The sequence below is a fragment of the Mesorhizobium helmanticense genome (assembly GCF_003034915.1).
Classification (GTDB): Bacteria; Pseudomonadota; Alphaproteobacteria; order Rhizobiales; family Rhizobiaceae; genus Mesorhizobium; species Mesorhizobium helmanticense.
In genome coordinates, this window is the sequence record NZ_PZJX01000024.1 from 54,683 (window position 1) to 167,803 (window position 113,121).

The following is a 113,121-nucleotide window of genomic DNA, read 5'->3' on the forward strand; positions in this document are numbered from 1 at the left end:
ACCTGGTTGGCTTCCAGGTTGACCAGCGTCTCCATCACCGTGAATTCCGGCGCGTGTTCGCGGAAGAATGATCTGAAGCCGATTTCGCGCAGCTCATGGCCATGGAAACGATGGCTGCCGACGAACAGGGCGACCTTGCCGGGCTTCTTCGCCGCCCTGGCGATCATCCAGGCCGCGGTGCGGCCGACCTTGCGGTTGTCGAGGCCTACATAGCCTTCGCGGATGCCGGCGGCAAAATCGGACAGCAGCGAGAAGACCGGTTGGCCCCTCGCTTTGAGCGCCTCTACGGCTGCCGTCAGCGTCGGATGGTCCGGGCCGACCAGGGCGACGGCCCTGGATTTCGCTGCCAGCTTGCGCATCTGGGCGGCGATCTCGTCGGGCGCCAGCGAACTGGCGAAGTCGATTGTAGCGACGCCGCGGAAGCGCTGCGATTGCGACACCGCCAGTTCGAGCTCCCGCGCAAAATCGCTGTAGAAAACGTCATTGCCTCTCAGCAGCAGAAAGCCGAGCCGGTATTCCGGCAGTTCCTGGCGCATGCGCTGCTTGATCAGCCCGGCGGCGTGGTAGCCGATGCTGGTGGCGGCTTCATAGACGCGGCGCGCGGTTTCCTCGCGCACCGGCAGGCGGTTGTTCAGCACCCGGTCGACAGTGGCGACGCTGACGCCGGAGCTGCGCGCCAGGTCGGTGATGGTCGGCCGTTTCGCCATGGCTGTCTCTCCGCGTGCCAAATCAGTCTACATCATTCTGATGGGAAATGATAGAAACTATCTTTTTGACATTGAGCCTATCATGGCTTGGCGCTATTTCTAGGGTAAGACGCTTGCGACCGCGGCCCGGTCATTGGCTGGGGCGGATTGCAGGGCGCTGGTGGAGGCACTCCCATGCACGCAACGATGGACGCAGCACCGTCCCGGCGCGACTACAGCCTGATCGGCCGCGACGCCAGGCTCGCCGTCGACAACGGGCTGGCGGCGGCCGAGTGGTATCATACCGACATCCCGCGCAAGCAGATGAAGGAGCTGATGCAGCGCTCCGACGGGCCGGCGATCCGCGACACCATCATCTGGCTTGCCGCGCTGATCCTGAGCGGCGCCGGTGGCGCCTGGTTCTGGGGCACGTGGTGGTGCGTGCCGTTCTTCTTCGTCTATGGCGTGCTCTACTGCTCATCGACCGACTCGCGCTGGCACGAATGCGGCCACGGCACCGCCTTCCGCACGCAGTGGATGAACGACGTGATCTACCAGATCGCCTGCTTCATGATCATGCGCAATCCGGTGACCTGGCGCTGGAGCCATACCCGCCACCACACAGACACGATCATCGTCGGCCGTGACCCGGAAATCGCGGTGATGCGTCCTCCGGACCTGCTGCATGTTGTGCTCAACTTCTTCGGCATTCTCGATGCCTGGCATGCGATGAGCGACATGCTGCGCAACGCGGCCGGCATCATCAGCCCGGCCGAGAAGACCTTCATCCCCGAGCAGGAGCAGCCTAAGGCGATCCGCATTGCCCGCATCTGGACGGCGATCTATGCCGCGACCATCGCGCTGGCCTTTTACATGGGTTCGTTCCTGCCCCTGATGCTGGTCGGGTTGCCCAGGCTTTACGGCGCCTGGCACCATGTCATGACCGGCCTGTTGCAGCATGGCGGCCTCGCCGAGAATGTCGTCGACCACCGTCTCAACAGCCGCACAGTATACATGAATCCGATCAGCCGGTTCATCTACTGGAACATGAACTACCATATCGAACATCACATGTTCCCGATGGTGCCCTATCACGCGCTGCCCAGGCTGCATGAGCTGATCAAGCACGATCTGCCGGCGCCAACGCGATCGATCCTGGCCGGCTATCGCGAGATGGTGCCCGCCTTCCTGCGCCAGTTGCGCAATGAAGACTATTTTATCAGGCGCGAACTGCCGCCGACGGCCAAGCCCTACCGCGAGGAGTTCCACAACGACAACGCCGCCATCGCGGCGGCAGCGGAATGACGCGCCAGACAAACTGATCAGGCTGGCAAATTGACCGACAAAAATTCTGCCGGGAGGACCGATGAGCGACTGGGTCGAAGCCTGTGAGGCCGGAGACATCGACGAAGAGGACGTAATGCGGTTCGACCATGACGGCCGCACCTTCGCTATCTATCGCAGTCCCGACGACGAGTATTTCGCCACGGACGGTCTTTGCTCGCATGAGAAGGTGCATCTGGCCGATGGGCTGGTCATGGACGACATCATCGAGTGCCCCAAGCACAATGGCCGCTTCAACTACAAGACCGGCCAGGCCAGGGGCGCGCCGGTCTGCGTCAATCTCAGGACCTATCCGGTCAGGGTCGACGCAGGCAAAGTCCTCGTTCAGGTCGGGTGATGGTCATGCAGGCGGGAATGGTCATCATCGGCGCCGGCGAATGCGGTGGACGGGCGGCGCTCACGCTGCGTGATCTCAGCTTCGACGGGCCGGTGACGCTGATCGGCGACGAGCCGCATCTGCCCTATGAGCGGCCGCCGCTGTCGAAGGAGGCGATGACTGGCGATGCGCCCGCGATCAAGGCGATCGTCAGCGACGAGCTGCTTGCCGAACGCTCGATCAAGCATATCCATTCGGTTCAGGCCGTCGCCATCGACCGCGCCGCGCACAGCGTCCGTCTGTCGGACGGCTCGACCATGCCATACGACAAGCTGCTGCTGGCCACCGGTTCGACACCGCGCAGACTGCCCATGCAGGGCCTCGGGCCACGTTGCGTCTATCTCAGGACCTTCAACGACGCGCTGGCCATTCGCGCTCATCTCAAGGCAGGAAACCGCACCGCCATTATTGGCGGTGGCTTCATCGGCCTCGAGCTCGCCGCGGCGGCACGGAGATTGGGCGCTTCGGTCACCGTCATCGAGGCGCAACCGCGCATCCTGATGCGCGGCGTGCCGGCCGAAATCGCCGGGATCATCCACCAGGCGCATGAAGCCGAAGGCGTGAAGATCCTCACCGGCCAGGCTATCGCGGCCATCGCCGACGACGGTACCGATGTTCGCATCACGCTTGCTGGTGGGGGCGACATCGTCGCCGACCTCGCGGTGATCGGCATCGGCGCCGTGCCGGTGACAGCACTCGCAGCCGAAGGCGGGCTGACCATAGACAACGGCATCGCGGTCGATGCCGAATTGCGCACCAGCGATCCCGACATCTTCGCCGCTGGCGATTGCTGCTCGTTTCCGCTTGCCGTCTATGGCGGCCGCCGCGTGCGGCTGGAGGCCTGGCGCAATGCGCAGGAACAGGGCGCGCTGGCGGCGAGAAACATGCTCGGCGCCGGCGAGGCCCACGCCGCCGTGCCCTGGTTCTGGTCGGATCAGTACGGCCTGACCTTGCAGATATCGGGGCTTTCGGACGAAGGCCGCTCCACCGTGCGGCGCGATCTCGACGACGGCGCCTTCATCCTGTTCCATTTGGCCCAGGATGGAAGGCTTGTGGCGGCGAGCGGCATCGGCCGAGGCAATGCCGTCGCCCGCGACATAAGGCTGGCCGAGATGCTGATCGCCAGGCGGGCAAAGCCGGCGCCTGAAGCGCTCGGTTCGCAAACGGTCAAGCTGAAGTCGCTGCTGGCAGCGTGAGCCGGCGCGGCTTTCAATCCGACACCGGTGGCAACGCCGGAACTACGCCGCTTGAACGATCTCGACCAGTTCAACGTCGAACACCAGGTCCTTTCCGGCCAACGGGTGATTGCCGTCGAGCTTGACCTTGGCATCGTCCACGCCGACGACTGTTACTGGCATGGGACGCCCTTCACGGGTGCGGGCCTGCAATCGGGTGCCGACATCAACGTTGATGTTTTCCGGCACGCTGGCGCGGTCGATGGTTATGACCGCTTCGGGACGATGGGGGCCATAGGCGGCGTCGGCGGGAACGGTGACGGTGCTTTTCGTGCCGACCTCCATGCCATCGACATGGGTTTCGAGACCGGGGATCACCTCGCCCTCACCCAGTGTGAACTGCAGCGGTTCGTTGCCGGAAGAATCGAATTGAGTGCCGTCGGCCAGGCGTCCGGTATAATTGATGCGCACGGTGTCGCCATTCTTGGCTTGTGTCATGACAGCCATCCTTTGGGAGTTTTCGGGGGGACCGGCCTAGAGTTCACGGCCCCGTTTTCGACCATCCACGCAAAGATGCGCGGTGCGAAACCCTAGAACTAGGCACCCGGCTGCCGATGTAAAGTGCCGGGGCTGCGAGAATGTCGAGATCCGGTATCTGAGATCGGCGGAAGCCAGCGGTGCTAAAACAGCGCCTTCAGCTCCGGCAATTTGTCGTTGACCAGCCAGCCGTAGTAATTTTCCTCCGGCAGCTTTTCCGGTTCGCCGGCGGCGCGGCGCTTGTCGTTCGCGGCCTTCAGCGCATAGGCGCGCTGCTCGGGATTGCCGACATTGTAGAGCGTGGCTGTAATGCCGGGATTGTCCGATATGTCGAAGCCGGCAATGTCCTTGTAGGCATCGATCGATTTCCTGATCGTCGCCGCGACATAGGATAGGGTCAGGTCGGGATCCATGATGGTCTTGTAGACCGCGTTCGGATCGCCGACGTCGAGCTTCGGCAGGCCGGAAACCTGGTGCACGATATCGCTCATCTGCAGCGCCGTCAGCGGGTTGAGCTGGCCAAGGCCGAAGGTCTGGCCGGCATAGTAGGGTTGGAAGAAGGTCGCGCCGAAACGATCGTTGGGAAAGCTTGTCCCCCCGACGGTCTTGCCGCGAAACGCGCGGTTCCACACCTGCTCGCGGCACTCCCACAGATCGTAGCTGTCCGATTCGCCGGCGCATTTCTGGAATTGCGGCCGCTGCACGAAATCGGTGATGTCCTCGCCATCATAGGCGAAGGCCAGTTTGCTCGACAGATAGGAGATCGCCTTGACGTAATAGGTCTGCAGCCGGTCGTAGGCGTCGACATTGTAGGTGTGCTCACCGACGATGGCGCCGACGATGTGCATCGGATCGATGCCATAGGCCGCCGCTGCCTGGCGGATCTTGCCGCGAAGCCCGGCATCGTTCTGCAGCAGCGCATAGACCTTGCGGTACTTTGCCTGGAAGGTGGTGTTGGTGGCCTGGGTGCGCCGGCTGGAGGCGCCCGGTATGTCGGGCTGCTCGGCGTTGCGGTTTCCTGGCGGCACCAAGGCGGCCGCTTGCGCGCCGGACATGGCTGCCGCAAGCGTCAGTGCGAGAATGACGAGGATCAGTTTTTTCATGCGCCGCCGCCCTGTAACAGCGCATGACCCCGAACCGAAGGTCCGCGTCAGCGACTATCAGAATCGATTTTCGCTGGGGATCATGCGCCAAATCATGTGCTACAGCGTCCTTCGTTCGTCCAATCGACGCAGCGCCGTAGTCGCCAGGCAAACTAGGTAAAGCTCTGGGTTGAGTCGAGAGCCCCGTCGCCTTCGAAGGCAAAAGGCGGCCAGATGCTTCCATTTGGCCACACATTAGAGCGACGTGCGTCCATTCGGACGCACAATGTACGCTCTAAGACCTTAAATCTTCGGCCTGCGAACCCGCCCGGCGCCCTTCCTTTACAGGATGAATCGCGACAAATCCGTGTTCCGCGACAAGTCGCCGACATGCTTTTCCACATAGGCGGCGTCGATGGTGACGGCCGTGCCGTTGCGGTCCGGCGCGTCGTAGGAAATCTCGTCCAGCACCCGCTCCATCACCGTTTGCAGGCGTCTGGCGCCGATATTCTCGACGCTGGCGTTGAGATCGACGGCGATGCCGGCAAGCGCATCGATGGCGTCGTCGGTGAAGACGAGATCGACGCCCTCGGTCCTCATCAGCGCGATATACTGCTTGATCAGGCTGGCCTCGGTCTCGGTCAGGATGCGCACGAAATCGTCCTTCTCCAGCGCCCTGAGCTCGACGCGGATCGGCAGGCGGCCCTGCAGCTCCGGCAACAGGTCCGACGGCTTGGCGACATGGAACGCACCCGATGCGATGAACAGGATGTGATCCGTCTTCACCGGGCCGTATTTGGTCGCCACCGTGGTGCCCTCGACCAGCGGCAACAGGTCGCGCTGCACGCCTTCGCGCGACACGCCGGCGCCGATGCCGCCTTCGCGCGAGGCGATCTTGTCGATCTCGTCGAGGAAGACGATGCCGTCGTTCTCGGTCGATTCGAGCGCCCGGCGCACCACCTCGTCCTGGTCGAGCAGCTTGTCGGACTCGTCGCCGACCAGCAGCGCGTAGGACTCCTTCACCGTCGTCTTGCGCGTCTTGGTCTTCTGGCCGCCCATCGCCTTTGACAGCATGTCGTTGATGTTGAGCACGCCGATATTGGCCCCCGGCATGCCGGGAATCTCGAAGCCGGGCATGCCGCCATTGCCGGTATCGGCCACCTCGATCTCGATCTCCTTGCCGTCGAGCTCGCCGTCGCGCAGCTTCTTGCGGAAGCTATCGCGCGTCGCCGGGCTCGCCGTCTTGCCGACAAGCGCTTCCAGCACCCGTTCCTCGGCGTTGACATGCGCCCGCGCCTTGACGTCCTCGCGCATCTTTTCGCGCACCAGCCCGATGGCGATCTCGACCAGGTCGCGGATGATCTGCTCGACGTCGCGGCCGACATAGCCGACCTCGGTGAACTTGGTCGCCTCGACCTTGACGAAGGGCGCACCGGCAAGCCGCGCCAGGCGGCGCGAAATCTCGGTCTTGCCGACGCCGGTCGGCCCGATCATCAGGATGTTCTTCGGCATCACCTCTTCGCGCATCTGGCCTTCGAGCTGCTGGCGGCGCCAGCGGTTGCGCAAGGCGATGGCCACGGCGCGCTTGGCGTCCTTCTGGCCGATGATGAAGCGGTCGAGTTCCGAAACGATTTCGCGGGGAGAAAATGTGCTCATGTCACTCAAATTCCACTTTGCCACTGCCGGATGGACTCGAACGGATGCAGCAGCATGATCACGTTGAGCGTCAGATTGTCCCGGATAAAGTAGCCTGTGCCCAGTTCGAAGATCAGGGTGAGGCTGACGATCACCCATATAGGAAGCCTTCGCGCCATCACAAATCCCAGCACCATGGCCAGCGTGTCCGAGACCGAATTGATGATGCTGTCGCCATAGTAATCGAGCGAAATCGTGCCGGCGCGATAGCGCTCGATGATGAAGGGGCTGTTCTCCAGCAGCTCCCAGCCGCCTTCTATGGCCACCGCGAAGGCCAGCCGCAGTCCGATCGGCGAGCGCGGGAACAGAAATGTCGCCAGCGCATAGAACAGGAAGCCGTGGATGATGTGCGATGGCGTGTACCAGTCGGAAATATGCTGGGAATTCTCGGAGCTCTGCACCACGCCATGCCAGAGTTTCACATAGCCGCAGGTGCAGATCGGCGGATGGCCCATGCCGTAGAGGGCGCCGGCCTGAAATATGAGCAGGGCCAGCACGAGCAGAAGCCCCATCCGCCAACTGTCTTCATAGGCCGACAGGGTCTTGTCGCCACTGGGTTGGCTCATGCTGTTATCGCCCCTCTTCAACGTCTTCCTGTTGCGCATCGCCCGCTTCGGCGTCAATTGCCATCAGCACGGCGTCGCCATATTCCGATTGCCGCCGGTCTATCTCCCGGAATCCGGCCTTTTGATAGGCGCGGATGGCCTGCGCATTGGCGGGATCCGGGTCGATGATGACACGCGGCGCGCCCTCCTCGAAGAGCTGTTCGACGAATTGCCGCACAATGGCCGAGCCATGGCCGCGCCCGACCAGCTCCGGCCTGCCGATCGACAGGTCGATGCCCAGAGTGCCGAACGGCTGGTCGCCATAGGGATGGCCATCCTCCAGATGCGGATCGTAGCTCTGCAGATAGCCGATCGGCCTGCCGTCGAGTTCGATGATCAACGGCTCGACGGAAATCGAGTCGATATGCTTGGCGATCTCGGCGATCTCTTTTTCCGGATCGTCCCACCACTGCGCGACATGCGGCTCGGCCAGCCAGCCGGCGATCATCGGCAGGTCCTTCTCGGTCACCGGCCGAAAATCGTAGTGCAGGCCTGCCTCAAGCGGCATCGAGCGTTTCAATGACAAAATTGTTGTTCGTGTAGACGCAGATATCGGACGCGATCTGCATCGCCTTGCGGGCGATCTCCTCGGCATCCTTGTCGCTGTCCATCAGCGCGCGCGCCGCGGCCAGCGCATAATTGCCGCCCGAACCGATGGCCATGACGCCAAATTCGGGTTCCAGCACGTCGCCGGTGCCGGTCAGCGCCAGCGAAACCGACTTGTCGGCTACCAGCATCATCGCTTCCAGCCGGCGCAGATAGCGGTCCGTGCGCCAGTCCTTGGCAAGCTCGACGCAGGCGCGCGTCAGCTGGTCCGGATATTGTTCGAGCTTGGCTTCCAGCCGCTCCAGAAGGGTGAACGCATCTGCGGTGGCGCCGGCGAAGCCGGCAATGACGTTGCCGCCCTTGCCGATGCGGCGCACCTTTTTGGCATTGCCCTTCATGATGGTCTGGCCAAGGCTGACCTGGCCGTCGCCGGCAATGACCACCTTGCTGCCCTTACGCACCGTCACGATGGTCGTGGCGTGCATGGTCAGTTCATTCGACATTTGTTGCTCCGATTCGTGCCATCCCATCAAAGGCGATTGGCGCGTTACGAGTGACTTTAACCGGCCATATGTATGCATGGGGTGAACGATTGCAAACCGGCCATCCGCAAGGCGCCATACCGTCTCGCATGGCAACTGGCAATCGCCGGATCATGCTGCTAGAAGGCTTTCGTTTTCAAGCAGGTGAGCGCCAAAGCGTGCAAACCTGGGACAAGGACAAGATCATGGCGCCGCGTTCCGCCGACATAAGCCGAAAGACCAAGGAAACCGATATTTCCGTATCGGTCCATGTCGACGGCTCTGGCAAGTCCGATATCGCGACAGGCGTCGGCTTCTTCGACCATATGCTCGACCAGTTGTCGCGCCACTCGCTGATCGACATGACGGTCAAGGCCAGGGGTGACCTGCATATCGATGACCACCACACGGTCGAGGACACCGGTATTGCGCTGGGCCAGGCGCTGGCCAAGGCGCTGGGCGAGCGGCGCGGCATCATGCGCTATGCCTCGATCGATCTCGCCATGGACGAGACGCTGACCAGGGCGGCGATCGATGTTTCCGGCCGCCCTTTCCTGGTCTGGAATGTTTCCTTCTCGTCGCCGAAGATCGGCACGTTCGACACCGAGCTGGTGCGCGAATTCTTCCAGGCGCTGGCGCAGAATGCCGGCATCACGCTGCATGTCACCAACCACCATGGCGCCAACAATCACCACATTGCCGAGACCTGTTTCAAGGCGGTGGCCCGCGTTTTGCGGGCGGCCCTTGAACCCGACCCGCGCCAGCCGGACGCGGTTCCGTCCACCAAGGGGTCTCTGAAGGGATAGGCTCATGGCCGTCTATGTCGTGATGGAACCGCCGGCCAGCAGTGAAAAGGCCGATAGGGCCTTTGTCCGGGACGGCTTTTCCTGGCTCGGCTTCCTGGTGCCGCCGCTGTGGCTCGCCTGGCATCGCTTGTGGATAGAAGCGGCTCTGGCCTTTGTCGCCATGGCGGCTCTTTCGATGCTCGGCGGAAAACTGGGGCTCGAAACGGCCGGCTCGCTGCTGTCGCTGCTCGTATCGCTCTATGTCGGGCTGGAGGGCGCGGCCTTGCGGATTGCAGCACTGCGCCGCCGTGGCTGGCATGAATGGGGCGTCGTCGAGGCCGACAGGCTCGACGATGCCGACACGCGCTATGCACTGGAAGCTGACGCGCAGGCGGACGAACAAGCGCCTATGCCGCGCATCGTTCCGGACGCCGCCCTTGCCCGGCCGGCGCAGATGGGCATGACGCTGGGATTGACCCATATTCCGGGAAAGCCCTGACATGCGGGTTGCCATCATCGACTACGGTTCGGGCAATCTGCGCTCGGCCACCAAGGCCTTCGAGCGTGCCGCGCACGAAGCCGGCATTGCCGCGACCATCGACCTGACCGCGGATGCCGAACGCGTCCGCACCGCCGACCGCATCGTGCTGCCAGGTGTTGGCGCCTATGCTGATTGCGCGGCGGGCTTACGCGCCGTAGAGGGCATGTGGGATGCGGTGGAAGAGGTCGCGATCGCCAAGGGACGGCCGTTTCTCGGCATCTGTGTCGGCATGCAGCTGATGTCGGAGCGCGGTCTGGAAAAGACGGTGACAAAAGGCTTCGGCTGGATCGCCGGCGACGTCAAGGAAATCACGCCTTCTGATCCCGCGCTCAAGATTCCGCAGATCGGCTGGAACACGATCGACCTCAAGCGCAAGCATCCGCTGTTTTCCGGCATTGCCACCGGAGCCAAGGGGTTGCACGCCTATTTCGTCCATTCCTATCATCTGGATGCGACGAAGCCGGACGAAGCGCTGGCCATCGCCGACTATGGCGGCCCGGTGACGGCCGCTGTTGCCCGTGACAATCTTGTGGGCACACAATTCCATCCCGAAAAGAGCCAGGCGCTTGGCCTGGCGCTGATCACCAATTTCCTGCGCTGGAGGCCTTGAGGGATCATGGGCAAGAAGGGCTATTGGCTGGTGATGCTCACGGTGACCGATCCGGAGGGCTATCAGCGCTATCGCGACGCCATTGGCGATGCCGTCTCGCGCTTCGGCGGCCGCTATCTCGTGCGCGGCGGACAGGTCACGAACCCAGAGGGATCGGACTTTGACAGGCATGTCGTGGTCGAGTTCGATTCCTATGAGACGGCGCTAAGCTGTTACCGGTCTCCGGCCTACCAGACGGCGCTGCAAAACCGCGTTGCATCTTCCACCGGCCATTTCGCGATCGTCGAGGGCGCCTGAAAGTGATCCTGTTCCCGGCCATCGACCTCAAGGACGGCAAATGCGTGCGCCTGAAGCACGGCGATATGGCGACCGCGACGATCTACAATGACGATCCCGGGGCCCAGGCCAAAGCCTTTGAGGAACAAGGCTTCAAATGGCTGCACGTCGTCGACCTCAATGGCGCGTTCAAGGGCCAGAGTGTCAACAGCGCGGCGGTCGGTTCCATCCTCAAGGCGACGAAGAACCCGGTACAGCTTGGCGGCGGCATTCGCACGCTGGAGCAGATCGAGGACTGGCTCGACCGCGGGCTTGCCCGCGTCATCCTTGGCACCGTCGCGGTGCGCGATCCCGATCTCGTCAGGCAGGCCTGCAAGGCCTTTCCGGGAAGGATCGCCGTCGGCATCGACGCCAAGGGCGGCAAGGTGGCGGTCGAGGGCTGGGCCGAGGCATCGAGCCTCGGCGTCATTGAACTGGCGAGGAAATTCGAGGGTGCGGGTGTTGCCGCCATAATCTACACCGACATCGACCGCGACGGGGTGCTGACCGGTATCAACTGGGATGCCACCATCGATCTCGCCGAGGCGGTGTCGATCCCGGTGATCGCCTCGGGAGGTCTCGCCTCGATCGCCGACATCGTGCGCATGACCATGCCGGATGCGTGCAAACTCGAAGGCGCCATCTCGGGCCGCGCGCTCTATGACGGGCGCATCGACCCGGCCGAGGCGCTGGCGATCCTGGCGTCCGGACCGCAGAAGGCGAGGGCGCGATGAAACTCTCGATCATCCTCGCACCCTACGACAGCGGCCACTTTCACGGCGGCTGCGGCCAGGGGCCAGATGCGCTGGTATCAGGCGGGCTGGTCGAAGCCATGACGCTGGCCGGTCATGACATTGCCGTCAAGGACATTGGCAAGGTCGGCGACGCGCAGGAGCGCGAAATTGCAACGGGCTTCGCGGTTTGCAATGCCGTCGCAACCGAAGTTCAGGCTGCCCGTGACAATGGCCGGTTTCCCATCGTTCTTGCAGGCAACTGCCTGACCAGCGCTGGTGCGGTCGCCGGCGAGGATGCCGATGCGATCGTCTGGGCCGACCAGCATGGCGACCTCAACACGCCCGAAACATCGATATACGGCTTTCTCGACGGCATGGCGCTGGCCACAGTGCTGGGGCTTTGCTGGCGGCCAATGGCATCGGCCATTCCTGGGTTCCATGCGATCGACCCTTCGCGCTGCGTGCTCGTCAATGCCCGCGATCTCGACCCCGCGGAAGCTGAACTGCTGGCGACGCTGCCTGCCATTCAAACGGAATGCCCTGGCGTAGCCAATGCCGCTGAACGGCTGATTGCCGCTGGTGCGAGGCGCACGCATCTGCATCTCGATCTGGATGTTCACGACCCCGAGGAATTGCAGGCGAACCGTTATGCGCATCCGGGCGGGCCCGCCCCTGCGGAGTTGCGCCAGGCGGTCTGCGATTTGGCCCGGTTGCTGCCCGTCGTCGGCATCACCATTTCGGCCTACGACCCGGCATTCGACGCACGGGGCGACGTGCCGCCACTGGTCGGCCAATTGCTCACCGATCTGCTCGCCACGGTGGAGAGCCGCTGATGCTGAAGGCCCGCGTCATTCCCTGTCTCGACGTCAAGAACGGCCGCGTCGTCAAGGGCGTCAATTTCGTCGACCTGGTCGATGCCGGTGATCCGGTCGAGGCGGCCAAGGCCTATGATGCCGCCGGCGCCGACGAACTCTGCTTTCTCGACATCACCGCTTCATCCGACAATCGCGAAACCATCTTCGATGTCGTTGCCCGCACGGCCGAGCAATGCTTCATGCCGCTGACGGTCGGCGGCGGCGTTCGCCAGGTCGCCGACATCAGGAAGTTGCTGCTGGCCGGCGCCGACAAGGTGTCTATCAACACGGCGGCGGTGAAGAACCCGGATTTCGTCACCGAGGCGGCCGACAAGTTCGGCAACCAGTGCATCGTGGTTGCCATCGACGCCAAGAAAGTCTCCGGCAAGGGCGAGGCCGACCGCTGGGAAATCTTTACCCATGGCGGACGCGAAAAGACCGGCATCGACGCGGTCGAATTCGCCCGGCGGATGGTCGAGCGCGGCGCCGGCGAGATCCTGCTGACGTCGATGGACCGCGACGGCACCAAGGCCGGCTACGACATTGCGCTGACCCGAGCGGTGGCCGACGCGGTGCGCGCGCCGGTTATCGCGTCTGGTGGCGTCGGCACGCTCGATCACCTGGTCGAGGGCATTCGCGACGGCCACGCAGGTGCTGTGCTGGCGGCATCGATCTTTCATTTCGGCACCTACTCGATCGCCGAAGCCAAGGCGCATATGGCCAGAGCCGGCCTGCCGATGCGGCTGGACTCGCCGGTTCATCGGTCTTAAACGGCTGCCATGGCTCAATTTTCGCTCGCCGAGCTGGAAAAGATCATCAATCAACGCGCCCATTCCGGCGACCCGGAGTCATGGACTGCGAAACTATTTGCCAAAGGCATCGACAAGGCCGCGCAGAAGCTCGGCGAAGAGGCGGTCGAAACGGTGATCGCAGCCGTCCGCGACGACAAAAAAGCTCTCGTTTCGGAAAGTGCCGATCTTATATATCATTGGCTCGTCGTTCTCGGCATCGCAGGCGTTCCGCTAAGCGACGTGCTCAAGGAACTCGAGACCCGCACCGGTCGTTCGGGCATCGCCGAAAAGGCGTCCCGGCAGGACCGGGGCTGATCGCTGCGGAGGGCAGGAGACTCGATGGACCAGCTCGCTCCCACCGAGAAGTATTCGCCCTATCGTTTCTTCTCGGCCGAGCAATGGTCGCAGTTCCGCGCCGACACGCCGCTGACGCTCAGCGAAGATGAAATCAACCGCCTGCGCTCGCTCAACGACCCGGTTGACCTCCAGGAGGTCAAGCGCATCTATCTTTCGCTGTCGCGGCTCTTGTCGGCGCATGTCGAGGCCAGCCAGCTGCTGTTCAGGCAACGGCAGGCCTTCTTCAACGCGCAGGATATCGTCAAGACGCCCTTCATCATCGGCATTGCCGGCTCCGTCGCTGTCGGCAAATCGACCACGGCGCGCGTGCTCAAGGAATTGCTGGCGCGCTGGCCCTCGAGCCCCAAGGTCGATCTGGTCACCACCGACGGCTTCCTTTTGCCGAACGAAATCCTGCGCCGCGACAATCTGATGGAACGCAAGGGCTTTCCCGACAGCTATGATGTTGGCGCGCTGCTGCGGTTCCTGTCGGGGATAAAGTCGGCGCAGCGCAATGTCCGCGCGCCCGTCTATTCGCATCTGACCTACGACGTCATTCCCGGCGAGTTCCAGATCATCGACCGGCCGGACATATTGATCTTCGAGGGCATCAACGTCCTGCAGCCGGGCAAATTGCCGAAGGACGGCAAGATCGTGCCGTTCCTGTCGGATTTCTTCGACTTCGCCATCTATATCGATGCCGAAGAGGAGCTGATCCATCAGTGGTACATCGCCCGCTTCATGCGGCTGCGCGAGACGGCCTTCCGCAACCCGGATTCCTTCTTCCACCGCTATTCGCAGCTTTCGCAAGGGGCGGCCCGCGCCATCGCCGAAGGCCTGTGGGCCAACATCAACCTGAAGAATTTGCGCGAGAACATCCTGCCGACCAGGGCCCGCGCCGATCTCATCCTGCGCAAGGGCGCCAACCACTTGGTCGAGGAAGTGGCGCTGAGGAAGCTGTAGCGGCGTCGGTTAACGGCGCCTTAGCCTATCCTGACTAGCGTCTGGCAGATTCCAGTGGGACCGGGAGCGGTCTATGATCGATATGCCTGCAACGCGCCTGCCTGACATTTCCCCGTCGCGAACCACATTTGCGCCGCGACGGTTGCTGAAATTCGCTTCGGTCGGACTTGCGGCCACGGTCGTCTACGCGATTTGCGCCAGCGCCTTCGCCAGTGCCGGGTCAGGATATCTGTCACCGGCTTTGGCCTCGCTCGCCGCCTACGCGGTCGCGGCGATCTTCTCCTATCTCGGCCACAAGTTCTTCACCTTCATGTCGGCCGGTTCGCATCGCTTCGAGGCGCCGCGTTTCGCAGTACTGACCGGCTGCGGCCTTGCCGTCGCCTACCTCCTGCCGGCGCTTCTCGTTGGGCAATTCGGCCTGCCCGTCTCGGTTCCGATCCTGCTCACCTGCATTCTCATTCCGGTGGTCAACTTCGTCGTTCTCGACCGCTGGATCTTTTCCGGCCGTTCCGACGGCTAGAGCCTGTTCCATCCCGATTGAATCGGGATGGGGCTCTATCTCTTTGTTTGAGCATGATCTTTTCCGAAAACCGGATTCCACTTTTCGGGATCATGCTCTAACCAGGCGCCGTCACGCGCCGCAGCGTCAGATTGATCCGCCCGCCATTCCTGAGCAATGCCGAGGTCGACGGATAGATGCGGTCGACGCCGTGAAAGCTGAGGCGGCCTTCACCGCCAAGCACGACGACATCGCCGCTCTTCAGCCTGAACGATTTCGTGCCGCCTTCGCGCGTGTTCTGGCCAACCCGAAACAGGCAATCGTCGCCGAGCGAGACGGAGACGACCGGCGCCGAGAAATCGGTCTCGTCGCGGTCCTGGTGAAGACCCATCTTGGCGTCCTGCGCGTAGAAATTGACCAGGCAGGCCTCGGGTGGATGCGGATAGGCGGAGACCTCGCGCCACAGTTCCAGCAGCGCCTCGGGGATTGGCGGCCAGGGCGCTCCGGTCACCGGGTGCGTCGGCTGGTAGCGATAGCCGCGCTCCTTGTCGGTGACCCAGCCGAGCGGGCCGCAATTGGTCATGCGCACGCTCATCTCCTTGCCGGTGCGCGGCATCGCCGGCACGAACAGAGGCGCCTCCTGCACGACCCGTCTCACCTCCTCGACCAGCGCTTCCTGCGCGGCGCGCGACAGGTAGCCGGGCATATGGCGTACGCCTTTGGGCAAAACGAGCATCAGCCTGGGCGCTTCATCAGCTTCATCTGGCGGACAATGCCACCAACAAACCAAAACGGCGACCCAAAAGCCGCCGTTCTTGAGTTGCGACCCACTTTCGGTCCTAGTCGAGATCGGGTATCCGCAGGACCTGCCCCGGATAGATCTTGTCCGGATGGGTCAGCATCGGCTTGTTGGCCTCGAAGATGATGTTGTTCTTCGCGCCCTTGCCCTTGCCGTAGCTCTTTTCGGCGATCTTCCAGAGGTTGTCGCCTTTCTTGACCGTATAAAAGGTCGGCTCCTTGGCCGGCGTTGCGGGCGCGCCGGCTTCCGGCGTGGCAACCTGCAGTTCGTCGGCCTGCACCTTGGACACGCCGAGCGTGTTGCCGACGGCTATGACCGCCTTTTCGAAGATCGACTGGTCCTTGACCACGCCCTTCAGCACGGCCGTGTCGCCCTTGACGACGACTTCCACATTGTCGGTGCCGAGATCGTGCGAATCGAGTTCCTTCTTGAGCGTATCGGCGGTCGGCTCAGCCTCATCGCCGCCGAAGCCGAGCTTCTTGCCGACGCCCTTGACGAAATCAAACATGCCCATCTGTAGTCTCCCTTGCTGTGGCCGACATCGAACTTGCCATTTGCAACCTTGAATTGGAAGTTGTTTCGACCGCGCAATCGACCTCGCTGAAACCTGCTTTGTGCATCCTAATCGTCGGCGATACGACCGCGCAGTTTTTTCACCGTCGACCGTCCGGCTTTCGTCTTGAGGCGGCGCTCGACCGCGCCTTTCGACGGCTTCGTCTTCTTGCGCGGCGGCGGCGGCGGTTCGGCGGCCTTGGCCACAAGCGCCGTCAGCCTCGACCGTGCATCGGCCCGGTTCTGCTCCTGCGTGCGAAAACGCCCGGCCTCGATGACGATGACGCCGTCCTTGGTAGCGCGCTGGCCGGCAAGCTTTATGGTCCGCGCGCGCACGCGCTCCGACAGGCCCGGCGCATTGGCCGCATCGAAGCGCAACTGCACCGCCGTCGCTACCTTGTTGACGTTCTGGCCGCCCGGGCCGGACGAGCGAATGAAGTCCTCGTGCAGGTCACCTGGATGGATCACCGCATCGTCGGCAATGATGATCTTGTCGTCGTTCATGCCGCAGTCATGGCGCGACGAATGAAAAAAGAAAAGGCCCGATCCCCGGGTCGGACCTTCCCGATCCCGCGCCGGGCCTTTGCGATGCTTTCAGCCTGCCCGAAGAGCTTTACTCGGCGGCTTCCTGCAGGCGCGGCGCCGCTCCCAGCACCGTGGCGTCGACATGGATCTCGAATTTCTCGAAATTGACGGCGAACATGCCCACCAGCCTGGCCGCCTGCCGGTCATAGGCCGATCTATCGGTCCAGGTCGATCTCGGATCGAGGATGGCGGAATCGACGCCGGCGACCGCCACCGGTACTTCGAAACCGAAATTGGCGTCGGTGCGGAAATCGGCCGTCTTCAGCGAGCCGTTGAGGGCCGCGGCAAGCAGCGCCCGCGTTGCCTTGATCGGCATCCGCTTGCCAGTGCCGTAGGCGCCGCCGGTCCAGCCGGTGTTGACCAGCCAGCAGTCGACGTCGTGGCGGGCGATCAGCTCGCGCAGCAGATTGCCGTATTCCGATGGATGGCGCGGCATGAACGGTGCGCCGAAACAGGTCGAAAACGTCGCTTCGGGTTCGGTCACGCCCTTTTCGGTTCCGGCCACCTTGGCGGTATAGCCGGAGAGGAAATGATACATCGCCTGCGCCGGCGTCAGCCGCGCGATCGGCGGCATCACGCCGAAGGCGTCGGCGGTCAGCATGATGATGTTCTTCGGGTGGTTGGCGCGCCCCGTCCTGCTGGCATTGGCGATGAAGTCGAGCGGGTAGGCGCAGCGTGTATTCTCGGTCAGCCTGCCGTCGTCGAAATCCGGCACGCGGGCCGCGTCGAGCACGACATTCTCAAGCACGGTGCCGAAGCGCCGGGTGGTGGCGAAGATTTCCGGCTCCGCCTCCGCCGAAAGCTTTATCGTCTTGGCATAGCAGCCGCCTTCGAAATTGAAGATGCCGTGCGGACCCCAGCCGTGCTCGTCGTCGCCGATCAGCACACGCGAGGGGTCGGCCGACAGCGTCGTCTTGCCGGTTCCCGACAGGCCGAAGAAAACGGCTGCGTTGCCGTCGGCGCCTTCATTGGCCGAGCAATGCATCGGCATCACGCCTTTCGCCGGCAACAGATAGTTGAGCACGGTGAACACCGACTTCTTCATTTCGCCGGCATAGGAGGTGCCGCCAATCAGCACGATCATGCGCGAGAGGTCGACGGCGATCACCGTTTCGGTACGGGTGCCGTGGCGGGCCGGGTCGGCGCGGAACGACGGCAGGTCGATGATCGTCATGTCGGGCACGAAATGCTCGAGCGCGGCGGTCTCCGGGCGGATCAAAAGGTTGCGGATGAACAGCGAGTGCCAGGCAAGCTCCGTGATAACCCTGGTCGGCAGTTTCAGATCCTCGTCGGCGCCGCCGACCAGATCCTGCACATAAAGGTCCTTGTCCGCCGCATGCGCACGGAAATCGGCAAGCAGCGTGTCGAACTGGGCCGGCGAAAGCGCCTTGTTGTTGTCCCACCACACATGCGGCTCGGTGGCGCCGTCGCGCACGATGAATTTGTCCTTGGGCGAGCGGCCGGTGTGCTGCCCGGTCTCGGCGACGAGCGCGCCATGCGCGGTGAGCCGGGCCTCGCCACGGCGGATTGCTTCCTCATAAAGCGCGGGCGCCTCGAAATTGTAGCGCACCACGCCTGCGGTCCTCAGGCCGATCCGATCGATCGCGTATGCGGAATTGCGTTTGCCGGCTTCCGACATCAAGTGTTCCTTCTTCGATTTTGCCGCATCCTGACCGGCGAATTTCCGGCACCCAAAACGGTCAGAACCAGAAAAACCGAATGATATCAAATCATTAATCGATTTAAAAAATTTGAAAGTTGTTTAAATCGTTTATATGTGCAAAAAGTCAGGCGGTTGCCCAAAGGATTGGCGACCCTTGTTCGTCCAATCCATATCGAGGTGCGCCTGTGGCCGCTGGTGACAGCGAACGAAGCCTATGCCACATTTTGTACCTAATTTGTCCTGCAAAAGCCCCTTCCTACCTAAAGAAGGGACAGCTCATGAGGGAGCCGCTTGAAATGGCAACAATCGCGCTTGTCGACGACGACCGCAATATTCTGACGTCGGTGTCGATCGCCCTTGAGTCGGAGGGATATCGCGTCGAGACCTATACGGATGGGGCGTCGGCGCTGGAAGGCCTGGCGGCGCGTCCGCCGAATCTTGCCATCCTCGACATCAAGATGCCACGCATGGACGGCATGGAACTCTTGCGCCGGATGCGTCAGAAATCCGACCTGCCGGTGATCTTCCTGACCTCCAAGGACGACGAGATCGACGAGCTTTTCGGCCTCAAGATGGGCGCCGACGACTTCATCCGCAAACCCTTCTCGCAACGTCTTCTGGTCGAGCGGGTCCGCGCCGTGCTGCGCCGGGCCAGCGCCCGCGAGGCGGCGGCCAAGACGCCCAACCAGCAGGCCCGCTCGCTCGAGCGCGGCCAGCTTGTCATGGACCAGGAGCGCCATACCTGCACCTGGAAAGGTGAGCCGGTGACTCTCACCGTCACCGAATTCCTGATCCTGCATTCGCTGGCCCAGCGTCCCGGCGTGGTAAAAAGCCGTGATGCGCTGATGGATTCGGCCTATGATGAGCAGGTCTATGTCGACGACCGCACCATCGACAGCCACATCAAGCGGCTGCGCAAGAAGTTCAAGGCCGTCGATGACGACTTCGAGATGATCGAAACCCTTTACGGAGTCGGATACCGGTTCCGCGAAGCGTGAGTTGATGCATGTCGCCCAAAAGTGGTCCCGGTTTTGGGACAACGACATGCATCAAAAGTGAAGACTAGGCGGGAGCTGCTATTCGATGGCAGTGGACGTAGAGCGGATTAGAAGGGCGGGCGCTGCCAGGCGCCCGTCGCGGATTCTGCCAGCATTCCTGTCGAAAATCACAGTGCCGATGCGCCGGTTCCTCGGCCACCATATTTTTTCCAGCTTGACGCGGCGCATCCTCTTTCTCAACCTCGCCGGCCTGGCCGTGCTGGTCACCGGCATTCTCTACCTCAATACCTTCCGCGACGGGCTGATCGATGCCCGGGTCGAGAGCCTGATGACGCAGGGCGAGATCATCGCCGGCGCGATCGCCGCCTCGGCCACGGTCGAGACCGATTCGATCAGCATCGACCCGGAAAAGCTGCTCGAACTGCAAGCCGGCGAAAGCCTTGGCCCGGGCTCCGACCAGCTCGACAATCTGGATTTTCCGATCAATCCGGAGCGCGTCGCACCCGTGCTCAGGCGGCTGATCTCGCCGACGCGCACGCGTGCCCGCATCTACGACCGCGATGCCAATCTGTTGCTCGATTCGCGCCATCTCTATTCGCGTGGCCAGATCCTTCGCTACGACCTGCCGCCGGTCGAGGAGGAAGAGCCCGACCTTGTCGAGCGCATCCAGAAATTCGTCTTCGACTTCTTCCGCAACACCGCATTGCCGGTCTACCACGAGCAGCCGGGCGGTAATGGCGCGGCTTTTCCGGAGGTGGTCAAGGCGCTCACCGGCAGCCCGTCGACCATTGTGCGGATTTCCGAACAGGGCGAGCAGATCGTTTCGGTCGCCGTGCCGATCCAGCGCTTCCGCGCCGTGCTTGGCGTGCTGATGCTGTCGACCGAGGGCGGCGACATCGACAAGATCGTCGCGGCCGAGCGCAAGGCGATCCTGCGCGTCTTCGGCATTGCGGCGCTGGTTACCGCCATCCTGTCGATGCTTTTGGCCTCGACCATCGCCAACCCGCTGCGCCGGCTGTCGGCGGCGGCGGTCAGGGTGCGGCGCGGCGTCAAGAACCGCGAGGAAATCCCCGACTTCTCCGACCGCCAGGACGAGATCGGCAATCTGTCGATCGCCGTGCGCGACATGACCAACGCGCTCTATGCCCGCATCGAGGCGATCGAAAGCTTCGCGGCCGACGTTTCGCATGAGCTGAAGAACCCGCTCACCTCACTGCGCAGCGCGGTGGAAACCTTGCCGCTGGCCAAGAACGACAATTCGCGCGGCCGGCTGATGGAGATCATCCAGCATGATGTGCGCCGCCTGGATCGTCTCATCACCGATATTTCCGATGCCTCCCGCCTTGACGCCGAGCTCGCGCGGGAAGATGCGGGAACGGTCGATCTCAAGAAATTCATCACCGACCTCGTCGCCGTCTCGCGCGAAACCACGCGCAACAAGAAGTCCGTCGAGATCGAGCTCAAGGTCGCCAAGCTGCCGCAGGGCGTCAAGGGCTACTTCGTCACCGGCCATGATCTGCGGATCGGCCAGGTCATCACCAATCTGATCGAGAATGCCCGCTCCTTCGTTCCCGAGGAACGCGGCCACATCGCCATTTCGCTGGAGCGCGCCGGCAAGGTCAACATCGTCACCATCGACGACAATGGTCCCGGCATCCGGGCCGACAATATCGAGCGCATCTTCGAGCGCTTCTACACAGACCGGCCGGCCGGCGAGGCGTTCGGCCAGAATTCAGGCCTTGGCCTGTCGATCAGCCGCCAGATCGTCGAAGCTCATGGCGGCACGCTGACCGCCGAGAACATCCCGGGCACCAAGCCCGGCGAGATCAAGGGCGCGCGCTTCGTCGTCACGCTGCCGGCCGAAGGCTAAGCATGATCCCGAACCGAAGGTCCGCGCAGCGAAAAGTGGGAACCGGTTTTCGGACAAGGTCATGCCTGATGCCGTTGTGAACGCTGAAAACATTCACGGCACGGCGCTGTTGATCGGCGAGCGCGGCGTCCTCATCACCGGACCGTCCGGCGCCGGCAAGACAACGCTGGCGCTGACACTCCTGGATCATTGCCGCGCGCGCGGGCTGTTTTCGCGGCTTATCGGCGACGACAGGCTGCTCGCCATGGCTCACGCCGGGCGGCTGGTCTGTCGCGTGCCGGCGGCCATCTCCGGTCTCGCCGAAGTGCCTGGCTTCATGCCGCGCCCGCTGCCGTTCGAACCGGGTGGTGTGATCGACCTGCATGTCCGGCTGGTGCCGAAGGCGGAAATGGCCCGTTTCCAGGAGGAAATCAGCGAGCCGGTGGCAGGCTGCCCGGTGCCGCGCATCGACCTTGCCGAGCGCAATGTCCCAGCGGCCTTGCCGGCGGTGATGGCGCGGCTCTCCATCGCGCCTTTTTTATGATCCGGTTTCAATTTTTTGCTGCAATGCGTCAAAATGGCTCGGGCTGGCGCAATTTTGGGCTTGTCAACGCGCCTCGCGTCGACAAGATAGCGCTCCCGCCGCCTGGAATGGCCGGCGAACATAAAATGCGCCTGTGAAGCGGCGATGACGGGAGCCACCAACGCATGATCGGACTCGTGCTTGTAACGCACGGTCAACTGGCCGCCGAGTTCCGCCATGCCGTGGAACATGTCGTCGGGCCACAAGACAATTTCGAGACCGTCGCGATCGGCGCCGAAGACGATATGGAGCAGCGCCGCCGCGACATTGTCGATGCCGTTGCCCGCGTCGACACGGGAGCGGGCGTCATCGTTTTGACCGATATGTTCGGCGGCACGCCGTCCAATCTTGCCATTTCGGTGATGGAGTCCGGCCGTACCGAGGTCATTGCCGGCATGAACCTGCCGATGCTGATCAAGCTATCCAGCATCCGCAAGGGCGACAACATGACCGCCGCGCTCGATGAGGCGCAGGCCGCAGGCCGCAAATATATCAATGTCGCCAGTCAGCTCCTGAGCAGCAAATGAACGCGCTGTCGTCGGAAAAGGATGAGATCGTCCGCGATTTTCCGATCGTCAACCAGCGCGGACTGCATGCCCGTGCCTCGGCGAAATTCGTTCAGGTTGCCAGCGGCTTCAATGCTGCGGTCCATGTCGAGAAGGACGGGGTCAAGGTCGGCGGCACCTCGATCATGGGTCTTATGATGCTGGCCGCGAGCCCCGGTTTCTCGATCCGCGTCACCGCCAGTGGTCCGCAGGCCGCCGAGGTGATCGACGCGCTGGAGCAATTGGTCGCATCCCGCTTCGGCGAGGAAGCCTAACATCCCCCAGAAGACATGCACGGATAAAGATTTCTTTATATCCCATTGTCGTGCGACCGGCGATCTGCTAGTCAGGCCGGCACTTCGCGCCCGTCGACGCCTTCCGGCGCGGGCGCATCCGTAAAACAATTCTTGATCGGAGCACTGCCATGACGGGTAGCAAGGACTATGTGGTCGCCGACATTTCGCTTGCCGGCTGGGGCCGCAAGGAAATCGAGATCGCCGAAACCGAAATGCCGGGTCTGATGGCCTGCCGCGAGGAGTTCGGCAAGGCGAAGCCGCTCAAGGGCGCGCGCATCACCGGCTCGCTGCACATGACCATCCAGACGGCGGTGCTGATCGAAACGCTGAAGGCGCTCGGCGCCGATATCCGCTGGGCCTCCTGCAACATCTTTTCGACCCAGGACCACGCGGCCGCGGCCATTGCCGAGGCCGGCATTCCGGTCTTCGCCGTCAAGGGCGAGACGCTCGAGGACTATTGGGTCTACACCGACAAGATCTTCCAGTGGGCCGATGGCGGCACCTCCAACATGATCCTGGACGATGGCGGCGACGCCACCATGTACATCCTGATCGGCGCTCGTGCCGAGGCCGGCGAGGACGTGCTGTCCAACCCGGGCAGCGAGGAGGAAGAGATCCTGTTTGCGCAGATCAAGAAGCGCATGAAGGCCTCGCCCGGCTTCTTCACCAAGCAGAAGGAAGCGATCCGCGGCGTCACCGAAGAGACGACGACCGGCGTCAACCGGCTCTACCAGTTGCAGAAGAAGGGCTTGCTGCCGTTCCCGGCCATCAACGTCAACGATTCCGTGACCAAGTCGAAATTCGACAACAAATATGGCTGCAAGGAATCGCTGGTCGACGGCATTCGCCGCGGCACCGACACGATGATGGCCGGCAAGGTTGCAGTCGTCTGCGGCTATGGCGACGTCGGCAAGGGCTCCTCGGCGTCGCTGAAGGGCGCCGGCGCCCGCGTCAAGGTCACCGAAGTCGATCCGATCTGCGCATTGCAGGCGGCGATGGACGGTTTCGAAGTCGTCACGCTTGAAGATGCGGCTCCGACCGCCGACATCGTCATCACCACAACCGGCAACAAGGACGTCGTCACCCTCGACCACATGCGGTCGTTCAAGGACATGGCAATCGTCGGCAATATCGGCCACTTCGACAATGAGATCCAGGTGGCGTCGCTGCGCAATCTGAAGTGGACCAACATCAAGCCGCAGGTCGACCTGATCACCTTCCCTGACGGCAAGCGGATGATCCTTCTGTCGGAAGGCCGGCTGCTCAATCTCGGCAACGCCACTGGCCATCCGAGCTTCGTCATGTCGGCGTCCTTCACCAACCAGGTGCTGGCGCAGATCGAGCTCTACACGAAGCCCGGCCAGTACGAGAACCAGGTCTATGTCCTGCCCAAGCATCTCGATGAAAAGGTCGCGCGCCTGCATCTCGACAAGCTCGGCGCCCGCCTCACCGAACTGTCGGGTGAACAGGCCGCCTATATCGGCGTGACCCCGCAGGGGCCGTTCAAGCCGGAACACTACCGCTATTAACCGCCACGCAATTTACCACCAGATATTGACGCCGGGCGATTGACTTTTCGCCCGGCTTATTTTTTGCGCTGATTGATTCTTCACGCCGATTCTCGCAAGCGCTATGGTGCTGATTCGCGGTCCGGGGATGAGGGCCGACGCACACGATCAGGCCGGTCTTGCATTCAGGCGGCGAAGAGGACCAGGACATGCCGGGGGATTACCCGCCTTGCGCGGGACAGGCCGTTTCCGGCGGCCGTAACGATTCGGGTATCACGGGCTCCGCTGCCGAGGGCGGCGGGCTATGGCGCGCTGGCATCCGCGTCGCGAAATTGCTTTCTTCCTCCGCGCTTGCCGGGTCGTTACTCGGTTTCGCGGCGCATGCTGAAACCGCTGGCGTGGGCAAGGCCGTGCTGCCGGTCAGCACGGTCGAAGTCATACAGCTCGCCGTGTTCGTCGGCGTCATGGGCGCCGCGCTGCTTTCGGCCATCGTTCTGATCCGCCAGCGGGCACGCACCTCGGCGGAGAACCTCGAACTGAGGTCCCGCATCGCCGATGTCAACGCGGCGCTGCAGCGTTCCGAGGCATTGCTCAACACGCGCGACCAGCGTGTGATCGTATGGACCTCGGAAAACAAGAAGCCTGAAATCATCGGCACATTGCCGCTCGAGAGCGGCGCCCCGGAAGACCGGGCCGCTTTCCTTGCCTTCGGCCGCTGGCTGATGCCGCGCTCGGCGGCGGCGCTCGAACATGCCGTGGCCGCCTTGCGCGAAAAGGCCAAGCCCTTCGATCTCGTCATCGAATCCCTGGTCGGCGCGCCGCTTCAGGTGCATGGGCGCAAGAGCGCGGCACATGTGCTTGTGCGCTTCGTCTCGCTCTCGGAAACGCAGCGCAGCGAGGCCAGGCTGAAGATCGAGAACCAGCGTCTCGCCGCTGACTACGACACCATGTTAGGTCTTCTCGACGCGCTCAACATGCCGTCATGGCTGCGCACCACCGACGGCCGGCTGAAATGGGTCAACCGGGCCTATGCCGAGGCCGTCGAGGCGCAGAGCGCCGAGGTCGCCGTCCGCGATGCCAAGGAATTCCTGGGCGGCCAGGCGCGCGATGCGATCGCCGCGCAGCACAAGTCGCGTCCCGTCTTCGAACAGACGCTTTCCACCGTCATCGAAGGCGACCGGCGCGTGTTCGCCGTGACCGACTTCGCCGGCGCTGGCGGTTCGGCGGGTCTTGCCTGCGACACCAGCGCCATCGAAGCGATCCGCGGCGAATATGAACGGACCGTGCGGAGCCACGCCGACACCCTCGACCAGCTCAACACCGCCGTGGCGATCTTCGACACCGACGAAAAGTTGCGGTTCTTCAACCAGGCGTTCCAGAAGCTATGGGGTCTCGACAGCGGCTTCCTGCACAGCGCCCCCGATAACGCCTTGTTCCTCGACCGGCTGCGCAGCGAAGGCAAGATCGCCGAGCAGCCCGAATGGCGGCGCTGGAAGGAGAGCCTGCTCGCTGCCTATCGGGCGGTCGAGTCGCAGGAGCATTGGTGGCATCTGCCGGACGGCAAGACCATCCGCGTCGTCGCCAATCCGCAGCCCAAGGGCGGCGTCACCTGGGTGTTCGAGAACCTGACCGAAAAGATGGACCTCGAAAGCCGTTACCAGACCGCGGTGCGGGTTCAGGGCGAGACGCTCGACAACCTTGCCGAAGGCGTGGCTGTCTTCGGTCCGGACGGCAGGCTCAGACTGTCCAACCCGGCATTCGCAGCGCTTTGGCGACTGGACGCCGACACCGCCAAGCCAAACGTCCACGTCTCCATGATCCGCGATCTCTGCGATCAACGCGCCGCGGACAGTCCCTGGGGCGGGTTCCTCGCCGCCATTACCGGCTTCGACGACGAGCGCCGCGACCGCCATGGCCAGACCGAGCTGAACGACGGCACCGTGCTGCGCTATGCGATGATCCCGCTGCCCAACGGACAGGTGATGATGACATTCGTCGACGTCACCGACAGCGTCAATGTCGAGCGGGCGCTGAAGGACAAGAACGAGGCGCTGGAGAAATCCGACCAGCTCAAGAACGAGTTCGTGCAGCACGTTTCCTATGAACTGCGCTCGCCGCTGACCAACATCATCGGCTTCACCGAGCTTCTTTCATTGCCGTCGACCGGGCCGTTGAGCCAGAAGCAACGCGAATATGTCGAGCATGTCAGCTCGTCGTCCTCGGTGCTCCTCACCATCGTCAACGACATCCTCGATCTGGCGACGGTGGACGCCGGCATCATGCAGCTCGATATCTCCGAAGTTCATATTGACCGGACCATCGCCGCCGCCGCCGAACTGGTCGCCGACCGGCTGGACGAGCATTCGATCAAGCTCAAGATCGACGCCGCCGCCGCGCCAAAAACCTTCCATGGCGACGAGATCCGCATACGCCAGATCCTCTACAATCTGTTGAGCAACGCCGCCAATTACGCGCCGGAGGCAAGCACCATCACGCTCGCCTGCCGCCAGCTTGCAGAAGGCGTGGAATTCTCCGTTCATGACGATGGGCCCGGCATGCCGCCGGACCTGCTCGATTCGGTATTCCGCCGTTTCGAACCGCGCACCAATGGCGGCCGCCGCCGCGGCGCCGGCCTCGGCCTGTCGATCGTCAAGAGTTTTGTCGAACTGCATGGCGGCAGCGTCCGTATCGAGACCGGCAAGGACAAGGGCACTACCGTCATCTGTGCCTTTCCCGACACGCCGGGCATCCGCGCCGCGGCCGAGTAGCGCGCTCGATGGCGGGATTGGTACTGGAGCGATTTCTCGCCGACGAGGCCGCGACCGCAAGGCTCGGCGAGGATCTGGCCATGTCGTTGCGCCCCGGCGACGTGCTGGCGCTGAAGGGCGATCTCGGTGCCGGCAAGTCGAGTTTGGCGCGGGCGCTGATCAGGGCGATGGCCGACGATTCCCGTCTCGATGTGCCGAGCCCGACCTTCACGCTCGTCCAGAGCTATGAGGCGCGCGTTCCCGTCCATCATTTCGACCTCTATCGACTGTCGGCGGCGTCCGAGCTCGACGAACTGGGCTTCGACGAGGCTTTGGCGCAAGGCGCTGCGTTGGTCGAGTGGCCGGAACGGGCAGCGGACTATTTGCCAAGGACTTCGGTGCTGATCGAACTGGTCCATCACGGCGACGGCCGGCTGGCCAGACTGTCGGGGCAGGGCGCCGCCTTCGAGCGCGCCGCGCGATCGCTTGCCATGCGCGATTTTCTGGGAAGAGCCGGCTGGGGGGACGCGCAACGGCGATATTTCATCGGCGACGCCTCGGCCCGCTCCTATGAGATCGTCTCGCTGCCCGGACTGCCGCCGCGTGTCCTGATGAACTCGCCCAGGCTGGTGCTCGGGCCGCCGGTGCGTGACGGCAAACCCTACGCCGTGATCGCCCACACCGCGCAGTCGGTCACGGCCTTCGTCGCCATCGACCGGGCTCTGCGGGCCGGCGGCGTCAGCGCCCCGGAGATCCACGCCGAGGATCTGGACCAGGGTCTCTTGCTGCTTGAGCATCTCGGCGCCGAGGGGTTCCTTGACAGCGATGGCCAGCCGGTCGCCGAGCGCTATGCGGCGGCGGCCGAACTGTTGGCCATGATGCATGGCAAGGCCTGGCCCGATCGCATGGAGGCCGCGCCCGGCGTCTTCCACGACGTGCCGCCCTTCGACCGTGACGCCATGATGATCGAGGCCGATCTCCTGGTCGATTGGTATGTGCCTATGCTGACCGGCGGCCCGGCCAGCGCCGCCTTGCGTGCCGGCTACCACAGGGAATGGAACGCCATCCTCGACCGGCTGAAAGGCCGGGAATACACGCTGATGCTGCGCGATTTCCATTCGCCCAATATCATCTGGCGCGGCGACCGCTCCGGTCACGACCGCCTTGGCATCGTCGACATCCAGGACGCACTGATCGGCCCGTCCGCCTATGACGTCGCCTCGCTGGCGATGGATGCCCGCGTCACAGTATCGCCCGACATCGAGCGGCGGATGCTCGATGCCTATATCGCGGCGCGCCACACGGCCGGCGGCTTTGACGAAGAGGCATTCGTCGAGACCTATGCAATCATGGCGGCGCAGCGCAATTCGAAGATCCTCGGCATTTTCGTCCGGCTCGAAAAGCGCGACGGCAAACCCTACTATCTCAAGCACTTGCCGCGCATTCGCGACTATCTCAGGCGGGCGCTGGCGCATACGGCGCTGGCCGGCCTGCGGGATTTCTACGTCGCGCACGGCCTGCTGGAGGAACGGCCGCTGTGACGGCGCACCTCAAAACCGCGATGGTGCTTGCCGCCGGGCTTGGCAAGCGCATGCGGCCGATCACCGATACGATGCCGAAACCGCTGGTAAAGATATCAGGCAAGACATTGCTCGACTGGGGGCTCGACAGCCTGGCCGAGGCAGGCGTCACCAAGGCCGTGGTCAATGTCCACTATTTCCCCGAACAGATCGTCTCGCATGTCGCCGGGCGCGCCGCTCCAAAAGTGGTCATATCGGATGAAAGCGAAAGGCTGCTGGATTCCGCCGGCGGCATCGTCCATGCCTTGCCGGAACTGGGAAAGGCGCCTTTCTACATCGTCAACGCCGACACTTTCTGGATCGACGCCGGCGCATCCAATCTCGCGCGCCTTGCCCTTGCATGGGATGCGGCGAAAATGGATATTCTGCTGATGCTCGCGGATATCAAGTCAGCGACCGGACATAGCGGCGGCACCGATTTCCTGATCGCGCCGGACGGCGCCCTGCGGCGTTCGAAGGGCGATGCAGCGGGCCTGATCTATGCAGGCGCTGCCATTATCCATCCGCGCCTCTTCAGGGATGCGCCGGCCGGGCCGCACTCGCTCAACGCCTACTTCGATAGCGCCATTGCTGCCGGCCGCCTGTTCGGCATGACCATGCGCGGCCATTGGATCACCGTTGGCACGCCCGATGCCATTCCGTTGGCCGAAGCGGCGGTCGCCGGCGCGCTTGCCAATCCGGCCAGCGCTCTTAACGGGTTGAAATGAGCGGCTCCCGCCGCGTCCTCTCGATCCCCCCCGGAGCGCCGTTCCTGCCGACGCTGGCCGAGGCCTTGCTGTCAGGCCGGCTCATTGCGGGCTTCCGCTTCGACGGCGATCCGCTGGCGCTGGCCGATGTCACCATCTACGTGCCGACCCGCCGCGCCGCGCGCGCGCTGCGCGGCGTCTTCGTCGACGTGCTCGGCCGCCGATCGGCGATCCTGCCGGTGATCCGCCCGCTCGGCGAGTTCGATGAGGACGAAGCCGCATTCGAGGCCGAAGCGGCGGCCGCTCTCGATCTGGCGCCGCCGATCGCCTCGATCGAGCGCCTGCTGCTGCTGGCGCCGCTGGTGCGCGCCTGGAAACGCCGCCTGCCGGCGCATGTCGCGGCTCTTTTCGACGAGGAAATCGTCGTGCCGGCCTCCGCCGCCGATGCCATCTGGCTGGCGCGCGATCTGGCCCGGCTGATGGACGAGATCGAGACGGAGGGCACTGACTGGTCAAGGCTTGCCGATCTGGTGACCGGCAATCTGGCTGGCTGGTGGCAAGTGACGCTCGATTTCCTCGGCATCGTCACTGACAATTGGCCGAACATCCTGGAAGAGCGCAATCGCTCCAACCCCGCCGCGCATCGCAATGCACTGATCAGGCTGGAAGCGGCGCGGCTGAAGCGCAATCCGCCGTCCGGGCCGGTGATCGCCGCCGGCTCCACCGGATCGATCCCGGCCACGGCCGAACTGCTCGCCGTGATCGCCGGCCTGCCCGGCGGCGCCGTCGTGCTGCCCGGCCTCGACACGACGCTGGACGAGCCGTCCTTCCAGGCGATTGCCGCACCTGGCGCCCGCCCGGCTCTGCTTGGCCACCCGCAATATGGCCTGGCCAAGCTGATCGGCAAGATCGGCGTGCTGCGCGGCGATGTCGAGGTGATCGCAATTGCCGAAAGGCCGTTGGCGCTACGCGCGGCCCTTGTCGGCGAGGCACTGCGGCCGGCGGAAACCACCGAATTGTGGGCCGAGACGCGGCTCGGCTTTACATCAGGCGAGATCGCCGAGGCCTTCGCCGATGTGACGCTTCTCGAAGCCGCCAGCGAACGTGACGAGGCCGTGGCGATCGCCGTCGCGCTCAAACGCGCCGTCGAAGAGCCCGGCCGTCGCGCCGCGCTCGTCACCGGCGACCGCGCCCTGGCGCGGCGCGTTGCGGCCGAACTCTTGCGCTTCGGCGTCGTCGCCGACGATTCCGGCGGCACGCCACTCGCCAACACGCTGGCTGCCGGTCTGCTCAGGCTGGCGCTTCAGGCCGCTTTCCGCCCCGGCGATCCGGTTTCACTGCTGTCGCTGCTCAAGCACCCGCTGCTTGGCCTTGGCCTGGAAAGAACGGAAGTCCGCCATGCCGCGGAGATCGTCGAACTGGTGGCGCTGCGCGGCGGCACCGGACGTCCCGATATCGCGTCGCTGCCGGAACTCTTCGAAGCTCGCCTTGTCGGCTTGAGTGGCGACAAGCGCCAGCCCTTCTGGTTCTCACGCCTGACCGAGCGCCGCATCGAGCGCGCCCGCGAATTGCCCGTCCGCCTTGCCACCGCGCTGGCGCCGCTGGTCGCTCTTCGCGGCGAGGGCGACGCCGATCTTGCCGCGTTGAGCAGAGCAAGCGTCATCGTGCTCGAAAATCTCGGCCGTGCCGCGGATGGCAGTCTGAGCGGCCTTTATGCCGGCGACGCCGGCGAAAAGCTCGCCGAGCTGTTGCGCGGGCTGGTCGCCGCCTCGGTGCCGTTCTCCTTCGCCGCGGACGAATGGCCTGATGTGATGGAGGCGCTGATCGCGCCCGAAACGGTCAAGCCGGCGCAAGGCACCGACCGGAACATCGCCATCTGGGGTGCGCTGGAAGCCCGCTTGCAGAGCGTCGACACGCTGGTCATTGGCGGCTTGAACGAAGGCGTGTGGCCGCGCAAGCCGGAGAGCGACCGCTTCATGTCGCGGCTGATGAAGAGCGGTATCGATCTCGAGCCGCCCGAACGACGCATCGGCCTTGCCGCTCATGATTTCCAGATGGCGATGGGCGCGAAGAAGGTGGTGCTGGCGCGCTCCGCCCGCTCCGGCGATGCGCCGGCGGTGCCATCGCGCTGGCTGCAGCGCATCCTCACCTTCATAGGCAAGGACCATGCGACGGTGCTTAGCCGACGCGGCGATGAATTGCTGGCCTGGGCGCGCGCGCTCGATGCTGGCGAGAAGCAGGATTTTGCGCCGCGACCGCAGCCGAAGCCGCCGCTGGCTGTCAGGCCAACTCATTTTTCAGTCACCGAGATCGAAACGCTGCGCCGCGACCCCTACGCGATCTATGCCAGGAGGATCCTCGGCCTGATGCCGCTCGATCCGGTCATCCGCGATCCGGGCGCCGCCGAACGCGGCACGCTGTTCCACGCCATCCTGCATCTTTTCTCGGCTGATGTGGCCGACCCGCGCGCGCCGGAGGCGCTGGCCGGCCTTATCGCTGCCGGCCGCGCCTGCTTCGCCGAGGCGGCCCTCCCGGCCGATGTCGAAGCGGTATGGTGGCCGCGCTTCGAAAAGCTTGCCGGCGGCATCGTCGAATGGGAGCGCGGCCGCGCCGATGCCGTGGTCCGGCGGCATGCCGAGGAGCGCGCCCAGAAAACCGGCGTCGGCCAATCCGGCGTGACGCTGTCCGGCTATGCCGATCGCGTCGACCTGCTGGCCGGCGGCATGGCCGACATTCTCGACTACAAGACCGGCTCCTCGCCGTCCAAGGCGCAGGCGCACACACTGCTGTCGCCACAATTGGCGCTGGAGGGCGCGTTGCTGAGGCGCGGCGCCTTCAAGGGGCTGGGTGCGTGCGAGCCATCGCAACTGGCCTTCATCAGGCTGAAGCCGAATGGCGAGGTATTCGAGGAATCCATCCTCGAATACAACCGCAAGCCACGAACCGCCGCCGATCTCGCGGAGGAAGCCTGGGCGCGACTGGAAAAGCTGCTGATCCACTATGCCGACCCGGCGACCGGTTACCTCTCGCGCGCATTGCCGTTTCGCGAGGGCGAGACCGATGGGGACTACGACCATCTCGCCCGTGTGCTCGAATGGTCCGCCGGTGGTGATGCCGACGACGAGGGAGGGGAGGCGTGAAGAAAGCCTATCCGATCCCGACCGACACCGCCATCAGCCAGGCCAGGGCCTCCGACCCGCGGAATTCCGCCTGGGTGTCGGCCAATGCCGGATCGGGCAAGACCCATGTGCTGGCCCAGCGCGTCATCAGGCTTCTGCTTAGGGGTACCGATCCGTCGAAGATCCTGTGCCTGACCTACACGCGCGCCGCCGCCGCCAACATGTCGAACCGGGTGTTTTCGACACTCTCGGAATGGACGGCGCTTGGCGACGCGGAGCTTGCGGCGAGGATAGAGGCGCTGGACGGAAGGCGGCCCGACAGCGACACCATGCGCAGGGCGCGCCGGCTGTTCGCCGAGGCGCTGGAAACGCCGGGCGGGCTGAAGATCCAGACGATCCACGCCTTCTGCGAATCGGTGCTGCACCAATTCCCGCTGGAAGCCAACATTCCGGCCCATTTCGAAATGCTCGACAGCCAAATGGAGGCTTCGCTGTTCGCCACTGCGCGCCGCGACATGATCTCGGGCACGGCCGCGGGCGACGCCGGGCTGGCAGAGGCTTTCGCCGCCGTGCTCGAACGCGGCGGCGAGGCCGGGCTAGACGCATTGCTTGCCGAGATCGTGCGCAAGCGCGACGGGTTGCGCACCTTCATCAGCACGGCCGGCGGCGATGGCTTCCGGGCGCTGTTCGACGAGTTCCGGTTCCGCCCCGGTCAGACCGCCGAGGATATCGCGGCATCCGTCTGGCCGCTGCCGGGCTTCGTGCCGGACTATTTCGTCACCTTCACCCGCGCCGCCGAGGCTGCCGACGCCCGCATCGTGCTGAACAACATCCTGCCCTATGCCCGTCTTGCCTTTGCCGAAGATGATCCGATCCGGCGGCTGCAACTGTTGGGCAAGGCCTTCCTGCGGGCGGATGGCGCTCCTTATGAGCCGGCAAAGACATTCAAGAAGGCGCTGCTCGACCGGTTGCCGGATCTGCCGGAACGCTATCTGGCAGCGGTCGGCGCCGTCCTCGAAATCTCCGACCGGCTGGCCCTGTTCCGGATGCTGGAAGGCACAAGTGCGGCGCTGACCATCGCCGACTGGCTGATCGCCCGCTACGAGCAATTGAAGCGTGCCCGCGGTTTCCTCGACTTCAACGACCTCATCACCCGCACGGTCAATCTCCTGGCGCGGCCCGACGCCGGCCCTTGGGTGCAATACAAGCTTGATCAGGGCATCGACCACATCCTGCTTGACGAGGCACAGGACACCAGCCCCGACCAATGGGATGTGGTGAAGCGGCTGGCGGAAGAATTCTTTGCCGGGCAAGGCGCGCGCGACACGGTCCACCGCACCATCTTTGCCGTCGGCGACGAAAAACAGTCGATCTATTCCTTTCAGGGAGCGGCGCCCGACTCCTTCGCCGACTCAAGGCTGCTGTTTGCCGGCAAGGTGCGCGACGCCGATGCCGCCTTCGCCGATCTCAAGCTTACCTGGTCTTTCCGCTCGAGCGACGACGTTCTTGCCGCGGTCGACCGCGTCTTCGCCGATCCCGCCGTGCGGCGTGGCATCAGCCACGATCCCGATCCGCTGCGCCACCAGGCTATCCGCACCGACGCGCCGGGCTATGTCGAGGTCTGGCCGTCGATCGGCGCGGATGCCGTCGACGAGCCCGACGACTGGACGCAAGCCGTCGACCACGCCCATGCGCCGGCGGTGCGCGTCGCCGAAAACGTAGCAGTGACCATTGCCGGCTGGATCGGCGCCGATGAGATCATCGAAGGCCGCGGCAAGAAGCTCCGGCCCGGCGATGTGCTTGTGCTGGTGCGCAAGCGCGATCGCTTCGTCCATGCGCTGACGCGCGCGCTGAAGCGCCGCGACATCCCGGTCGCCGGCGCCGACCGGCTGAGCCTGCCTGGCCATATCGCGGTCAAGGATCTGATCGCGCTTGGCCATTTTCTCATCCAGCCGCAGGACGATCTGTCGCTTGCCGCCATGCTGCGCAGTCCGATCTTCGACGTTTCGGAAGAGATGCTTTTCAAGCTCGCGGGCGAGCGACTGCCCGGTCTCCCGTTGATCGCTTCGCTCAGAGAGCATGCCGGTGACGGGGCTGCCTTGGCCACCATCATTGCCCAACTCGACACATGGTCGAACGAGGCGGCGTTCAAGCCGGTGTTCGAATTCTATGCCGCCGTTCTCGCCCGCGACGGTCTGCGCAGGAAGATGATCGCACGGCTCGGGCCGGAAGCCGGCGACATTCTCGACGAGTTCCTGAACTTCTGCTTGGCTGAGGAGCGGACCGGCCTGCCGGGGCTGGAATCCTTCCTGTCGACGCTGGAGAATGCCGGTCCCGAGATCAAGCGGGAGATGGATCAGACCCGCGACGAGGTTCGTGTCATGACCGTGCATGCCGCCAAGGGCCTGGAGGCGCCAGTGGTGTTCCTGGTCGATGGCGGTTCGGCCCCCTTCAGCGACCAGCATCTGCCGCGACTGATGCCGTTCGATGGCTCGGGCGAACACTGGGACGGCAAGGGCTATCTCTGGCGCTCGGCCAGCGATGTCGCCAATGGCTTTTCGCGCGCCGCTTCGGTCCGTGCCCGCGAACTGGCCGATGACGAATACCGCCGGCTGCTCTATGTCGGCATGACCCGCGCCGAGGACCGGCTGATCGTCTGCGGCTACCATGGCAAGCGGGCGCCGCACACCGGCACCTGGCATTCTATCGTCAGCCGCGCGCTGGTCGGGGCGCCGGAAAGCACAGAGCGGCAGCACCCGGCCACCGGCGAGGCCGTGCATCGCTTCCACGTGACAAAATTGCCGCCGGTCGCGCAAGCAGCCGCCAAGGAGGCGCAACAGGCGCAGCAATTCGGCCCATTGCCGCAGACGCTGTTCCAGCCCTTGCCGCCCTACGAGGATCTGCCTAGGCCATTGTCGCCCTCCGGCGCCTCGGCTTTGATCGACGAGACGAAGGAAGCCGTGATCGACACCGGCTCGCGGGTGCTGGATGCTGAGGCGGAGCCGGGTTTTGCGGTGATGCGGGGATTGGCGTTGCACAAATTGCTGCAGATGCTGCCCGGCATCGCGGAAGCCGAGCGCCGGGATGCGGCGAAGCGCTATCTCGAACGCGCCGGCGCGCAATGGCCCGCTGCCGAGCGCGACAAGGCTCTGGCCTCGGTGACCGCCATCCTCACCGATGCCCGCTTCGGCGGATTGTTCTCGCCGTCCTCACGCGCCGAGGTCTCGGTCATGGGCAGCCTTGAGGTGAAGGGCAGGCTGCGCTCCATCTCAGGCAAGATCGACCGGCTGGCGGTCATGCCGGGCAAAGTGTCGATCGTCGACTACAAGACCAATCGGCCGGCGCCGGAGACGATTGCCGAAATCCCACCGGCCTATGTGCTCCAACTTGCGCTTTATCGCGCCTTGCTGCAGCCGCTTTACCCCGGACGTGAGGTCGCTGCCGCGCTGCTGTTCACCGAGGCGCCGCGGCTGATTGAGCTGCCGACCGCGCTCATGGATGATGCCCTTGCCCGACTCACGGCAGCGTGACACAACACCTGCTTGAACAAAGACGTGATCACCACCACATTTGGTACGACGAAAAAATCGAAAGGATTTCCGCATGGCCACCGTCAAGGTCGACAAGAGCAATTTCCAGGCCGACGTGCTTAACGCCAAGGAGCCGGTCGTGGTTGATTTCTGGGCGGAGTGGTGCGGCCCCTGCAAGATGATCGCGCCGGCGCTTGAGGAGATCGCCAACGAACTCGGCGGCAAGGTCAAGATCGCCAAGCTCAACATTGACGAGAATCCGGAGCTCGCCGCACAGTTCGGCGTGCGCTCGATCCCGACGCTGATGATCTTCAAAGGCGGTGAAAGGGCCGACATCAAGGTTGGTGCTGCACCAAAGACGGCGCTGTCGCACTGGATCAACGGCAATCTCGCCTGATCGTTCTGAAATTTGGATCGAAGGAGCCCGGCCCTCGCGCCGGGCTTTTCTTTGGCGCCATCGACTGGTCGCTCTGGCCCTCGCGCCATGGCGCTCCATGTCCTCTGTTCAGGCAGACAGGAGAACCCCATGACCGGATCCGCCAAGGCCACCGTCTTCATCGACAATGAACGCGTCATCGTCACCGAATACCGCTTCCAGCCGGGCGACAACACCGGCTGGCACCGCCACGGCCACGACTACGTCATCGTGCCACTGATGGACGGCAAGCTGAAGCTGTTGACCAAGGACGGTGAGTCCTTCGCCGAGATGAAGAAGGGCGCGCCCTATTTCCGCAAGGAGGGCGTCGAGCACGACGTCATCAGCGCCAATGAGGGCGAATACGCCTTCATCGAGATCGAGTTGAAGTAGTCCACCAAGGGGCGGTGCCCGTGATTACCAATCGGCGATGCGATCGCCGCCGACAAATTGTGCACTTTTATCGGTATACTCGAAAAGCTCGATCTTCACGCCGTTGGGGTCGCGGATCCAGGCCTGGTATGTGTCATCGCAGGCGTGTTTCTTTGCTGTGACATCGATGCCCTTCGACTTGATATGGGCAATCGCCGCGTCGATATCTTCCACTTCAAGGCAAAAGTGGTTGATCTGGTTGATCTCGCTGTAGCTCGTGCCGTCTTTCCTGAACACCTCGACATGGCTGCGGCCGCCGCAATTGAGATAGAAGCCGAAGATCTTGCCGTCGCGCAGGAAGTTGAACTGGGTGTCTAGGCCGAGCACGTCTCGGTAGAAACTCCGCGTCGCCTCCAGATCATGTGCGAAGATGCAGACATGAGCGAGCTGCTTTACCTCGATCATGATTGGCTCCTTACGCTGGTCGTGACAAATCGAACGCTCAGGTCGGCGGCGTGCCGTTTTCGGCAAGCACCGCGCCGGCCAGGTACAATGAACCGCCGATCAGGATGCGCGGCGGCTGCCCGTCCCAGCTATCGCGCAGCAGCATCAGCGCGTTGGCGACGGAACTGACCGGCTCGGCCGACAGCCCCGCTTCCGTGGCGCGGACCGCCAGTTCGTCATTCGGCACGCCGGCCTCGCTGAGGCTCACCGGCACCGTGTAGACATGCCGCACGAGGCCCTTGAAGGCGCGGAAATAGCCGGCCTGGTCCTTGGTGTTGATCATGCCGGCGATCAGGAAAAGCGGCCGCGGGTTCTTTTCCTCCTGCTCGGCCAGCGCCTCGGCGACGACGATGCCTGCTCCCGGATTGTGCCCACCGTCGAGCCAGATGTCGGCGCCCTTCGGCGCCAGATCCGTCAGCCGGCCCTGCGGCAGCTTCTGCATGCGGCCCGGCCAGGCGACAGTGGCCATCGCCTTTTCCGCGGCGCGGTGGCTGATCTCGAAGCCGGCGGCTTTGACCGCCGCGATCGCCGCAGCCGCGTTGGCGAACTGGTGACGTCCCGGCAGGCGTGGCGGCGGCAGGTCCATCAGCCCGTCCTCGTCCTGATAGACCATGCGGCCGTTTTCCTCGAAAGCGAGGAAGTCCTGGCCGTAGACGAAGGTCGGGCAGTCCAGCCGCTCGGCGGTTTCGATCAGCACCTGCAGCGCCGTATCGCTTTCCTGCGCGCCGATGACCACCGGGCAGCCGCGCTTGATGATGCCGGCCTTTTCGGCGGCGATCAGCTCGACCCGGTCGCCGAGATAGGCTTCATGGTCGAGCGAGACCGGCATGATCACCGACACCGCCGGCCTGTCGATGACATTGGTGGCGTCGAAGCGGCCGCCGAGCCCGACCTCGATGACGGCGGCTTCGGCCGGATGCTCGGAAAACAGGAGGAAGGTGACGGCGGTGAGGATCTCGAAGACGGTGATCGTCTGACCTTCATTGGCCTTGGCGACGCGCGCTATTGTCTCGGCGAAGACATCGTCGTCGACCAGTCTGCCGCCGCCTTCGGCGGCCAGCCGGTAGCGCTCGTGCCAGTTCACCAGATGCGGCGACGTGTGCACGTGGACGAGATGGCCTGCCGCTTCCAGCAATGCCCGCGAGAAGGCGGCGCACGAGCCCTTGCCGTTGGTGCCGGCGATATGGATGACCGGCGGCAAATGGTCCTGCGGATTGCCCAGCCGCTCGAGCAACCTGGAGATACGGTCCAGCGAAAGGTCGAAGCCCTTCGGATGAAGCGCCATCAGGCTTTCGATTTCGCGGTCGGCGGCAAGTGTTGTCATGGGAGAGAATCCTAGCGCATGAGCCCGCAGATCGGAATCGATTTCCAGAAAGGGGTATGCGCAAAATCAAGAAGCTGCGGCGCACGACATCTCGCGCGCAACCGCGGTTCGCAGCCAGGAACGTCGCGTCACGCCTGGGGACGCGTTTCCGCTGGAACAACCGCCGGCGGCAGGATTTCCGGCTCCAGCGGCTTCTGCTCCTGCGGCACCTTGAGCAGCATTTTCAGGAGCCGCGCGATCGTCTCGCGCATCTCCAGCCTCGACACCACCATGTCGACCATGCCGTGCTCCATCAGATATTCGGCGCGCTGGAAGCCGTCGGGCAGTTTCTCCCGGATGGTCTGTTCGATGACGCGCGGCCCGGCAAAGCCGATCAGCGCGCCGGGCTCGGCGATGTGCACGTCGCCCAGCATCGCATAGGACGCGGTGACGCCGCCGGTGGTCGGGTTGGTCAGTACCACGATATAGGGCAGGCCGGCCTCCTTCAGCCGGTCGACGCCGACAGTGGTCCGCGGCAACTGCATCAGCGACAGGATGCCTTCCTGCATGCGGGCGCCGCCGGAAGCGGCGAACAGGATCAACGGCCGCTTGCGTTGCAGGGCAACCTCGAACGCATGCACGATGGCGTCGCCCGCCGCCATGCCGAGCGAGCCGCCCATGAAAGCAAAATCCTGCACCGTGATCACCACCGGCAGGCCCTCGATCGTGCCCAGCGCATTGACGATCGCATCCTCCAGCCCGGTCTTGGCCTTGGCGTCCTTCAGCCGGTCGGTGTAGCGCTTCTCGTCGCGGAATTTCAGCGGATCCAGCACCACCTTGGGATTATCGAGCGTCTCGTATTTGCCGTCGTCGAGGAAGAATTTCAGCCGCTCCTTGGCCGAGATCTTCATGTGGTGGCCGGAGGACGGGATGACGAACTGGTTCTGCTCCAGGTCCTTGTGGAAGACCATCTCGCCGGTCTCGGGATCCTTGATCCAGAGGTTCTCGGGCATATCGGTGCGCCGGCCGAGCATCGAATTGATCTTCGGGCGGACGTAGTTGGTGATCCAGTTCATCGCTTCGGCTCCTGTCCTGACGAAGAGGTAGGAAAGACGTAGGGATACTATTCGGCGGCAGCAAGGCGGGCCGAACGAACGCCCTGGGCGAGGCCGCTGACCAGTGTGGCCACCGCCTCGGCCGGATCGGCGGTCTTCTCGCCCTTCGGCCCCAGCACGTTGGCGACGGCATTGACGATCGCGGTGCCGACGACGACGCCATCGGCATTGGCGCCGATGATGCGCGCCTGCTCGGCGGTCTTGACGCCGAAGCCGACGCAGACCGGCAGGTCGGTATGGCCCTTGATGCGCTTGACCGCCGCCGCCACCTTGCCGGTGTCGGCCAGTGCGGAGCCGGTGATGCCGGTCATCGATACGTAGTAGACGAAGCCGGAGGTGTTCTGCAGCACCTTGGGCAGGCGCTTGTTGTCGGTGGTCGGCGTCGCCAGCCGGATGAAGTTGATGCCGGCCTTGAGCGCCGGAATGCAGAGTTCCTCGTCCATTTCCGGCGGCAGGTCGACGACGATCAGCCCGTCAATGCCGCTGGCGATGGCATCCTTGAGGAAGCGGTCGACGCCGTAGATGTAGATCGGATTGTAGTAGCCCATCAGCACGATCGGCGTCTCATTGTCGGCGACGCGAAATTCCGACGCCATCTTCAGCGTCTTGACCAGCGTCTGGCCACCTTTCAGCGCGCGCAGGCCGGCGGCCTGGATCGCCGGGCCGTCGGCCATCGGATCGGAAAACGGCATGCCCATTTCGATGATGTCTGCGCCTGCCTTGGGCAGCGCCTTCATGATCGACAAAGCTGTGTCGTAGTCCGGGTCGCCGCTCATGAAATAGGTGACCAGCGCAGGACGGCCTTCGGTTTTCAGCTTCGCCATGCGGCGGTCGATGCGGGTGGCCGCCATATCAGATCTCCATGCCCAGCATGTCGGCCACCGTGTGCACGTCCTTGTCGCCGCGGCCGGACAGGTTGACGATGACGATCTGGTCCTTGTCCATGTCAGGCACGATCTTGACCGCATGCGCGATGGCATGGGCCGATTCCAGCGCCGGAATGATGCCCTCGACCCGCGTCGTCAGCTTGAAAGCCTCCAGCGCCTCGTCGTCGAGGATCGGCACGTATTCGACGCGGCCGCTATCGCGCAGCCAGGAATGTTCGGGACCGACACCCGGATAGTCGAGGCCGGCCGAGATCGAATGGCCGTCCATGATCTGGCCGTCGGCGTTCTGCAGGAGATAGGTGCGGTTGCCGTGCAGCACGCCAGGCGCGCCGGCATTCATCGAGGCGCAATGTTCGATGCCGTCGAGGCCGCGGCCGCCGGCTTCGATGCCGATGATGCGGACCTGCCTGTCGTCGAGGAAGGGATGGAACAGGCCGATGGCGTTCGAGCCGCCGCCGACGCAGGCGATGATGGTGTCGGGAAGCCGGCCTTCCTGCTCGAGGATCTGGGCGCGCGCCTCGGTGCCGATCACCGACTGGAAGTCGCGCACCAACTCCGGATAGGGATGCGGGCCGGCGGCGGTGCCGATCAGGTAATAAGTATCCTCGACATTGGTCACCCAGTCGCGCAAGGCCTCGTTCATGGCGTCCTTCAGCGTGCCGTGTCCGGCCGTCACCGGCCGGACTTCGGCGCCGAGCAGCTTCATGCGAAAGACATTGGGGCTTTGGCGAGCGACGTCGGTGGCGCCCATATAGACTATGCAGGGGTAGCCGAAGCGCGCCGCCACCGTAGCCGTTGCGACGCCGTGCTGGCCGGCGCCCGTCTCGGCGATGATGCGCTTCTTGCCCATGCGCTTGGCCAGCAGTATCTGGCCGAGGCAATTGTTGATCTTGTGCGAGCCGGTGTGGTTCAGGTCCTCGCGCTTGAAATAGACTTTCGCCCCGCCCAAATGCCTGGTCAGGCCCTCGGCGAAATAAAGCTTCGACGGCCGTCCGGCATAGTGGGTCGAAAGGTCCGTCAGCTCGGCCTTGAAATCCGAGTCGTTCTTGACCTCGTTCCAGTGCCGTTCCAGGTCGAGGATCAGCGGCATCAGCGTCTCGGCGACGAAGCGGCCGCCGAAGATGCCGAACATGCCCTGTTCGTCGGGTCCGGTGCGGAAGGAATTGGGTGTCGCCGGCTTGTCCATCGCCGATCTCCTCTTGTCTTGATGAGCCTGCCGGAAGCCGGCTTTCGCCTTCGGTGGCATGCCCTGCTTGAGTCGTCAGGCTGCGCGATTGTCGCGCGCTGCCCTCACGGCCCGGAAAAACTGTTCGATCAGCGCCGGATCCTTGACGCCCGGTGCACTTTCCACGCCGGACGAGATGTCGATTGCGGGCGGGTTGGCAAGTCTTAGGGCATCGCCGATATTGGCGGCGTTGAGCCCACCGGAAAGCATGTAATCGACGCCGGCGTCAAGACCGGCCAGAATGCGCCAGTCGAAGGCAATGCCGTTGCCGCCCGGCAGTTCCGAACCTTTGGGCGGTTTCGCGTCGAACAGGAAGCGATCGGCAATGCCGATGAAGGGTTTTATCCGCTCCAGATCGGCCGCCTCGCTGACCGGCAGCGCCTTGATGACAGGCAGGCCATAACGCGCCTTGAGCTCGGCCAGCCGCTCCGGCGTCTCCGAGCCATGAAGCTGCAGCATGTCTGGACGCATTTTTTCAACGATCTCGTCCAGGAACGCGTCGCTGGCGTCAACCGTCACGGCAACCGCCTTGGCCTTGCCGATCGCGGCTTCACGCAAGCCGCCGGCTTCCAGGGGATCGATAAAGCGCGGGCTCTTGGCGAAGAAAATGAAGCCGACATGGCTGGCGCCGCCGGCCAATGCCGCGGCCACTGCCTTGTCGGTCTTCAATCCGCAAATCTTGATGTCGAGCGCCATGGCGCGGGGATTGGCACGAAACGGCAAAAGAGTCGAGAAAAAGCATGCTGTTTGCCACCCGCGCAGAAAGCGCTAGCTTCTTTTGGAGGCAATAGAGGCGGGAGCAGACTATGGCAGACGAAACCGTCGCCCAACTCAGGCAAAAGATTGCGCAGGCGCGCGAGGTCATCGCGCATCTGCTGGACAAGGCAGCCTTCAACGGCGCCGAGGCACAGCGCGCCCTCGACTATTTCGGCAGCGATGAATTCGAGAAGAATTTCTTGCCCTGGCCGCGCCCTGGCGACGAAGGCTTGCGGCCTGACGAACTCAACGCGGCGAATGACGATTGAGTGGACCGGCTAAGGCCGATCCGGGCGCGTCAGTCGAACATGATCGCCTGCAGCGCGCCGCCATTGCGCTTCAGCCAGTCCTTGCAGCGCTCGGTGTCGGGGCAAAGCTGCTCGCACAGTTTCCAGAATTTCGGGCCGTGGTTCATCTCCTTGAGATGCGCCACCTCATGCGCGACGAGGTAGTTTATGACCGGCGTCGGCGCCATCATGATGCGCCAGGAGAAGGACAGATTGCCGTCGGAGGTGCAGGAGCCCCAGCGGCTCGATGTGTCCTTGAAGCGGATCGCCTTGGCGCGCTTGTTGATCGTAGCTGTGTGCTTGACCACCAGCCGCTCGATCTCGCGCTTGGCTTCGCGCTTGAGGAAATCGGCGATACGGCGCGGCAGATGTATGCGCTCACCATGCACGATCAGCAGTGGACCACGCTCGTCGCGCGAGATGGTCACTGTGCCGCGTTTTGCCGGTTCATGGACGATGCGGTGCGGCACGCCGCGCACCGGGATCTTGATCCCTGGCCGCACTTGCGGCCGGTTGGGCACCTTGGCCAGCCGCTGCTCCAGCCAGTCCTGATGGCGGTCTAGGAATTTTTCCACCTCGCCCCGCCGCAGGCCTGGCGGCACGGTGATGCGCAAACCCCGGCCGCCGGAATCGATGCGCAGCGTCAGCCGCCGCGCCCGGTCGCTCTCGACGATCTTGAGCGGCAGCGTGCGGCCGGCGACACAATGCTCGCGCTCCACGACGGGCGCAGGCTTGGGCTTGGTCAGGTTGCGGAAGAAGCCGATGGTCATGGCCGGACGATACGCGATTCGAGGAAAACGACTAGAGGTGCGAACGCGAAAAGAGAACAAAAAAGAAACGGCGCCGCTCAGGCGACGCCGTTCATCATGCCAAGGCTTGTTGCTCGGCGCTAGTCGTCAAGGAGGTTCGAGCCCTTGCGCTTGGGCGTCGTCGGCCCAGTCGTCTTGGTCGTTCCCGTTGTCGTCGGGGCAGTCGACTTGTTGCGGTTCGCCATGAACCGGTCGAATTCGTCCTGGTCCTTGGCGCGGCGCAGCTCGCGAGCATAATCGTCGAACTCGCTCAGCATCTCGTCAAGCTTGCGGCGCTCTTCAGCCAGGCGCTCGAGTTCCTTTTCGCGCCAGTCGTCGAAAGCGACATTGCCGGTGCGGGCGGAGCCATGACCCCAGCGCGCGGCCTTGTCGGAACCGCGGCGGCAGCCGGCGAAGATGCCGTCGGTGGCGCGGTTGACGTCACGCTTGAAGCCGTCGAGCCGGTCGCCCCAGATGATGTAGGCGAGCATGGCGAAGCCGAGCGGCCAGAACACCATGAAACCGATTACCATCAGCGCGATGGTCGCCGGCGTCCAGGCCGGACGGATCAAAGCAGATGTGTTCATTTTCTCCCGTTCCTTCAGTTGGAGACAGCCAAACCCGGCTGCGTGGAATCGAAATGGGAACGGAAAAACGGCGATTCAAGACAGTATCGGCCAAAACCGGACAAGCTGCTGAAATGATTATCGCTTTTTGAGCATTTCGAGGAAAAGCACGACCAGGCCGGCGACCAGGCCCCAGAACGCGGCGCCGACACCGAACAGCGTCAGCCCCGAGGCGGTGACGGCAAAGGTGACGGTGGCGGCCATGCGCTCGCTTTCTTCCTTGAGCGCGATCGACAGCGCGTTGGCGAGCGGCGCCATCAGCGCCAGGCCGGCGACCAGCACGATCAGGCTCTGCGGCAAAACGGCAAAGATCGCCACCAGCGAGGCGCCGAACAGGGCGAAGACGAGATAGGCAAGCGCATAGAAGGGCCCGGTCTTCCAGCGCTCGGCCGGATCCGGATGCACGTCCGGTCCGGTGCAGATCGCCGCCGAGATTGCCGCCAGATTGGTGGTCGAGGCGCCGAGCGGCGCCGTCAGCAGCGAAAACAGGCCGGTGACACCGATCAGCGGGCCGGGCTCGGGATGGTAGCCGGCCGCCCTCAGCACGGCGAGGCCGGACAGGTTCTGCGAGGCCATGGTGACGAGGTAGAGCGGCAGGGCGAGCCCGATCAGCGCCGTGACGGAGAAATGCGGCGCAACCAGCGTCAGGGTCGACAATTCCGGTGTCGGCAGGCCGCCGACCCGGCCGGTGAGGAAGGCGGCGAGGCCGCCGCCGATCAGTACCGCGAGAACCGACAGCGCCGGATTGAACAACCGGATGACAAAGAAGGCCGCGATCAGCGGCAGGATCAGCCAGGGATCGACGGGAATGGCCTTGACCGCATTGGTGGCGAAGCTGACGAGTATGCCGGCCAGCATGCCCGACGCCACCGAGGCCGGTATCCTGGCGATCAGCCGGGTCAATGGCTTGAACAGTCCGGTGACGATCAAAAGGATACCGGTGACGATGAAGGCGCCGACGGCCTCCGCCATCGAAAAGCCGCTCGATGCCGCGATCAGTGCCAGCCCCGGCGTCGACCAGGCGGTGATGATAGGCATTTTCGTGCGCCATGACAGCCACAGGCTCTCGATCGCCATGGCCAGGCAAAGCGCCGTGACCCAGCTTGCGGTCTCGATTTGCGTGGCGTCGACCGCCTTGGCGGCGGCAATCACGATTGCGAGCGTGCCGCCGAAGCCGACGATCGCCGCGACGAAGGCGGATATCGGAATGGAAATGCGCATTCTCTAGCCTGCCCGTCCTCTAGCCTGCTTGCCGAGCCATGGCGTCCACCGCCCGCACCAGCATGTCGAGATCCTGCGGCCGCGACAGGCGATGGTCGCCGCCGGGAATCAGCGACAGCGTCACGTCGTCGGCCGGCAGCAGGCTGACCAGTTTCAGCGCATGGCTTGACGGCACGTCGGGATCGGCCAGGCCTTGCAATATGTGGATCGGGCAATGCGTGTCGATCGGCCCGGTCATCACCAGGTTCGCCCTGCCGTCCTCGATCAGCGCGCGCGTGTAGATGTAAGGCTCGGCGGAATAATCCGACGGCTCCTCGAAAAACCCTTTCTCCTTGAGATCGCGCTTCTGCGCCTTGGTCAGCACCGGCTCGACCAGTTCGGCGGTGAAATCCGGCGCCGGCGCCAGCAGCACCAGGCCGGCGATGCGGTTCTCACCGGCCTTGCGCAGTTCCTGGACCATGCGCAACGCGATCCAGGCACCCATCGAGGAACCGACCAGGATCTGCTTGCCCTTGGTGTAGTCGCGGAACACCGCAAGGCTCTCGGCCAGCCATTTCGAGATGGTGCCGTCGGCGAAGGCGCCGCCGGATTCGCCATGGCCGGAATAATCGTGGCGCAGGAAGGCGCGGCCTTGCTCCTCCGCCCATTGCGACAGCGTCTCGGCCTTGGTGCCCAGCATGTCGGATTTGTAGCCGCCGAGCCAGACGATGCCGGGCGCGGCGCCCGCTATCAGTCGGACGGCGATGTTGGTTCCGTCGACGTCGAGAAAAACCGGATTGGTCATGGTTGGTTCCTTCACGCCGGTCTTTTGGCACAGCCACAGGTCCCGCGAAAAGTGCTGTCGGTCTTTCTTTGCTTGGTACAGGCCTGCAATCAGGTGATTTCCTGAGAATGCTGTGCTATTGACTCCGACCGCGCGCTCACCACATTGGCGCGTCCACCGATATGAACTGAACATCCTGAACGAAACGGCTCAAGGAGACCACGACCATTCGCAGACCTTTCAAAGCAGCGGCGCCCACCAAGGATGGCCCGCGCTCCAACCGTGACATCCGGGTTCCCCGGGTCCAGCTTATCGACGCCGACGGCCAGAACCGCGGCGATACCTCCATCAACGACGCATTGCTGCTCGCCGAAGAGGCGGGGCTCGATCTGGTCGAGATATCGCCCAACGCGGTGCCGCCCGTCGTGAAGATCCTCGATCTCGGCAAGCTGAAATACGCCAACCAGAAGAAGGCGGCCGAAGCGCGCAAGAACCAGAAGGTCATCGAGATCAAGGAGATCAAGATGCGCCCGAACATCGACAGCCACGACTACGAGACCAAGATGAAGGCCGTCCGGCGCTTCTTCGAGGAAGGCGACAAGGTCAAGCTGACGCTGCGCTTCCGTGGCCGCGAGATGGCGCATATGGAACTCGGCATGCAGCTTCTGAACAAGGTTCGCGAGGAAGTGGCGCCCATCGCCAAGGTCGAAGCCGAACCGAAGCTCGAAGGCCGGCAGATGATGATGGTGCTGGCGCCCCGTTAAGCGCCGTTGCCTCAAAACCGGCAAGGTTTTGGCTGACGTGCATTAAATCCGCCTGAATCATGGTGCAAGGCGTCCCGGCGATCGGCGGGACGCCTGTTTTCTTGGCCGGGCGCTCGCGGCAAGTTCCTCGACGATCGGAAACCCGACATGGTCAATGAAGTCAGATATGCGCAGGTCAAACACGGGCTTGGCGGCTACCAGCACATGCGCAGGTTGGTGCTTGCCGTCCTGATCGTGGTGATGTTCGCGGCGCTGCTGTTCGGCCAATCGACCTTTCCGCCCGACACTATTGTGCATGAGACGATCGAAATGGTCGGCGTCCTGATGATCTTTCTCGGCGTCGTCGGGCGCTTGTGGTCGACGCTTTACATCGGCGGACGCAAATCTTCCGAAGTGGTGACCGGCGGACCCTATTCGATCACCCGCAACCCGCTCTATGTCTTCTCCACTCTGGCTGCAGCCGGCGTTGGCGCACAGATCGGCTCGATCACGGCTACGATCGGATTTGGGGTGCTCTGCGCGGGTGCCTTCTACATCGTCATCCTGCGCGAGGAGAGATACCTCAAGGAGGTCCTTGGCGCGCCATACCGGGCCTATCTGGCGAAAGTGCCGCGCTTCTTGCCGAAGCTTTCGCTCTATCAGGAGGGCGACACCGGCAGCTTCAAGCCGCGCCTGCTGCGCACCACGCTGCTGGACGGCCTGGTGTTCCTGGTGGCGCTGCCGTTCTTCGAACTGATCGACGGTGCGCAGCAGTCGGGTATGCTGCCGGTGCTGTTTCGCTTCCCGTGATCGGGGCGGAACGTCGCTGTCCTGAGGTGTTGCACAGCCGCCGGCTTTGACGTATAGAGCCGCCGTTCCCAAAAAACCGCCCGGCAGGGCATGCCGTGGCGGTTTCATTTGCTTTTCGGGCTTTGGTCAGCCTGAAGCGAACAAAAAGCGCGATCGTGCGCACATAACGGAGTAGCAAAATGCCCAAGATGAAGACCAAATCGGCCGCCAAGAAGCGGTTCAAGATCACAGGTACGGGTAAAGTCCTGTCGGCTGCGGCCGGCAAGCGTCACGGCATGATCAAGCGTTCCAACAAGTTCATTCGAAATGCCCGCGGCACGATGGTTCTGGCTGAACCGGATGGCAAGAAGGTCATCAAGAATTTTCTGCCGAACGGCCTCTAGGGCATGATGCCAAAAAGTTGCAGACTTTTTGGAAGACATCATGCGCCAAACAACAAGAGCATTCGGTCCGGACACGTTTAAGGAGATCATGACATGGCACGCGTAAAAAGAGGCGTCACCTCGCACGCCAAGCACAAGAAGGTCCTGAAAGCCGCCAAGGGCTTCTACGGCCGCCGCAAGAACACCATCCGCATCGCCAAGCAGGCGGTGGAAAAGTCGCTGCAATACGCCTACCGCGACCGCAAGAACCGCAAGCGCTCGTTCCGCGCGCTGTGGATCCAGCGCATCAACGCCGCGACCCACGAACACGGCCTGACCTATGGCCGCTTCATCGACGGCCTCAACAAGGCCGGCATCGAGATCGACCGCAAGATCCTGTCGGACATGGCCATCCACGAGCCGCAGGCTTTCGCCGCACTCGTGGCCAAGGCCAAGGTCGCGCTCGAATACCTCAAGAACACCACGCCGAACGCTTTTGAAAGCGCTGTCGCTTAAGACCAGCGCTTCCCAAGCATTCGCAATTCTGATTTGGGGAACCCGCGCTGGCACGGCTGGCGCGGGTTTTTCTTTGGCTCAATCGGGTCTGGAACATGAGCGATATGGAAACTCTAGAGAATTCCCTGATGGCCGACATCGCGTCGGCGGCCGACGAGCAGGCCATCGAAGCCGTGCGCGTTTCGGCGCTCGGCAAGAAGGGCTCGGTCTCAGAAATGCTGAAGACGCTGGGCGCGATGAGCGCCGAGGAACGCCAGCTAAAAGGCCCGGCGATCAACGGCCTGAAAAACCGCGTCACCGAGGCGCTTTCCGCGCGTCGGGCCGAGTTGAAGGATGTGGCGATCGCGGCCAGGCTCGCCGCCGAGAAGGTCGATGTCACCTTGCCGGTGCGCCAGTCGCCGGCAGAGCGCGGCCGCATCCATCCGATCAGCCAGGTCATCGACGAGATCGCCGCGATCTTCGGCGATCTCGGTTTCGCCATCGCCGAAGGCCCGGACATCGAGACCGACTATTACAATTTCACCGCGCTGAATTTCCCCGAAGGCCACCCGGCGCGCGAGATGCACGACACCTTCTTCTTCCAGCCGGATGAGAAGGGCGAGCGCAAGATGCTGCGCACCCACACCTCGCCGGTGCAGATCCGCACCATGGAGCAGCAGAAGCCGCCGATCCGCATCGTCATCCCCGGCAAGACCTATAGGCAGGATTCCGATGCCACCCACTCGCCGATGTTCCATCAGGTCGAGGGGCTGGTCATCGACAAGTCGGCCAATGTCGCCAACATGAAGTGGGTGCTGGAGGAGTTCTGCAAGGCCTTCTTCGAAGTGCCGCAGGTCAAGATGCGCTTCCGGCCGAGCTTCTTCCCGTTCACCGAGCCCAGCCTCGAGGTCGATATCCAGTGCGACCGCTCCAAGCCGGGCGAGGTGCGCTTCGGCGAAGGTTCCGACTGGCTGGAGATCCTCGGCTGCGGCATGGTGGACCCCAATGTGCTGAGGTTCGGCGGTCTCGACCCCGACGAGTACCAGGGCTTCGCCTGGGGTATGGGCATCGACCGCATCGCCATGCTGAAATACGGCATGCCGGACCTGCGCGCGTTTTTCGACGCCGATGTGCGCTGGCTGTCGCATTACGGCTTCCGGCCCCTCGACATGCCGACGCTGTTCGGGGGCTTGAGCACATGACAGCGTCGCACGCCGGCGGCTGCCGCTGCGGCGCCGTGCGGTTCGAGGCCTCGGCCGAACCGCATCACATCAGCTATTGCCATTGCGGCGATTGCCGTCGGGCCAGCGGCGCGCCGGTATCGGCCTTTGTCGGCTTTATGAGCGACCAGGTCGCCTTTACCGGCAAAGCCTTGAAGATGTTCGAGAACGGGCCGGTGACGCGCTCCTTCTGCGGCACCTGCGGCTCGCCCATCGCCTATGTCGACGAGCGGTTGGAAGACCATATCTACTTCATGCTCGGCGCCATGGACATGCCGGCCTATTTCAGGCCGACGCACCACGCCCATGTGCGCGAGCAGCTTCCTTTCCTGCACATGCCGGACGACTTGCCGAGACATCTCAAGACCAGCGTGCCCAGACCTGCCAACTTGCAAAGTCCTCACGGGCAAAGACCATCAGACGGAACACTGTCATGAAATTCACCCTCTCCTGGCTCAAGGACCATCTGGAGACCGACGCCTCGCTGGCGGAGATCGTCGAGCGGCTGACCTCGATCGGCCTCGAAGTCGAGCACGTCGACGACAAGGCGGGCCTGAAGCCTTTCGTCATCGCCAAGGTGCTGACGGCGGTGCAGCACCCCGACGCCGACCGGCTGCGCGTGCTGACCGTCGATACCGGCGACGGCAAGGCCCCGGTGCAGGTGGTGTGTGGCGCGCCGAACGCCCGCGCGGGCCTGATCGGCGCCTTCGCGGCGCCCGGCACCTACGTTCCCGGCATCGACGTGACGCTGACCGTCGGCAAGATCCGCGGCGTCGAGAGCCACGGCATGATGTGCTCCGAGCGCGAGCTGGAGCTGTCAGACGAGCATCACGGTATCATCGACCTGCCGGAGGATGCCCCCGTCGGCACCAGCTTCGCCGCCTATGCGCATCTCGACGATCCTGTGATCGAGATCAACCTGACGCCGAACCGGCCGGATGCGACAAGCGTCTATGGCATCGCCAGGGATCTCGCCGCAAGCGGGCTTGGCCGGCTCGTCGGCGGCGCGATCATGCCGCATGCCGGCAACGGCATGTGCCCGGTCAAGGTGAAGATCGAAGCGCCGGAGCTTTGCCCCGGCTTCGCGCTGCGGCTGGTCAAGGGCGTGAAGAACGGCCCGTCGCCGAAATGGCTGCAGCAGCGGCTGATCGCCATTGGGCTGAGGCCGATCAGCGCGCTGGTCGACATCACCAATTACGTGACCTTCGACCGCGGCCGGCCGCTGCATGTCTTCGACGCCGCGAAGGTCGCCGGCAACCTCACCGTGCGCAGGGCGAAGGATGGCGAAAAGGTACAAGCGCTCGATGGCCGTGAATACACGCTGACGCCCGAAATGTGCGTCATCGCCGACGAGGACGGTGTCGAGTCGATCGCCGGCATCATGGGCGGCGAGCATTCCGGCTGCGACGAGAACACGTCAGACGTGCTGATCGAATCCGCGCTCTGGGATCCGATCACCACGGCCCGTACCGGCCGCACGCTCGGCATCATCACCGATGCGCGCTACCGCTTCGAGCGCGGCGTCGATCCCGAATTCATGGTCCCCGGCGTGGAGCTGGCGACGAAGCTGGTGCTCGATTTCTGCGGCGGCACGCCGACGGAAACCGAAGTCGTCGGCTATGCCGGCCACACGCCCAAGATCGTGGCCTTCCCGCTGTCGGAAGTGAAGCGCCTGACCGGCATCGAGGTGCCCAGGGACGAGAGCCTCGGCATCCTGTCGCGCCTCGGCTTCGAGCCGCAGGGCTCGGGCGACGTCGTCGATGTGAAGGTCCCTTCCTGGCGGCCGGATGTCGACGGCAAGGCCGACCTGGTCGAAGAGGTGATGCGCATCCATGGCGTCGACAACATCCTGGCCCAGCCGCTCGGCGCCCATGACGCGGTCAATGCGAAAATCCTGACGACGCTGCAGATCCGCACCCGCGCGGCCAAGCGGGCGCTTGCCGTACGCGGCATGATGGAGGCCGTCACCTGGTCGTTCATTCCGGCAAAGCACGCCGAACTGTTCGGCGGTGGTCAGACGGCGCTTAAGCTTGCCAACCCGATCGCCGCCGACATGTCCGACATGCGGCCTTCGCTGTTGCCCGGCCTGATCGCCGCTGCCCAGCGCAATGCCGACAAGGGCATTGGCGATGTCGCGTTGTTCGAGGTCTCGGGCACCTATGAGGGCGATGGCGCCGACCAGCAGCGGCGCGTCGCCGCCGGCGTGCGGCGCGGCACCGCCAAGCTCGACGGCTCTGGCCGCAACTGGGCCGGCAATTCAGGTCCGGTCGGCGTGTTCGACGCCAAGGCCGACGCGATCGCAGCGCTCGAAGCCTGCGGCGCGCCGGTCGACCGACTGCAGATCGAGGCCGGCGGCCCGGCCTGGTACCATCCCGGCCGCTCCGGCACGATCAAGCTCGGGCCAAAAGTTGTCTTGGGAACGTTCGGCGAGTTCCATCCAAAGACGCTGGAAGGGCTTGACGTCTCAGGCCCGCTTTGCGGTTTCGAGGTCTTTGTCGACGCGGTGCCCGAGCCGAAGGCCAAGCCGACGAAAACCAAGCCCAGGCTGGAGCTGTCCGCCTTCCAGGCGGTGAAGCGCGACTTCGCTTTCGTCGTCGATAGAGCGGTCGAGGCCGGCACGCTGGTGCGCGCCGCCCTTGCCGCCGACAGGAAGCTGATATCAGGTGTCTCGGTCTTCGACGTCTTCGAAGGGGCGTCGCTGGGGGCCGACAAGAAATCGATCGCCATCGAAGTGTCGATCCAGCCGGTCGAAAAGACACTGACCGACGAGGATTTCGAGGCGCTGGCCAGGCGCATCGTCGAGAATGTCGGCAAGCAGACGGGTGGGGTGTTGAGAGCATAGAGGATTGCGGATCGATGGCGAATCGCCCTCCAAAGGGCGATGGACCATCTACGCTATTCCGGGCTCTTCTTTGAAACCCAACGCACGGCTTTCCTCGACATCGTCTCCGCCGACCCGCTGCTCGGCGAGACGCTGAAGCGGGCACGCGCGCTCGATCTGCCCGATTGGCTGGTTGTCTCGGGCGCGCTCTACAACAGCGTCTGGAACCATCTGACCGGCAAGCCGTCGGGTTACGGCATCAGGGATGTCGACCTGTTCTATTTCGACGAGAGCGACCTGTCCTACGAGGCCGAGGACGCTGTCATTGCCCGCGCCGCTCCGGTCTTCGCCGGCCTGCCGCTGCCGGTCGAGATCCGCAATCAGGCGCGGGTGCACCTGTGGTATCCCCTGAAGTTTGGGCGAAGCTGCCCCCGCTATACCAGCTCCAGCCACTCGCTCGGCTTTTTCGCCTCGCGGACCCACGCGGTCGGCGTCCGCATGGACAATGACGGCCAGCTCCAACTGGTGGCGCCGTTCGGCCTCGACGACATCTTCTCGTTCCGCGTCACGCCGAACCGGGTGATGGACAACCAGGAGACGCATGAAACGAAGGGGGCTCGGGCCAAGGACAATTGGCCGGAAATCACTGTCGAGCCGTGGCGAGGCTAATATTCTCCGCAGACGTTGGCGCGAGGCACCCCCCCTCTGTCCTGCCGGACATCTCCCCCTCAAGGGGGGAGATTGGCCACTTTGCCGTCCCGCCTTTCATTCAATGCTGACGATTGGCGAAAGCCGAGGTGACATCCAATCTCCCCCCTTGAGGGGGAGATGTCCGGCAGGACAGAGGGGGGTGCCTCGCGCCACGTCTCGCAACCTTTTTGCACCGCTACACGCAAAAAGAGGCGCCGCAGCGCCCCTTTCGTTTCTGAGATCGCCATTCACCCATTGACCAGCGCCAGCAACTCCTCCGTGTAGCGCTTGCCGACGACCTTGTCCGGCGACAGTGCGTCGCCAATGGCCGCGACCTCGGCTTGGCTCAGCACGATCTCAGCCGCCGCCGTGTTCTGCTCCAGATGGCGGATTTTTCGCGCGCCGGGGATCGGCACGATGAAGTCGCCCTGATGCAGCACCCAGGCCAGCGCCAATTGCGCCGGTGTCACGCCCTTCTCTGCCGCCATCCTTTCCAGCACGGCGATGACAGCCGCATTGGCTGCCATCGCCTCGGCCTGGAAGCGCGGCAAGCTACGGCGCCAGTCGTCGGCGCCGAGAACGTCGGGTTTGGCGATGGTGCCGGTGAGCAGGCCGCGGCCGAGCGGGCTGTAGGGGACAAAGCCGATGCCGAGTTCGCGGCAGACGGCGAACACTTCTTCTTCCGGATCGCGGCTCCAAAGCGAGTATTCGCTCTGCACGGCCGCGATCGGATGCACGGCATGCGCCCGGCGGATGGTCGCCGCGCTTGCCTCCGAGAGGCCCAGCGCGCGCACCTTGCCCTCGCGCACCAACTCGGCCATGGCGCCGACCGTGTCCTCGATCGGCACATTGGGATCGACACGGTGCTGGTAATAGAGGCCGATCACATCGGTGCCCAGCCGCTTCAGCGACGCCTCGGCGACCGCCTTGACGTGCTCGGGGCGGCTGTCGACACCAGCCATGCGATCGATGCCCGTGCCTTCTTCGAGGATCCTGAAGCCGAATTTGGTCGCGATGGTCACGCGGTCGCGGACCGGTCCCAGCGCCTTGCCGAGCAGGATCTCGTTCTCATAGGGGCCATAGACCTCGGCCGTGTCGAAGAAATTGACGCCGATCTCGACGGCGCGGCGCAGCGTGGCGATCGACTCCTTCTCCTCCTGGCCGCCATAGACGAAGCTCATGCCCATGCAGCCGAGGCCGACGGGGTAGACATCCAATTCAGTTCCTAGCTTGCGGGTCTGCATCACGCGTCTCCTTGTTGCGATGCGGTAGACATAGCGCCTTGCTTCCTGTTCGATAATCGGCTCTCATCTGCACAGGCTGTTCTAAAAGATAGATCAATGAATCGAGCTCACCTTTCCCAACTGGCGGTGCTGGCAACTGTCGCCCAATTCGGCAGCTTTCGCGGTGCCGCCAGGGAGTTGGCCATTGCACCCTCTGCGGTCAGTCACGCGATCTCCACCCTGGAAGCGCGGCTCGGCGTTCGCCTGCTGGCACGTAGCACGCGCAGCGTCGCCCCGACGGAAGAAGGCGCGCAATTGCTGGAGCGTCTGCGGCCGGCGCTGTCGGAGATAGACCTTGCGCTGGAATCGGCGGTCGAGGCGCGCGACCGGCCGGCTGGCAATCTCAGGCTCACCGTGCCGCGCACCGCGGCCCATCTGGCGCTGACGCCACGGCTCGGCGCCTTTGCCGCGGCCTATCCGGATATCGTGCTGGAGATCGTCATCGAGGACCGCTTCACCGACGTCGTCGAAGGCGGCTTCGACGCAGGCGTCCGGCTCAGCGAGAGCCTGCAGCGCGACATGATCGCGGTGCGCATCGGCCCCTATATTCGCGGCGCCGTGGTCGGTGCGCCGTCCTACTTCAGGAACATGCCCAAGCCGCGCCATCCCAATGATCTCGCCGACCACCGATGCCTGCGCTTCCGCTTCTCCAGCGGCATCCTCTATCGCTGGGAATTCGAGAGGGACGGTGAGGAGATCGAACTGGCGGTGCAAGGCCCGCTGATTCTCGACGAGGACTATCTGATCGCCAATGCGGCCATCGATGGCGCCGGGCTTGCTTTCCTGTTCGAGGATTATGTCCGCGAGGCGATTGCCGATGGCAGGCTCATTCGCGTGCTGGAGGACTGGTGCCAACCCTTCAACGGCTTCTTCGTCTATTACCCGAGCCGCCGCCAGATGCGGCCGGCGCTCAGGGCCTTTGTCGATTTCTTCAAGACCTCCGGATGAAAGCTGGGCTCGCGGGCGTTCACCGACCATGTCCGCATCGATCACCAACACTTCGACCCGCTACGGCTGGGCAGCGATCGTTCTTCACTGGTTGATCGCTTTGATCTTCATCGGTCAGTTCGCGCTTGGCTTCGTCATGGTGCGGCTAACCAGCCAGCGCACCGCCTTCGAGCTGATCCAGCTGCACAAGTCGTTTGGTTTCCTGCTGCTTGGCCTCATCATCCTGCGCATCGCCTGGCGCATCGGCAATGCAGGGCCGGCCCTGCCGCGCTCGGTCGGGTCTCTCGAACGCCGGACGGCGCCGCTCGCGCATTTTGCGCTCTATGCATTTCAGCTTGCGCTGCCCCTGTCCGGCTGGGCGCTGGTTTCGGTCTCGATGCTGGAGATACCCAGCATGCCCTTCAACCTGTTCGTCATGCCGAATCTGCCATTGGCCGAATCGGATGCGGCCGAGAGCTTCTGGGCGGCAGCGCATTGGTATCTCGCCTATGCCGGCATCGCGCTTGTCGCTCTGCATGCGCTGGCTGCGCTGCGCCATCATTTCTGGCTGAAGGACACGGTGCTGACGCGCATGATCACGCCTTCGTCAGACCGTGACATGGAATAGGGTGGGCTGCTCATTCGTTGGTGGGAAGAGGACGCAGACAATGCGTGTCTCCAGAAGGAAAAAGCCCCATGTACGCGCGTATCTTCGGATTTGCGGCAGTCGCCGCTTGCATTGCCATGCCTGCTTCCGCGGCGGTCGCCCTTAGCGACGCTGCCGGCAGCTATACGATCAGCCCGGCCAGCTCCAGCATCCGCTTCTCCATCGGCAAGGTCGGCGGCGGCGGGCTCGACGGCGCCTTCTCTCGTTTCAAGGGCAGCATCCGCATTGACAACAGCGATGTCGGGCGCTCCCAGGTCAATTTCACCATCTTCCCCGAAAGCGTCGGCACCGGCCAAAGCCGCATCGACGCCTTCCTTCGCTCGGACGCTGTGTTCGATGCCGCCAACAGCCCGGAAATCCAGTTCCGCTCGACCAGCGTCAAACGCACCGGTGACACGTCGGCCCTCATCACCGGCCGGTTGACCGCGCGCGGCAAGACCTTTCCGGAAAAGTTCACCGCCGAGCTCGGCGGCCTCAAGGCCGGCACGATAAATTTCCACGTCACCGGCAAGGTACTGCGCTCGCGCTACGGCATGGATGTCGGCACGCCGATCTATTCCAACATCGTCGACTTCGATATGACGCTGACCGGCAAAAGGGGTTAGCCTTCGCAGGACTGGGTTCCTCGCCCCCGCCACGCGGGGGAGAGGTGGCCCGGCGAAGCCGGGACGGAGAGGGGGACGACGGTCGCGAAGCCAGAACCCTCTGACTTGGGCGGTCATGAAGCGAAGCCCAAGGGCGCTTAGATTGGCAAGCCCGGGCACTCTACGAAGGCCCCTCTCCGTCCCGGCTTCGCCGGGCCACCTCTCCCCACTTCGTGGGGCGAGGAACTAGCGCTCCCGCATTGGCTTTTCTCCTGAATTAGGGCAAACCTCCACTCCTGCAATCGAGATGGAGGAAGCCTGATGTTCCGATGGGGTGTTTTGTCGACGGCCAAGATCGGCCGCGAGCATCTTTTGCCCGCGATGGTCGAGGCGGAGAACGGCGTTTTGTCGGCGATCGCCAGCCGCGATGTGTCGAAGGCGCGCGCGCTGGCCGAGCGCTTCGGCGCGCGCCATGCGTTCGGTTCTTATGAGGAACTGCTCGCCTCCAAGGAGGTCGATGGCGTCTATATCCCGTTGCCGACCTCGCAGCATGTCGAATGGACGGCGAAGGCGATCGAAGCCGGCAAGCATGTGCTGGTCGAAAAGCCGCTGGCGCTCGATGCCAAGGACATTCCGCCGCTGATCAAGCTGCGCGACACCAAAAAGGTGCTGGTCTGCGAGGCCTTCATGGTCGTCTACCATCCGCAATGGATCAAGGTGCGCGAGCTCATCGCCAGCGGCGCCATCGGCCGGCTGCGCCATGTCCAGGGCGCGTTCTCCTATTACAATGTCGACCCCACCAACATGCGCAACCAGCTCGACCTCGGCGGCGGCGCGCTGCCCGATATCGGTGTCTATCCGACGGTGTCGACGCGCTTCTCGACCGGCAAGGAGCCGCTGCGGGTACAAGCGACCATCGAGCGCGACAAGAAATTCGGCACCGACATCTATTCCTCGATCCGCGCCGATTTCGGCGATTTTGAGCTGTCCTTCTATCTGTCGACGCAGATGGCGGCGCGGCAGGTGATGGTATTCCACGGCGAGAAGGGTTTCATCGAAGTGTTCTCGCCGTTCAATGCCGGTCTCTATGACCATCACCGTATCGAATTGCACAACCAGAACCACACCGAGGCGCAAGTGTTCCGCTTTCCCGGCACGCAGCAGTACCGGCTGGAGGTCGAAGCATTCGCGCGGGCGGCACAGGGCGGCAAGGACCGCGTTTTCACGCTGGAAGAATCCGTGCTCAACCAGAAGGTCATCGACGCCATCTTCCGCGCCGGCGAGAAGGAAGGCTGGGAGAAGGTTTAGGCTGACCATGATCCCGAAAAGTGGGAACCGGTTTTCGGAAAAGATCATGGTCCAACAAAATGCCTGACGATGCGGACGTAATCGTGGTCGGCGCAGGCCTCACCGGGCTGGTCGCCGCGGCGGAGCTGGCCGAGGCCGGCAAGAAGACCATCATCCTCGACCAGGAGCCTCAGCAATCGCTCGGCGGCCAGGCGTTCTGGTCGCTGGGCGGCATTTTCCTCGTCGATTCGCCCGAACAGCGGCGCATGCGCATCCGCGACTCGCATGATCTCGCGCTCGAGGACTGGCTGGGCACCGCCGCCTTCGATCGCGCGGAAGATTCCTGGCCGCGCCGATGGGCCGAGGCCTATGTCGGCTTTGCGGCCGGCGAGAAGCGCTCATGGTTGATACAGCGCGGCATAAAATTCTTTCCGGTGGTCGGCTGGGCCGAGCGCGGCGGCGGCAATGCCGTCGGCCACGGCAATTCGGTGCCGCGCTTCCATATCACCTGGGGCACCGGCCCCGGCGTGCTCGAACCCTTCATCCAGCGCGTGCGCGAGGCCGAAAGCCAAGGGCTGATCCACTTCAAGTTTCGCCACCGCGTCAATGAACTGACCCGGACCGGCGCCGTCGTCACCGGCGTACGCGGCGACATACTCGCGCCAAGCGATGTCGAGCGCGGCCGCAAGAGTTCGCGCGAGGTTGCCGGCGATTTCGAACTGAAGGCGCAAGCGGTCATCGTCGCCTCCGGCGGCATCGGCGCCAATCACGAGCTTGTCCGCAGGAATTGGCCGCAGCGGCTGGGTTCGCCACCGCGACGCATGATCAGCGGCGTTCCCGACCATGTCGACGGCCGCATGCTGGCGATCGCCGAAGCTGCTGGCGGCAGCGTCATCAATCGCGACCGCATGTGGCACTATGTCGAAGGCATCAAGAACTGGGCGCCGCTCTGGACCGGCCATGGCATCCGCATCCTGCCCGGCCCGTCGTCGCTGTGGCTCGATGCGCGCGGCAAGCGCCTGCCGGTGCCGCTCTATCCCGGCTTCGACACGCTGGGCACGCTCAGCCACATCATGGCGACGGGCTTCGACTATTCCTGGTTCATCCTGACCAGGAAGATCATCCAGAAGGAGTTCGCGCTGTCGGGCTCCGAGCAAAATCCCGACCTGACCGGCAAGAGTTGGCGCCAGGTGCTCGGCCGCGCCACGTCAGGCATTCCGGGTCCGGTCAAGGCGTTCATGGAGAAGGGCGAGGACTTCATCGTCGAGCCCGATCTGCCGGCGCTGGTTGCCCGCATGAACGCGCTGGCCGGCGGCGAGCCGCTGCTTGAACTGGCCCAAGTCGAACGCGAGATCCGCGCCCGCGACCGGCAACTCGACAATCCCTTCTCCAAGGACATGCAGATCACCGCGCTGCGTGGTGCACGGGCCTATCTCGGCGACAAGCTCATCCGCACGGCAAAGCCGCACAAAATTCTGGACTCGGCGAATGGCCCGCTGATCGCGGTCCGGCTCAACATCCTCACCCGCAAGACGCTGGGCGGGTTGCAGACCGATCTCGACAGCCGCGTGCTGGACGCCGGCGGCCAGCCGGTCGAAGGGCTCTATGCCGTGGGCGAGGTCGCCGGTTTCGGCGGCGGCGGCATGCATGGCTATGCCGCGCTGGAAGGCACGTTTCTCGGCGGCTGCATCTTTTCGGGCCGCGCCGCTGGTCGCGCGGCCGCGCGCGGTGTGGGATAAAACCTCACCAGATCCATTCGCCTCGTCCCAGAACCGACACCGCGTCGACGATCCGGGTAAAGCTCGTACGCGCCCGGCCGACCGTGTGCCTGGCCCTGAGGTAACCATGCACCAGTCCCGGCTCCTCGAACCAGTAGGCGTGCCCGCCCGCTGCCACGATGCGGTCGCGATAGGCTTCGCCGTCGGAGGACAGCGGATCGCATTCGGCGGTGATCAGCACGGTTGGTGGCAGATAGGAAAAATCGGCGTCGGCAAGCGGATAGAGGGTGATGTCGCCGGTGCGGTCCGCCCCACCAGTCCTGATATTCTTGTAGAATTCGAGGTCGCGCATGGTCAGCATCGGCGCTTCGGCATGGGTGACGTAGGACCCTTGCGAGCGATCGCTGCCAAGGCTGGGATAGATCAGCACCTGGCCGATCGGTTTTCGCGCATGGCCGCGCGTCGCATGGCTGACCGCCGCGGCGAGATTGCCGCCGGCGCTGTCGCCACAGAGCAGGATCGGCCGCTTGTAGGCGGTTGCGGCCCATTCGAAGGCGCTCATGGCATCGTCGAAGGCTGCCGGGTGAAGATGCTCCGGCGCCAGCCGGTAGTCGATCGAAACCACCTCGAAGCCAGTGCGAGCGCAAAGCTCGGCGCAGACATCGTCATGGCTGTCCAACCCACCGAGGATGAAACCGCCGCCATGGAAATACGACACCATGGCCGCTGCTTCCGGCGCCGGCGTCCGGTAGATGCGGATCGGAATGGCGTGCGAAGGAGTGGCAATGGCGGTGGTTTCGGCCGTCACGCCCTCGGGGTAGCCGGCAAAGAATTCGCGGCACATGCGGTCGTAGATCTCGCGCTGCTGCGCGATCGTGTAGTCGATCGTATCCGGCGGATAATAGGAATTGGTCCGCTCGATGAAGGCCCATGTCTCGGCGTCGATAAGGGTTTTGTAGTCAGTCATGGGCGCTGTGCCGACTGCAAAGGTCGAGCCCAGGCACCCCCCTCTGCCCTGCCGGGCATCTCCCCCTCAAGGGGGGAGATTGGCAGCTTCGAGCTCGGCGCTTTTCCTGCGACATAGAAGATTGGCGAAAGCCTTAGCGACATCCGATCTCCCCCCTTGAGGGGGAGATGCCCGGCAGGGCAGAGGGGGGTGCCTCGCGCCATCATCTCCGACGTTATCGTCCCTTCCACACGGGATCACGCTTCTCAGCGAAAGCACGAAAGCCCTCTAAATTGTCCTCCGAGCCGTACAACGCGTCAACCGTCGCCAACTGCCGGCGTGTCACCTTGTTCATGGCGTCCTGGAAGGTCAGCGCCTCGGCCACTCGCGCCGTTTCCTTGATCGCCGCGAAGACCAGCGGCGGGCCGCTGGCGAGCAGGCGGGCGATCTCCCAGACGCGCTCCTCGAGCTTGTCCTTGGGCAGCACTTCGTTGACCAGGCCCCAGCGATGCGCCTCGGCGACATCCATCCAGCGGCCGGTGAGCAGGAGGTCCATGGCGACATGATAGGGAATGCGCTTCGGCAATTTGATCGTCGCCGCATCGGCCAAAGTGCCGGCCCGGATTTCGGGCAGCGCGAAGGTGGAATGGTCCGACGCGTAGATCAAGTCGCAGGACAGCGCCAGCTCGAAGCCGCCACCGACGGCCATGCCGTTGACGCAGGCGATGACCGGCTTGTTCAGATCGCGCAACTCCTGCAGCCCGCCGAACCCGCCGACGCCATAGTCGCCGTCGACCGCGTCGCCGCCGGCTGCAGCCTTCAGGTCCCAGCCGGCGCAGAAGAACTTGTCGCCGGCAGTCTTGACGATGGCGACGCGCAACTCGGGATCGTCGCGGAACGCCTTGAACGTCTCGCCCATCAGTCGCGAGGTCTTCAGGTCGATGGCGTTGGCCTTGGGCCGGTCGAGCGTGACTTCGAGGATCGTGCCTTCGCGGCGGGTCGAAATGACGTCAGACATGCTTGTTCTCTCCCAGCACCAGCAGCGCGTCGGCGATCCAGGCGCCCTTGCCTTGCGCGCAGACGATCAGCGGATTGATGTCGAGTTCCTCGATCTCGCCGGCATTCTTCTGCACGAAGGCGGCAATGCCCGCTATGGCGTCGATGGCAGCCTGGACATCGGCCTTGGGCCGGCCACGGTAGCCCTCGAGCAGGGGATAGAGCTTGAGCCCACGCAAGGCCGCCTCGATGTCGTCGCGCGTCGCCGGCAGCATCAGCGTGATGCTGTCGCGCAGCAATTCGACCAGCACGCCGCCGGTGCCGAGCGTCATCACCGCGCCGAACATCGGGTCGCGGGTGAAGCCGACGATCAGTTCGGCGACGCCGTCGCGCACCATGCGCTCGACATAGAGGCCGGAGCCGAGCGGCAAGAGATCGTGGGCGGCGGCGCTGACGGATTCGGCATCTTTCAAATTGAGCCGCACCGCGCCGAGCTCGGATTTGTGGGTGACGCCCAAGGCCTTCAGCGCCACCGGAAAACCGAGCGCCATCGAGGAGATCACCGCCTCGACCGCATTGCCGGCACGTTCGCCCCTGGGCACGGAAAGCCCGGCCTCGATCAGCCGCGCCTTCGCCTCGGCCTCGTCGGGCGTGACATGATCGCCGGCCGGCGCGCCGGAGGCTGACGTGTCGATGGGCTGCGCCTGCGGCTCGCGCCACGCCCAGCCGATGAAAGCCGCCGCCTGGGCGGCATCCAGGGCTTCGGAGATGCCGAACAACGGCACCATGCCGCGCGCCATCAACTCGGCGGTGTATTCCTCCGGCAGGTTCTCCGGCAGCGAAGAGACGATCGCGCCGTGCGCCATGTTGGTCTTCAGTGCCGATTCGAAGGCGCGCAGCGTCGCCCACCAGTCGGTGACCGAGCAGCGGTCGGGACGCGGGAAGTCGAGCACCAGCATGTTGAGGTCGAAACCACCCGACACCATGGCGGTGAAGGTGGCGGTCATCGCCGGCTCGTTGTTCCAGATGAAGGTGTGATAGTCCAACGGGTTGGCCACCGCGACCAGCGGCCCGAGCGTCGATTTGACATGGGCGCGGTGCTTGTCGGTGAGCACGGGGAAATTCACCCAGCGGCCTTCGGCGCTGTCGGCCATGACCGACGCCTCGCCGCCCGAACAGCTCATCGATGACAGCCGGTAGCCGGGCAGCGGGCCGGTGACATGCAGCAGCTTCAGCGCTTCGATGAAGGCTGGAATGGAATCGATACGCGCGATGCCAAGCCGCTTCAGGAAGGCGCCCGAGGCGGCGTCGGAGCCGGCGAGCGATGCGGTGTGCGACACTGTCGCCTGCCGCGCCTGTTCGGAGCGGCCGACCTTCATGGCGATAATGGGCTTCTTCAGCTCGCGTGCCCGCGCCGCCAGTCGCTCAAAACCGGCTACCGAATCGAAGGCCTCGATATGCAGGCCGAGCGAAGTGACGCGCTCATCCTCGATCAGCCCGAGCGCCATCTCTGAAAGCCCGGTCTGCGCCTGGTTGCCGGCGGTCATCAGAAAGGCGATCGGCAGGCCGCGTTTCTGCATCGTCATGTTGATGGCGATGTTGGACGACTGGGTGATGATGGCGACACCCTTGCCGCCTTCGGCCAGCCGGATGCCGCCATGCTGGTCCGGCCACAACAGCGCGCCATCGGCATAGTTGATCAGGCCGTAGCAGTTCGGCCCGATGATCGGCATCTGGCCGGCGGCGGCGACCAGCTCGGCCTGCAGCCGCTCGCCGTCCTCGTCATAGGCTTCGGTCTCGAGGAAGCCGGCGGCAAAACAGACCGCACCCCCGGCGCCGCGTTCGGCCAGCGCCTTGATGACCTCGATGGTCAGGTGCCGGTTAACCCCGACGAAGGCGGCATCCGGCGCGCCGGGCAGCTCGGCCACGGAGCGATAGGCCTTGCGGCCGGCAACCTCGTCCTTGGTCGGATGCACCGGCCAGATCTCGCCGGCAAAGCCCATCTTGATCGACTGCGCAACCACGGCAGCCGCCTGCGCGCCGCCGAAGACGGCGATCGATTTCGGCCGCAGGAGACGTTCAAGCTTGTGCATGGTCATCTTTTCGTTCGAGCATGATCTTATCCAAAAACCGGATTCCACTTTTTGGAATCATGCTCTAGGCCCCGAACGGGCGCAGCAGCGCCCGCGAAATGATGTGGCGCTGGATTTCCGACGTGCCTTCCCAGATGCGCTCGACGCGCGCGTCGCGCCAGATGCGCTCCAGCGGCAGATCGTCCATCAGCCCCATGCCGCCATGGATCTGGATCGCCTCGTCGGCGACGAAGGCAAGCATTTCGGTGGCCTTCAACTTGGCCATGGCCATGTCCTGATCGGTGACGGTGCCCTGATCGTACTTCCAGCCGGCTTCGAACACCATCAGGTCGGCGGCCTTCAATTCGGTCGCCATGTCGGCGAGCTTGAACGACACGCCCTGGAACTTGCCGATCTGCTGGCCGAACTGCTGGCGCTGCGCGGCATATTCGATGGCGTGGCCAAGCGCCCGCTCGGCCCGGCCGAGGCAGGTGGCGCCGACCTGCAGGCGCGTCGCGCCGAGCCAGGAATTGGCGACGTCGAATCCCTTGTGCACTTCACCGAGAACCTGGGCTCCCGGCAGCCGGCAATCGTCGAATTCGAGGATGGCGTTGGTGTAGCCGCGATGCGAGACGTTGCGGTAGCCATCGCGCACCGCAAAGCCCTTGGTGCCCTTGTCGACGAAGAAGGCGGTGATCTTCTTGCGTTTTCCACGCGAAGTCTCTTCCTCTCCCGAGGCCATGAAGACGATGGCGAAGTCGGCGAGATCGGCGTGTGAGATAAAGTGCTTGGTGCCGTTCAGCACCCAGTCCTCGCCATCCTGCACAGCGGTCGCCTTCATGCCTCGCAGGTCGGAGCCGGCGCCCGGCTCGGTCATCGCCAGGCAGTCCCATTTCTCGCCGCGAATGCAAGGGAACAGATATTTTTCACGCTGCTCCGGCGTGCCGGCCAAAAGGATGTTGGAGGGACGCGCCACGCAGGTCCAATGCAGCGCGTAGTTGGCGCGGCCGAGTTCCTTTTCGTAGAGCAGCCAGGTTACCGTATCGAGCCCGGCGCCGCCGACTTCCGTTGGCATGTTGGCGGCATAGAGCCCGGCCTCGATCGCCTTGGCTTTCAATTCCTCGATCAGCTCGCGGCGCAGCACGCCGGTGCGCTCTACCTCGCGCTCATGCGGGTAGAGCTCGTTCTCGACGAAAGCCCGCGTCGTCTCGACGATGAGCTTCTGTTCCTCGGAAAGACCGAAATCCATGGTCTCAGCCTTTCCTCTTGCCGGTCTTTTTCTTCGGCTTTTCGGCCTTCTTCACCGGCTTGGTCGCCTTGGCCTTCTCTGCCGCCTTGGAGGCCATGGGCTTCTTCGCGGCCAGTTTGGCCAATTGCTTGGTATAGTCCTTGTGCAGCGCGCCGGCGCCCCAGCCCTTGCCCTTGTTCTGCTTCGACAGCGCCTCCATGATCGCGACCAGATTGTCGTCGCGGATCTTTTCCAGCTCGCGGATCGACAGGCCATGCGCCTGGTCGTCCGACTGGGTGGCGATCAGGTCGACCAGTTCGTCGTTGAATTCCGGCACGTCCATCAGCTTGGTCCACGGCCATTTCAGGCAGGGTCCGAACTGCGCCATGAAGTGGCGCATGCCGGCCTCGCCACCGGCGACGCGATAAACCTGGAACATGCCCATCTGCGCCCAGCGCAGGCCGAAACCGTAGCGCATGATATCGTCGAGTTCCTCGACGGTGCAGATACCGTCCTTGATCAGCCATAGCGCCTCGCGCCATGCCGCTTCCAGCAGGCGGTCGCCGACGAAGGCCTCGATCTCCTTGCGGATGACGACAGGCTTCATGCCGATCGAGGCATAGATTTCCTTGGCGACCTCGATCGCCTCCGGAAAGGTCTGCTCGCCGCCGACGATCTCGACCAGCGGCAGGAGATAGACCGGGTTGAACGGATGGCCGACCACCAGCCGCTCCGGATGCTTCTTCATCGCCACCTGCATGTCGGTCGGCTTGATGCCGGAGGTCGACGAGCCGACGATGGCGTTGGCCGGCGCATAGAGGTCGATCTCTGCCAGCACGCGATGCTTGAGGTCCAGTCTTTCGGGCACGCTTTCCTGGATGAAGTCGGCATCGGCGACCGCCTCGGCGATCGTCTTGGCGAAGGTCAGTTTGCCTTCCTTCGGCAGGCCGCCGGGCAGCATCTGCTTGTAGGCGCGGCGCGCGCCCTTCATCACTTCGCCGACCTTGCGTGACGCCTCGGGATCGGGATCGAAGATCGACACGTCGATGCCATTGAGCAGCAGACGCGCCACCCAGCCGGCGCCGATGACACCGCCGCCAATGGCGGCGGCCTTGTTGATGATGCTCATGCGGGGGCTCCGGTTCTTGTCCTGGCAATTGTTGGATCGATGAGGGGCACGCGCTCGCCGGCGCGGATCACAGCCGGGTCATAAGCCTTGCGTGCAAACACTTCGAGCACGAAGGGGCGGAAGAAATCGATCGGCAGCGTCTTATAGTCCGGGTCGAAGCTCGACTGGTCCCAGCGCTCGCAAAACTGGTCGCAATCGTCGAAATAGGCGTGCCCGGCGAAGCGGTCGCGGGCATGGGGATTGCCGCCGAGATGGTGGGCATAATAGAGGCGCTGGAAGTCGCCATGCTTCTCCACCACCCAGGTGCATTGCTCGCGCACGAAGGGTTTCAGGATGGTGGCTGCATATTCGTCGTGATTGTAGGGCGCGTATATGTCGCCGATGTCGTGCAGCAGGGCGCAGGCGATCCAGTCGGTGTCGGCGCCGTCGCGCCAGGCGCGGGTGGCCGCCTGCAGCGAATGGCCGAGCCGCGTGATCTTGTAGCCGGACAGGCCCTCGTCGAGCTGGACCAGCGCGTCGAGCAGCCGCTCGCCGGTCTTTGCGGCATAGTCGATTTCATGGGCGGTCAGGAATTCGTAGTCGTCCTTGTCGCCATCCTTCATCGCGGTGAATTTGACGGTAGTCATTTCGACCTCCCAGCGAATAATTTATGCCGCTATCGGCGCCCGCTTGGTCAGGTTCAGCTTCTGGCGCACTTCTTCCGGTCCGAGGATCCGGGCGCCGAGATTGGTGACGATGCTGGCCGCGCGTTCGACCAGCTGCGCGTTGGTGGCGAGCACGCCCTTGTCGAGCCACAGATTGTCTTCCAGCCCGACGCGGACATTGCCGCCGGCCAGCACCGCGGCGGCGGCGTAGGCCATCTGGTTGCGGCCGATGGAGAAGGCAGACCAGTTCCAGGTCGACGGCACATTGTTGACCATGGCCATGAAGGTGTTGAGATCGTCCGGCGCGCCCCACGGCACGCCCATGCAGAGCTGCACCAATGCGTCCGGTTTCAGCACCTGTTCCTCGACCAGTTGCTTGGCGAACCACAGATGCCCGGTGTCGAAGGCCTCGATCTCCGGCTTGACGCCGAGCGCCGTCATCATGCCGCCCATGGCGCGCAGCATGCCGGGCGTGTTGGTCATGACATAGTCGGCCTCGGCGAAATTCATCGTGCCGCAATCCAACGTGCAGATTTCCGGTAGGCACTGGCGCACATGTTCCACGCGATTGGTGGCGCCGCCCATATCCGTGCCCTTTTCATTCAGGGGCAGCGGCGCTTCCGGCGAGCCGAACACCATGTCGCCACCCATGCCGGCGGTCAGGTTCAGCACCACGTCAACATCGGCCGCGCGGATGCGCTCGGTCACTTCTCGGTAGAGATGCACGTCGCGCCTGGGTTTGCCGGTCTCGGGATCGCGCACATGGCAGTGGACGATCGCCGCACCGGCCTTTGCCGCATCGATGGCGGAATCGGCGATCTGCTTGGGCGAACGCGGCACATGTGGGCTGCGGTCCTGCGAGCCGCCGGACCCGGTCACGGCACAGGTAATGAAAACCTCACGGTTCATCGCGAGCGGCATGAAAATTTCCTCCCAATCGAGACAGACCATAACAATGCCCGACTTGCCGGAAACTGTTTTGCGTTTTACGAAGGCTATATGATCAAAAGCGAAAAACTTGATATCTTTCGCGCCGAGCGCTTGCCGCTCAAGGTGACGCTGCTGGTATTCTCAGGCTCGTCGATCATGTGCGTGGCCTCGGCCATAGACCCATTGCGCGCCGCCAACCGTATCGCCGGCGAGATCCTCTTCGATTTCAAACTGGTCTCGGTTACCGGCGAGGCGCCGGTCACCACATGCGGCCTGCCGGTGGCGGTCAGCGGCCGCTTCGATGCGGCAGAACCAACCGACGTGCTGGTCGTGGTTGCCGGTTTCGGCACCCAGAATTATGCCACGTCGGCGCTGCTTGCCGGCCTGCGCCGTGCCGCGCGCGTCGCGCGCGCCTGCGGCGGCGTCGAAGCTGGCACCTGGCTGGTTGCCCGCGCCGGCTTGCTGGAAGGGCGTAGCGCCACCACCCATTGGGAGGACATGGAGGATTTTTCCGCCGCCTTTCCCGGTGTCGACGTGCGCCCCGACCGCTATGTCATCGACGGGCCGGTCTTCACCTCCGGCGGCGCCTCGCCGACCTTCGACCTGATGTTGCATCTGATCCGCACCCGGCTCGGCATGGCGGTGGCGCTCGATGTGGCGAGCGTCTTCATCTACGATCAGGCACGCGCCGCCACCGACGCCCAGCCGCTGGTCTCGCTCGGGCGCCTCGACGGCTATGATCCGAGGCTGGCGCAGGCGATCCGGCTGATGGAAGCGCATGTGGACCAGCCGCTGACCATCGCCGCGGTGGCCAAGCGCGCTGGGGTCACGGCGCGGACGCTGGAAAGCATCTTTCGCAAGTCGATTGGCGAGACGCCGGGCGCCTACTATCTCAGGCTGCGGCTCGGCGCGGCCCGCCGGCTGGTGGTCGACACGCGTGTGGCCATGGCTGACATTGCCGGGCGGACGGGGTTTTCGTCCGCCGCGGCGTTTTCCAGAGCGTTTTCAAGAGCTTTCGGCGAAGCGCCAGTCAGGCTTCGGCGAGCGTAGTGCCACCCAAAGCAATTGGGCAGCAGCGGCATGCACGTACATGATTAGAAAGCGTCGCGTGAAGTTCGGACGCGACGCGCTTGGTGAGCTTATGCGGCGTTCTGGCGGCCGCCGGCGCCGTCGATCTGCGAGCGCATCTGTCTCGCCAGATGGGTCTCGAAGCGGCTGGCGACCGCGCGATCCCATTCGTTCTTGCCGCGCGCACCTTCCTTGGGGCGCGGCAGCGCCATCAGCCGGTCGATGATGGATCCGGCCTCGCCAGATGAGAGCAGGGCGTCGATTTCGCGTTCATGCTGCATATCGGGTCGCCTCCTTCTTTCTGATTCCCGCCATGAGCCACTTTATACGAGGTCCGTGACGGCTGTTTGAAGGCAAGAGCGAGGCGATTGAGGGGCGATGGGAGGCAGAACCTTGTCGTCAGTCCTGCCTCATGCGCAAACCGTTCCGGGCGGCCGTTGGGTCATCCGGCCGCCCCTGACCGGTATGAAACAGCGTTTCCTCAGACGTAGCGATTGACGATGTTCTCGAGGAGTTCCTGGCGCCCGGACCGGGGCTGCGGCTCGATCTTCTTCTTGACGACGCGCTCGGCGATCTCCTCCAGCGTGCGCTTGCCCGACAGCATCGCTTTGGCTTCCGCGCTGTTCCAGCCGGCATAGCGCTCCGCCAGCGGACCAGACAGCGCCTTGTCCTCGACCATGCGGACGGCGGCCTTGAGCCCGCGCGCGCAAGCGTCCATGCCGCCGATATGGCCGATCAGCAAATCCTGCGGGTCGAGCGACTGGCGTCTCAGCTTGGCGTCGAAATTGGTGCCACCAGTCTTGAAGCCGCCCGCCAGCAAGACCTGATAATAGGCCAGCGCCATCTCCGGCACATTGTTGGGGAACTGGTCGGTATCCCAGCCCGACTGGTAGTCGTTGCGGTTCATGTCGATCGAACCGAAGACGCCGAGTGCATTGGCCAGCGCGAGTTCATGCTCGAAGGAATGGCCGGCCAGGATCGCATGGCCCTGCTCGATGTTGAGCTTGACCTCCTTCTCCAGCCCGAAGCGCTTGAGGAAGCCATAGACCGTCGCGACATCGTAGTCGTACTGGTGCTTGGTCGGCTCCTGCGGCTTCGGCTCGATCAGGATGGTGCCCTTGAAGCCGATCCGGTGCTTGTAGTCGACGACCAGGTTGAGGAAGCGGCCAGCCTGCTCCTGTTCGCGGGCCAAGTCGGTGTTCAGCAGCGTCTCATAGCCCTCGCGCCCGCCCCACAGCACGTAGTTCTCGCCCTTCAGCCGCTTGGTGACGTCGATGCAGCTTTTCACCGTCGCAGCCGCATAGGCGAACACATCCGGATCGGGATTGGTCGCCGCGCCCGACATGAAGCGGCGGTTGGAGAACATGTTCGCCGTGCCCCAGAGCAGCTTGACGCCGGTCTGCTTCATCTTTCCGGCAAAATAGTCGGCGATCTCGTCGAGGCGTGCAGCACTTTCCGAGAAGTCCTTGCCCTCCGGCCGCACATCGGCGTCGTGGAAGCAGAAGTAGGGCGCGCCGAGCAGCGAAAACATCTCGAAGGCGACATCGGCCTTGAGCTTGGCCAGTTCCATCGTGTCGACGCCGCCGGCCTTGGCGAACCACGGACGATCGAAGGTCTGGCCGCCGAAGGGATCGCCGCCTTGCCAGGCAAAGGAATGCCAGTAGGCGACCGCAAAGCGCAGATGGTCCTCCAGCCGCTTGCCGGCGACGACCTCGTCCGGATTGTAGAAGCGGTAGGCCAGCGGATTGGTCGAATCCGGCCCCTCGTATTTGATCTTGCCGATGTCGCCAAAAAATCCGCTGCTCATGATTTTGTCCTCTCCGAGATAGTTCTGCCCGATTACCTCAGGCGTAATTGGTTTCGTTCTTCCCTGGGGTGAAAAAGGTCGTGTCAAAGCCACTCAACGAAGGAGACAGACCATGACCGACCTCAACACCATCGCCCAAAACTACATCACCGCCTGGAACGAAAGCGACGCCGCCCGCCGCCAGGCCTTGCTCGAGGCGACCTTCACCGAGGATGTCAGCTATCGCGATCCGATCATGCAGGGCGACGGCCATGAAGGCGTCGCAGCCCTGATCGACGGGGTGCAGCAGCGCTTTGCCGGCTTCCGCTTCTCGCTGAAAGGCCAGCCGGACGGCTTTGCCGACACGATCCGCTTCTCCTGGAATCTCGGGCCCGAGGGCATTGAGTCCGTGATCGAGGGAACCGACATCGGCGTCATCGAGAACGGCCGCCTGAAAAGCATCACCGGCTTTCTCGACAAGGTCCCGGCGCAGTAAGGTCTTCTGGGTAAGGCGGGCGTGAAGCACCCCCCTCTGGCCTGCCGGCCATCTCCCCCTCAAAGGGGGAGATTGGCTGTCACGCAGCCCTTCGCCAATCGCCGACGTTGAAAAAAGTGCGGCAGCGTCAACGCTGCTGATCTCCCCCCTTGAGGGGGAGATGGCCGGCAGGCCAGAGGGGGGTAAGCGCCCGCTCACGCGGTTACAGCCCTGATCGCCGGATAGAGCGCCCGGTAGCGCTGGTAGGCCTCGGCATAGGCGCCACCGAGCGCCGCGTCCGGTTCGATCGAGGCATCGGTGTCCGGCGCCGTGCAGACGGCAAGCGGATCAGCACCTGTCGCCGCGATCAGGCCAAGCCGGGCCGCACCGAAGGCGGCGCCGAAATCGCCGTCGGCGGGAATATCGACAGGCAGGCCGAGTGCTGTGGCAATCGCCTTCAGCCAGTAGCGCGAACGTGAGCCGCCGCCGATCGCCGTCACCCGGGTCAAGGTCGTACCGGCCTTGGCCAGCGCTTCCAGACTGTCGCGGAAGGCGAAGGCGACGCCTTCGAGCACCGCCTGGGTCAGCACCGCGCGGCTGGATTCGTGCGCCAGTCCCGTGAACGAGCCGCGAATGGCGGAATCATTGTGCGGCGTGCGCTCGCCGGAGAGATAAGGCAGGAAGGTGACGCCGCTCGGCGCCTTCAGCGTCTCGCCGAGTTCGGCGGTCAGGTCGCCGGCGCCTTTCCCTGATATCTCAGACAGCCAATTGAGCGAATCGGTCGCCGACAGGATGACGCCCATCTGGTGCCAGGTGTTGGGCAGTGCATGGCAGAATGTATGCACCGCGCTTGCCGGATTGGGCAGGTAGGCGGCATTGGCGGCAAACAGCACGCCCGACGTGCCGAGCGAGACGAAGGCATGGCCTTCGCCCACCGTGCCCATGCCGCAGGCCGAGGCCGCATTGTCGCCGGCGCCGCCGGCGATCGGGATACCGGCCTGCATCCCCCATTTTGAGGCCAGTTCGCCGCGCAAGGCGCCGGCTTTGGCCGTGCCTTCGACCAGCGACGGCATCTTGTCCTCATCGAGAGATGTTGCTGCAAGCAATTCGGCCGACCAGCGCCGCTTTCCGACATCGAGCCAGGAGGTGCCGGCCGAATCCGACATCTCCGAAATATGTTCACCGGTCAGCCAGAGCCGCAGGAAATCCTTCGGCAGCAGTACCTTCGCCACCTTGGCAAAAACGCCGGGCTCGTTGTTCTTCACCCACGCGAGTTTCGGCGCGGTGAAGCCGGGAAAAACGATGTTGCCAGTCAGCTTGCGAAAGCGCGGGTCGGCGTCGAGCGCGGCCGCTTCGACATGGCTGCGCGTATCGTTCCATAGGATGCAGGGGCGCAGCACCTTGGCGCCGGCATCGAGCAAGGTGGCGCCATGCATCTGGCCGGAAAGGCCGATGCCCTTCACCGCCGCAAGCTGTTTTGGATGGGACGCCTTGAGCTCGGCGATCGCTTCTTCGCAGGCGCGGATCCAGTCGTCGGGGTTCTGCTCGGACCAACCGGGATGCGGCCGCGACACTTCGAGCGAACCATGGCCGGAACCGACGATGGTCTGTCCGGCATCCATCAACAGCGCCTTGACGCCCGACGTGCCCAGATCGAGCCCGAGATACATGATTTCCTCCCACTGCCATTAATTTTTTCGCGTCTCGAAAAAATCTGGCTCGACCAGTTTTTAAGGCAAGATCGGTCGCGGGTCAATTCTCGGACAGATCGGCCGCGCGTCGCGAAAACAGCGCCGACAGCGGACTGTCGGGCCGCGCCAGCGCGCGTTCCGCGGTCAAGGCTCTTGCCACCGCCCCATCGCCGGAGCGCAACGCCGCCTCGATCAGCGTCAGATCGATGACGTCGCGCTGCGCATGGCTGCCGCCGAAGCGGTTGGCGATCGCCCGGATCGGCCGGATCAGGCGCACGGTCTCGGCGTAGTTGCCGTCGCCGAACGCCTTGATGGCGAGCGTCAGGGGATGGCCGACATCCCGCGTGAAGGCCGCATTGTCGTCATTGCCACGCATCGCTTCGCGCTGCGCCTCGAGCAAGCTGCTTGCACGCGCTTCGAGACCGGCGCCGACGAACGCCATCATGGCGTGCGCATCGTTGAAGGCATAGTTGCCGCCGCCCGCCTTGTGCCAGTTGGCGGCGAGTGCTGCCCAGCGGTCGCCGACATCGACGCCGCCGAGGTAGAGCCGCCACAGGATCGCCGAGGCATCGACCATGTTGAGCGCCAGCGGCGACCCGTCGCCGTAGATTGGCCCGTCATAAAGCGCCAGCACCTCGTCGGTCTCGCCGAGATCGTAGTGGAACAGCGCCAGATGCCACCAATTGTGCACCTTGAGGAAGCTTTCCCGCGTCCACGCCTCGGGGTTGGCGCGCATCCAGGCAATGCCATCCTTTTGCCGGCTCTGCATTTCCATGACATGGGCGACGGCATGCTGGGCCCAGCCGTCGCGCGGCTCGATCTCGACCGCGGCGCGGCCAAGCTTTTCGGCCCGCGCATAGTCGCCCATCTCTTCCAGCCCAAACGCCTGCATCCCCAGTACGGCATGGTAGCCCGGCATGCCGGGCTGCCAGGAGGGCAGCGCGCGGCCGATGCGGTCGCGCAGCATGCGCGAATTGCCTGTGAAGAAGTCTACCTGGTGCCCGGTCAACAGCGCCACCAGGTCGAGCGGGGTATCGATGGCGATGTCCTCGAGGATACGCGATGCCTCGTGCCAGCGTCCCCATGCGAGATGGCCAAGTGCGGCGACATGCGCCTGTTCGCGCGTTGTTGCGGCAAGCGGCAGCGCGGCCTCATGGCAGGTCCTGGCCACCGTCGTCGCCTCGCGCTCGGTGGCGAGGCCAAACAAATAGCCCTTGAACACATGCGCCATGACGAAATCAGGATTTGCCGCGATCGCGCGATCGACAGAGCCGATCGGGTCGCCGATGAAGCATTGCAACTCACGGACAGCCTGGCTGTAGGGCGAGAACCCGGCTTCCGTCGCGCCTGAAAAAGTCAGGCCGAATGCATTCCTGACTGCCATGCGATGCTCTCTGGTTGCCTTTCGGACTTTAATGCCTGTCGCGCAAAAGTACGCAACGGTTTTGGGATAACGAGATTCACAAAACAGGGAAGTAAAGCGCATCACATAGGTTCGTTCAAACGCCGCACGCCTTAGGTCCAACGCAATCATAAAGCATGGGCCATAACTGTGCCATCCTTGCATCGTGCAAGGTCTATCCGAGTATCCTTTGCAGTTTATCAACCATGTGACGGAGATTAGCCTTTGTAAAACCGCACGAATTATGGCTTCATTGCGGCAGGGGTGGGGCTTGAATCGCGAATTCGGGGAGTCACGCGATGCGGCACCATGAAATCGAACGGCCTGATGGCTGCGCGCGCAGCGCTGACAAAAGCGTTGCTTCGGCGTGCCGGAAATCCCAGGTATTTAATCATTGGCTAATATACTTGCTTGCCACGACGTCGTTTGCGTTGCTGCCCAATTCAGTGGCCTTCGCTGCCTGCGTCCTGGTTCCATCCGCCGGAAATAGCTCTTTCATCTGCGACAGCGGCGATTCCGGCGGCAGCCTTACCGACACTGATGGTGACAACACGCTGACCTTTCCCGCCGGCGGCACCGGGCAGGTGAGCGGCAGCGTCACCTTTGGCGCCGGCACCGACCGCATCGATATGCAGTCCGGCACCATCACCGGCGCCGTCGATCAGGGCAACGGCACGGATTTCTTCACCATCGGCGCCGGCACCGTTGCCGGCAATGTCCAGCAGGGCTCGGGTATCGACGATTTCAACATGAGCGGCGGCCAGCTCGGCTCGCTCAACCAGGGCGACGGCCTTGACACCTTCACCATGTCGGGCGGCCGCATCGTCGATTTCTTCGACGATGGCGACCATGCGGTGATGACCGGCGGCCGCATCGGCCGCGTCAACATGAAGCTCGACGACAATTTCTTCGACATGTCCGGCGGCACCATCGACCGCAATCTCGTCACCGGCTTTGGCAACGATACGATCATCCTTTCCAACGGCACGATCGGCGGCAATATCAGCGTCAGCGGCGGCACCGACAGCGTAACAGTGACCGGCGGCTCGGTCGGCGGCGATGTGTTGATGAGTTTCGGCACCGACAATTTCGTCTGGAACAATGGCGGCATCATCTATGGTTCTGTCGACCTCGGCGGCGACAATGACACTCCGACGCTGAGCAATCTGACCAATGCCAATCTCGGCGGCACCAATGCGCTGAACGGCGGTCTCGGCACCGATGCGCTGGTCTTCGACAATGTTGCGCTGGACGGCATCGACCGGGTCCAGAACTGGGAAACCATCGAGGCCACCAACGACACCGAATTGACGCTGGACGGCAATCTGGTGCTTGGCGACAGCGGCACGGGCACAGGTTCACTTGATGTTGACGCGTCGAGCACCTTGTTCGGCGGCGGCTTCAATGCCTCGATCCAGGCCTTCACATCGGGCCAATTGGCTTCGGTGACCAATGCCGGCCGCATCGACCTGACCAATGGCCCCGCGGGCGCTGCCGACAGCCTGACGATTTCCGGCAATTATGTCGGGCTGGGCGGTCTGCTGCTCATCCAGACCGAGCTTGGCGACGACAGCTCCGCTTCCGACAGGCTGATCCTGTCGGGCGGGACGGCGTCCGGCTCGACCGGTATTTCCGTGATCAATTTCGGCGGTGCGGGCGCTTCGACCACGCAGGACGGCATCATGGTCGTCCAGGCGATCGACGGCGCCACGTCAGGCGCCACCACCTTTGCGCTCGATGCGCCGGTCGCGGCCGGCGCCTTCGAATATTATCTGTTCAAGGGCGGCGTCAGCGCCGGCAGCGAGGAGAACTGGTATCTGCGCTCGACGCTGACCACGCCTGCGCCGCCTGCCCCTGCGCCGCCGCCGCTCGAACCGACCGAGCCGCCGCCGCCGGTGCCGCCGGAGACCGCGCCGCCACCGCCGCAGTCGGAATTGCCGCCGACACCGCCGCCGACCGAGGGCGACATCAACAATCCGCCCGTCGATCCGACGCCGCCGGTTGAGGTCGCTGATCCGGAGCCCGAGGGGCCGCCTCCGGCACCGCCAAGCCCGCCGGCGGAACCGCCGCCGCCACCGCCGCCAGTGCCGGTGGATGTGCCGGTTCTCCCGGTGCCGACGCTGCCTGGCCCGCCGCCGGTGCAGCCGGCCCCGCCAACACCGGGAGCCACGCCGGTGGAGGCAGCCGAGATCCAGCTCTATCGCATCGAGGTGCCGGTCTATTCGGCCGTGCCACCGGTTGCCGAGCATCTGGCCATGGCGACGCTTGGCACCTTCCACGAGCGGCGCGGCGAGCAGAACCTGCTGTCGAACACCGAACTGTCGCCGGTCTGGGGCCGCATCTTCGGACAGGATGCCGAGATGGCCTGGTCGGGCACCGTCGCGCCGTCCTTCGACGGCACCGTGTTTGGCCTGCAGGCCGGCTTCGATGCATTCGGCTGGGAAAGCGCTTCAGGCATCAACCGCGTCGGACTGTTCATTGCCTATGGCCGCATGAATGGCGACGTGCGCGGCCAGGCGCTGGGATGGAACAATCTGTCGGTCGGCGGGATCGATCTCGACGGCACCAGCCTCGGCGGCTACTGGACCCATATCGGCCCAAGCGGCTGGTATCTGGACGGCGTCGTGATGGGAACGTTCTTCGGCGGCACGGCGAGTTCGTCCCGCGGCATCGGCATCGATGTCGATGGAACCGGCATCACCGCTTCGCTCGAAGGCGGCTACCCGTTTGCGCTGGCCGAGGGCTGGACGCTCGAACCGCAGGCGCAACTGGTCTGGCAGCATTTGTCGCTCGACGGCACCGAGGACAGTTTCTCATCGGTGTCGTTCGACCTCGACGACAGCGTCACAGGCCGGCTGGGGCTGCGGCTGCAAGGCGAGACCGTCATGAACGGCATGGCGCTGCAGCCTTACCTCAAGGCCAATCTGTGGCACGATTTCGGCGGCACCGACCGCGTCGACTTCGACGGCACGGATATCTCGACCGAGGGCGACTCGACGTCGTTCGAGTTTGGCGGCGGTCTCGTCGCCAAGGTGACGGACAAGGTCAGCATCTTCGCCACCGGCGACTACACCACCAATCTCGGCGGCGACAAGCGGCGCATCCTCGAGGGCAATCTCGGCTTCAGCGTCAAATGGTGAGACAGCACCCCCACCCCACAAGAGGGAGGGGCTAGGGGTAGGGGTCCTCTTCGCAAGAATCTATTGCGATTGCCCAGCTTAGTTCCCGGAGCGCATCGCCATCGTGGCGATGCCGGCGCCGACCAGCAGCGTGCCGCCGGTTCGGTTGAAGATGCGGATCGCCCGGGGATTACGCACCACGTCGCGCGCCCTTGCCGCGATCAGCGCGTAGCCGAAGGCATTGGCGAAGGCGAGCGCCAGGAAGGTCGTCTCGAAGATCAGCATCTGCGTCCAGAAATCGGCATGCCGGTTTAGGAACTGCGGCAGGAAGGCGACGAAGAAGGTGATGCTCTTCGGGTTGAGCGCGGTGACCAGCCAGGCATGCCCCATCATCTTGGCCGAGGACACCGCATCGGTGCGCGGTTCGGCCCGGAGCGCGCCGCCGGCGCGAAACAGCTTGATGCCGAGATAGATCAGATAAACCGCGCCGATCACCTTCAGCACCGTGAACACGGTGGCCGAGGCCGCCAGCAGCGCGCCGATGCCTAGCATCGACAGCGTCATCGCGGTGAAGTCGCCAAGCGCCACGCCGACCGCCATCGGCAGCGCGGTGCGCCAGCCCTGGCCAAGCGCATAAGACACGACCAGAAGGATGGTCGGGCCCGGAATGACGAGAAGGATGGCTGAGGCGGCGGCAAACGCGGCCCAGTTTTCGAAGGACATGTTTGTCTCCTTGAGCGCAAAGAAAAGGATAAATCCTTGGGCGCGTGAGGATGTAAAGAGGCAATGTCGAAAAACTGCCGCCTGCCGGTTCGGCATGTCCGGAGCTGCGCAGCAAATCAGGGTCAAGGGCAACCGGCGGCTCTTCACGCTTTTTCAACCATGATTGGTGAAAATGCCTGCTATCCGGCCGGACCGTGCTTCCCGCCGATAGCGTAGGGTTTGGGTAGATGCGTGAGTTGCCGCAAAGTCTGACGCCGCCGCACAACGGCGACGCAATCGAAACTGAAATTCAGCTTTCCCGTCGCTCGGTGTTGACCGGCGCCGGCGCCATGGCGCTGCTCGGCGTCGCCGGCTGCAGCCAGACGCTGGATCTGCCGTCGCTCCAGCTCGACGACACGGCCACCGGTTCGATCCGGCCCGTGCGCCCGAGCATCAGCGTCGACAAGAACATCACCAGCCCGGACGTCATGTATGCCGCGCTCACCGACGGCGGTTTCAACGTGCCGAAAGTGCCGTATCTCAAGGTCAAGCCGGAATTCCGCCGCCAGATCGTCGTCGATCCGACTGGCGAGGCGCCCGGTACCATCGTCGTCCATCTGGAGGAGCGGAAGCTCTATCTGGTGCAGCCCGGCGGTGACGCCATCCGCTATGGCGTCGGCATCGGCAAGGACGGCTTCCGCTGGTCCGGCCGCGCCAACATCCAGTACGGCAAGGAATGGCCGGTCTGGACCCCGCCGCCGGAAATGATCGCCCGCAAGCCGGAACTGGTGAAGTGGCAAGGCGGTCAGCCCGGCGGCCTCGAAAATCCGCTCGGCGCGCGTGCGCTTTACATCTATCAGGACGGCCGCGACACCGGCTATCGCATCCACGGCTCGCCGGAATGGTGGAGCATCGGCCAGGCGATGTCGTCGGGCTGCGTGCGCCTGATCAACCAGGACATCATCGACCTCTACAGCCGCGTATCGAAGAAGAACCCGGTCGTCGTCGTCTGATCCTGCGGCCGCGGCTGCGGCCGATCGGCTCTCCCCGTTGCGTGATCCCGCCCCGTTGCATGATCCAGCAAGACAGGCGAATGTGCCTGCGAGACCACTGCTGGGGAGAAACGAAGAATGTCAGGAACGTTTGTGATCGCGCAGGGCGGCGGCCCGACCGCCGTCATCAACCAGACCATGGTTGGCGCCGCGCTCGAGATCCGCAAGCGGCATCCCGGCGCCAAGGTCCTGGGTTCGATCCACGGCGTACGCGGGATTCGTGACGGCAACTATGCCGATCTCACCTCCATTCCCGAAGACCGGTTGCGGCTGATCGCGGCGACGCCGAGCGCTGCCCTCGGCTCGACGCGCGACAAGCCGGACGCCGCCTATTGCGAAATCATCCTCAACGGCCTGAAGAAGGCCGGTGCCGACGCCTTCATCTATATCGGCGGCAACGACACCTCGGGCACGCAGCAGATCCTGACCGATGCGGCCGGCGGCAAGATGGCTTTCGTCCATGCGCCGAAGACCATCGACAACGATCTCGAGGAGAACGACCACACGCCGGGCTTCATCTCCGCGGCCGAGTTCGTCGCCGGCGCCTTTCTCTCCGTCGATCTCGATTTCCGCGCGCTGCCTGGCATCTATGTCGGCATCGTCATGGGCAGGCATGCCGGCTTTCTCACCGCGGCGGCGGCTGCCTGGCAGCTCGACCCCGACAGCGGCCCGCATCTCGTCTATGTGCCGGAGCGCCCATTCTCGGCCGCCGCCTTCATCGACGACGTGCGCGCCACGCTCGACCGCCACAAGCGCTGCATCGTCGCCGTCTCCGAAGGCGTCAGCACCGCCGACGGCAAGGCGCTGGTCGAAAGCCTGGTGCCGCCGGAGAAGCTGGAGCGCGACGCGCATGGCAACGTCAAGCTTTCGGGCAGCGACCTGCCGGCAGCGCTCGAGCGTGCGCTGGCCGAGGGATTGCCGGGCAAGCGGGCGCGCGTCGACGCGCTCGGCTACATGCCGCGCGGCTATGTCGGCGCCATCAGTGCGGTGGACGCACAGGAAGCTTTCGATGCCGGCGCTTTCGCCGTCAAGGTGGCGGAAGAGGGCGGCGGCTCGGTGGCGCTGCAATATGACGGCACGAAAACCGTGCTGAAGAAGGTGCCGTTGAAGAATGTCGCCGGCAAGACGCGCCACATGCCGGACGATTTCATGAAGCCTGAAGTCAACCAGCTTTCGGATGCGGGCATGGCCTATCTCAGACGGCTGGTCCCGGAAAAGTACAAGGTCGGGAAGCCGTTCGTCTGATGCCGGCTTTTTCTGATGCCGGATCTTTCTTGATGGATGACTGGTTCAGCAAGACGCAAGTCGACGCCGATACGACGATGCTCAGCGAGCCGTTCGTGCATGATTTCGTGCGCGCCAATATCTGGCATTTCAGCGGCCGCGACGCCGACCTGCTCGTCGACACCGGCATGGGCATCCAGCCGCTGGCGCCACGGATCGACACGCCTGATGGCAAGCCGCTCATCGTCGTCGCCACCCATATCCACCTCGACCATGTCGGCTCGCTGCACGAATTCCCGTTGCGGGCAGGGCCGAGGATGAGTGCCGCGGCGTTCGAAACCATGGATCCGGCCGTCACCTATGCCTACATGTTCCATGACCTCGAAGGCGCCGTCTCGAAATTGCCGGAGCCGGGCTGGAAAGCAGCCGACTACAGAATTCCGCCGGCGCCGCTGACACGCACCCTCGACGAGGGCTATGTGGTCGATCTCGGCGATCGGCAATTTCGCGTGCTGCATCTGCCCGGCCATTCTCCCGATTCGATCGCCCTGTTCGATGAGACGGACGGCCTGTTCTTTGCTGGCGACGCCATCTACGACGCCATGCTGATCGACGACCTGCCGGATTCCGACCGCGCCGCCTATCGCCGGACGATGCAACGGCTGCTCGACCTGCCTGTCCGCATCGGCCATGGCGGCCACGGGCCAAGCTTCGATGGAAAGCGGATGCGCGAGCTGGCGTCGGCCTATCTCAGGCGAACGGACGATCTCTAGTGGTGAAAACCTGACGCTTGGTACCGGACGCGTAGGCAACCTCGTTTCGCGTAACGGTGGCTCATGCCATTCTGAAGAACAGGGGGGAGATTTTGCGGCATGGCGAAGATCGTCTTCGGAATGAACCAGTCCCTGGACGGCTATGTCGACCACCTGGAATTGCCGCCGCCAGGTCCCGCGCTCTTTCGTCACTGGATAGAGCACGTGCGCCACCTGACCGGCAGTGTGTACGGTCGCCGCATGTACGAGGCCATGCGCTATTGGGACGAAGACCGTCCTGAGTGGAGTGCGGAGCGACACGAGTTCGCGGCGGCGTGGCGGCGCCAACCGAAGTGGGTCGTATCGCGCTCGTTGAAGTCGGTCGGCCCCAACGCCACTCTTGTCCAGGATGACATCGAGGCGGTGGTCCGTGGCCTGAAGGCCCGGCTCGTCGGGGAGATTGCAGTTTCCGGACCAGACCTGGCGCGAAGCCTTACCGACCTTGGTCTTATCGATGAGTATCGACTCTACTTCCACCCAGTCGTGCTTGGTCGCGGCAAGCCATTCTTCGCCGGCCCCCGGCCGCCGCTCCGCCTTGTGGCCAGCGATTTAGTCGGCGAGGACGCGATCAGGTTGACGTACGTTCCTGCTTGATTGCGCAACTCTCCGGACGGGCTGCGCCGACCCGTCGGGCCCGCATTGGTCGGTTCTTGTTTCCACACGGTACGAAGTGTCAGACTTTCACCCATTGGCGCTTTCCGGATATTAAATCTTCGTAAGGTCGCCCTGAAACCCTAATTCGGGCCGATCCGAGCCCTAGATGGTGGGCTGTCGATACGGTCCGCTGCCATGCCTGGCGAGACGGGCAACCGCGACCGTCGACACGCCGATGGCGATTCCTGGAGAACCGGTCGCGGCGCCAGATCCACTCTCGCCCGGACAAACGACCATGTCAGACATTCTTCGCAGACATCGCGTCGCGGCCTTGCTGGGCGCTGCGCTGATCATATCCCCCTTCGTCATTTCTTTCGCCCAGAGTGCGAACAACATGGGCGCGAGCAACGCCGTTGCGACGACCCAGACACCTGTCGCCGGGATAACAGCCCCTAACGGCTCGTTCGCTCCGATCGTGGCCGCTGACAAGCCGGCGGTGGTAACCGTTACCACGGTCATGAAGGCGCAGCCGGAGACGATGAGTGACGGCTCGCCTTTCAACGGCGGCTCGCCCTTCGACGACTATTTCCGCCAATTCTTCGGCGATCAGGGGATACCTGTCCCCAGGACGCCGCCACAGCAGGCGCAGCGCGCCGAGGCGCTCGGCTCCGGCTTCATCGTCGACGCCGACGGCACCATCGTCACCAACAATCACGTGATCGATGGCGCCACTTCGATCAAGGTGACGCTCGACGACGGCACCGAACTTCCCGCCCAACTGGTTGGTCGCGACGCCAAGAACGACCTCGCCGTCCTCAAGATCAAGGCCGGCAAGTCCCTGCCGACCGTCAAATGGGGCGATTCCGACAGACTGATGCCGGGCGACCAGGTGCTGGCTTTCGGCAATCCGTTCGGCATTGGCACCACGGTCACGTCAGGCATCGTCTCGGCGCGCGGCCGCGACCTCAACAGCGGCCCGTTCGACGATTTTATCCAGATCGATGCGCCGATCAACCACGGCAATTCCGGCGGTCCGCTGGTCGATGTCGCCGGCAATGTCGTCGGCATCAACACCGCGATCTATTCGCCGAATGGCGGCAGCGTCGGCGTCGGCTTCGCCATCCCGTCCGACCAGGCTGAAAAGGTCGTCGCCAAGCTGATGAAGGGCGGCTCCATTGAGTACGGCTATCTCGGCGTCCAGATCCAGCCGGTGACGCCGGATGTGGCGAGCGCTGTCGGCCTCGACCATCCCGGCGGTGCGCTGGTTTCCGAGGTCAATGACGGATCACCTGCCGCCAGGGCGGGAATCGAGACCGGCGACGTCGTTACCAGCTTCGCCGGTCACGACATAAAGGATCCCAAGGATCTGTCGCGTGCCGTCGCCGACGTTTCGCCCGGCGCCAAGGAAGAACTGAACGTCTGGCGCAAGGGCAAGAGCGTCGAGATTTCCGTCGATGTCGGGCGCAATAGCGATGATGTGAAGACTGCCTCGGCCGATGACCATGGCGGCAAGTCGCCTGAGCAGGCCTTGCGCGTGAGTTCGCTCGGCCTGGGCCTGACCGACGTCACACCTGATGTTCGCGAGGAGTTGAACCTGGCAACCAACCAGCACGGCGCATTGGTCGAGCGCGTCAATCCGGACAAGGCAGCCTCGGCCGCGGGCATCCAGCCGGGCGACGTGATCGTCGGCATAGACCAGACCCCGGTGCGCAGCGCCAGGCAGGCAAACCAGGCGATCGCGCAGGCCGGCAGATCAGGCAAGAAATCCGTACTGCTGCTTGTCGATCGCGGCGACGCTCAAATCTTCGTCGCGGTGCCATTCGCCGCCGGTTGAGGGCTCCTGAGTTCGACAATAGTGGTGGCGAGCCCGTGCGATCGGCGCGGGCTCGCCCCAAGCCCGTCAAGATTTCTGTTGCTCGTGGGAATATCTTCTAGAAGACTGCCGTCGGCTGACAAGCGGCCCGACACAACGGCCCGATTCAAGAACGGATACTCCCGATGGTCACTCGTGGCTTCTTTTCCGGGCGAAAGCCTCCGACGGATACAGATGCGCGTATCCCGCCTGGCCAATACCTGGAGCAAGGCTTTCCTGTCCTGTCGGCGGGGCCGACGCCACGTGTGCGCACCGACGATTGGTCGTTCACGCTGAAGCACGGGCCGCGGCCGATCAAGAAATGGAGCTGGGCCGAATTCAACGCCTTGCCCATGAGCAAGATGACCCGCGACATCCATTGTGTCACTGCCTGGACCAAGTTCGACACGGCCTGGCAGGGCGTGCTGGTCGACGACATCCTGGCCGATGCCGGCATCGAACCGCCAACCGCCTTCACGCTGGCGCTGTCCTACGACGGCTATACAACCAATGTGCCGACAAAGGATCTCACCGCCGGCAAGGCGATGGTGGCGCTGCTCTACGAAGGCAAGCCGATCACGGCGGACCATGGCGGCCCGGCGCGGCTGCTGGTTCCGCATCTCTATTTCTGGAAATCGGCCAAATGGGTGAACGGGTTGCAGTTCACCGAGCGCGACGAGCCCGGCTTCTGGGAATTGCGCGGCTACCACATCTATGGCGACCCGTGGCGCGAGCAGCGCTATACGGGCGACCCATGAGCGAGGCAGCGGCGACACAGTCGCCCTGGCAGACCGTCACCATCACCCGCATCGAAAAGCGCACGCCACGCGTCACCAGCTTTTTCCTGCAGCCGTCGCGGCCCTTCACCTATCGCGCCGGGCAGCATGTCGACGTCAGGCTGACGGCGCCGGATGGTTATCAGGCGCGCCGCTCCTACTCCATCGCCTCGGCGCCGGATGCGGGCGAGACGATCGAACTGGCGATCGAAAGGCTCGACGACGGTGAAGTCTCGCCGTTCTTCCACGAGGTGGCGGCCGTCGGCGACGAGGTCGAGTTGCGCGGACCGCTCGGGGGGCACTTCGTCTGGTCCGACAGCGACGGCGGGCCGCTCCTCCTGGTCGGTGGCGGGTCGGGCGTGGTGCCGCTGATGGCGATGATCCGCCATCGCGCCGCGCGCAAATCATTGGTGCCCGTGGCACTGGTATTTTCCGTGCGGATCTGGGACGAGGTCATCTTTCGCGACGAACTGATCGGCCTCAACGACCGCCAGGACGGATTCGATCTGGTGCTGACGCTGACGCGCGAGCCGGCCCGGCGTCCGCAGGATTATGCACGGCGGGTCGACGTCCACATGATGGTGCAAACGATGATGCGGCTGCCCGAGCCGCCGGGGCTGGCCTTCGTCTGCGGTTCGAATGCCTTCGTGTCGAGCGCCGCCCAGGCGCTGATAGATGCCGGCGTCCCGGCAGGCCTCATCCGCACCGAACGCTACGGTGTTTGAGCAGGCGATCAGAGCGGTAACCGTACTTTCCTCACTGTGGGCTTGCGCGCTCGCCCTCCTCAAACGTGTCCTTCATTGCCCGCAGGATGATGACGGCCGAGGCCGCGCCCGGATCCATATGGCCGAGCGATCGTTCTCCCAGCCTGGCCGCCCTGCCGCGCGCGGCGACCATCGACCGTGTCGAATTCGCCCCGGCTTCGGCGGCCTCCAATATGGCGTTCCACATTTCCGGACCTCCGGCAGCGCGGGCACGCGCATTGACCGCCGCTTCCGTCGCGGGGACCCAGGCATCGAGCATCGTCTTGTCGCCGCGCTGGCCCTTGCCGCGCTCCTTGATGCCGATCGTCATCGCCTCGACGATCGCCGCCTGGTCGGCGGGCGACAGGCATTCCTCCTTTTTGAGGGCTTGCGCCGCCCTGCGGAACGCAGTCGCATAGAGTGGCCCAGTGGACGCGCCGACGGCATCGAGAAAGGCTGACGCGGCAACCGCGAAAACCTCCGACGGCAGCGTGTCGTCCAGGTTGAGCTTGGCCAGTTCGGCATTCACCGCCATGAAGCCGAGCGACATGGTGATGCCATGGTCGGCGTCGCCGATGGCGCCGTCCAGGTCCGAAAGGTGGTCCTTTCCCGCCTCGATCGCAATGGATATGCGATAGAACATCCTGCTCAGGCGTCGCGCCGCATTGTCCGACATGATGTTCCTCCCAGTTCCAGCAGGATGCAGCCCCGTCTTTACGGGACGCCCGTCTTTTGTCCTCAGCCGATCCGCAGGACGGCCGTATCGCAAGGATGATGCAACAGTTCCGTCAGCTCGGTGTCGAGATGCAAGACCGATATGGATGCCCCGACCATGTCGAGCGAGGTGCAGTAATGCCCCACCCAGTTCGCCTCTATCTTGATGTCCTTGGCGCTCAGCCGCTGCTCGACACGCCTGAACAGAATGTACAGTTCCATCAGTGGTGTCGCACCAAATGAATTGACCAGCACCGCAACGCGATCTCCCGGCGCCGCCTTCATCTCAGAGAAGATACGATCCATCACCCGGTCGGTGATCTCGTCGGCGGTCATCATCTTGTCGCGGATGACACCGCGTTCGCCGTGGATGCCCATGCCGATCTCGATGTCGTCGGGACCGATTTCGAAATTCTGGCGGCGGGTCTGCGGCATCGAGCAAGGCTCCAGCGCGACGCCCATGGTGAATGTTCGTGCATTGGCCTTGCGGGTCGCCGCCTCGCAGGCGTCGAGCGACAATCCGCGGTCGCAGGCCGCGCCAGCGACCTTGAACATGAAGAAGTTACCGGCAACGCCGCGCCGGCCTTCCCTGTCCTCGAGCGGGGACGAGGCGATATCGTCCGTCGTCACCACCGTTCGAACCTCGATATCGTGTTCCGCCGCCATCTCGGCCGCCATGTCGAAATTCATCACGTCGCCGGCATAATTGCCGTAGACGAAGAGCACGCCTTGCCCGCCCGAAGCGGCATTGGCGCACTGAAAGATCGTGCCGGGAGGCGGTGACGAAAAGATGTTGCCGACGGCAACGGCGTCGGCCAGGCCTTTTCCGACATAGCCGAGAAAGCACGGCTCGTGCCCGGTGCCGCCGCCGATCACAAGCCCGACCTTTCCCGGCCTCGGTCCGGTGCGCGCGACGAGCGCGCGATGCGATCCCTTGATCGGTCTGATATAGGCGGCATGGGCCTTGACCACGCCGTCGAGCATCTCCTCGACAACGTCGTTGGGGTCATTGAGGAACTTCTTGATATGGGTGCGGAAGTTGCTGGGCAGGGCCGCGCGGTGGTCGACCTTCGGGCGTTGCGAGAGCTTCTGGTCAAGCTCCGTCACGCCGTCGGCATTGAGGATGCCGCGGCCGGTTGCGGCGTCGGTGATGAGCACATTGACATAGCCACCGCGCAGCGCGGCAAGGATTGCCGGCACCTTGTCGAAACCGCCGGCGACGGCGATGCGCAGGCCGATGGCCCTGAGCATCTCGAGCGAGATGCCGATGGTCCGGTCGTCGAGCGGGCCGGCCACCGGCTTGCCCTGCCCATCGATGAAGCGGCCGGCGACGACGCCCACCGCATTCCTGGCCAGATATTGCTGCAGCGAAACCGATTCAAAGAAGCCGCTGGTATGGATCGTCGAATTCGGCCGCAGCGACGAGATGCCGAACAGCGCCTTGTTGGCTTTGGCAAGCGCATCGAACTGGCTTTCGATCAGCGGCTCGCGCAGCAGCATGTCGCGAACCTCGGCCGTGGAAACGACCGCCGGCGCCGTGATGTTGACCAGCCTTGCACTGATCGCGCCGGCCATGGCCGATGCGCAGAGTTCCGGCGTATAGGCAAAGTTGGCGGCGGTTCCGCCGGTGGCCTGCACGACGGTGACGTCCTGAAGGCCGGGCACCGAAGCCTGCTCCGCGATCGCCAGCACCGTTCGCCCCCAGGCGACGGCGAGCGTGTCGCCGGATTTCAGCAGCTTGGCAAGTGCCTGCGCCGCCGCTCGGCCAAGGCGATCGATCAGCGGCCGCGTGTTGTCGTCGCTGGGCACGACCAGACAGTCATGCAGGCCGAAATGCCGTTTGAGTTCCTGCGCGATCGACAGCGAGCTCAGCCGTGACGGCTCGAGCGAGATGTTGACGATGCCGCGGGCGCGGGCATCGGCCAGATAGCTGTTCACCGTCGCCCGCGAAATGCCCATGATCTCGGCGATGTCGCCTTGCGTCATGTGGTCTTCGTAGTAGAGCCAGCAGGCCCAGACATACGGGTCGTCGCCGTAGCGCAGCGGAATGGGTTCGGTGCCGGCCTCGGCCCGCGCTATTCCATTCTTCCGCGCCGATAATGTCTTGACCGTCATGCTGCCCGGTTTCCCCGAATCCAAGATCGATCGCCAAGATGAGCGCAAATGGAAGAACTCTCAATCTTGGTTGGATTCCATCCTATTGTTTGAGCATGATCTTTTCCGAAAACCGGGTTCCACTTTTTGCTTCGCTGACCTTCGGTTCGGGATCATGCTCCAACGCGCTCCCGGCTGGAAGGTCAGCCGGGAGCCTTTGCTCGGGAGGAGCATATCTCACAATTCAGCGACCGGCGGTCGCCGACATCAGCAGTTTCTGCTTGGCGCCGAGCGCCAGGGCTTTCAGGATCAGCGCACAGGATGTGGCGCCAGCGTCGAGGACGCCGACCGAGCGTTCGCCGAGACGGCTGGCCCGGCCGATCTTCGCCACGAGATCCCTGGTGCTGTCGCGGCCTTCCTCAGCCGCAACGACAAGCGCGTCCAGGGCTTCCGGGAACGGCTTGCCGTCGGCATTGGCTGCGTCGAAGGCCTCGATGGCCGGAACGAGCGTGTCGAGCAGCGTCTTGTCGCCGACCTTGGCCGCGCCGATCGACTGGATGCCGTCGAGACCGTTGCTGAGCATGGCGCTGAATGTCCGGGCGTCGATGGCAGCGGATTTCTCGATCGTTTCGGCGAATTGCGTGAACATGACGCCATAGAGCGGACCCATCGAGCCGCCGATCTCGGTCATCAGCACGGTGCCCAGCGTGTCGAAGGCCGTGGCCAGCGACATGTCGTTGCCCCGGATCCTGTCCGCCGCCATGCCAAAACCCTTGGCCATGTTGACGCCGTGATCGCCGTCTCCGATCTTGCCGTCGATCTCGCTCAGATACGCCCGGTTTTCGATGATCCGGTCCGCGATCGAAAGGACGATGTCGCCAGCGGAAGCGTTTTCAAACTGCTGCATTCGCCTGTTTCCTAAAGCCTTGCCGGACAATCGACAGCCACGTCCAGCAGCCGTTTCAGCTCGGCGTCGAGCGCCATGACCGTGAGCGTGGCGCCGACCATTTCCAGCGAGGTGAAATAGTTGCCGATATAGGTCTTGTGGATGGTCAAGCCGCGTCCGGCGATCTCCTGTTCGAACGTGTCATTGAGGATGTAGAGCTCGTTGACCGGCGTGGCGCCGAGGCCGGACACCAGCACCGCAACTTCGGTTCCGGCCGTCAGATCGTGGTCATCGAGAACGATCTTGACCATGTCCCGCGCGATTTCGGCGGCGGGCTTCAACGGCTCGACCCGCACGCCAGGTTCGCCGTGATGACCGATGCCGACCTCCATCGTGCCCGGCTCGATCAGGAAATTGGGATGCCCGACCGCCGGCAGCGTGCAGGGGCCAAGGCCGACGCCGATCGAACGGCAATTGTCGATAGCCCGTTGCGCCACCGCCTGCACGGCCTCGAGGCCGGCGCCTTCCGCGGCCAGGGCGCCGGCGCATTTCCACATGAAAATCTCGCCGGCGACGCCCCGGCGCTTTTCGCGTTCGTCCGGTCCCGCCGAGCACACATCGTCATTGGCCACGACGGTTGCGATCTCGATTCCTTCCTTGGCCGCGAGCTTGATGGCCATTTTCACGTTCATGTTGTCGCCGGCATAATTGCCATAGAGGCAGACGACGCCTTTGCCGCCATTGGCCTCCCGGGCGGCGTCAAGGAAGCTCTTTGCCGTCGGCGACGAGAAGAGCTCGCCAACCGCGACCGCGTCCAGCATGTTGCGGCCGGTGTAGCCGATGAAGGCCGGTTCGTGGCCGGAGCCGCCGCCGGTGATCACGCCGACCTTGCCGTCGACCGGCGCATGGCGGGCGGCGATGACGCGGGGATTGCTGGCGAGCCTGATGATGTCGGCATGCGCCTTGACGAAACCCTTGACCGTATCCTCGACGACCTCGTCGGGATTGTTGATGAACCGCTGCATTGTTGCTCCAATCCTGCGCCTGTCAGACAATGGTGTAGCCGCCATCGACCAGCAGATCGGCGCCGTTGATCATGTCGGCGCCATTCGATGCCAGGAACACCGCCGCGGCGGCGATCTCCTGCGGGAAGGCAAAGCGGCCGGTCGGAATGCGCTGCTTCAGCGCCTCGCCGCGCGGGTTGTCCCAGGCCTTCCGGCCGAGGTCGGTCAGCACCACGGTTGGCGAAATCGTGTTGACCGTGATGGCGTGCTTGCCCCATTCCGCGGCAAGCGTCTTGGACAGGCCGATGACGCCGAATTTCGAGGCGCAATAGGCGACGTGCTGGTCGATCGCGACCGTGCCTGCCTGCGAGGCCATGTTGATGATCTTGCCGCCCTTGCCGGCTTTGATCATGGCGCGTCCGGCGGCCTGGGAGACCAGAAACGTTCCCTTGAGATTGATGTCTATGGTCTTGTCCCAGGCGTCGATGCTGAGCTCCTCGGCGGGAGCGAGAACGGCGACGCCGGCGCTGTTGACGACGATGTCGACATGGCCGAAGGCTGCTTGCGCCGCCGCGAAGACGGCTTCCACGGATCGCGGATCTGACACATCGCAGACGAAGGATCTCGCGCCGTTGCCGAGTTCGTCGGCCTTCGCCTTGGCAACCGATTCATTGATATCGATCACCCCGACAGTGGCGCCCTTCGTGGCGAATGCCGAGGCAATGGCGCTGCCAATGCCGGAGGCGCCGCCGGTGACCAGGGCGACTTTGCCGCCCAGCGAAAAATTGAGATCAACCTGGATTGAATCGGTCATGGCTCTCTTCTCTCTTGGAACGTGGGGTGTGCCAGAAAAGCCCACCCCACGGCCGGATTACTTTCGCGTCGCCAGAAGCTGGTCGACGTTTTCCGCCGTCACCGGCGTCCACGGCACATTGTAGATCTTCTCCTTGCCGTCTTTCCACGGCATGTCCTTGTAGGTTGCCCAGATGTCGGACTGCGGCTTGTAGTCTCCCTTCTTGGCAGCGAAGATGGCAAGGTCGAGCGCACCTTGAGCCTGCGCGCGAGCGTCCTGCAGGATCGACGTCATCTCACCCGCCTTGACCGCGTGAAGAGCATCGGTGATGCCGTCGATGCCGGCAATGGTGAAGCTCTTCAGGTCGAGGCCGGCGGCCTTGATCGCCTCGATGGCGCCGAGGGCCATTTCGTCGTTCTGGCCGATCACGCCATTGATCTGGTTCGGGTGGGAGGTCAGCCAGTTTTCCATCAGCGTCTGGGCTTCGGCGCGCGACCAGTTTGCGGTCTGGTCCTCGAGGATCTTGACATCCGGGCACTCGGCAAGCGCCTTCTTGTTGCCTTCGAGACGGGAGATTTGCGCCGACTGGCCGATCGGTCCTTCGAGGATGACCACATTGCCCTTGCAGCCGATCTTGTCGAGCACGGTCTTGGCTTCCATGTAGCCGGAGATCGTGTCGTCGGATCCGACATAGGAGGTCAGCAGATCGGAATTGACGCGGGTGTTCGAGCCGATGACCGGAATGCCGGCATCGGCGGCCGTCTGCACCGCCGCGGCGCCGGCGTCGACGTCGATCGGAGCGAAGATGATGGCGTTGTATTTCTGCGTCGCCATCGTCTTGAACTGGTCCTGCTGGACCAAGGCGTCATAACGGCCGTCGAACACCGTGAGTTCGACTTCACCGCTCTTGACCGCCGGGTGCTCCTGGAGCGCCGCCGCCCAGATCTGCATGAACTCGGCGTTCAACCCGTAAGGCGCCGCGCCGATCTTGATCTTCTCCTGCGCCATGGCCGACGAGGCCAGCAGAGCGGTCGCGGATGCGAGCGCAATCATCAATCTTTTCATTTCGTTACCTCCACTTTGAGCGAGCGACCGACATGGTTCGCCATTGACGGACGCGCGTGCTGCGGGTCCGGTACCGGAAGGGGCTTGTTGTCCAGGCATCGGACCAAACTGGCCCAATGTCCTAGGCCCCGTAGTTTCTTTTTTGATCAAGCATCACGGCACCAACGATCAGGGCGCCCTTGAGGACTTGCTGGTAGTAGGATTGGATACCCATCAGATCGAGGCCGTTGTTCATGACGCCGATGATCAGTGCGCCGATCAGCGTGCCGGTCACCCGCCCGACGCCTCCGGAAAGGCTGGTTCCGCCGATCACCACCGCCGCGATCGCGTCCAGCTCGTAGGCAATGCCGGCCTGGGGCAGGGCGGAACCGGTGCGAGCGCTGAGCAGCATCCCGGCGAGACCGGCAAGACCGCCGGAGATGACATAGACGACGAACTGCGTGCGGGTGATGTTGATGCCCGAGGTCCTGGCCGCATGCGGGTTGCCGCCGACGGCATAGATATAGCGGCCAAAACGGGTGCGGTTGAGGATCCACCAGGAGATGGCGAACACGACTGCGAGAATGACGACCGGCGCGGGTATGCCAAGGATGTTGCCTGTGCCGATCCAGCGGAAGGCCGGCGTCAGTGCGGGGACGGGACGGCCACCGCCATAGATGAGGGTCATTCCGCGTGCCGCCGACAGCATGCCCAGCGTCGCCACGAAGGCCGGCACCGAAAACCGCGACACGATCACGCCGGAAATGGCGCCGCAGGCGATGCCGACCAGCAGGCCGATGCCGAGGCCCAGGGCGACCGGATAGGGCGCTCCGGAAATCCCGGCGGTCGCCGAACTGGTCACGAAGCTCGCGCTGACAATGCCTGCAAGCGCCACGACGGAGCCGACCGAGAGATCGATGCCGCGCGTCAGGATGACGAAAGTCATGCCGATGGCGAGAACGCCATTGATCGAGGTCTGCAGCAGCACGTTCGAGATGTTGCCGGCGGTCAGGAAGAACTCATTGGAGACCGACAGAACCGCCACCAGGATTACGAAGGCGAGGAAGATGCCGTATTCCTGGATCAACAGCCGGCGCTGCTCCGAACCGAGCCAGCTATTTGCATTCTTGCCACCCTCGGTACTCTTGTTGTCGCCAGCCGACATCATCGATTCCTCTGCCATTGAGCGAACACCCTGTCCCTGTTCAGGTTGAGAGATGGACGAGCGATTGGGCATTCGTTTCCTCCCGGCTGAAGGTCCCGGCACTTCTGCCGGCCCGCATCACCATGATCCGGTCCGACATGCCGAGAACCTCGTCGATCTCCGACGAGATCATCACGACCGTGCCGCCGGAGGAGGCGAAGTCGCTGATGATCCGGTAGATTTCGCGCTTGGCGCCGACATCGACGCCGCGGGTCGGCTCGTCCAGGAGCAGCACCTTCGGATTGCGAAGGAACCATTTGCCGAGCACCACCTTCTGCTGGTTGCCGCCTGAAAGGCCGGAAACCGGCATGGTGTCGCGGGCCGCCTTGATCTGGAACTTTTCCCGCATGCCGCGGCTTGCGTCCGCCTCCCGCGCCCGGTCCATGGTGAAGGCGGGGCTCATTTCAGGCAGGCTCGCCATGCAGATATTCGCGCGCACGGAATCGGCGAGATTGAGACCGGTCAGCTTGCGGTCCTCGGTGACCAGCGCCAGCCCATGCGCCATGGCATCCGCCGGCTTTGCAATGCTGACCTCGGTTCCGTCGACCTTGATGCTTCCCGCCGACGGCCTGTCGAGCCCGAACAGGCAGTTGAAGATCTCCGTACGACCGGCTCCCATCAGGCCGTAAATGCCGAAAATCTCGCCCTTGCGCACAGAAAACGAGATGTCTTCGATCTTGTTCGGGCAGGAAAGCGCGGCAACCTCAATACCGGGTTGCGATGTCGGCGTGTTGGTCTTGGCGAATTCTTCCGACAGCTCGCGGCCGACGATCATGTGGATCAGGCCGGGTCGATCGATGTCCGCGAGCGCTCCGCTGCCGACATAGGCGCCATCGCGAAAAACCGTGTAGGAATCGGCGATCTGGAAGATCTCCGACAGACGGTGGGAAACATAGACGATACCGCGCCCTTGCGCCTGTAGGCGGCGGATCGCGGCGAACAGATGCTGTGCCTCCCGCTCGCCGATCGCCGAGGTCGGCTCATCCATGAAGATGACCTCGGCGTCGTGGCTGAGCGCCTTGGCGATCTCGACGAGCTGCATCTGCGCGACCGAGAGGTTCATCATGTACTGCGTGGCCCGGATATCGAATTCGAGATCGTCCAGCAGTCCTTGGGCGGACCGGTTCATCGCGCGGAAATCGATGCCGCCAAACCGCGCCTTGGGCTCGCGGCCGAGATAGATGTTCTCCGCAACCGTCATGTGGGGAACGGGGCTGAGTTCCTGCTCGATGATGGCGATGCCCGAGGCCAGTGCGTCGGCTGGGCTGGCGAATTCCACTTCCTTGCCGCGGCGGCGGATCGAGCCGGCATCGCGGCCGAAGATGCCCATCAGTATTTTGAGAAAGGTCGATTTGCCGGCGCCATTGCCGCCGCAGAGCGCATGAACCGTACCGGCGCGAAGCTGAAAGCGGCCGTCGCGCAAGGCGGCGACGCCACCAAAGGACTTTTTCAGCCCTTCAACCTCGAGCAAAAGCTCCACCTTCTCTCCTCCCGAAACCGATCGACGCTGGCAGCCTCCGCCCAGGACATCGAATATGACAATAGTCAATTTATGGTCGACAAATGTCAAGTCGTGCTGGGAGTTTTAGCGCACGGCCCATTGAGGTGAGGGTTGCTTCTCGATAAAACCCATGGAAAAACAAATAGATATGGCCATCATGATCGTGCCGGGACAGGATCAGGCCTTGCTCGGATCGGCCTGCTGAAGTCAGGACCAAAGGTCTGGATCAGCATTTCGCGTGGCTGCATGCGCAGCGGCGGGTCACCCCGCGCCACTTGCCTGTACTTCGATTCCTCGTGCGGTGGCTTCAGTCGAGTGGCGAAAAATGCGCCGACAGCAGCTGGAATGGGAGCGCCCCATAGGTGGCGACAGTCGCCTCATCGTCCCATTGACGGAACTGGCGGGACGGCCGGGCCTCTAGCACCAATGCCTGGCTTGCACCGTCCAGCGTCACCTTGCCGCGAAAGTGCAGCACCCTTTCGCCACCGGAGCGGCTGATCGCCACGGACCGCAAGCGGGCGACATGCCGGCCGGCGGCATTGATCTCCATTTCGATGCGTCGCCGGACCGGCGGAACGGAGATCCTGACGGTCACCTCAAGCATCAGCTCGCCAGTCATTTCCAAATAGGGGGTCGTTTGTGGATAGGGGATCGTCTGTGAAAGCACGAATGGCGCGGGCGCCATCTTCGTCTTGGGCATAGCCGATCTGCCGCGCCAGACGATATCAGGCGCCGATTGCCGCAGCCGGCCCTTCTTGCGTTTCAAGCGCAGCTGCTTGGCAAAGCCGCGCGACAGCCAGACGAGGCCGCCGAAATCCGTGCGCGGCTTGGCTTGCAGCACCGAGGACCAGCGCGACAGGCCGGCGCGATCCGCAATCGCCACAATCCTCGCCAGTGGCGCCTCGGGCACGGCAATGCCGATCTCCAGCGCGAGATAGGAGAGCGCCACCGCCGCAGCCACGGCAAGGCCGCGTCTGGCTGCGATATCGAGGAACACATCCCAGTCGACATCGCCGCCATCGATGGCCACAGCGCAATCGACCAGCCAGTCGCTGTGGGTGTGGGCGTCGAGGCCGCCATGCGCGATGGCGAGCGCGATGCGATCGGCCGGCGAGGGAACAGACACGCTGACGCCGCTGAATTCGGCCGCTATCGCGCGGTGCCAGATCGCCGAATCGTCATCTGCGCTGGATTGTGATCCATCATAGCCGAACTGGTGCAGGTCGATGTCGCCGAAGCTGCCCTTGAAGAAGTTCATCGAGCGCACGGACAACAGTCTGGCCCGCAAATATTGTGGGCTGACGCCGGTGGCGATCTGCCATTCGCGGTCGCGCAGCACGTCAAAGGCTGTGACCATGTCCTGCGGGCGCACCAATATGTCGATGTCATGCGCCACCCGGCCGCGCTGCGCCGACGCATCGACGGCAATGCGGCTGGCGCCCTTGATCAGCATGACCGCCGATCCGGCCTCCACCATCGCCTTCAGTGCCGGCTCGGCCTCGCGCATCGCCATCCGCGATTTGGTCCACAGCATCTTTTGCAGGCCGACAAGGCGCGGGTAGGCGGCATGGACGGCAAGCTTCCTGCCGAACCTGTCGGAAATTGCAGCGAGCAGCCGGTGCTCGCGAAAGGAGACGAGGTCGATGTCGTTTTCGTCAAGCCAGCGCATGGCGCATTGGCAGGCCGCTTCCTCATCGAGAAGAAGCGCAGCCTTGAGCAATTGGTCGAGCTTGCCGGTCGGCCACGACCAGCCATAGTCCGGAAACCGGCGGCCGATACGCCGCATTGTCCTGGCCATCAACTACGTTCCGCCCTGTTTCGCGCCCGCTGCATGGCGAGCCGGGCGACCTCGAGATAGCCGCGGTCGCGCGTGGCATCGCGCCCATAGGACAGGCTGCCGGGCCGGATGCGACGCAATGTCAGCGCCTCGTTCAGCATGTCGAGAACCAGGCCCGCCTCCCGCGCCCGGGCGATCCAGTCGATCATTTCGCCGCGGCCACCGGGCGGATCGACGATCGGCCCGACGACATCGAAGACCTCACGGCGGATCATCATTGTCGAACGCGACCAGCCGGGCACGGTGACGGCCTCTGGAGCATCGGGCCGGTCGTGGCGGAAGTTGCGCCAATGGGTAAAAACGCCCGACGTCTTCGGAAAAAGTCTGAAATGCGCAAGCTGTTCTTCGATCTTGGTCGGCAACCACAAATCGTCGGCATCGAGGGTCGCGATAAATGGCGTCGACAGCGCGGCAACGCCTCTGGTCGTGGCGCTGCCCGGCCCCGCGTTTTCCTGGCGCAGCAACCGCACCTTCAGGTCCAGCGCATTGATCACAGCCGCCATGTCATCGGTCGAGCCGTCGTCGACGACGACGATATCGGCGGGCTCGATCGACTGAGCCATGACGGATCTCAACGTCTCGGCAATGGTGGTGGCCGCATTGAAGGCTGGAATAACGACGCCGTAGCCGGACATTAGAGGAAACGCCCCATCACAAGAAACGCCAATGCGCGAGGTCTTTGAAATCGAATATACCGTCGACGGCGTGCAGGGAAGGATTGGCCTTGCGCCGTTTTATCGATTTGTGGATGGCGCGCATGAATTCGCGAAACGGCACATTCTTTTCCTTGGTCATGTTGCCGGGGTGGCGCCGGTAGTAGAGGGCAACAGTCTCGGGCATGAGGAATCTCGGGCCGCTCTCGAAGACGCGCAGCAGGTAGTCGGTGTCCTCGGCCTGGTTGAAGTCCTCGTCGAAGCCGCCGATCCGCTCGACAAGATGTCGGGCAAAAATGCCGGCGGATAGATGAATCCCGCGAACGGTTATGGAATGGCTGTCGGCGGCCGGTTCCAGCGTCTCGTCGTCTATCCTGTCTATTAGCGTCATCCGCGAATAGGTCAGATCAAGGTCGGGGTTGGCCGCAAAACAGGCAAGATCGGCCCTGAAGCGGCCGGCGGGTGAGATGTCGTCCGAATCGAGAAACGAGACGAGCCGCGTTTGCGGCAGCAATTGCTGCAGCCCGGCGTTGCGCGCCCTGGTGACACCCATATTGGCTTGCTGGAACAGGCGAATGCAGGACGTTTCGCCCATCATAGCGCGCACCGCGTCGGCCGTGCTGTCAGTCGAGCCGTCGTCGACTACGATGATGTCGAGATCGGCGTCATCGCATTGCCTGAGCAGCGAACGCAGCGCCGCGCCGACATAGCGTTCGCGGTTGTAGACAGGCATGATCACGCTCAGTTTCATGCTTCACCCTGCAATTGCGCCAGAGCAGCGCGACCTGCTCCGGCTAGGTCACCGGGGAACAACGATCCTCTCCTTCGATATGTCACATGAATTGCCAATCGGCCGGGCTCCTAAGTTCGAAAATACCCTCGACCTGATGGAGCGAAGGATCGGCCTTGCGCCGTCGCATCGATTTGTGGATCGCGCGCAGGTATTCGCGGACCGGGACACCTTGCTCTCTGGTCGCATTGCCTGGATGACGCCGGTAATAGATCGCCACGGTATCGGGCAGCATGTAGCGGGGACCGCTTTCGAAGATGCGCAACAAATAGTCGGTGTCTTCGGATTGCCTGAACTCCTCGTCGAAGACGCCGGTTCGCTCGATGAGCTTCCGGCTGAATATCCCGGCACTCAGCGAAAGCCCGCGAAGCACCATCGAGCGGCAGCCGGCGGCAGGTTCCAGCGCCTCATCGTCTATGCCGTCGACCAGCATCATCAGCGAATAGGTCAGGTCAAGGCTGGGATCGGCTGCGAAGCAGGCAAGATCGGCCTTGAAGCGCCCGGCAGGCGAGATGTCGTCGGAATCGAGAAACGATACCAACTCCGTCTGCGGCAGCAATTGCCTCAGCCCGCTGTTTCGCGCCTTGCTGACACCCATATTCGCCTGCCGGAACAGGCGAATGCAGGACGTTTCGTCCATCATGGCGCGCACCGCATCGGCCGTGCCGTCGGTCGAGCCGTCATCGATGACGATGATATCGAGATCGGCCGCGTCGCGTTGCCTGAGCAGAGAGCGCAGCGCCGAAACGATGTAGCGCTCGCGGTTGTAGGCGGGCATGATCACGCTCAGCTTCATGGCGTGCTCCGCGCGAGAAACGCCGAAATGGTCCCGGCGATCTCTTCCGGTCGCGTCCCCAGCGACAGGCGGTAGCATGGCAGCAGGCGCGTGAGGTCGCTGAAGAAGCGAAAGCCGCTTTCCCGCTCGCCTGGCATCTGGGCGATTCCGGACGGTGCCAATGCAATCATGGCGTCCTTGCGCGACACGGGCATGATCGAGCTTGCTTCACCTCCGCCGATATGTGGCACCAGCAGCGCGACGATGTCCAGACTTGCGGGCACTGGCCGCGCCGCGATGTCATCGACGCGGAACTGATGCTTGCCTTGCCAGTTCAGCGGACCATAGGACGTCAATCTGTGCTTCAGCCCCAGCCGCTGGAAGCCTTTGGGATCCTGCTTCAGCGTCGCGAACAGCGGATGGGCTCTCACGCCATTGGCCGCATCGATCAGCACATAATCGTCGCCGACGCTGTCCAGTCCGTTGAGCAGACCGGCAACGACCGTTCCCGATTTCCCGGCTCCGCCCGAGCCGGCCAGCAGAATGCCTTTGCCATCGAGACCCAGCGTGCCGGCATGGGCCAGCCGCATGCCGCGCGCCGCATACTCCCAATGCAGGAAGGCGCGCAGTGGCGCGCCGGGCTCCCACGGCGGAAAAGCCTCGGGCGATGCCATCAATTGCACGCCGACGCGGCGCTCCGGATCGTAGAACTGCCAGAAGTCCAGGTCGTGGTAGTGGTTGCCGCGCAGTCCGGCCTCGGCCAGGCTGGTGGCGAAGGCGTGGTGCGTGAAATAGCCCTGGCCCCAGCTCGCCGGGACGGGAACGCCCTCGATGTCGGGGTCGGCAACGAAAATGCGGCAGTCGCTTGTTGCGGTTCGGTCGTCCCGAGCCTGGACAAAAGCCTGATCGATTGCCGCCGCCAGCGGACCAGGGCTGAGATGCGCCGTCAGTTCCAGCCGCGGCAAGTCGGCCCTCGCGGTGACGGCATAGCCCGAAGCTGCGCCTTCCGCCGCGGCCAGCACATAGCGGGCATAGTCCGGCAGGGATTGGAGGGTGACGCGCTGCATGGCTGACATGTTCCAGTATCGCCCGATGTGGCGAAGGCACGGCCGCCCTTGTGTTTCAGGACGCCTGTTTGACCGCCGGCCAGCCGCGAGGTTCCTCGACCTCATGGATCGGATCGACCACGATAAGATCGGCAAGGTCGTCATGGATGTCGACCTTGAGCGGCTCGCCGGTGCCGGCGAGTTCCGCAAGAAGGGCACCCGAAATGGGTTGCGCGGTGGCATCGGCCGCAGGCACGAGCAGGCCGAATTCGAGCAGTTGCGAGATGAAGCTCTCGAGCTCGGCCAATCCTATCGTTGACGCGCCTGCCGTCTGTCCAACCAATGCATGGGCGGCAACGCCTGATGACAGCGCTTCCCAGACCCTGCTGCCCGAATCGGAGAAGCCGAAATATTTCCCGGTCGAAAGGTCGAGCACGACGGCTTCGCCGTCGAAGGACTCAAAAACGATGTCCTTGCTCGCCACCGCGTAGACCAATTGTTGCATCGTTTAATCCCCGCCTCGGACGCACGGGAAGCGAATCGCCGGTCGTCGCGGCCCACCCCGCCGCTGGTGAAAGCATCTAGCCAGTTGGCCCTTCTTTGGCAAGACAGGGTGCCGGCCAAGAATCTGTAGGGCAGATTTGCGCGGGGTCGAAAGTCCCTTTCAAGCTTCGACCTCGATCGCCGTTAATGGCTTCGAACAGCAGGCCAGGATGAAGCCGTCTTCGATCTCATGGTCGAGGATGCCGCCATTGTGGCTCATCTCGACGCGGCCCGAGATCTTCTTCACCTTGCAGGTTCCGCACAGGCCGAACTCGCAGGCCGCGGGGATTCTGACGCCCGAGGCGCGCGCCGTCTGCAGCACGGTCTGGCCGGCAAGGCATTCGGCATCGATATCCGAAAGCGAGAACCGGATCGGCGTTGCGGCCGCGGCGGGCATCTCGGCCTCGCCTCCCGCCGGCGATGCAAAGGGAGCCGGTACTTCCTCCACGGCGGGCGCGGCAAAGCTTTCCTGGTGGTAGCTGTCCATGTCGAAGCCGGCGGCCTCCAGCATCTGCCGTACCGCGCGCATGAAGGGATCGGGGCCGCAACAGAAGATTTCGCGCTCGCGGAAATCGGGTGCCAAGAGCGGCAGCCTGATTGCGTCGATCCGCCCCATATGGCCGAACCAGCCCTCGCGGCTGGAGCGCTCCTCGATCATGAAACCGAGCGAGAGCCCCGGCATGCGGCTGCCCAGCAATTCGAGCTCCTTGCGGAAGATGATCTCTTCCGCGCGCCGCGCGCAGTTGACGAAGCCGACATCGGTCCATGGCGCGCAGTCGTTCAGCCAGCGCAGCATCGACATCATCGGCGTTACGCCGGAGCCCGCCGAAATGAACAGATATTTGGCCGCCGGGTGGCTGTGCAAGGAGAAATCGCCCGCCGGCCCATAGGCCTTCACGTGAACGCCGGGCTTCAGATTGTCGAACATCCAGCGCGTGCCGATGCTGCGGGCCTGCGCCTTCACCGTCACCGCGATCGAGAATGGCCGCGACGGCGAAGACGACAGCGTATAGGTGCGCATCAGCGGACCGTCGGCGCTCGGCAGTTCCAGCGTCACGAATTGCCCCGGCTTGTAGCGGAACCAGGTCTGGTTGTCGGAGCGGAAGGTGAAGGTCTTCACGTCAGGCGCCTCGTCGCTGACGCCGATCACCTCCAGCACCTGCAGCCGGTCATTCCACGGCGCCATCTCGTCGAGGTGGCGGTAGAGGCCAAGGTCGGTCATCGCATTCATCCCCCGGCCCCTCAGGCGACGCAGCGCAGCGCCGGCCGTTCGCCTTCGGTAAGGCGGGGCCCGATGAAGGCGGCGTACCATTCGACAAACTGGATGACACCGCCTTCATGCAGTTCCGAATAGGGACCGGGCTCATAGGCCGGCGAAAGGATGCCGAATGCGTTCTCCTCGACGATGCGGCGGTCCTGGTCGTTGGTCTCGGTCCAGACATGGGTGAGTTCGGCGAGATCGTAATCGACGCCTTCGACCGCATCCTTGTGGACCAGCCATTTGGTGGTGACAGCCGTCTCCGTGGCGCTGATCGGCAGCACGCGGAACGTGACGGCGTGATCGCCGAGTATGTGGTTCCAGGTCGTCGGATAATGGTAAAGCAGCAGCGAGCCGATGCGGTCCGTGGCTACGCTGTCGGAAAGGTTCCTTTTCACGGCGCGCTTGCCCGTCATCGTGTAGCTGACGGCGTCGCGCAGCAGCGGCGCGCGGGTGGCGCGATACTGTCCGGCCGGATCGATGCGGAACTTGCTCGGCAGGCCCGCCGCCTCGCATTTGGCCCAGTGCGCCAGCATCTCCGGGTCGCTGTCGGCGCCTTGTACGCCGGTCACGGTCGGCGCTTCCGGGAATGTCTTGCAGAGTTCCGGATGGTTGCCGGCGCAATGATAGCACTCGCGGTTGTTTTCCCAGACGAGCTTCCAGTTGCCCTTCTCGACGATGGTCGATTCGAAGGCGACCTTTGCCTCACGCAGCCGGTGCGGCAGCAGATAGGGTTCGATCATCGTCCGCACCGGGGCGAAATCCGCCGGCTCCCTGGCCAGGCAGATGAAGATATAGCCGCCGACGCTTTCGCAGGCGACGGGCTTCAGGCCGAACTGGCTCTTGTCGAAACCGTCCGCCATCTGGCGGGCGAACAGCAGCCTTCCGTCCAGCTCATAGGTCCACTGGTGATAGGGACAGACGAGCTTGGCGGCCGTGCCCTTGTCGGCATTGCAGACGCGGCTGCCGCGATGGCGGCAGGAATTGTGGAAGGCGTTGATTTTGCCTTGCTGGTCGCGCACCAGCACGATCGGATAATCGCCGATCTGGGCGGTGATATAGCTGCCCGGCTTCGGCAATTCGCAATCATGGCCGATGAACAGCCAGTCGCGATACCAGATCAGCTCCATGTCGAGCCTGAAGAAATCAGGATCGCTGTAGAAGGGCTGTTCGAGGGAGAAGCCTTCCCTGCGGCTGTGCAGAAGCTTCAGCATGTCGTTGCGCGTGTCCATGTCCTGTCCTCTTGGCTAAGGACTGACTATGGTGGTGACGGAGGAAGGATCGGCGCAGGCCGGCGAACGGCCGGCATGCACTATCCGCCTCTTGACCGCCCACCGCGATCAGTCGAGTTCAATCACCTCGGGCTGGTTTCCGGGCTCTGGAGTTGTCCTCGCGGACTCATCGCGACACCTTCCCAGGCCGTGGCCCAGTGGTCTCCCGTTGCGACTTGAACTCCACCACCGTTGCGGGGGCAGCGCCGGACTCTGACCGGCTTCCCAATTCTCCGCCTCGTCGTCACGAAGCGGCACCTGAGATGCCATGATCTAATCACGACGGCCCGCCGGCTGTCGGCATGAAAGCGACATCGTATCCATGCGGCGCGACACGGCCGGCGAAACCTGCAAGCTGGTAATTGCAGGGCCGGAACCCCATTTTGCCGGCTGCCATTGTCGGCTGCCGTCACTGTCGAATCCGACCCGCTGCAGGGGCAAAAAGGGTTAACGGTTTCCAAAAGTGACTATTAGCTGTTTCTAAAATCGAACCGAACGGTTCGTTTCTGTTGACGGAGCGTGCAGGACGGTGTGAACACTGGCGCTCCGACACACTTGGTGATCCACAGGCCGATTTAGAATAACAGATTGATATTGCTGCCAAAAAACTTGGTAGTAGGAGCTCTTGGTACAATTTCAAGGTGCAGGGTCATGGTCCAAGCGGAACAACTTCGTGATTGGAAACCGGTGATCGACCCACCCACATCGGGGCTGTCCGAACGACGCGAATTCCTTCCAAGACACGCCGCTAGACGGACGGAAAACTAAGATACTGGAGTACCAAAAAAATGAAAAAGATCGCTCTTACTGCCGCCGCCCTTCTGGCCATCACCGGCAGCGCCTTCGCTGGCAGCGACAACTATGGTTCCAATGGTGCGAACCAGCCTGCCGCAGCAGTCGACAGCACGTACACGGCTTCCACTCAGAAGTCGGCGCAGGCCGACCAGCAGCCCATCGTTCAGGGCAGCGACCGCAACCTGTTCGGTAACCGCTAACAACTGAGACAAGGGGCGGCGGATTGCCTGCCGCCCGGGATCTCAGATTCAGAATTCTGGAGTATTAAAATGAAAAAGATCGTTCTTGCTGCCGCCGCCGTTCTGGCCATTTCGGGCAGCGCTTTCGCCGGTAGCGACAACTATGGCTCCAACGGCGCCAACCAGCCGGCCGCCGCAGTCGACAGCTCGTATACGGCTTCCACTCAGAAGTCGGAAGCTGCTGCCGAGAAGCCCGTCAACCAGGGCAGCGACCGTAACCTCTTCGGCAGATAATAAGCCGGTCGATCAGACAGGGGAAGGCGGGTTGTCCGCCGCCCTGCCGGGATACGAAATCCCGGCATAAGAAAATTCAGGAGTACCAAAAATGAAGAAGATTGTTCTTACTGCCGCCGCTCTTTTGATTGCCGCCGGCAGCGCCTATGCCCGCAACGACAATGTTGGCGGGACCGACATCAACAAGCAGGCCACCGTCAACGTCGACAACACCCTAACGTCTTCGGTGCGCGACACCAGTTCGCCGGTCTACAAGCTGCTCAATTCGTCGGGCGACGTGGAAAAGTCCGCGCCTCAGGGCAGCGATCGGAATCTCTTCGGCCGCTAACGCCGAAGTCGATCCCGAACACAAGAGCGGCGGGCTGTGCCCGCCGCTCTCGTTTTTTCCCGGCGGATCGTTCGCCGGGTTCTCAGGCCGCCTGCGCTTCCGCCGAGTGGAGCGAGAAAGAATGGCCGTCCGCATCGAAGATATGCAGGTCCTCGGCATTGGCGCTCAGCCGCAGCTTTGCTCCGCGCTTGACCTCGACATTGCCCGGCAGCTTGGTCACCAGCGGCAGGTCGGCGCGGCCGATGTCGACATAGACGAGCTGGACCTCGCCGAGCTGCTCGACATAGTCCACCGTCCCCTCGAACAGATAATCCGAGCCTGTCGCGATCATCAGGTCCTCCGGCCGCACGCCGAAACTCACCGATGCGCCCTTCGCCGACGCCGGCGTGGCGATCGGCACCGTCGCCTTGCGTCCGCCGACATGGCTGACGATGGTGGGATTGCCCGACTTGTCGATGGTGGCCGGCAGGATGTTCATTGCCGGCGAGCCGATGAACTGCGCGACAAACAGATTGCCGGGTCTCTTGTAGAGTTCCATCGGCGTGCCGACCTGCTCGATATGGCCATCCTTGAGCACCACGATACGGTCGGCCAGCGTCATCGCCTCGACCTGGTCGTGGGTGACGTAGATCATCGTCGTGGCAGGCATCGATTCCTTGAGCTTGGCGATCTCAATGCGGGTCGCGACGCGCAGCGCCGCGTCGAGGTTCGACAGTGGCTCGTCGAACAGGAAGACTTTCGGATTGCGCACGATGGCGCGGCCGATGGCGACGCGCTGGCGCTGGCCGCCCGACATCGCCTTGGGCAGCCGGTCGAGATATTTGGTCAGCTGCAGGATCTCCGCCGCTTGACGCACCCGCTTGTCGATCTCGGCCTTGCTTTCCTTGCCGATCTTCATCGAGAACGCCATGTTGTCGTAGACCGTCATGTGCGGGTAGAGCGCATAGGACTGGAACACCATGGCAATGCCGCGCTTCGACGGCGGCACGTCGTTCACCACTTCACCATCGATCTTGAGCTCGCCCGAGGTGATTTCCTCAAGTCCGGCGATGGACCTGAGCAGGGTCGACTTGCCGCAACCCGAAGGGCCGACGAAGACGATGAACTCGCCCGACTTTATGTCGAGGTCGATGCCATGGAGAATGTTCAGACTGCCATATGATTTCTTCACTTGCCTTAGCGTGACATCGGCCATGATTCCCTCCAGTGATTCCTGCTAATTCAGTCGATGCGCCCGAACCAGGCGCCGTAGCCGCCGAGGCGGATGGAGCCAGCTTCAGTCTGTCCTGAAAACCCATGTCCCGGCAAGGGCTGCAGCGAGCGGTCGCCCAGATTGATTTGTGCCGGCCTGCTGCCGAGATTGAAGGCGCAGACGATCTGTTCATTGCCCTCGCGGCGCGTGAAGGCGACGGTATCGCCATCGCTTTCAATGAAGTCGATATCGCCCTTGGCCAACGCCGGATGCAGCCGGCGGAAAGAGAGGAAGCGCCGATAGTGCTCGAGCAGCGACTTGTCGTCGCCCTGCTGCACATTGACCGCCTGCGCAAGATGCTTGGCCGGCACCGGCAGCCATGGCTTTGCCGTCGAGAAGCCGCCATTTTGGGCGCCGCCGTCCCATACCATCGGCGTGCGGCAGCCGTCGCGGCCCTTGAACTCCGGCCAGAAGCGGATGCCGTAGGGGTCCTGCAGGTCCTCGAATTGCAGTTCCGCTTCGCCAAGGCCAAGCTCCTCGCCCTGATAGATGCAGACCGAGCCGCGCAGCGACATCAGCAGCGCCGAGATCACCTTGAGGTAAGCGGTCTGGTCGGCTTCGTCCGTAGCCCAGCGCGAGGCGGGGCGCATCACGTCATGGTTGGAGAAGGCCCAGCACGACCAGCCATCGCTGGCGACCTTGCCGAAGGCTTCCAGCACCGAGCGCACCTTGGCCGCGCTGATCTTTTCGGGCGCCAGGAAATCGAAGGAGTAGCACATGTGCACGCGCTTGCCGCCGGCGGTGTAAGCCGCCACCACGTCCAGCCCGCGCTGCGAATCGCCGACCTCGCCGACCGCGGCGGTCGCCGGATATTCGTCGAGCAACGCGCGGAAGCGTTCGAGGAAGCCGAGGTTCTCCGGGCGGCTCTTGTCGTAGAGATGGTCCTGGTAGTTGTAGGGGTTCACGGCAGGCGCCGTCTGGTCGTTGCGCTGTTCCGGAGGCAGTGGCGGATTGTTCTCAAGGCCCTGGCTGTGGAAGTAGAAATTGATGGTGTCGAGGCGGAAGCCGTCGACGCCGCGCTCCAGCCAGAAGCGGGTGACATCGAGCAGCGCGTCCTGGACCGCGCGGTTGTGGAAGTTGAGATCGGGCTGCTCGGCCAGGAAATTGTGCAGGTAATATTGCTGCCGGCTGGTGTCCCACTGCCAGGCCGAGCCACCGAAGATCGACAGCCAGTTGTTGGGCGGCGTGCCATCCGGCCTGGCGTCGGCCCAGACATACCAATCCGCCTTGGGGTTGGTCCGGTTCGCGCGGCTTTCCCTGAACCAGGGATGGATGTCGGCGGTATGCGACAACACCTCGTCGATCATCACCTTGAGGCCCAGCCTGTGCGCTTCGGCGGTCAGCGCGTCGAAATCGGCCAGCGTGCCGAACATCGGATCGACGTCGCAATAATCCGACACGTCGTAACCGAAATCCTTCATCGGCGACTTGAAGAAGGGCGAGATCCAGATGGCGTCGATGCCGAGCGAGGCAATGTAGGGGAGCCTGCGGATGATGCCCTTGAGATCGCCGATGCCGTCGCCGTCGGAGTCCTGGTAGCTGCGCGGATAGATCTGGTAGATCACCGCGCCGCGCCACCAGTCTCGGTCGATGGCGAGGTCGGGGCTCACAGTCGCTTTCAGTGCCGATTGCATGGTCTCAGCCTCCTTTCACCGAGCCGGCGAGCAGCCCGCGGACGAAATAGCGCTGCAGCGAGAAGAACACGATCAGCGGCACGATGATGGTCACGAAGGCCGATGTCGTCAGGATCTCCCAGTCGCCGCCGCGCGAACCGAGCAACGCATTGAGCTTGGCGGTTAGCACGATCTGGTCGCCCTCGGTACCCAGGAAAACCATCGCCACCAGCAGATCGTTCCATACCCAGAGAAATTGGAAGATGGCGAAGGAGGCCAGAACCGGGAACGACAGCGGCAGCACGATCTTGACGAAGATCTCGAAATCGCTGGCGCCGTCGATGCGCGCCGATTCCATGATCTCGCGCGGCAGGCCGGCAATGTAACTGCGCAAGAGATAGATGGCGAAGGGCAGGCCGAAACCGGTATGCGCCAGCCAGATGCCGAGATAGGTCTTCGACGACACGCCGAAGAAGGAGCCAACGCCGTTATAGAGCTTCAACAGCGGGATCAGCGACATTTGCAGCGGCACCACCAGCAGGCCGATGATGACCGCGATCAGCAGCGCCCGGCCGGGAAAGCGCATCCAGGCCAGCGCGTAGGCGGCGAAGGCCGCGATCAGGATCGGGATGACGGTCGCCGGAATGGTGACGGTCAGCGAGTTCATGAAGGACCGGCCGATGCCCTCCGAAAACAGCACGGTCTTGTAATTGTCGGTAGTGAATTTTGGCGGCGCCGACGAGGCATAATAGACGCGCTGGCCGCGCTCGCCCTCGAAAGCTTTCGGGGACTGCATGACGAAACCGCCATCGGCGTTGAGCTGCAGGGTAACGCCGTCGCCGAGGTCGGCGGTCGTGCCGGCGGGATACTGCGTCGGCGCGGCCGACTTGACGCCGAAGGCGCTGATGTCGCGGGCGGCACCGTCGCCGAAGATGTTGCCTTCGAGCACGAACTTGCCGTCCTTCTCGACCTGCGCCGAGGCGGGCGGCAGCCGGCCCGCTTCCGTCTGGCTGGAACTGGCGAACGAATTCCACCAGCCGGAAGCGATGATCTGGTCCTTGTCGCGCAAGGACGAGACGAGAATGCCGAGCGTCGGCACGGTCCAGATCGCGACGAAGATCAGCACGGCGATATGGACGCCGAAGCGGCCGGCAAAGGACTTTCCGGTCGTGACAGCCATCTCAATGTCCTCCCGTCTCTTTGTTCGCCTGGCGGATGTTCCAGACCATGATCGGAATGACCGCGATCATGATGATGATGGCGATGGTGGCGCCGCGGCCAAAATCGCCGCCGCCGCGGAACATCCAGTCGAACATCAGATTGGCCAGAACCTGGCTGTTCCATTGGCCGTTGGTCATGGTCAGCACGATGTCGAAGACCTTCAGCACCAGGATGGTGATCGTCGTCCAGACCACGGCGATCGTCCCCCATATCTGCGGCACCATGATTTTCCAGAAGATCTGGAACGGATTGGCGCCGTCGATGACGGCCGCTTCCAGTGTCTCTTCGGGAATGCCCCGCAAGGCCGACGACAGGATGACCATGGCAAAGCCTGTCTGGATCCAGATCAGGATGATCATCAGGAAGAAATTGTTCCAGAACGGCAGCGATATCCAGACCTGCGGCTGGCCGCCGAAATACTGGATGATGGCGTTGAGCAGGCCGATCTGTGTCTGGCCCTCGCCGCGATATTCGTAGATGAATTTCCAGATGACGCTGGCGCCGACGAAGGAGATGGCGAGCGGCAGGAAGATCAGGCTCTTGGCGATGGTGCCCCACCAGATCTTGTCGGTGAGCACGGCGATGATCAGCCCGAGGAAGGTGCAAGCGGCCGGCACCACCGCCAGCCAGATGATGTTGTTGAGGATCGAGTTGCGGAACTCGCGGTCGCCGAACGCCCACTGATAATTGGCCAGGCCGACGAAATTGACGCCGCCGCGATCGAGGAACGACAGTCTCAGCGTCTCTATCACCGGATAGATCAGGTAGATGGTGAGGATGATCATGGCCGGGCCGACGAATAGCCAGGGGCGGATCATTCCTTGCCGGCGCAGGTTGTCGATGGCTGCCGCACCTTTGACGCCGCGCGACGGGAATATAATGTCCACAAGCTTGTTGGCGCCCCAGAAATAGGCGACGCAGCCGCCGACGCCGACGATGATGACGAATATGGCCGAAAAGATCTGAGCCGCCATGGGTCCCTCTCCCTGCGTATGATCCAACAATCAGCAATGGCTTTGTCGACGGGATCGTGCGCCGATTTAAATTGTGAAGCGCTAGCGGGTGCCAGGCAGATTTCTGCCATGGCCGGCCACGCTTCATGCCGGAAATTCCATGCTTCACAAAAAAGTACAGTCGGGCCGACGGTCGGACCCGGGCCATCGAGGCCCGGATCCAATAAGGACGGGTAAGCCTACGATCGGCCGCTTGCTGGCTAGCCGCCTACTTGCCAGCCGCCCCTACTTGATTGCGTCCCAGCTCTTCTGGATGTCGGTGGCGACATCCTGGGCCGACTTGCCGCCGACGAGATCGATCATGCCGGTCCAGAAGGCGCCGGCGCCGATCTTGCCCGGCATCAGATCGGACCCGTCGAAGCGGAAGGTCGAGGCGTTGGCGAGGATATCGCCCTGCTTCCTCAGCGCGTCGCTGGCATAGGCTTCCTTGTTGACCGCCTTGAACGGCGTCACGAAGCCGCCCTCGGCCATCCAGATCTCGTGCGCGAGCGGCATCTTCAGGAATTCGATGAACGCGCGGGCACTCTTGCTGTCCTTGGTGATCATGGCCAGCGTGCCGGCGCCGAGCACCGGCGTGCCGAGATCAGGCTTGGAGGCGTAGGGCGGATAGTAGAAGAAGTCCGCGTCTTCGCCGACTTTGGTGCCTTCCGGGAAGAAGGTCGGGATGAACGACGCCTGGTGATGCAAATAGCATTTCGGCGGCACCGAGAAGAGGCCCTTCGGGCTGTCGCGGAAGTCGGTTGCGGCAACCGCCTTGGCACCGCCGTCGACCATCTTGTCGTCGGTCGCGATCTTGCCGAAAATGTCGATGGCATTGACCACCGCGGGATCGTTGAACGGGATCTCGTTCTTCACCCATTTGTCGTAGGTCTCGGGCGACTGGGTGCGCAGCATGATGTCTTCGACCCAGTCGGTCGCCGGCCAGCCGGTGGCGCCGCCGGAACCGAGCCCGATGCACCACGGCGTGCCGCCATCGGCGATGATCTTCTTTTCAAGCTCGGCGAGCTCTTCCTGCGTCTTCGGAACCGTGTAGCCGGCTTCCTCGAAATTGTCCGGCGAGTACCAAACCAGCGACTTCACGTCGGCCTTGTAGGGGAAGGCGAAGAAGCCCGGCTTGCCGTCCTTGTCCTTGAAGGTGCCGAGATCGACCCAGGACTGGCCGGCGCCGTAATTGTCCTTCACCCAATTGGCGGTCTCATCGCCAAGTGGCGTCAGCAGGCCCTTCGATGCCAGGTCCTGGATCAGGCCGGGCTGCGGCAGCACGGCGATGTTGGGCGGGCTGCCGGCCTGCGTGTCGATGACGATCTGCTGTTCGTAATTCTCCGAGGAGGAATATTTGAGATCGACGCCGGTGGCTTCCGAGAAATAGTCGAGAACGCCGCGCACCAGGCCCTCGTCCTCGCCGCGCCATGGCCCGAAGATCGTCAGCGTCTCGCCCTTGAGATCGACCTTCTTGAGCTCTCCGTAGTTCGCCCAGTTGAAGCGGGGGTCTTCGCCCGGCTTGAATTTCAGCTCGGCTTGCGCCGGTGCGCCTAGGGCGAGCGTGGCAAAAGCGGCGCTCAGCAGAAGCATTTTCTTCATCGGTATTTCCTCCCAGTGGTGACAAACACCGGACGAAACCTCCATTCCGCCCGCCGACGCTGCAGGACTGTGACTCAGTCGGAAGGGAACCGCAACCTTCCCAAGAGTCTTCCAAAGCGCTTTGGCTTTCCTGATCTCGCCATTGAATCGACTGGAAGTCAAGAGGGTGGGCAGGCTAATCGATTTAATTTCTACGATTGAGAGCACAAAATGTGCGCTGCAACATGCTTTTTTGGCGGCGCAGCAGAAATTTTTGCTGCAAACAGGGTCCAACACTGCTTATGGTTGTCGGACGCTGGCTCCGCCGCTTTTATTGCAAGCGGAATTCAAAATTGAAAGCGCTTTGAGGCTTGGAGGCCTCCCGTGAACCTCAAGCAGCTCTCCCATATGCTGTCGCTCTCGCAGACCACGGTGAGCCGTGCGCTGAATGGCTACCCCGAGGTCAACGAGGAAACGCGTCGGCGGGTGATGGATGCCGCCAAGCGCCATGGCTATCGCCCCAATCCGAGTGCCCGCCGGCTGGCGACCGGCAAGACCGGGATGATCGGCTATGTCCTGCCGACTGGAACCAGCGTCGACATCGATCCGCATTTCGTCGAATTCCTGTCCGGCCTCGGCGATTATGCCCGTTCGCACGAGCTCGACCTGGTGCTGTCGCCGGCCGACGCCGACGACCAGGAGACGACCTATCGGCGTATCGTCGCCAACCGACAGGTCGACGCCGTCTACATCTCCTCGCCGCGGCCGGCCGACCGGCGCGTGGCGCTGGTCAACACGCTCGGCATCCCCTTCATCGTCCATGGCCGCAGCGAGGGCTTCGATTTCGACTACCCCTTCACCGACATCGACAATGAGGGCGCCTTCCATGAGGCGGCGCGCCTGCTCGTCCAGCTCGGCCATCGGCGGCTGGCGCTGATCAACGGCGACGACCGCGAGACCTTCGCCATCCACCGCGAGCGCGGCGTGCGCCGGGCGCTCGCCGCCAGCGGCCTGACACTGGGCGAGCGCCATGTCTGCTCCGTGGTCATGACCGAGGAGAACGGCTATCGCGCGACCAGGCGCCTGCTCGAGCAGAGCGACGCGCCGACGGCGATCGCCTGCTCGAGCCTGATCATGGCGCTGGGCGTCGTGCGCGCGGTGCGCGACCTCGGCCTGACCATCCCTGGCGACCTGTCGCTGATCGCCCATGACGACGTCTTCCCCTGGCTGAAGCCGGAGAATTTTTCCGTGCCGCTGTCGACGACGCGCTCGTCGATCCGCCTCGCCGGCGCCCGCGTCGCCGAGCGCCTGGCAGCGCGGATATCCGGTCTGGAAGAGGGGGCGCGAGGCGAGGTCTGGCCGGTCGACCTGGTGGTAAGGGGATCGGTAGCGGGCGCGCCGGGTTAGGCATCAAATCCAATCGCTCAAAGCAGCCGAGTTCGGCTCCTTTCCGTACGTTGCCCGCAGGTGGACAAGTGTCTGCGTGCACCCGCTCTTGATTTGGCTTTTAGAGGGTGGCAACCAGTAGGCCAAAGCCACCAACCAGTCCTCCACGGTGCACTGCTTGCCCAATTTCCCATTCTCCGAAGCGGATCCAATCCAACATCCCGGCCCACCGCCGAAGGCTTCGGAGGTGGTCATTGTTGGTGGCGGTGTTATCGGCGTTACCACAGCTCTTTTCCTTGCGAAGCGGAACATTCCGGTGACGCTGCTGGAAAAGGGACGCGTTGCGGCCGAACAGTCCTCCCGAAACTGGGGCTGGATTCGAAAGCAGGGGCGGGACGCGGATGAACTGCCAATTGTCATCGAGGCTTGTCGCCTATGGCGGCAACTGGCCGAGGAATGCGGGGAAGACATCGGGCTGAACCAGACAGGTGTGACCTATCTGGCGAACTCGGACAAGGACATGGCCGGCTTCGAAGAGTTCATGAAGATCGCCGCGATCCATGAACTCGACACTCGCCTTCTGGACACCGACGAAACTGCGCAACTCATCAAGGGCATGTCGCGCAAGTTCAAGGGCGCGCTGACGACACCTTCCGACATGCGTGCTGAGCCTTGGTTAGCGGTGCCCGCGCTTGCTCGGCTTGCTGTGCGAAAAGGCGCCAAAATCATAGAGGATTGCGCAGCGCGAACCCTCGAAATCTCAGCCGGCAAGATCAAGGGCGTGTGGACCGAAGCGGGATACATCGAGGCCTCCAGCGTGCTGGTTGCGGGCGGCGCCTGGTCGTCCCTGTTTTTGCAAAGACACGGCGTATCCATCCCTCAACTCAGCGTCAGGGTAACCGTAGCCGCAACGGAGCCCATG

At 63.6% G+C, this 113,121-nt stretch carries 110 protein-coding genes and 1 riboswitch (2 of these 111 only partly in view); of the genes, 55 read left to right on the forward strand and 55 right to left on the reverse strand.

Features of this window, described 5'->3' with window-relative positions:
• On the reverse strand, window positions 1-707 hold the 5' portion of the coding sequence (locus tag C9427_RS09985) for a LacI family DNA-binding transcriptional regulator (protein WP_107649014.1). The gene continues 325 nt to the left of window position 1, outside the view; only the first 707 of its 1,032 coding nucleotides appear in the window; it begins with the start codon at window positions 705-707; its stop codon lies off the left edge, out of view.
• Between the two features lie 174 nt (window positions 708-881).
• On the opposite strand from C9427_RS09985, the gene C9427_RS09990 reads away from it, so the two are divergent.
• The 3 genes from C9427_RS09990 to C9427_RS10000 all read left to right on the forward strand — a co-directional run bounded on the left by C9427_RS09990 (window position 882) and on the right by C9427_RS10000 (window position 3,602).
• Window positions 882-1,991, forward strand: a complete 1,110-nt coding sequence (locus tag C9427_RS09990; RefSeq protein ID WP_245437044.1) for a fatty acid desaturase family protein — start codon at window positions 882-884, stop codon at window positions 1,989-1,991.
• A 61-nt stretch (window positions 1,992-2,052) separates the two neighbouring features.
• Window positions 2,053-2,367 (forward strand): MocE family 2Fe-2S type ferredoxin, encoded by a 315-nt coding sequence (locus tag C9427_RS09995; RefSeq protein ID WP_107649015.1) that lies wholly within the window; start codon window positions 2,053-2,055, stop codon window positions 2,365-2,367.
• Window positions 2,367-3,602 carry an NAD(P)/FAD-dependent oxidoreductase gene (locus C9427_RS10000; protein WP_167434304.1) on the forward strand — a complete coding sequence of 412 codons (1,236 nt, stop codon included), beginning with the start codon at window positions 2,367-2,369 and terminating at the stop codon, window positions 3,600-3,602. Before C9427_RS09995 ends, C9427_RS10000 begins: the two co-directional genes overlap by 1 nt.
• A 42-nt stretch (window positions 3,603-3,644) precedes the next feature.
• Here C9427_RS10000 and C9427_RS10005 read toward each other — a convergent pair whose 3' ends face one another.
• The 6 genes from C9427_RS10005 to hslV form a co-directional block, all read right to left on the reverse strand.
• A complete protein-coding gene (locus tag C9427_RS10005; RefSeq protein WP_107649243.1) occupies window positions 3,645-4,079 on the reverse strand; it encodes an FKBP-type peptidyl-prolyl cis-trans isomerase in 435 nt (144 codons plus the stop codon).
• 182 nt (window positions 4,080-4,261) lie between these two features.
• Complete coding sequence (locus tag C9427_RS10010; RefSeq protein ID WP_107649016.1) at window positions 4,262-5,221, reverse strand: DUF1402 family protein; 960 nt, start codon at window positions 5,219-5,221, stop codon at window positions 4,262-4,264.
• A 321-nt stretch (window positions 5,222-5,542) separates the two neighbouring features.
• Entirely contained in the window at window positions 5,543-6,856 is a 1,314-nt protein-coding gene (hslU, locus tag C9427_RS10015; RefSeq protein ID WP_107649017.1) for an ATP-dependent protease ATPase subunit HslU, read from the reverse strand.
• Between the two features lie 5 nt (window positions 6,857-6,861).
• Window positions 6,862-7,461: a DUF2585 domain-containing protein gene (locus C9427_RS10020; RefSeq protein ID WP_107649018.1), complete on the reverse strand. Its 600-nt coding sequence runs from the start codon at window positions 7,459-7,461 to the stop codon at window positions 6,862-6,864.
• Window positions 7,462-7,465: 4 nt separating this feature from the next.
• Window positions 7,466-8,008, reverse strand: coding sequence for a GNAT family N-acetyltransferase (locus C9427_RS10025; RefSeq protein WP_107649019.1), 543 nt, complete (start codon window positions 8,006-8,008; stop codon window positions 7,466-7,468).
• Window positions 7,998-8,549: an ATP-dependent protease subunit HslV gene (hslV, locus tag C9427_RS10030; RefSeq protein ID WP_097573910.1), complete on the reverse strand. Its 552-nt coding sequence runs from the start codon at window positions 8,547-8,549 to the stop codon at window positions 7,998-8,000. Before hslV ends, C9427_RS10025 begins: the two co-directional genes overlap by 11 nt.
• 224 nt (window positions 8,550-8,773) lie before the next feature.
• Here hslV and hisB point away from each other — a divergent pair, with 224 nt between their 5' ends.
• The 10 genes from hisB (at window position 8,774) to C9427_RS10080 (ending at window position 15,016) form a co-directional block, all read left to right on the forward strand.
• Window positions 8,774-9,373 carry an imidazoleglycerol-phosphate dehydratase HisB gene (hisB, locus tag C9427_RS10035; RefSeq protein WP_107649244.1) on the forward strand — a complete coding sequence of 200 codons (600 nt, stop codon included), beginning with the start codon at window positions 8,774-8,776 and terminating at the stop codon, window positions 9,371-9,373.
• Window positions 9,374-9,377: 4 nt separating this feature from the next.
• Window positions 9,378-9,851: a DUF2628 domain-containing protein gene (locus C9427_RS10040; protein WP_107649020.1), complete on the forward strand. Its 474-nt coding sequence runs from the start codon at window positions 9,378-9,380 to the stop codon at window positions 9,849-9,851.
• A gap of 1 nt (window position 9,852) precedes the next feature.
• Complete coding sequence (gene hisH, locus C9427_RS10045) at window positions 9,853-10,503, forward strand: imidazole glycerol phosphate synthase subunit HisH (protein ID WP_107649021.1); 651 nt, start codon at window positions 9,853-9,855, stop codon at window positions 10,501-10,503.
• A 6-nt stretch (window positions 10,504-10,509) separates the two neighbouring features.
• Window positions 10,510-10,800: a DUF1330 domain-containing protein gene (locus C9427_RS10050; RefSeq protein WP_107649022.1), complete on the forward strand. Its 291-nt coding sequence runs from the start codon at window positions 10,510-10,512 to the stop codon at window positions 10,798-10,800.
• Between the two features lie 2 nt (window positions 10,801-10,802).
• The gene (gene hisA, locus C9427_RS10055) at window positions 10,803-11,552 is read left to right on the forward strand and encodes a 1-(5-phosphoribosyl)-5-[(5-phosphoribosylamino)methylideneamino]imidazole-4-carboxamide isomerase (RefSeq protein WP_107649023.1); all 750 of its coding nucleotides are present in this window, start codon (window positions 10,803-10,805) and stop codon (window positions 11,550-11,552) included.
• Window positions 11,549-12,385, forward strand: a complete 837-nt coding sequence (locus tag C9427_RS10060; RefSeq protein WP_107649024.1) for an arginase family protein — start codon at window positions 11,549-11,551, stop codon at window positions 12,383-12,385. The genes hisA and C9427_RS10060 overlap by 4 nt, the downstream gene beginning before the upstream one ends.
• Window positions 12,382-13,176 (forward strand): imidazole glycerol phosphate synthase subunit HisF, encoded by a 795-nt coding sequence (gene hisF, locus C9427_RS10065; RefSeq protein WP_167434314.1) that lies wholly within the window; start codon window positions 12,382-12,384, stop codon window positions 13,174-13,176. The genes C9427_RS10060 and hisF overlap by 4 nt, the downstream gene beginning before the upstream one ends.
• 9 nt (window positions 13,177-13,185) lie before the next feature.
• A complete protein-coding gene (locus C9427_RS10070) occupies window positions 13,186-13,512 on the forward strand; it encodes a phosphoribosyl-ATP diphosphatase (RefSeq protein WP_107649026.1) in 327 nt (108 codons plus the stop codon).
• Between the two features lie 24 nt (window positions 13,513-13,536).
• Window positions 13,537-14,496 (forward strand): type I pantothenate kinase, encoded by a 960-nt coding sequence (gene coaA, locus C9427_RS10075; RefSeq protein WP_107649027.1) that lies wholly within the window; start codon window positions 13,537-13,539, stop codon window positions 14,494-14,496.
• Window positions 14,497-14,569: 73 nt separating this feature from the next.
• The gene (locus C9427_RS10080) at window positions 14,570-15,016 is read left to right on the forward strand and encodes a GtrA family protein (protein WP_107649028.1); all 447 of its coding nucleotides are present in this window, start codon (window positions 14,570-14,572) and stop codon (window positions 15,014-15,016) included.
• Between the two features lie 97 nt (window positions 15,017-15,113).
• Here C9427_RS10080 and C9427_RS10085 read toward each other — a convergent pair whose 3' ends face one another.
• The 4 genes from C9427_RS10085 to C9427_RS10100 form a co-directional block, all read right to left on the reverse strand.
• Window positions 15,114-15,731 (reverse strand): alpha-ketoglutarate-dependent dioxygenase AlkB family protein, encoded by a 618-nt coding sequence (locus tag C9427_RS10085; RefSeq protein WP_107649029.1) that lies wholly within the window; start codon window positions 15,729-15,731, stop codon window positions 15,114-15,116.
• Between the two features lie 103 nt (window positions 15,732-15,834).
• On the reverse strand, window positions 15,835-16,308 hold the full coding sequence (gene lysM, locus C9427_RS10090) for a peptidoglycan-binding protein LysM (protein WP_107649030.1): 474 nt from the start codon (window positions 16,306-16,308) through the stop codon (window positions 15,835-15,837).
• A 107-nt stretch (window positions 16,309-16,415) separates the two neighbouring features.
• Window positions 16,416-16,850, reverse strand: a complete 435-nt coding sequence (gene arfB / locus C9427_RS10095) for an alternative ribosome rescue aminoacyl-tRNA hydrolase ArfB (RefSeq protein WP_107649031.1) — start codon at window positions 16,848-16,850, stop codon at window positions 16,416-16,418.
• Between the two features lie 109 nt (window positions 16,851-16,959).
• Window positions 16,960-18,570, reverse strand: coding sequence for a phosphoenolpyruvate carboxykinase (locus C9427_RS10100; protein WP_107649032.1), 1,611 nt, complete (start codon window positions 18,568-18,570; stop codon window positions 16,960-16,962).
• A gap of 320 nt (window positions 18,571-18,890) precedes the next feature.
• Between C9427_RS10100 and C9427_RS10105 the strand changes: the two genes are divergently transcribed.
• The 13 genes from C9427_RS10105 to C9427_RS10170 all read left to right on the forward strand — a co-directional run bounded on the left by C9427_RS10105 (window position 18,891) and on the right by C9427_RS10170 (window position 36,843).
• Window positions 18,891-19,592, forward strand: a complete 702-nt coding sequence (locus C9427_RS10105) for a response regulator transcription factor (protein WP_081609615.1) — start codon at window positions 18,891-18,893, stop codon at window positions 19,590-19,592.
• An 85-nt stretch (window positions 19,593-19,677) separates the two neighbouring features.
• Entirely contained in the window at window positions 19,678-21,462 is a 1,785-nt protein-coding gene (locus C9427_RS10110) for a sensor histidine kinase (RefSeq protein WP_107649033.1), read from the forward strand.
• A gap of 61 nt (window positions 21,463-21,523) precedes the next feature.
• Window positions 21,524-21,985 (forward strand): HPr kinase/phosphorylase, encoded by a 462-nt coding sequence (locus C9427_RS10115; protein ID WP_107649034.1) that lies wholly within the window; start codon window positions 21,524-21,526, stop codon window positions 21,983-21,985.
• A gap of 164 nt (window positions 21,986-22,149) precedes the next feature.
• Entirely contained in the window at window positions 22,150-22,551 is a 402-nt protein-coding gene (locus C9427_RS10125; RefSeq protein ID WP_006325638.1) for a PTS sugar transporter subunit IIA, read from the forward strand.
• A complete protein-coding gene (locus C9427_RS10130; protein ID WP_107649036.1) occupies window positions 22,548-22,844 on the forward strand; it encodes an HPr family phosphocarrier protein in 297 nt (98 codons plus the stop codon). Before C9427_RS10125 ends, C9427_RS10130 begins: the two co-directional genes overlap by 4 nt.
• Before the next feature lie 149 nt (window positions 22,845-22,993).
• Entirely contained in the window at window positions 22,994-24,394 is a 1,401-nt protein-coding gene (gene ahcY / locus C9427_RS10135; protein ID WP_107649037.1) for an adenosylhomocysteinase, read from the forward strand.
• Between the two features lie 188 nt (window positions 24,395-24,582).
• On the forward strand, window positions 24,583-27,141 hold the full coding sequence (locus C9427_RS10140) for a sensor histidine kinase (protein WP_107649038.1): 2,559 nt from the start codon (window positions 24,583-24,585) through the stop codon (window positions 27,139-27,141).
• Between the two features lie 8 nt (window positions 27,142-27,149).
• The gene (gene tsaE / locus C9427_RS10145) at window positions 27,150-28,661 is read left to right on the forward strand and encodes a tRNA (adenosine(37)-N6)-threonylcarbamoyltransferase complex ATPase subunit type 1 TsaE (RefSeq protein ID WP_107649039.1); all 1,512 of its coding nucleotides are present in this window, start codon (window positions 27,150-27,152) and stop codon (window positions 28,659-28,661) included.
• 20 nt (window positions 28,662-28,681) lie between these two features.
• A complete protein-coding gene (locus C9427_RS10150; RefSeq protein WP_167434315.1) occupies window positions 28,682-29,407 on the forward strand; it encodes a nucleotidyltransferase family protein in 726 nt (241 codons plus the stop codon).
• The gene (gene addB, locus C9427_RS10155) at window positions 29,404-32,526 is read left to right on the forward strand and encodes a double-strand break repair protein AddB (RefSeq protein ID WP_107649041.1); all 3,123 of its coding nucleotides are present in this window, start codon (window positions 29,404-29,406) and stop codon (window positions 32,524-32,526) included. Before C9427_RS10150 ends, addB begins: the two co-directional genes overlap by 4 nt.
• Window positions 32,523-36,035, forward strand: a complete 3,513-nt coding sequence (gene addA, locus C9427_RS10160; protein WP_107649042.1) for a double-strand break repair helicase AddA — start codon at window positions 32,523-32,525, stop codon at window positions 36,033-36,035. Before addB ends, addA begins: the two co-directional genes overlap by 4 nt.
• A 73-nt stretch (window positions 36,036-36,108) precedes the next feature.
• Complete coding sequence (trxA, locus tag C9427_RS10165) at window positions 36,109-36,432, forward strand: thioredoxin (RefSeq protein WP_008872778.1); 324 nt, start codon at window positions 36,109-36,111, stop codon at window positions 36,430-36,432.
• Window positions 36,433-36,561: 129 nt separating this feature from the next.
• Window positions 36,562-36,843 (forward strand): cupin domain-containing protein, encoded by a 282-nt coding sequence (locus C9427_RS10170; RefSeq protein ID WP_097573011.1) that lies wholly within the window; start codon window positions 36,562-36,564, stop codon window positions 36,841-36,843.
• A 24-nt stretch (window positions 36,844-36,867) separates the two neighbouring features.
• On the opposite strand, the gene C9427_RS10175 is transcribed toward C9427_RS10170, so the two are convergent.
• The 6 genes from C9427_RS10175 to C9427_RS10200 form a co-directional block, all read right to left on the reverse strand.
• On the reverse strand, window positions 36,868-37,287 hold the full coding sequence (locus tag C9427_RS10175; protein WP_107649043.1) for a VOC family protein: 420 nt from the start codon (window positions 37,285-37,287) through the stop codon (window positions 36,868-36,870).
• Between the two features lie 37 nt (window positions 37,288-37,324).
• Window positions 37,325-38,650 (reverse strand): bifunctional folylpolyglutamate synthase/dihydrofolate synthase, encoded by a 1,326-nt coding sequence (locus C9427_RS10180; protein ID WP_107649044.1) that lies wholly within the window; start codon window positions 38,648-38,650, stop codon window positions 37,325-37,327.
• 128 nt (window positions 38,651-38,778) lie between these two features.
• Window positions 38,779-39,705: an acetyl-CoA carboxylase, carboxyltransferase subunit beta gene (accD, locus tag C9427_RS10185; RefSeq protein ID WP_107649045.1), complete on the reverse strand. Its 927-nt coding sequence runs from the start codon at window positions 39,703-39,705 to the stop codon at window positions 38,779-38,781.
• Window positions 39,706-39,752: 47 nt separating this feature from the next.
• Window positions 39,753-40,595, reverse strand: a complete 843-nt coding sequence (gene trpA, locus C9427_RS10190; protein WP_107649046.1) for a tryptophan synthase subunit alpha — start codon at window positions 40,593-40,595, stop codon at window positions 39,753-39,755.
• Window position 40,596: 1 nt separating this feature from the next.
• Entirely contained in the window at window positions 40,597-41,817 is a 1,221-nt protein-coding gene (gene trpB / locus C9427_RS10195) for a tryptophan synthase subunit beta (protein ID WP_107649047.1), read from the reverse strand.
• Between the two features lie 75 nt (window positions 41,818-41,892).
• Entirely contained in the window at window positions 41,893-42,552 is a 660-nt protein-coding gene (locus tag C9427_RS10200) for a phosphoribosylanthranilate isomerase (RefSeq protein ID WP_107649048.1), read from the reverse strand.
• Between the two features lie 110 nt (window positions 42,553-42,662).
• On the opposite strand from C9427_RS10200, the gene C9427_RS10205 reads away from it, so the two are divergent.
• Window positions 42,663-42,881, forward strand: a complete 219-nt coding sequence (locus C9427_RS10205) for a hypothetical protein (RefSeq protein WP_107649049.1) — start codon at window positions 42,663-42,665, stop codon at window positions 42,879-42,881.
• 29 nt (window positions 42,882-42,910) lie between these two features.
• Here the strand turns inward: C9427_RS10205 and C9427_RS10210 are convergent, their stop codons facing one another.
• The 4 genes from C9427_RS10210 to C9427_RS10225 form a co-directional block, all read right to left on the reverse strand.
• Complete coding sequence (locus tag C9427_RS10210) at window positions 42,911-43,669, reverse strand: M48 family metallopeptidase (protein ID WP_107649050.1); 759 nt, start codon at window positions 43,667-43,669, stop codon at window positions 42,911-42,913.
• A 119-nt stretch (window positions 43,670-43,788) separates the two neighbouring features.
• Entirely contained in the window at window positions 43,789-44,274 is a 486-nt protein-coding gene (locus C9427_RS10215; RefSeq protein WP_107649051.1) for a DUF2852 domain-containing protein, read from the reverse strand.
• A 117-nt stretch (window positions 44,275-44,391) separates the two neighbouring features.
• Entirely contained in the window at window positions 44,392-45,534 is a 1,143-nt protein-coding gene (locus C9427_RS10220; protein WP_107649052.1) for a benzoate/H(+) symporter BenE family transporter, read from the reverse strand.
• Window positions 45,535-45,553: 19 nt separating this feature from the next.
• Window positions 45,554-46,318 (reverse strand): alpha/beta hydrolase, encoded by a 765-nt coding sequence (locus C9427_RS10225; protein ID WP_107649245.1) that lies wholly within the window; start codon window positions 46,316-46,318, stop codon window positions 45,554-45,556.
• Between the two features lie 206 nt (window positions 46,319-46,524).
• Here C9427_RS10225 and infC point away from each other — a divergent pair, with 206 nt between their 5' ends.
• From infC to C9427_RS10265, 8 genes are all read left to right on the forward strand, one after another.
• The gene (infC, locus tag C9427_RS10230; RefSeq protein ID WP_097573023.1) at window positions 46,525-47,061 is read left to right on the forward strand and encodes a translation initiation factor IF-3; all 537 of its coding nucleotides are present in this window, start codon (window positions 46,525-46,527) and stop codon (window positions 47,059-47,061) included.
• 147 nt (window positions 47,062-47,208) lie between these two features.
• Window positions 47,209-47,850, forward strand: a complete 642-nt coding sequence (locus C9427_RS10235) for a methyltransferase family protein (protein ID WP_107649053.1) — start codon at window positions 47,209-47,211, stop codon at window positions 47,848-47,850.
• A 179-nt stretch (window positions 47,851-48,029) separates the two neighbouring features.
• On the forward strand, window positions 48,030-48,233 hold the full coding sequence (rpmI, locus tag C9427_RS10240; protein WP_006201248.1) for a 50S ribosomal protein L35: 204 nt from the start codon (window positions 48,030-48,032) through the stop codon (window positions 48,231-48,233).
• A gap of 93 nt (window positions 48,234-48,326) precedes the next feature.
• Entirely contained in the window at window positions 48,327-48,728 is a 402-nt protein-coding gene (gene rplT, locus C9427_RS10245; RefSeq protein ID WP_006201247.1) for a 50S ribosomal protein L20, read from the forward strand.
• Between the two features lie 95 nt (window positions 48,729-48,823).
• The gene (gene pheS, locus C9427_RS10250; RefSeq protein ID WP_107649054.1) at window positions 48,824-49,909 is read left to right on the forward strand and encodes a phenylalanine--tRNA ligase subunit alpha; all 1,086 of its coding nucleotides are present in this window, start codon (window positions 48,824-48,826) and stop codon (window positions 49,907-49,909) included.
• Complete coding sequence (locus C9427_RS10255; protein WP_107649055.1) at window positions 49,906-50,364, forward strand: GFA family protein; 459 nt, start codon at window positions 49,906-49,908, stop codon at window positions 50,362-50,364. The genes pheS and C9427_RS10255 overlap by 4 nt, the downstream gene beginning before the upstream one ends.
• A complete protein-coding gene (gene pheT / locus C9427_RS10260; RefSeq protein ID WP_107649056.1) occupies window positions 50,361-52,769 on the forward strand; it encodes a phenylalanine--tRNA ligase subunit beta in 2,409 nt (802 codons plus the stop codon). Before C9427_RS10255 ends, pheT begins: the two co-directional genes overlap by 4 nt.
• A gap of 39 nt (window positions 52,770-52,808) precedes the next feature.
• Complete coding sequence (locus tag C9427_RS10265; protein ID WP_107649057.1) at window positions 52,809-53,417, forward strand: nucleotidyltransferase family protein; 609 nt, start codon at window positions 52,809-52,811, stop codon at window positions 53,415-53,417.
• Between the two features lie 269 nt (window positions 53,418-53,686).
• On the opposite strand, the gene C9427_RS10275 is transcribed toward C9427_RS10265, so the two are convergent.
• Entirely contained in the window at window positions 53,687-54,682 is a 996-nt protein-coding gene (locus tag C9427_RS10275; protein WP_107649058.1) for an aldo/keto reductase, read from the reverse strand.
• 96 nt (window positions 54,683-54,778) lie between these two features.
• Here C9427_RS10275 and C9427_RS10280 point away from each other — a divergent pair, with 96 nt between their 5' ends.
• The 5 genes from C9427_RS10280 to C9427_RS10300 all read left to right on the forward strand — a co-directional run bounded on the left by C9427_RS10280 (window position 54,779) and on the right by C9427_RS10300 (window position 59,925).
• Window positions 54,779-55,669: a LysR family transcriptional regulator gene (locus C9427_RS10280; protein ID WP_107649059.1), complete on the forward strand. Its 891-nt coding sequence runs from the start codon at window positions 54,779-54,781 to the stop codon at window positions 55,667-55,669.
• Between the two features lie 28 nt (window positions 55,670-55,697).
• Window positions 55,698-56,276, forward strand: a complete 579-nt coding sequence (locus C9427_RS10285) for a cytochrome b (protein WP_107649060.1) — start codon at window positions 55,698-55,700, stop codon at window positions 56,274-56,276.
• Window positions 56,277-56,344: 68 nt separating this feature from the next.
• Entirely contained in the window at window positions 56,345-56,920 is a 576-nt protein-coding gene (locus tag C9427_RS10290) for a YceI family protein (protein ID WP_107649061.1), read from the forward strand.
• A gap of 300 nt (window positions 56,921-57,220) precedes the next feature.
• Window positions 57,221-58,207 carry a Gfo/Idh/MocA family protein gene (locus tag C9427_RS10295; RefSeq protein WP_107649062.1) on the forward strand — a complete coding sequence of 329 codons (987 nt, stop codon included), beginning with the start codon at window positions 57,221-57,223 and terminating at the stop codon, window positions 58,205-58,207.
• 59 nt (window positions 58,208-58,266) lie between these two features.
• Window positions 58,267-59,925, forward strand: coding sequence for an FAD-binding dehydrogenase (locus C9427_RS10300; RefSeq protein ID WP_107649063.1), 1,659 nt, complete (start codon window positions 58,267-58,269; stop codon window positions 59,923-59,925).
• Between the two features lie 4 nt (window positions 59,926-59,929).
• On the opposite strand, the gene C9427_RS10305 is transcribed toward C9427_RS10300, so the two are convergent.
• From C9427_RS10305 to bcoG, 7 genes are all read right to left on the reverse strand, one after another.
• Window positions 59,930-60,871 (reverse strand): alpha/beta hydrolase, encoded by a 942-nt coding sequence (locus tag C9427_RS10305; RefSeq protein ID WP_107649064.1) that lies wholly within the window; start codon window positions 60,869-60,871, stop codon window positions 59,930-59,932.
• 214 nt (window positions 60,872-61,085) lie between these two features.
• The gene (locus C9427_RS10315) at window positions 61,086-61,868 is read right to left on the reverse strand and encodes a carnitinyl-CoA dehydratase (RefSeq protein ID WP_107649065.1); all 783 of its coding nucleotides are present in this window, start codon (window positions 61,866-61,868) and stop codon (window positions 61,086-61,088) included.
• Window positions 61,861-63,939, reverse strand: coding sequence for an acetate--CoA ligase family protein (locus C9427_RS10320; protein WP_107649247.1), 2,079 nt, complete (start codon window positions 63,937-63,939; stop codon window positions 61,861-61,863). Before C9427_RS10320 ends, C9427_RS10315 begins: the two co-directional genes overlap by 8 nt.
• A 64-nt stretch (window positions 63,940-64,003) precedes the next feature.
• Window positions 64,004-65,167 carry an acyl-CoA dehydrogenase family protein gene (locus C9427_RS10325; protein ID WP_107649066.1) on the reverse strand — a complete coding sequence of 388 codons (1,164 nt, stop codon included), beginning with the start codon at window positions 65,165-65,167 and terminating at the stop codon, window positions 64,004-64,006.
• A 4-nt stretch (window positions 65,168-65,171) separates the two neighbouring features.
• Complete coding sequence (locus C9427_RS10330) at window positions 65,172-66,275, reverse strand: carnitine 3-dehydrogenase (RefSeq protein ID WP_107649067.1); 1,104 nt, start codon at window positions 66,273-66,275, stop codon at window positions 65,172-65,174.
• The gene (locus C9427_RS10335) at window positions 66,272-66,901 is read right to left on the reverse strand and encodes an HD domain-containing protein (protein WP_107649068.1); all 630 of its coding nucleotides are present in this window, start codon (window positions 66,899-66,901) and stop codon (window positions 66,272-66,274) included. The genes C9427_RS10330 and C9427_RS10335 overlap by 4 nt, the downstream gene beginning before the upstream one ends.
• A 21-nt stretch (window positions 66,902-66,922) precedes the next feature.
• Window positions 66,923-67,840, reverse strand: coding sequence for a 3-dehydrocarnitine:acetyl-CoA trimethylamine transferase BcoG (gene bcoG, locus C9427_RS10340; protein ID WP_107649248.1), 918 nt, complete (start codon window positions 67,838-67,840; stop codon window positions 66,923-66,925).
• A 78-nt stretch (window positions 67,841-67,918) separates the two neighbouring features.
• Between bcoG and C9427_RS10345 the strand changes: the two genes are divergently transcribed.
• Window positions 67,919-68,899 carry a GlxA family transcriptional regulator gene (locus tag C9427_RS10345; RefSeq protein ID WP_107649069.1) on the forward strand — a complete coding sequence of 327 codons (981 nt, stop codon included), beginning with the start codon at window positions 67,919-67,921 and terminating at the stop codon, window positions 68,897-68,899.
• Between the two features lie 89 nt (window positions 68,900-68,988).
• Here C9427_RS10345 and C9427_RS10350 read toward each other — a convergent pair whose 3' ends face one another.
• Both C9427_RS10350 and xylA read right to left on the reverse strand, forming a co-directional pair.
• On the reverse strand, window positions 68,989-69,198 hold the full coding sequence (locus C9427_RS10350; protein WP_107649070.1) for a hypothetical protein: 210 nt from the start codon (window positions 69,196-69,198) through the stop codon (window positions 68,989-68,991).
• 200 nt (window positions 69,199-69,398) lie between these two features.
• The gene (gene xylA / locus C9427_RS10355) at window positions 69,399-70,724 is read right to left on the reverse strand and encodes a xylose isomerase (protein ID WP_107649071.1); all 1,326 of its coding nucleotides are present in this window, start codon (window positions 70,722-70,724) and stop codon (window positions 69,399-69,401) included.
• A gap of 112 nt (window positions 70,725-70,836) precedes the next feature.
• On the opposite strand from xylA, the gene C9427_RS10360 reads away from it, so the two are divergent.
• Window positions 70,837-71,199, forward strand: a complete 363-nt coding sequence (locus C9427_RS10360) for a nuclear transport factor 2 family protein (RefSeq protein ID WP_107649072.1) — start codon at window positions 70,837-70,839, stop codon at window positions 71,197-71,199.
• Window positions 71,200-71,393: 194 nt separating this feature from the next.
• Here the strand turns inward: C9427_RS10360 and xylB are convergent, their stop codons facing one another.
• Together xylB and C9427_RS10375 are read right to left on the reverse strand one after the other, a co-directional pair.
• Window positions 71,394-72,848: a xylulokinase gene (xylB, locus tag C9427_RS10370; protein ID WP_107649073.1), complete on the reverse strand. Its 1,455-nt coding sequence runs from the start codon at window positions 72,846-72,848 to the stop codon at window positions 71,394-71,396.
• An 82-nt stretch (window positions 72,849-72,930) separates the two neighbouring features.
• A complete protein-coding gene (locus tag C9427_RS10375) occupies window positions 72,931-74,253 on the reverse strand; it encodes a tetratricopeptide repeat protein (RefSeq protein WP_107649074.1) in 1,323 nt (440 codons plus the stop codon).
• A gap of 419 nt (window positions 74,254-74,672) precedes the next feature.
• Here C9427_RS10375 and C9427_RS10380 point away from each other — a divergent pair, with 419 nt between their 5' ends.
• Window positions 74,673-77,411, forward strand: a complete 2,739-nt coding sequence (locus C9427_RS10380; RefSeq protein ID WP_425351641.1) for an autotransporter family protein — start codon at window positions 74,673-74,675, stop codon at window positions 77,409-77,411.
• A 78-nt stretch (window positions 77,412-77,489) separates the two neighbouring features.
• Here C9427_RS10380 and C9427_RS10385 read toward each other — a convergent pair whose 3' ends face one another.
• Entirely contained in the window at window positions 77,490-78,113 is a 624-nt protein-coding gene (locus C9427_RS10385; protein WP_107649076.1) for a LysE family translocator, read from the reverse strand.
• Window positions 78,114-78,340: 227 nt separating this feature from the next.
• On the opposite strand from C9427_RS10385, the gene C9427_RS10390 reads away from it, so the two are divergent.
• The 7 genes from C9427_RS10390 to C9427_RS10420 all read left to right on the forward strand — a co-directional run bounded on the left by C9427_RS10390 (window position 78,341) and on the right by C9427_RS10420 (window position 85,127).
• Complete coding sequence (locus C9427_RS10390) at window positions 78,341-79,105, forward strand: L,D-transpeptidase (RefSeq protein WP_107649077.1); 765 nt, start codon at window positions 78,341-78,343, stop codon at window positions 79,103-79,105.
• 117 nt (window positions 79,106-79,222) lie between these two features.
• The gene (locus C9427_RS10395; RefSeq protein ID WP_107649078.1) at window positions 79,223-80,389 is read left to right on the forward strand and encodes a diphosphate--fructose-6-phosphate 1-phosphotransferase; all 1,167 of its coding nucleotides are present in this window, start codon (window positions 79,223-79,225) and stop codon (window positions 80,387-80,389) included.
• A gap of 32 nt (window positions 80,390-80,421) precedes the next feature.
• Complete coding sequence (locus tag C9427_RS10400; RefSeq protein ID WP_107649079.1) at window positions 80,422-81,141, forward strand: MBL fold metallo-hydrolase; 720 nt, start codon at window positions 80,422-80,424, stop codon at window positions 81,139-81,141.
• Window positions 81,142-81,240: 99 nt separating this feature from the next.
• Window positions 81,241-81,774, forward strand: coding sequence for a dihydrofolate reductase family protein (locus C9427_RS10405; RefSeq protein WP_107649080.1), 534 nt, complete (start codon window positions 81,241-81,243; stop codon window positions 81,772-81,774).
• A 295-nt stretch (window positions 81,775-82,069) separates the two neighbouring features.
• Window positions 82,070-83,608, forward strand: coding sequence for a DegQ family serine endoprotease (locus tag C9427_RS10410; protein WP_107649081.1), 1,539 nt, complete (start codon window positions 82,070-82,072; stop codon window positions 83,606-83,608).
• Window positions 83,609-83,772: 164 nt separating this feature from the next.
• A complete protein-coding gene (locus C9427_RS10415; RefSeq protein ID WP_107649082.1) occupies window positions 83,773-84,384 on the forward strand; it encodes a molybdopterin-dependent oxidoreductase in 612 nt (203 codons plus the stop codon).
• Window positions 84,381-85,127 (forward strand): FAD-binding oxidoreductase, encoded by a 747-nt coding sequence (locus tag C9427_RS10420; protein WP_107649083.1) that lies wholly within the window; start codon window positions 84,381-84,383, stop codon window positions 85,125-85,127. Before C9427_RS10415 ends, C9427_RS10420 begins: the two co-directional genes overlap by 4 nt.
• 31 nt (window positions 85,128-85,158) lie before the next feature.
• On the opposite strand, the gene dhaL (C9427_RS10425) is transcribed toward C9427_RS10420, so the two are convergent.
• From dhaL (C9427_RS10425) to C9427_RS10500, 16 genes are all read right to left on the reverse strand, one after another.
• Window positions 85,159-85,821, reverse strand: a complete 663-nt coding sequence (gene dhaL / locus C9427_RS10425; RefSeq protein ID WP_107649084.1) for a dihydroxyacetone kinase subunit DhaL — start codon at window positions 85,819-85,821, stop codon at window positions 85,159-85,161.
• A 62-nt stretch (window positions 85,822-85,883) separates the two neighbouring features.
• Complete coding sequence (locus C9427_RS10430) at window positions 85,884-87,974, reverse strand: bifunctional sugar-binding transcriptional regulator/dihydroxyacetone kinase subunit DhaK (protein WP_107649085.1); 2,091 nt, start codon at window positions 87,972-87,974, stop codon at window positions 85,884-85,886.
• A 223-nt stretch (window positions 87,975-88,197) separates the two neighbouring features.
• On the reverse strand, window positions 88,198-88,860 hold the full coding sequence (gene dhaL, locus C9427_RS10435) for a dihydroxyacetone kinase subunit DhaL (protein ID WP_107649086.1): 663 nt from the start codon (window positions 88,858-88,860) through the stop codon (window positions 88,198-88,200).
• Window positions 88,861-88,871: 11 nt separating this feature from the next.
• A complete protein-coding gene (locus C9427_RS10440; RefSeq protein ID WP_107649087.1) occupies window positions 88,872-89,864 on the reverse strand; it encodes a dihydroxyacetone kinase subunit DhaK in 993 nt (330 codons plus the stop codon).
• A 22-nt stretch (window positions 89,865-89,886) separates the two neighbouring features.
• The gene (locus C9427_RS10445; RefSeq protein WP_107649088.1) at window positions 89,887-90,657 is read right to left on the reverse strand and encodes an SDR family oxidoreductase; all 771 of its coding nucleotides are present in this window, start codon (window positions 90,655-90,657) and stop codon (window positions 89,887-89,889) included.
• 57 nt (window positions 90,658-90,714) lie between these two features.
• Window positions 90,715-91,701: a substrate-binding domain-containing protein gene (locus tag C9427_RS10450; protein ID WP_107649089.1), complete on the reverse strand. Its 987-nt coding sequence runs from the start codon at window positions 91,699-91,701 to the stop codon at window positions 90,715-90,717.
• Window positions 91,702-91,822: 121 nt separating this feature from the next.
• Window positions 91,823-92,845 (reverse strand): ABC transporter permease, encoded by a 1,023-nt coding sequence (locus C9427_RS10455; protein WP_107649249.1) that lies wholly within the window; start codon window positions 92,843-92,845, stop codon window positions 91,823-91,825.
• Window positions 92,846-92,885: 40 nt separating this feature from the next.
• Window positions 92,886-94,364: a sugar ABC transporter ATP-binding protein gene (locus tag C9427_RS10460; protein WP_107649090.1), complete on the reverse strand. Its 1,479-nt coding sequence runs from the start codon at window positions 94,362-94,364 to the stop codon at window positions 92,886-92,888.
• Window positions 94,365-94,692: 328 nt separating this feature from the next.
• Window positions 94,693-96,183 carry a nucleotidyltransferase family protein gene (locus C9427_RS10465; RefSeq protein WP_167434305.1) on the reverse strand — a complete coding sequence of 497 codons (1,491 nt, stop codon included), beginning with the start codon at window positions 96,181-96,183 and terminating at the stop codon, window positions 94,693-94,695.
• Window positions 96,183-96,857 (reverse strand): glycosyltransferase family A protein, encoded by a 675-nt coding sequence (locus C9427_RS10470; protein WP_107649092.1) that lies wholly within the window; start codon window positions 96,855-96,857, stop codon window positions 96,183-96,185. Before C9427_RS10470 ends, C9427_RS10465 begins: the two co-directional genes overlap by 1 nt.
• Window positions 96,858-96,873: 16 nt before the next feature.
• Window positions 96,874-97,626 carry a glycosyltransferase family 2 protein gene (locus C9427_RS10475; protein ID WP_107649093.1) on the reverse strand — a complete coding sequence of 251 codons (753 nt, stop codon included), beginning with the start codon at window positions 97,624-97,626 and terminating at the stop codon, window positions 96,874-96,876.
• An 82-nt stretch (window positions 97,627-97,708) separates the two neighbouring features.
• Entirely contained in the window at window positions 97,709-98,461 is a 753-nt protein-coding gene (locus C9427_RS10480; protein WP_107649094.1) for a glycosyltransferase family 2 protein, read from the reverse strand.
• A complete protein-coding gene (locus C9427_RS10485; RefSeq protein WP_107649095.1) occupies window positions 98,458-99,507 on the reverse strand; it encodes a serine kinase in 1,050 nt (349 codons plus the stop codon). Before C9427_RS10485 ends, C9427_RS10480 begins: the two co-directional genes overlap by 4 nt.
• Before the next feature lie 55 nt (window positions 99,508-99,562).
• A complete protein-coding gene (locus C9427_RS10490) occupies window positions 99,563-99,991 on the reverse strand; it encodes a PqqD family peptide modification chaperone (RefSeq protein ID WP_107649096.1) in 429 nt (142 codons plus the stop codon).
• A 159-nt stretch (window positions 99,992-100,150) separates the two neighbouring features.
• Window positions 100,151-101,251: an FAD-binding oxidoreductase gene (locus C9427_RS10495; protein WP_107649097.1), complete on the reverse strand. Its 1,101-nt coding sequence runs from the start codon at window positions 101,249-101,251 to the stop codon at window positions 100,151-100,153.
• Window positions 101,252-101,271: 20 nt separating this feature from the next.
• A complete protein-coding gene (locus tag C9427_RS10500) occupies window positions 101,272-102,519 on the reverse strand; it encodes an aromatic ring-hydroxylating oxygenase subunit alpha (protein ID WP_107649098.1) in 1,248 nt (415 codons plus the stop codon).
• Between the two features lie 113 nt (window positions 102,520-102,632).
• Window positions 102,633-102,835, reverse strand: a riboswitch (cobalamin riboswitch).
• Window positions 102,836-103,346: 511 nt separating this feature from the next.
• Between C9427_RS10500 and C9427_RS10505 the strand changes: the two genes are divergently transcribed.
• The 3 genes from C9427_RS10505 to C9427_RS10515 all read left to right on the forward strand — a co-directional run bounded on the left by C9427_RS10505 (window position 103,347) and on the right by C9427_RS10515 (window position 104,154).
• Entirely contained in the window at window positions 103,347-103,553 is a 207-nt protein-coding gene (locus C9427_RS10505; protein WP_107649099.1) for a DUF680 domain-containing protein, read from the forward strand.
• Window positions 103,554-103,622: 69 nt separating this feature from the next.
• Window positions 103,623-103,826, forward strand: coding sequence for a DUF680 domain-containing protein (locus C9427_RS10510; protein WP_107649100.1), 204 nt, complete (start codon window positions 103,623-103,625; stop codon window positions 103,824-103,826).
• 91 nt (window positions 103,827-103,917) lie between these two features.
• On the forward strand, window positions 103,918-104,154 hold the full coding sequence (locus C9427_RS10515) for a DUF680 domain-containing protein (protein ID WP_107649101.1): 237 nt from the start codon (window positions 103,918-103,920) through the stop codon (window positions 104,152-104,154).
• 82 nt (window positions 104,155-104,236) lie between these two features.
• On the opposite strand, the gene C9427_RS10520 is transcribed toward C9427_RS10515, so the two are convergent.
• The 5 genes from C9427_RS10520 to C9427_RS10540 all read right to left on the reverse strand — a co-directional run bounded on the left by C9427_RS10520 (window position 104,237) and on the right by C9427_RS10540 (window position 110,834).
• On the reverse strand, window positions 104,237-105,349 hold the full coding sequence (locus C9427_RS10520) for an ABC transporter ATP-binding protein (protein WP_107649102.1): 1,113 nt from the start codon (window positions 105,347-105,349) through the stop codon (window positions 104,237-104,239).
• Between the two features lie 26 nt (window positions 105,350-105,375).
• Window positions 105,376-107,040, reverse strand: coding sequence for a beta-galactosidase BglA (bglA, locus tag C9427_RS10525; RefSeq protein ID WP_107649103.1), 1,665 nt, complete (start codon window positions 107,038-107,040; stop codon window positions 105,376-105,378).
• Window positions 107,041-107,044: 4 nt separating this feature from the next.
• The gene (locus C9427_RS10530) at window positions 107,045-108,199 is read right to left on the reverse strand and encodes a carbohydrate ABC transporter permease (protein WP_107649104.1); all 1,155 of its coding nucleotides are present in this window, start codon (window positions 108,197-108,199) and stop codon (window positions 107,045-107,047) included.
• Between the two features lies 1 nt (window position 108,200).
• Window positions 108,201-109,214 (reverse strand): carbohydrate ABC transporter permease, encoded by a 1,014-nt coding sequence (locus tag C9427_RS10535; protein WP_107649105.1) that lies wholly within the window; start codon window positions 109,212-109,214, stop codon window positions 108,201-108,203.
• A gap of 264 nt (window positions 109,215-109,478) precedes the next feature.
• Entirely contained in the window at window positions 109,479-110,834 is a 1,356-nt protein-coding gene (locus tag C9427_RS10540; protein WP_107649106.1) for an ABC transporter substrate-binding protein, read from the reverse strand.
• A 363-nt stretch (window positions 110,835-111,197) separates the two neighbouring features.
• Between C9427_RS10540 and C9427_RS10545 the strand changes: the two genes are divergently transcribed.
• Both C9427_RS10545 and C9427_RS10550 read left to right on the forward strand, forming a co-directional pair.
• Window positions 111,198-112,220, forward strand: coding sequence for a substrate-binding domain-containing protein (locus C9427_RS10545; protein ID WP_107649107.1), 1,023 nt, complete (start codon window positions 111,198-111,200; stop codon window positions 112,218-112,220).
• Window positions 112,221-112,377: 157 nt separating this feature from the next.
• Window positions 112,378-113,121: the 5' portion of an NAD(P)/FAD-dependent oxidoreductase gene (locus C9427_RS10550; RefSeq protein ID WP_107649108.1), read on the forward strand. Its footprint extends 603 nt past the window's final position; only the first 744 of its 1,347 coding nucleotides appear in the window; the start codon lies at window positions 112,378-112,380; its stop codon lies beyond the right edge, outside the window.

Bases quoted from the DNA above. Each gene is read 5' to 3' on its own strand.
- C9427_RS09990 (WP_245437044.1), top strand. From the start codon at position 882: ATGCACGCAACGATGGACGCAGCACCGTCCCGGCGCGACTACAGCCTG.
- C9427_RS09995 (WP_107649015.1), top strand. From the start codon at position 2,053: ATGAGCGACTGGGTCGAAGCCTGTGAGGCCGGAGACATCGACGAAGAG.
- C9427_RS10000 (WP_167434304.1), top strand. From the start codon at position 2,367: ATGGTCATGCAGGCGGGAATGGTCATCATCGGCGCCGGCGAATGCGGT.
- C9427_RS10005 (WP_107649243.1), bottom strand. From the start codon at position 4,079: ATGACACAAGCCAAGAATGGCGACACCGTGCGCATCAATTATACCGGA.
- C9427_RS10010 (WP_107649016.1), bottom strand. From the start codon at position 5,221: ATGAAAAAACTGATCCTCGTCATTCTCGCACTGACGCTTGCGGCAGCC.
- hslU (WP_107649017.1), bottom strand. From the start codon at position 6,856: ATGAGCACATTTTCTCCCCGCGAAATCGTTTCGGAACTCGACCGCTTC.
- C9427_RS10020 (WP_107649018.1), bottom strand. From the start codon at position 7,461: ATGAGCCAACCCAGTGGCGACAAGACCCTGTCGGCCTATGAAGACAGT.
- C9427_RS10025 (WP_107649019.1), bottom strand. From the start codon at position 8,008: ATGCCGCTTGAGGCAGGCCTGCACTACGATTTTCGGCCGGTGACCGAG.
- hslV (WP_097573910.1), bottom strand. From the start codon at position 8,549: ATGTCGAATGAACTGACCATGCACGCCACGACCATCGTGACGGTGCGT.
- hisB (WP_107649244.1), top strand. From the start codon at position 8,774: ATGGCGCCGCGTTCCGCCGACATAAGCCGAAAGACCAAGGAAACCGAT.
- C9427_RS10040 (WP_107649020.1), top strand. From the start codon at position 9,378: ATGGCCGTCTATGTCGTGATGGAACCGCCGGCCAGCAGTGAAAAGGCC.
- hisH (WP_107649021.1), top strand. From the start codon at position 9,853: ATGCGGGTTGCCATCATCGACTACGGTTCGGGCAATCTGCGCTCGGCC.
- C9427_RS10050 (WP_107649022.1), top strand. From the start codon at position 10,510: ATGGGCAAGAAGGGCTATTGGCTGGTGATGCTCACGGTGACCGATCCG.
- C9427_RS10060 (WP_107649024.1), top strand. From the start codon at position 11,549: ATGAAACTCTCGATCATCCTCGCACCCTACGACAGCGGCCACTTTCAC.
- C9427_RS10070 (WP_107649026.1), top strand. From the start codon at position 13,186: ATGGCTCAATTTTCGCTCGCCGAGCTGGAAAAGATCATCAATCAACGC.
- coaA (WP_107649027.1), top strand. From the start codon at position 13,537: ATGGACCAGCTCGCTCCCACCGAGAAGTATTCGCCCTATCGTTTCTTC.
- C9427_RS10080 (WP_107649028.1), top strand. From the start codon at position 14,570: ATGATCGATATGCCTGCAACGCGCCTGCCTGACATTTCCCCGTCGCGA.
- C9427_RS10085 (WP_107649029.1), bottom strand. From the start codon at position 15,731: ATGCTCGTTTTGCCCAAAGGCGTACGCCATATGCCCGGCTACCTGTCG.
- lysM (WP_107649030.1), bottom strand. From the start codon at position 16,308: ATGGGCATGTTTGATTTCGTCAAGGGCGTCGGCAAGAAGCTCGGCTTC.
- arfB (WP_107649031.1), bottom strand. From the start codon at position 16,850: ATGAACGACGACAAGATCATCATTGCCGACGATGCGGTGATCCATCCA.
- C9427_RS10100 (WP_107649032.1), bottom strand. From the start codon at position 18,570: ATGTCGGAAGCCGGCAAACGCAATTCCGCATACGCGATCGATCGGATC.
- C9427_RS10105 (WP_081609615.1), top strand. From the start codon at position 18,891: ATGGCAACAATCGCGCTTGTCGACGACGACCGCAATATTCTGACGTCG.
- C9427_RS10110 (WP_107649033.1), top strand. From the start codon at position 19,678: ATGGCAGTGGACGTAGAGCGGATTAGAAGGGCGGGCGCTGCCAGGCGC.
- C9427_RS10115 (WP_107649034.1), top strand. From the start codon at position 21,524: ATGCCTGATGCCGTTGTGAACGCTGAAAACATTCACGGCACGGCGCTG.
- C9427_RS10125 (WP_006325638.1), top strand. From the start codon at position 22,150: ATGATCGGACTCGTGCTTGTAACGCACGGTCAACTGGCCGCCGAGTTC.
- C9427_RS10130 (WP_107649036.1), top strand. From the start codon at position 22,548: ATGAACGCGCTGTCGTCGGAAAAGGATGAGATCGTCCGCGATTTTCCG.
- ahcY (WP_107649037.1), top strand. From the start codon at position 22,994: ATGACGGGTAGCAAGGACTATGTGGTCGCCGACATTTCGCTTGCCGGC.
- C9427_RS10140 (WP_107649038.1), top strand. From the start codon at position 24,583: ATGCCGGGGGATTACCCGCCTTGCGCGGGACAGGCCGTTTCCGGCGGC.
- tsaE (WP_107649039.1), top strand. From the start codon at position 27,150: ATGGCGGGATTGGTACTGGAGCGATTTCTCGCCGACGAGGCCGCGACC.
- C9427_RS10150 (WP_167434315.1), top strand. From the start codon at position 28,682: ATGGTGCTTGCCGCCGGGCTTGGCAAGCGCATGCGGCCGATCACCGAT.
- addB (WP_107649041.1), top strand. From the start codon at position 29,404: ATGAGCGGCTCCCGCCGCGTCCTCTCGATCCCCCCCGGAGCGCCGTTC.
- trxA (WP_008872778.1), top strand. From the start codon at position 36,109: ATGGCCACCGTCAAGGTCGACAAGAGCAATTTCCAGGCCGACGTGCTT.
- C9427_RS10170 (WP_097573011.1), top strand. From the start codon at position 36,562: ATGACCGGATCCGCCAAGGCCACCGTCTTCATCGACAATGAACGCGTC.
- C9427_RS10175 (WP_107649043.1), bottom strand. From the start codon at position 37,287: ATGATCGAGGTAAAGCAGCTCGCTCATGTCTGCATCTTCGCACATGAT.
- C9427_RS10180 (WP_107649044.1), bottom strand. From the start codon at position 38,650: ATGACAACACTTGCCGCCGACCGCGAAATCGAAAGCCTGATGGCGCTT.
- accD (WP_107649045.1), bottom strand. From the start codon at position 39,705: ATGAACTGGATCACCAACTACGTCCGCCCGAAGATCAATTCGATGCTC.
- trpA (WP_107649046.1), bottom strand. From the start codon at position 40,595: ATGGCGGCCACCCGCATCGACCGCCGCATGGCGAAGCTGAAAACCGAA.
- trpB (WP_107649047.1), bottom strand. From the start codon at position 41,817: ATGGACAAGCCGGCGACACCCAATTCCTTCCGCACCGGACCCGACGAA.
- C9427_RS10200 (WP_107649048.1), bottom strand. From the start codon at position 42,552: ATGGCGCTCGACATCAAGATTTGCGGATTGAAGACCGACAAGGCAGTG.
- C9427_RS10205 (WP_107649049.1), top strand. From the start codon at position 42,663: ATGGCAGACGAAACCGTCGCCCAACTCAGGCAAAAGATTGCGCAGGCG.
- C9427_RS10210 (WP_107649050.1), bottom strand. From the start codon at position 43,669: ATGACCATCGGCTTCTTCCGCAACCTGACCAAGCCCAAGCCTGCGCCC.
- C9427_RS10215 (WP_107649051.1), bottom strand. From the start codon at position 44,274: ATGAACACATCTGCTTTGATCCGTCCGGCCTGGACGCCGGCGACCATC.
- C9427_RS10220 (WP_107649052.1), bottom strand. From the start codon at position 45,534: ATGCGCATTTCCATTCCGATATCCGCCTTCGTCGCGGCGATCGTCGGC.
- C9427_RS10225 (WP_107649245.1), bottom strand. From the start codon at position 46,318: ATGACCAATCCGGTTTTTCTCGACGTCGACGGAACCAACATCGCCGTC.
- C9427_RS10235 (WP_107649053.1), top strand. From the start codon at position 47,209: ATGGTCAATGAAGTCAGATATGCGCAGGTCAAACACGGGCTTGGCGGC.
- rpmI (WP_006201248.1), top strand. From the start codon at position 48,030: ATGCCCAAGATGAAGACCAAATCGGCCGCCAAGAAGCGGTTCAAGATC.
- rplT (WP_006201247.1), top strand. From the start codon at position 48,327: ATGGCACGCGTAAAAAGAGGCGTCACCTCGCACGCCAAGCACAAGAAG.
- pheS (WP_107649054.1), top strand. From the start codon at position 48,824: ATGAGCGATATGGAAACTCTAGAGAATTCCCTGATGGCCGACATCGCG.
- C9427_RS10255 (WP_107649055.1), top strand. From the start codon at position 49,906: ATGACAGCGTCGCACGCCGGCGGCTGCCGCTGCGGCGCCGTGCGGTTC.
- pheT (WP_107649056.1), top strand. From the start codon at position 50,361: ATGAAATTCACCCTCTCCTGGCTCAAGGACCATCTGGAGACCGACGCC.
- C9427_RS10265 (WP_107649057.1), top strand. From the start codon at position 52,809: ATGGACCATCTACGCTATTCCGGGCTCTTCTTTGAAACCCAACGCACG.
- C9427_RS10275 (WP_107649058.1), bottom strand. From the start codon at position 54,682: ATGCAGACCCGCAAGCTAGGAACTGAATTGGATGTCTACCCCGTCGGC.
- C9427_RS10280 (WP_107649059.1), top strand. From the start codon at position 54,779: ATGAATCGAGCTCACCTTTCCCAACTGGCGGTGCTGGCAACTGTCGCC.
- C9427_RS10285 (WP_107649060.1), top strand. From the start codon at position 55,698: ATGTCCGCATCGATCACCAACACTTCGACCCGCTACGGCTGGGCAGCG.
- C9427_RS10290 (WP_107649061.1), top strand. From the start codon at position 56,345: ATGTACGCGCGTATCTTCGGATTTGCGGCAGTCGCCGCTTGCATTGCC.
- C9427_RS10295 (WP_107649062.1), top strand. From the start codon at position 57,221: ATGTTCCGATGGGGTGTTTTGTCGACGGCCAAGATCGGCCGCGAGCAT.
- C9427_RS10300 (WP_107649063.1), top strand. From the start codon at position 58,267: ATGCCTGACGATGCGGACGTAATCGTGGTCGGCGCAGGCCTCACCGGG.
- C9427_RS10305 (WP_107649064.1), bottom strand. From the start codon at position 60,871: ATGACTGACTACAAAACCCTTATCGACGCCGAGACATGGGCCTTCATC.
- C9427_RS10315 (WP_107649065.1), bottom strand. From the start codon at position 61,868: ATGTCTGACGTCATTTCGACCCGCCGCGAAGGCACGATCCTCGAAGTC.
- C9427_RS10320 (WP_107649247.1), bottom strand. From the start codon at position 63,939: ATGCACAAGCTTGAACGTCTCCTGCGGCCGAAATCGATCGCCGTCTTC.
- C9427_RS10325 (WP_107649066.1), bottom strand. From the start codon at position 65,167: ATGGATTTCGGTCTTTCCGAGGAACAGAAGCTCATCGTCGAGACGACG.
- C9427_RS10330 (WP_107649067.1), bottom strand. From the start codon at position 66,275: ATGAGCATCATCAACAAGGCCGCCGCCATTGGCGGCGGTGTCATCGGC.
- C9427_RS10335 (WP_107649068.1), bottom strand. From the start codon at position 66,901: ATGACTACCGTCAAATTCACCGCGATGAAGGATGGCGACAAGGACGAC.
- bcoG (WP_107649248.1), bottom strand. From the start codon at position 67,840: ATGCCGCTCGCGATGAACCGTGAGGTTTTCATTACCTGTGCCGTGACC.
- C9427_RS10345 (WP_107649069.1), top strand. From the start codon at position 67,919: ATGATCAAAAGCGAAAAACTTGATATCTTTCGCGCCGAGCGCTTGCCG.
- C9427_RS10350 (WP_107649070.1), bottom strand. From the start codon at position 69,198: ATGCAGCATGAACGCGAAATCGACGCCCTGCTCTCATCTGGCGAGGCC.
- xylA (WP_107649071.1), bottom strand. From the start codon at position 70,724: ATGAGCAGCGGATTTTTTGGCGACATCGGCAAGATCAAATACGAGGGG.
- C9427_RS10360 (WP_107649072.1), top strand. From the start codon at position 70,837: ATGACCGACCTCAACACCATCGCCCAAAACTACATCACCGCCTGGAAC.
- xylB (WP_107649073.1), bottom strand. From the start codon at position 72,848: ATGTATCTCGGGCTCGATCTGGGCACGTCGGGCGTCAAGGCGCTGTTG.
- C9427_RS10375 (WP_107649074.1), bottom strand. From the start codon at position 74,253: ATGGCAGTCAGGAATGCATTCGGCCTGACTTTTTCAGGCGCGACGGAA.
- C9427_RS10385 (WP_107649076.1), bottom strand. From the start codon at position 78,113: ATGTCCTTCGAAAACTGGGCCGCGTTTGCCGCCGCCTCAGCCATCCTT.
- C9427_RS10390 (WP_107649077.1), top strand. From the start codon at position 78,341: ATGCGTGAGTTGCCGCAAAGTCTGACGCCGCCGCACAACGGCGACGCA.
- C9427_RS10395 (WP_107649078.1), top strand. From the start codon at position 79,223: ATGTCAGGAACGTTTGTGATCGCGCAGGGCGGCGGCCCGACCGCCGTC.
- C9427_RS10400 (WP_107649079.1), top strand. From the start codon at position 80,422: ATGGATGACTGGTTCAGCAAGACGCAAGTCGACGCCGATACGACGATG.
- C9427_RS10405 (WP_107649080.1), top strand. From the start codon at position 81,241: ATGGCGAAGATCGTCTTCGGAATGAACCAGTCCCTGGACGGCTATGTC.
- C9427_RS10410 (WP_107649081.1), top strand. From the start codon at position 82,070: ATGTCAGACATTCTTCGCAGACATCGCGTCGCGGCCTTGCTGGGCGCT.
- C9427_RS10415 (WP_107649082.1), top strand. From the start codon at position 83,773: ATGGTCACTCGTGGCTTCTTTTCCGGGCGAAAGCCTCCGACGGATACA.
- C9427_RS10420 (WP_107649083.1), top strand. From the start codon at position 84,381: ATGAGCGAGGCAGCGGCGACACAGTCGCCCTGGCAGACCGTCACCATC.
- dhaL (WP_107649084.1), bottom strand. From the start codon at position 85,821: ATGTCGGACAATGCGGCGCGACGCCTGAGCAGGATGTTCTATCGCATA.
- C9427_RS10430 (WP_107649085.1), bottom strand. From the start codon at position 87,974: ATGACGGTCAAGACATTATCGGCGCGGAAGAATGGAATAGCGCGGGCC.
- dhaL (WP_107649086.1), bottom strand. From the start codon at position 88,860: ATGCAGCAGTTTGAAAACGCTTCCGCTGGCGACATCGTCCTTTCGATC.
- C9427_RS10440 (WP_107649087.1), bottom strand. From the start codon at position 89,864: ATGCAGCGGTTCATCAACAATCCCGACGAGGTCGTCGAGGATACGGTC.
- C9427_RS10445 (WP_107649088.1), bottom strand. From the start codon at position 90,657: ATGACCGATTCAATCCAGGTTGATCTCAATTTTTCGCTGGGCGGCAAA.
- C9427_RS10450 (WP_107649089.1), bottom strand. From the start codon at position 91,701: ATGAAAAGATTGATGATTGCGCTCGCATCCGCGACCGCTCTGCTGGCC.
- C9427_RS10455 (WP_107649249.1), bottom strand. From the start codon at position 92,845: ATGTCGGCTGGCGACAACAAGAGTACCGAGGGTGGCAAGAATGCAAAT.
- C9427_RS10465 (WP_167434305.1), bottom strand. From the start codon at position 96,183: ATGGCCAGGACAATGCGGCGTATCGGCCGCCGGTTTCCGGACTATGGC.
- C9427_RS10470 (WP_107649092.1), bottom strand. From the start codon at position 96,857: ATGTCCGGCTACGGCGTCGTTATTCCAGCCTTCAATGCGGCCACCACC.
- C9427_RS10475 (WP_107649093.1), bottom strand. From the start codon at position 97,626: ATGAAACTGAGCGTGATCATGCCTGTCTACAACCGCGAACGCTATGTC.
- C9427_RS10480 (WP_107649094.1), bottom strand. From the start codon at position 98,461: ATGAAGCTGAGCGTGATCATGCCCGCCTACAACCGCGAGCGCTACATC.
- C9427_RS10485 (WP_107649095.1), bottom strand. From the start codon at position 99,507: ATGCAGCGCGTCACCCTCCAATCCCTGCCGGACTATGCCCGCTATGTG.
- C9427_RS10490 (WP_107649096.1), bottom strand. From the start codon at position 99,991: ATGCAACAATTGGTCTACGCGGTGGCGAGCAAGGACATCGTTTTTGAG.
- C9427_RS10495 (WP_107649097.1), bottom strand. From the start codon at position 101,251: ATGACCGACCTTGGCCTCTACCGCCACCTCGACGAGATGGCGCCGTGG.
- C9427_RS10500 (WP_107649098.1), bottom strand. From the start codon at position 102,519: ATGGACACGCGCAACGACATGCTGAAGCTTCTGCACAGCCGCAGGGAA.
- C9427_RS10505 (WP_107649099.1), top strand. From the start codon at position 103,347: ATGAAAAAGATCGCTCTTACTGCCGCCGCCCTTCTGGCCATCACCGGC.
- C9427_RS10510 (WP_107649100.1), top strand. From the start codon at position 103,623: ATGAAAAAGATCGTTCTTGCTGCCGCCGCCGTTCTGGCCATTTCGGGC.
- C9427_RS10515 (WP_107649101.1), top strand. From the start codon at position 103,918: ATGAAGAAGATTGTTCTTACTGCCGCCGCTCTTTTGATTGCCGCCGGC.
- C9427_RS10520 (WP_107649102.1), bottom strand. From the start codon at position 105,349: ATGGCCGATGTCACGCTAAGGCAAGTGAAGAAATCATATGGCAGTCTG.
- bglA (WP_107649103.1), bottom strand. From the start codon at position 107,040: ATGCAATCGGCACTGAAAGCGACTGTGAGCCCCGACCTCGCCATCGAC.
- C9427_RS10530 (WP_107649104.1), bottom strand. From the start codon at position 108,199: ATGGCTGTCACGACCGGAAAGTCCTTTGCCGGCCGCTTCGGCGTCCAT.
- C9427_RS10535 (WP_107649105.1), bottom strand. From the start codon at position 109,214: ATGGCGGCTCAGATCTTTTCGGCCATATTCGTCATCATCGTCGGCGTC.
- C9427_RS10540 (WP_107649106.1), bottom strand. From the start codon at position 110,834: ATGAAGAAAATGCTTCTGCTGAGCGCCGCTTTTGCCACGCTCGCCCTA.